The sequence below is a fragment of the Bradyrhizobium neotropicale genome, from assembly GCF_001641695.1.
In the GTDB taxonomy this organism is placed as follows: domain Bacteria; phylum Pseudomonadota; class Alphaproteobacteria; order Rhizobiales; family Xanthobacteraceae; genus Bradyrhizobium; species Bradyrhizobium neotropicale.
The window spans coordinates 33,342-140,497 of record NZ_LSEF01000052.1 but is presented as its reverse complement, the minus strand read 5'-3'; the positions used below and the strand labels follow the sequence as shown (position 1 = coordinate 140,497).

Sequence of the window (107,156 nt, the reverse complement as noted above, 5' to 3'; positions counted from 1 at the left end):
GGCTCGAGCTCGCGCGCGGAGACGCCGCGCTCGGCGGCGAAACGCGCGGCGAGCCCTTCCAGCGTGCCGCGCAGCTCGATGGAGTCGGAGATGTCGCGCTCGGAGAACGCCTTCACCATGAAGCCGCCGGAGGGGATCGCCTCCAGCAGGCCCTCCTCCTCGAGCCGCACCAGCGCCATGCGCACCGGCGTGCGCGAGGCACCGGTCGTCTCCACCGCCTGAAGCTCGGAAATGCGCTCGCCCGGACGCAAGGAGCCCGACAGGATCTGATCGCGCAGCGCGAGCTGCGCCTTCACGGTCTGCGAGACGGAGCGGTCGACCTCGCGCTCGGCCATGGCCCTACTCCGCGGCCTGCAGGTGCTGCGGCCCGTTTTCCTTCGCCACCATCTTGTCGATCAGCTTGCGCGACCACATCGCGCCGGCGTCGATGTTGAGGTTGTAGAAGACGCGATCCGGGTTCTCGTCCATCGCGCGCTGCTGCGCTTCGAGGATCAGCTCGTCCTCGTGGAAGATACCGGACACGCCTTCGCGGATCTCGGTGGTGATGCGCTGCTCGCCGATGCGATAATTGCGCACGAAGGCCCAGAAATAATGGCAGGTCTTCTCGGTCTCGGGGGTGATGGTGTTGAGCACGAAGCCGTTGACGCCCTGCGAGCGGTCGCCTTCCGGCGCGCCGGTGCCGGTCGGCGCCACGCCGACGTCGATCGCGATGGTGCACGGCGCCTCGAAGCGGATGATCTGCCAGCGGTCGACGAGGCCGGACTGACCGAGCTGCTTGGCCCAGAACGGCGGCGCCTCGATGCCGCGCATCCAGCGCGTCACGGTCACGGTCTTCTCGCCATGGGTGACGTCGAACGGCGCTTCGGCGACGGCCTCGTTGCCGATGGATGAGCCGTGCACGAAGGTCTCGTGGGTGAGGTCCATGAGATTGTCGAGCACGAGGCGATAGTCGCAATTGACGTGAATGGTCTTGCCGTCGCCGGCCCAGGCCGGATCGTGGTTCCAGTGCATGTCGGGAACGAGTGCCGGATCGGCGAGCGCGGGATCGCCCATCCAGAGCCAGATGTAGCGGTGTCGCTCGACCACGGGATAGGCGCGGACGCAGGCCGACGGGTTGATGGTTTCCTGCGAGGGCATGAAGGTGCAGCGCCCCTGCGCGTTGTACTTCAGGCCGTGATAGCCGCAGACGACGGTGTCGCCTTCGAGCCGTCCCTTGGACAGCGGCACCAGACGATGCCAGCAGGCATCCTCCAGTGCGGCCACCGAGCCATCGGCCTTCCGGTACATCACGACATGCTTGCCGCAGATCGTCCTCGCCAGCAGCGCCGGCTTCACCTCGGCATCCCAGGCGGCCGCGTACCAGGCGTTCATCGGGAAGGGTTTTGTCACTGGTCTCTCTCCCACCGGCTTATGAATACGTTATGTATACAATAACGGAGAAAAAGAATCGTTCAAGGCCAAACAATGCTTATTATAATACCTCTTTATCTTTGAGTGTATACAGAATTTGAAGCAGATCCTCGGATAAGAGCGCTTACACCCCGAACACCTTCGCGAGCCCGGCCTGGGCTTCCTGCTGAATCCGCTTCAGGTGCTCCGTGCTGCGAAAGCTCTCGGCGTAGATCTTGTAGACATCCTCCGTTCCGGAGGGACGCGCGGCGAACCAGCCGAAATCGGTCTCGACCTTGATGCCGCCGAAGGACTGGCCGTTGCCCGGCGCCTTGCTGAGTGTGGCGCGGACGGGATCGCCGGCAAGGTCTTTCAGGCCGAGCTGCTCCGGCGTCACCGACTTCAGCACGTTCTTCTGCGCCGCGTTCGCCGCGACATCGATGCGCTCGTAATGCGGCACGCCGAGTTCGGCTGTGAGATCATTGAAGAGCTGGCTCGGATCGCGGCCGGTCTTGGCCATGATCTCCGCGGCGAGCAGGCCGAGGATGACGCCGTCCTTGTCGGTGGTCCAGACCGCGCCGTCGCGGCTGAGGAACGAGGCCCCTGCACTCTCCTCGCCGCCGAAGCCGAAGGCGCCCTTGAGGAGACCATCGACGAACCATTTGAAGCCGACGGGAGTCTCGACCAGCTTGCGGCCGAGCTTCTTCGCGACACGATCGATGATCGAGCTCGACACCACCGTCTTGCCGATCGCGGCGTCCTTGCCCCAGTTCGGGCGGTGCGCGAACAGATAGGCGATCGCGGTCGCAAGATAGTGGTTCGGATTCATCAGGCCGCCGGTCGGCGTCACGATGCCGTGCCGATCGGCATCGGTGTCGTTGGCGAACGCGATGTCGAAGCGGTCGCGCATCCGGATCAGGCTCGCCATCGCGTAGGGCGAGGAGCAGTCCATGCGGACCTTGCCGTCCCAGTCGACCGTCATGAAGCGGAAGGTCGGATCGATCGCCTCGTTCACCACAGTGGCCTTCAGGCCGTAGCGTTCGATGATCGGATGCCAGTAATGCACGGCGGCGCCGCCGAGCGGATCGATGCCGATGTTGATGCCGGCCGATTTGACGAGATCGAGATCGACGACGCTGCCGAGATCGGCAACGTAGGGCGTGATGAAGTCGTAGGCGTGGACGGTCGCGGATCTGCGCGCCTTGGCATAGTCCATGCGCGCGACGCCCTTGAGCCCGTCGGCCAGATACACGTTGGCGCGCTTCTCGACCACGCCGGTGACATCGGTGTCGGCGGGACCGCCATGCGGCGGATTGTATTTGTAGCCGCCATCCTCCGGCGGATTGTGCGAGGGCGTGATGACGACGCCGTCGGCAAGACCCGAAGTGCGGCCCTTGTTGTAGGTGAGGATTGCGTGCGAGATCACCGGTGTCGGCGTATAGCCGCCGTCCTTGTCGATCATGATGTCGACGCCGTTGGCGGCGAACACTTCGATGGCGCTCGCGAGCGCCGGCTCGGCCAGCGCATGGGTATCGATGCCGATGAACAGCGGACCGTTGAGCCCCTTCTCGCGGCGATAGTCGCAAATCGCCTGTGTGGTCGCGAGGATGTGCCCCTCGTTGAAGGTGTTTTTCAGCGAGGTGCCGCGATGTCCGGAGGTGCCGAAGGCCACCCGCTGCGCGGGGTCGGCGGCATCCGGCTTGTTGGCGAAATAGGCGGTGACGAGCCGCGGTATGTTGGCGAGTGCGTCTGGCGAGACCTGCTTGCCCGCCGCGGGGTGAACATCAGCCACTGGAAATATCCTCGTCCTGTCGTGTAGAGATTGCGGGACACCATAGCATCGGCCGGGCGCCCGCCAAGGGCACAACACGCGCGATGGGGTGGCCGTTCCTTGGGCCAACAGGCGCACCACAAACTCCGCTGTCGTCCTGGCGAAAGCCAGGACCCATTACCCCAGGGAGAAGTTTGGCGAAGACTTCCCACCCGGTACTCGCACTTCCTCACATCGATAGACCTCGCGGTATGGTCCCGGCTTTCGCCAGGACGACGATGGGGAGGCATGGTGCGCAAATCCATCAAAGTCGCGCGCCGGTGCATTTCGCGGGATCGTGCTATGGTCCGCCCCATCGGGGCTTTCGAGTCGCTCATGACTCTATCTCACAGACTTTCGCTTCTGCTGATCGCCTGCCTTGCCTTCGCAGGCACACCGACGCGCACCGTGGCCGCGGAATTCTACACCGAGGACCTGCGCATCCCGATGGCGGAGGCCGGGCCGCGGGGGCTGGAAGCCTTCCTCGTCCGTCCGGCGACACCGAAGCGCTATCCGCTTGCCCTGCTCAGCCACGGCTCGCCGCGCAGCTTCGACGACCGGGCAACGATGTCCGCCCACAAATATTACGGCATCGCGCTCGAATACGCCCGGCGCGGCTTTGCCGCCCTGATCGTGATGCGGCGCGGCTACGGCACCTCGCCGGGCGGACGCCTCGACAGCATCGGCAATTGCGCGAACGCAGCCTATCTTCCGGCGGCGACGATCGCGGTCGCGGACCTGCGCGCCGCGATCGACGCGATGGCGCGGCGGAGCGACGTCACGACAACGGGCATGATCGCGGCCGGCCATTCCGCGGGCGGGCTCGCCACCATCGCGCTGACCGCGCAGGCGCCGCCCGGCCTCGTCGCCGCGATCAATTTCGCCGGCGGCCGCGGCTCCCGCGACGACAACGACGTCTGCAATCCCGATGGGCTGGTCCAGGCCTTCGCCACGTTCGGCAAGACCTCGCGCGTGCCGATGCTCTGGGTCTACGCGACCAACGATCTGTTCTTTGGACCCGATCTCGCGCGCCGTTTCTACGACGGCTTTCGTTCCGCCGGCGGCAACGCGAAATTCGTCGCGGCGCCGCCTTACGTTGATGACGGCCACTATCTCTATTCGGTGGTGGGGCGCCCGCAATGGACGCCGATCCTCGACGGCTTCCTGCACGAACGCGGGCTCGGCGGTCGCGACATCCTGAGCCCGCCGGATCCGCTGCCGCCCCCGAGCCAACTCGGCGAGGCCGCGAGAAGCGAGTTCGCGCGCTATCTCGCCAGCACGATGCCGCACAAGGCCTTCGCCGTATCACCTAACGGCGGCTACGGCTGGCGCTCGGGGCGCGCGACGACCGACGACGCCCAGCGCGATTCGCTTGCCGCCTGCATGAAATGGTCGCCCACATGCACGCTCTATACAGTCGATGACAGGCTGGCCGGTCCACAAAGGACGTCCACGGATCAGAGCGCCCGCGCGCGATAGTTGCGAGGCGAACGTGGCGCGCGATCGCGCGATGAATGGCGCTAGAGACGTTCGCTGAGTGCGAGCTTGTAGCCGACGCCGGTGACGGTCGCGATGACCGGCGTGCCGCTGCCGACGAGCTTGCGGCGCAGTCGCGCCACCAGCGCGTCGACGGTGCGGATGTCGACGTCGGCCTGGCGGTTGCTGACCACCTCGATCAGATAGTCGCGGCTGAGCGGGCGGCCGTCGGCGCCGACGAGGGCCGCAAGCAGGTCGAATTCGGCGCGTGTCAATGCCACCGGCTTGCCGTCGCTGCCGAGCAGTTCGCGCCGCGTCAGGTCGATGATCCAGTCGCCGAAGGCGATTGAATTGTGGTTGCGCGCGGCCTTGCGGTCGATCGAGCGCCGCCGCAGCACGCTGCGCGCACGCGCGAGCAGGTCGCGCAAATTGATCGGCTTGGTGACGTAGTGGTCGCCTGCGATCTCGAGGCCGAGGATGCGATCGACGTCGGTGTCGCGGCGGGTCACGAAGATGATGCCGGCATTGCTGATGGCCTGGATTTCCTTGGCGAGCTCGAAACCGTCGCCGTCCGGCAATTGCACATCGAGGAAGACGAGATCGGTGCGGACCCGCAGGGCCTGACGGCATTCCGCGCACGAGCCGGCGCCGACGACATCGAAATTGTGGTCGCTGAAATAGCCGACCAGCATCGTCCGCGTCACCGGATCGTCCTCCACGACGACCAGCCTCTCGCGGCCAGCGGTGCGCACGTCCTGAACTGCGGAATCAGCCACGATAGGTGTCCCGTGTGCAGGCAATCCCGACTGGAGATTCAGCTCGCCGCGTGGCGCGCCGCCATGTGAACGCACATTCACAATATATTCGAGCCCCCGAAATAGCCTGCCGCGATACTAGGCGTATTGCGACGCGCAAACAATATTGACCACGATATCGACGCACCAAGTGTGAACGACCCCACATTTCTCATTGAGCGCATCATCGTCCGTCACCTTCAGCACAGGCCGCGATGCTACGTTCCGACCTGGATACGGAACGACAGCAGCTCTTCCGCGCCCGGCGCGATGTGCATCAAGCCCGGCTTGTCGCTGAATTCGCCGTCGAAGCCCGAAGGACTGGCATAGCCGTGCCAGGGCTCGATGCAGAGGAACGGCGCGCCCGACGGCTTTGACCAGACGCCGAGCTCGCGAAAGCCGGACCAGGACATCGCGAGCCATGGTCCGCGAGATGCGCCCGGCCCGGCCGCATAACGGACCGACGTGCTGTTGATCCGGTCAAAGATGATTGCGTCATCGGCGAACAGCGCTTCGGACAGATCGAGCACTCTTCCCTTGATCGGATTGTGCTCGGTTGCCGCACGCAACAGCCCGCCGTCGAGACGCCGGATCGGAAACGGCTCCGCCTCTGCGAAAGTCAGCGCGTAGCTCTCTTTGGGCACTCCGGGGCGGAGCGGCCAGTTGAAAGCCGGATGACCGCCGAGCGAAGCCGGCAATGTTTCGTCGCCGGTGTTGATGATCCTGAGCGCGATTTCGACACCCGCGGCGTCGAGGACATAGGTCGCGATCAGGCGGAACGCGAACGGATAGAACGCACGCGTCGCCTCGCTGTCATCGAGCACCAGCGCGCAGCGGCTCTCGCCGCGCTCGGCCCACGCAAAGCGCTGGTCGCGCGCAAAGCCGTGCTGGGTCATACGGTAGGTCTTGCCCCCGTGCCGCAACTCGTCATTGGCGAGGCGTCCGACGATCGGAAACAACAGCGGCGCATGGCGCGGCCAGGCCGGCCCCGCCTGCCAGATGAACTCGACGCCGTCTTCATCCCTGAGCGAGCACAGCTCGGCGCCATGCGCCTTGATGGTCGCGGTGAGGCCTCCACTTTGGATCACGTGAGTGTCGTCGGTCATGGGTCGCAGTTTCCGAAACAGCGTCGGTGAACTATTGGGTGGCGATTGGATGGCTCGACATGTAGGCCTCATAGGCTCGCTTCAAACCGTCCTCGAGCGAGATCGTCGCGCGCCATCCAAGCCTTTCGAGACGGTTGACGTTGTATTCGGGGCTCTCGAAGCTGACGGCGACGTGGCTCTGGGCGGCGAGATTGTAGATCTCGGTCGGCCGGATCTGCTGCACCAGGCGGATCAGATTGGTCGAGTCGGCCATGTCGCCGTAATGCATCAGGAACGGCACGTTGCCGACATGCGGGTCCTGATACAGATGATCGACGCGCGCAGTGTTGAACGACGACGAGCGCCGCTTGATGTCATGCACGACATCGCCGAGCGACAACAGGTGCTCGGCGAAATAGGCACCGTCCTGGCCGGTCACGCCGGTGATCAGAGCGATCCGCTCACGCATGGCCTGAAGCCTCACAATTCCTTCAAAAAGTCCGGCGAATATAGGGCCCGGACCGACCGTCCCGGCAAGGCGGATTCCGCACGCAGGCGGCCTTTCTTGGAACATATCGTCCGTTCCGGTCAACCCTGGACAGGATGACGCAAGCGGCAGAACGTCCGCCGGACGAGACGGTCCGGCTCGTCATCCGTTGCGAGCCACAGCTCCGGCGAACTCGCCGGTCCAACATCGTCCGAGCTGACGCCGGTCGCAAATGCGCCGAGCGATCGCACGCAAGGAGCAGCATGCGAATTGAAAACGCTCGCGCGTTGGTTCGACGCGTCTCGATGTCGCCACGTTATATCGCAAAGGAACGGAACCATGACGCACGGGATGCGTCGGATGTCTTGACGCTTCCATTCGACAAACAAACATGCAACAAGGCCGCGACAATCGCCAAGCAGTCGCTTGTGCATTCCAGGATTTGCGGCATCCGCCTGGAGCCAAAACCCCGCGACTTCGATATCCAGTGAGAATCGAGCCGGGCTTCGGAGCAGCGAGTAGATGAGACTGACCTGCGCAAACAGATCAACGCCTCAATCCGCAAAGTCACGACAGCTTTCGGCGATGACTAGTTTCGGGAAGCTTCGAAACGCAAGGCCAGGTGCAGCGGCGAGATAAGATGGACTCCGGTCCGCCACATCGGACCGCCACTTTCTTCGCCTTAGCCGCTTCGGATGAGCGGAGCGGCCCGCTGACTTCCTGCCACACCTCTTCCTTCTCTATGTCTACTCCTCGCGGCGAAAAAGTGACCCTCAGAGGCCCATTCCGTGCGATCGCTTCAATTTTTTTCAGAGCGTTCGATTGACTCATCGTCGTTCACACACGCATCTACTTTGATCATGGCGGAAACGCAGTTACCATTGACGATATTGCATGCTGCCGAGACCATTCGTGGCGGTATCGCGACCTACTTCAATGAGCTCCACGCGCTCCAGCGCACGACTTTCAGGCAAGTTCACTACGTCGTTCCGGCCCTCCACCGCAGCGAGCTCGTCGAGATCGACGACAGGCACATCTCGCCGTTCGAACGCACCGGCAGAAACTTCACGAGCTTCTTCCGGCTGGCGCGCCAGACCGTCGCAGAGGTGCGTCGGCTGAGGCCGGACATCGTACCAAAGGAGCGCCGCAATTTTCGATCGTCATATTTTTGTGTCCAAAAAATGCTTTGCGGATAAATCTTCTGGCCCGAACCGCGTCTCATAGTTGAAAAGCGTCAATGCTTCCTACGATGTGATGCGGTTGCGCCGATTACTTCCGGCGCGTGCTGCGTCCGCCCAGTGGGCCGGCTGATCTGATCACATCGCTGCGTATCGTTCCGGGATGGCGGACAGGAATGGAACCGAACGGATCCCGTGCCCTCCGCCCACGGCCTCGCGCAAAAAATGCACTCTAATGTGGCTGCAGTCCGCAGGATGAAGTTAGTAGACGGTTGAGGATGTATTGGGAAACAACTCCGCTGTCCGCCGAACGAAGCCAGCCAGCTTACCGATCGGCTAGCCGGCTCAGCCAGAAAGTGATATCTTTCTAGCAGTTGTGTGGTGGAAATGCGGTGACGTCCGTGGTCCGAGAAGTCGCCAACGCAAGGAGTAACGGATCTTGATCTTGCTGATGATAGCAAGCGGCGCGGCAGGTCTTTTTTTGGGACGTTTTATTCGTGCATACGCGCTTATTCCAGCGACAGCTCTGATTGTGGTTCCAGCATGGTATCTGGGCCTTGGGTATGGCTTCGCCACTGGCGTGATGGCCTTCGTCATCAGCGCGGTCGTCATGCAGCTCCTTTATTTCGGCAGCCTGCTGACATATCTGCTCATCGAAAACCTCTCGGTGATCGACAGTGTGCAGTCGGAAGCATCTCCACCGCTGCCTGAAACACGAGCCGCGTTTTAGCCGAATCGTTGGCCGCGATAGCCGAGGATTTCGTCGCGTGGCAGTAGCCTGCATTGCGACTTGCCTCAATTCGCGCCAGCTCTGAGCCTGCTGACGAGCGTGCGCGATGCGGATGATCCATGGTTCCCGCGCACTTTTAACCGTTTCGTAAACAGCGGCCCAGATCAGGGAACCGGCCGGGATTTTTGGGCCAGACAATCGGCCTGTCTGTTTGAGCCGCGTTTCCGAGGGTCACGTTGGTCAGATCACCTGTCAGATCACACTTGTCAGATCACTTGGCAGATGACTTGGCCTCATTGTCGATCTTGCCGTCATTCGCGACGCACTTGCTGTAAAAAGCGCGCTGATCACTTCCCGATCCCTTGGCGCTTCCCGCGGCCGGATTTCCGGGCTCGCGTGGAGGGAATTGCTTTGCAGTCAAAGCACTGCATTTTCTGGCGAGTTCCGCGGTAATTGCCGTCGCTCGATCCGGCAACACGCCAAACAGCGTGCAAATAAGCACGACCAGCACGCACGTAAACTTCCAGTTGGCGAACATGACACCCTTCCGTGCTGATACCGCTCGATTGAGCGCGCCATCTTTCCCCGTCAATGCTTCGATGATCTTAGCGGATATTGATCCGAACGAAAGATCATGTTCCGGGCCGCAAGTCGATCCCATCGCGATTTGTGCAGTCAGCGGCGCAGCAAAAGAGCGGATTGTTGAACCATCGACACGGTTTACTCCGACTGCAGGAAACCTTGCCCCTCGAAGCTGGGGAAACCAATTGAGATGAACAGACTTGTCATTTGACTGCCTCGGGTTCGGCAGATGGAGATCTCCGATGCTAACGCTCAGACTCCTGCTGATTGCTCCGCTCGCTGTGGCAACGCCAGCACTTGCGCAAGGCACGCAGCAACATCAGGGTGTTCAGAACCGCTCACAGAATGTCACGACGGGTTCGCGTAGTCCCGTAGCAACCCGGCCGAGCAACCATCCCTTCCAAAATCCCATCGGCCAGGGTGTGCCTCCGGCTGTATCGGTCAACCCCAACCTGAACAGCAACCGGACCAATCGGTGAAAGAGACGCCGCCGCTTTTCGTCCGTGCATTCGCGGCGACGTGCAGCTTCCTACCGGGGTCGGTGGCGGTAGGTGCGCTTCCGAGCGCTATTGGTGAAGCATGAAGTTGTAAAACTCCGCAAGGTGAGCATCCACCGGTGTCGCAAAGTGGAGTAGCTGGGGATGGTCAGTCGGTGGCAATGTTGTTTGGAGGCTGTCGTGCAGCGGTACTGCCGGACCCACCTGGTGATTGTAGGTCTCAAGGCCTGGATGGGTTGCGCCTGCCGATGAATTGGCGTGATCGAAGGCAAAGCCGTCGCCGGCCAGCCGCACGGACATCGGAGCCAGTGCAGGCGGCATCGGCTGCGGTGTAGCTGAGTTGAAATCAAACCCATCCTTGGGAGGATCGATGACCAACGTGCCGCCGCTTCCGTCGCTGGAAAGATTGAACGTCGAGTGAGTGTAGTCGCCGACCAGCGACAGATGCGCCGCGTTGTTTTGAGCATCGACCACGGTCAGCACGCCTCCGGATGTGTTACCCGAATAGGAGGCCGACGTTCCGGATCCGAAGGCAATATCCTTCAGGTCGATCTGGTTCGAGTTGGACGTTGTTCCGTCGCCGCTCAGATGGATCAGCTTTCCCGCGAACTGGGATGAATGATCGAGCACCAGCGTTCCAGTTGCAGCATTGAAGGTGATCGACCCGGAAACGGCGCCGGTCAATTCGAGCTTGGCCCCGGCCTCGATCGTGACTGACTGGCTCATATTGCCCAAGGCCAGGACGACCTGTCCCGAAATATCGAGGACGGTGGATGGTGTGTTGATCACGCCGTCGCCGTTGAGGTCCTGGTGGAAGACGGTCTCAATCGACTTGAGTGACGCGTCGGCTCCGGAGACACTGTTCAGAATCTTGGAGGTGAAGTTCCCGTTGCTGTCGGCGCTCCAGACGGAGTACTGGCCGGAGACCGAATCCTTCCAAGCTACGTCATAGCCTCCTGACGTCGCTTCCGCGCCGATTGGCGACCAGGAGCCGAACTGTCCAGCAACGACGGCGGCACCAGCGTACTTCAACGACGGTCCCCGACTGCCACCAATCGAGTCGAGCAAGTAGGTGTTGCCGAGTTTATCCAGACTGGTCGAGCCGGACGCTTCGATCGATGTCGCCGTTGATGTCGTGTTTGATGTGGTCGAGGTGACCGGTGGCACACCGATCACACCATCGCGATTCAGGTCCTGGTGGAAAACAGTTTCGATCGATTCAAATGACGAACTGGTGGCCGACACGTTGTTCAGGATTTTGGACGCAAAGTTGCCGTTGCTGTCAGTGGCCCAAACCGAGTAATTTCCGGTAACGGAATCCTTCCAGGCCACGTCATAGCCGCTTGAGGTCGCCTCCGCGGCCACGGGCGACCATGTTCCAAACTGCCCCGCCGTGACCGCCACGCCGCTATACTTCAGCAGGACCGCAGCGTCGGCATTCGACATGTAAAAGCTGGTTCCAACCTTGGTGAAGGACGTCGTGCCGATCGCCTCAACCGTGGCGCCGACCACCGCCGCGAGGACATTGGAGGATGCGCTTTGATTGCCAACCGCGTCCGTCGCGGTCGCGGAGAGCTTATGCGGACCTGTGGCAAGCGCGCCGGTATTGACGCTCCACGTACCGTTGGATGCCGCTACCACGGTGCCCAGCAGCACCGCGCCGTCGTACAATTTGACGGTGCTTCCGGCTTCTGCTGCGCCGGAAGCGGTGATGATGCTCCCGGATGCAAGCGTGGCCGAGATGAAATTTGGCGCCGTGGGCGGCTGCGTGTCGACTGTCACGCTCAACGCCGCCGATACGGCGCTGAGATCGCCGACGGCATCAGCGGCCTTGGCGGTGAACACGTGGCCGCCGTCGGCCAGCGTTGCCGTCGCAAACGACCAGGCGCCAGTTGCATCGGCGATCGCGGTTCCAATCAAGGTTGCCTGGTCGAAAATTTCCACGGTGACGCCGGCTTGGGCGCTTCCGGCCAGGGTCAGGTGATTTGCCGCAGTGAGGCCCGATGCGGCCCCACTGCTACCGGCGGCGAATGAAACCGTCGGCGGCGCCAGCCCCGTCATGGTCATCGGCGTATTCCAGTCCGTGACGAACGCGAAGTCCGATGAGGTCATTTGGGTGACGCCGACGAGATTGAGCGTATCCGAGCCTCTCGCGTAGTGGACGGTCCACACGTCGCCAACGCTTGTTAGGTAGGCAGAGGCGTCATAGCCCTTCAGCAGCAGCTCGTCGTGCTCGGAACTGTTGGTGGTCAGAACGTGGAAGTCGGCGATCGTGACGTTGCCGCTGACAGGGGTATAGACGAACGTGTCGTTACCCGCGCCTCCTGATATCCAGTCGTTGCCGCCGCCACCGTTGAGGACGTCGTCGCCGCTCGAGCCCACAATGCGGTTCGCGAGCTGGTTGCCGGTGCCGGTGAGCCCGCCCATCATCAGGGTCAGGTTTTCGACGTTGTCCGGCAGTGTATAGGAGGTCCATGCTTCGGCACTGTCGATGCCGCCGCCGGGATTCTCAATGATTTTCTGGTTCGCGTTGTTGACGACGTAAGTGTCGTCACCGGTCCATCCGACCATCGTATCGTCGGTGTTATACGCAGTAATCTTGTCGTTGGCCGAGGTGCCGTAGACCATGTGGCTGCTGGCGCTTCCGTTGATCCATGATGTGATCAGGCCGCCGACCGGCAGTGAAACAGGAAGCTGGAAATCGTTGCTGGTAAAGGACGCGATCGTCGTGTTGCGGAAAACAAGGGTGTCCTGGTTCGTCAGCGCCAGATAGACGTCGTTCCCGACCTGAGTCATCGCCCCCTGGATGTCACTGAACGAGGTGAAGGCGAAGCCGTTGAGCTGAACGACGTCGTGCCCCGCCGCCGAACCTGGCGTGAAGTCGGTGATGATGTCCGAACCGTCGCCGGCATTGATGACGAAGGTATCCGCGCCGCCGCCGCCGGTCATGACGTCGTTGCCGAGCCCGCCGGTGATGATGTTGGCGGCATTGTTGCCGATGATGATGTTGGACTGGGAATTGCCCGTTGCGTTGATCGCAGGCGAGCCCGTGAGCGTCAGGTTCTCGACATAGTCGGGAAGCTTGTAGGTGACCGATGACTTTATCGTGTCGATGCCGCCGCCATAGCCCTCTACGACCTTGGCGTTTGGATCGGAGACGATATAGGTGTCGTCGCCAGCGCCGCCGCTCAGGGTGTCGGCGCCCCCTGCTCCGTCGATCAGATCATTGCCGGACGTGCCGGTCAGGGTGTCGGCGCTCGCGGTCCCGGTGATCGTGTTGATCGGCGTTCCGCTGGCGAGCAGCGTATAGTTCGCAAGCGAGTATTCCGGCAGTTGATACGCAGCAATCGAATTGATCGACACTGTCGCGGTCGCATCGGGGGCGGCATTGCCGGCCCAGCTCCCGCCCATGGCAAGGTTGGCGATCATGTACATCGCGGTATTCATGTCCGAGGGTGTGGCCACCTGCCCCACCTCCGCGCCATCCACGAAATAGGTCAGTGTGTACGGTGTCCATTCCACCGCGAAAGTGTGCTCGCCTGCCGTCAGGTTGGCGGTATTCGCCCAATTCCCCTGATCAGGTGTGGTCGAGGATCGGAGACCCCAATGAGACTGGTCAGGATGTGTGCCGAGGGCTTCGAGCACGTCGAGCTCCGTTGCGAGACCGTGCGTGTTGGTGGGCAGCATCCAGAAAGCAGGCCACGCGCCGGGCGTGCCGGACAACGTGGCGGTCATCTGAAAATAGCCGTAGGTCTGGGCGAAGCTGTTCTGCGACGAGATCATGCCCGACGAAAACTGGTGGTTGCCGACATAAGCCGCGTCGCTCGCGGGCAGCGGCTGCGCCGTGATGACGAGATGGCCGTTCTGGATCGAGAACGGATCAAGGCCAAGCGGCGCCGAGGCGGCCTGGCTTCCCGGCAGTCCCGAAAAGCTCGGGTCGACGTAGACCTGCTGCTCGCCCGCGAGCGAGTAACTCGTCGCGCCGCTCCAGGCATAGCTTGTGCGCCACGTCAGATGCGGATCCTGGCCCGCGGAGAGCGTGTTGAAATCGTCGTTGAAGGTCTGCACCATGTCGGCGCGCGGCGTGACGATATTGACGTTGGCCGTGGTAAAATCCCCGACCTTGGTATTGTTGAGCCTAATATTTTCCCCGCTGCTGAGCGTAAGGACGGTGTCGGTGCCGACCTGCTTCATGGCGGCGGTGACGTCGGCAAGGGTGTGGAAACCGGTGCCGTTGAGCTGCAAGATGTCTCCGCCGGCGCCGGTCTTGAAATCGGTGATGACGTCGTTGCCGTTGCCGACGGCGATGACAAAGGTGTCGATGCCGGCGCCGCCGTTGAGCACATCATTGCCCTTGCCGCCATCGATGATGTTGTTGCCGGAGTTGCCGATGATGATGTTATCGAGATCGTTGCCGGTCGCCGGCGATGCATAGTTGCCGCCCAGAATCAGGTTTTCGACATTCGACGCATTGACGAGGCTGTAGCCGTCGATCATCCCATCGTTGATAGTATCGATACCCTGGCCAGCCTGTTCCACGACCTTCGTGTTGTGGTCGTACATGAAGTAGGTGTCGTCGCCCGCGCCCCCGATCAGGGTAACCCCGGTTCCGAGCGCCTGCAGGGAGTCGTTCATCGCGCTGCCGATCAACGTACCGCCAGCCTGTACGGTGAGCGCCGCCGTATTCGGCGGAGCGCTACCCTGAAGCGGATTGTCGAGGACGACGTTGGAGGCGACGAGAGAGGAGAGCGTGAGGTTCTGCAACGTCAGGATTTCGGTGCTCGACAGGGTGACGACCGTATCGGCCCCCACCTGCCTGGCAGCCGCAACGAAGGTTGCGAAGGTTGCGAAGCCGTAGTTCTGGACACGCAGGACGTCACCACCAGCGCCGGCCTGAAAGTCGCTGATGGTGTCGGAGCCGTAGCCCTTCGAAATCGCGAAGATGTCGCTGCCGGCTCCGCCGGTAAGAAGGTCGTTTCCAGTGGCTCCGAAGAGAATGTCAGACCCAGAAGTTCCAACGATAATGCTCGCGTAGGTTTGGTTTGTTGTCATGACGGGAGTTCTCCTTCGCACCACAACCAGCACGAAGGCGTTCACACCGGTTTATGAAATTCGGGAAAACTTGAAGCACGCGAAAGAAAGCGCGACGCCTCACTCAGGAACGTCGTCAGTGCCGCATCTACGTGCAGTCCATTGCGCGCAAGTTCCTCGAAGGGAACAGCAGCAATGCTTAGATCTACTCAGAGCGTTACTTTCGTCATGCACACCGGCTTCGCAATCGCGTTTCCTACTCTTCGTTTCATCCTAGGACTAACGGGTGAGAACATGATCGCGCGATGCCGACGCGCGCAATTGCGGACCTTCGACATCTCGATCCGCGCTGGATTACCGCGCGGCGGCAAGTTCAATGTCGAGTTCCGACGGCGCCCACCCGCAGGTTCCGGGAAAAAAGGCTGCTGGAGTCCGCCAGCAACTTCGTTGGGGGCCCCTCCGCGCTAACCCGGCCGGCCTCAAGGCACACCACGTGGTCTGCGTCGAGCACAGACTCCAGCCGATGGGTAATGAGCAACAAGCTCCGGCCTTTGAGCTGCTGCTGGATTGCGTGCTTGACGCTATCCTCCAGTGAGCGATCGAGCGCGCTCATGGCCTCGTCAAGGATCAGGAACTCCGGATTGCGGACAATCGCCCGGGCCAGTCCAATGCGCTGACGCTGTCCGCCCGAAAAGCGCATGCCATGCTGCCCGATCCAGGTGTTGTACTTGTCGGGCAACGCTTCGACGATCTCCGAAATGCCGGCCACACGCAACGCGTGCAAGATCTCGCCGTCCGAGGCGTCATTCTTGGACATGCGCACATTGTCGATCACGGTGCCTTCGACCAGGTCGACGTCCTGGCCGGCAATCGCGAGCAGGCCAAGCCAATCGGTGCGGCGGAGGTCTTCGAGGGGACGGCCGTCAACCCTGATGCTTCCTCCGGTCGCCGAATAAAGTCCAAGCAGGAGGTTCACGATCGTGGTCTTACCCGCCCCGCTCGCGCCGACGAGCGCGGTGATCTTGCCCGCCGGAATGTCAAAGGACACGTCGCGAACCGCGGGCTCGGATCCGGCGTCGTAGCGGAAGGTCACGTTGCGAAACGAAATGCTGTCGCTCAGCCTGCTGATCGCCAGGCGCCCCGGCTTCGGGTATTCCTTGTCGTCCGTCGCCAGCATGAGACGGATGGAGCGCAGCTGTGGCTCGATTTGCGCCATATACAACAGACTGGCCTCCAGCTCCCGCACATGCGGCTGCAATCGATAGAGCAAGGCGACCGCCGTAAGACTGGTCGCAAACCCGATTCCCCACATGTCGGCGGACGCGATGACGAGGCAAAGCACCACCAGGTATCCGATTTCCGTAAGCGGAGAAACCAGCCCGGAAAGGCGCGCAAGTCCCAGCGCGACACGGCGCGCCTCCGCTGACCCGCACTCAAAGCGTTCCTGGTGCGCCCTCTCCTGACCATACGCCCGGATCGTGCGCATGCCCTGAAGTGTCATCAGCATATGCTCTCCCAGCCTCTGATGGGCCAACTTCACCCCGCCGCCGAGCTCCTGAATGGGTCTGGACAGGTAGCGCAGCCCGGCAGACGCGACCAACGACGCAGCGATGGCCATAATCGTAATCTTCACCGAGAGCGCAAAGAGAAACGACACAAAAAGAAAGATCGAACACGAGCTGACGATGATGCGGGTAAGGCTGCTATAAGCCGCCGAGATCAACCATGTCTCCGTTCCGAGAACCTCCATGAGATAGGCCTCGTCGTGGCGCTGAAAGAACTGATATGAGGTCGACAGATACTGCAGATGGACGCGATTGCGCGCGACTTCATTGATCTGCTCGCCAACGCGCGCGCTGATCAGCGTATTGGCGAAAGCTAGGGCGCCGCGCAAAATGATGAGAAGCAGCACCACCAGAGCGGTTTCAGCCGAGCTGTGAAACCAGCCGGTCGCATGTCGGAGCGCATCGCCCAAGATGCCGCTGGTCGACGTGGTAAGCTCGACCTGCCCCATTGCGAGATAGAAGAAGAGCAGCACGAGCGTGATCCCGACCGTTTCCGCCAGCGACGAGGCCAGGCCGAGAACGATCAGCACGGGCGTCGCCCAACGCGGTAGCGGAGCCACCTTGAGAAGTCGCCACAGTTCGGCCAATGCCGCGCGCCGCGCTGCTCTCGGCCTTGTCACGTCGCCTGCGTTTTCTACCATTGAGATTGACTGGGGTCGCCGATCAGGAACGACGGCGATGGCCGTCGGAACTCTCTGTGTCGCAAACCGCGCGACATCCACCACCCTGCGGAGATCATATCCCGCGGCAGGCCAAGCGTGGCGACCTTGGCCGCCAACAGGGGATTCCGCCGGGCGAGCAACCAAAGGACCGATGCGAAGTACCGCAATCGGCCGCCGATCAACGCCCGTCGAAGCAACCACCGGGCGTAGTTGCTGATTCCGCGGTCCAGCAAGGCAATGCGATCGGGATGGCGTGCGGCCATCTCGTCGGCAACCAGCATCCATGAGCGAAACATCCGCGTCATATCGCTGGACATATTGTTCGGCAGGTAGCGGTAGCCGATCTCGTATTCAGGCACCACCGCGAAGTGATAGGTTTCGGCGACGCGGCAATAAAGCAGAAGATCTTCGCAGCCCTGTGCGCCCGATGCCCGGAGGCCGCTTTCGAACCCGTTCGCAGCGACCAGGGCTTCCCTGCGGACCATCGCTGAACTTCCGTTGCCGATGAAGTTGCCTTCAAACAGATAGTCCAGCACCTCGCCTGCATGAAAGACGGGATCGGATTTGACGCTCACACGGCTTTTCGCGTCGATCCAGGCGTACCAGCTATAGACGAGGCCCGTCCTCTCTCCTCCGTCCATCATGGCCTGGAGCTGCCGCTCGATCTTGCCGGGCGCCCACAGATCATCGGCATCGATGAACGCGATGAAATCCGCACGAGCAGCCCGCCATCCGGTATTGCGGGCGGCTGCAACGCCTGCGTTATCCTGCCTCACGATATTGATACGGGGATCGCACTCCGCATGCCTCTCCGCGACGGCAAGCGTGCCGTCGGCGGAGCCATCATCCACCACGATGATCTCGAGCCGTTCGTACGACTGCGATCTGACGCTGCGAAGCGTCTCGTCGATCGTTGCCTCGGCGTTGAAAGCCGGAATGACCACACTGACCAAATACTTACTGGTACTCATTGATACTGCTCCAAGCAGTGCACAAACGCCTTCAAATTACGATCGCCTCTCACTTCGATGCGCGGCAAGTCGAGCAAATTATCAGTCAGCCCGGCAGCCCGGTCGACCGTGTTGAATATGGCTTTATAGCCGCACTCCGCCGCGAGAATTCTGAACCGCTGATCGGTGCAGCCAAATGGAGCGGCAAGCGATGTCGTCGGCCGCCCCAGCCACGTCTCCAGTTGCACGCGGGACCGCAGCAGTTCTTCGGCAAGTTCCGAGCTTGAAAGCCGGTCACTACGGGGATGGCGCGCGAGGTGACTGCCAAACATCGCCCCCTCGCCGGCAAGCGCGACAATCTTGTCGACATCCATCAGTGGCGCAGGCGTTCCGAATGGCCTATCCCATTCGGCCTGCCCGCCAACCAGATCCGTGACAATGAACACCTCCGCGGACAGATCATTGGCTTTCAAGATCGGCCACGCCTGTTCGGCAAAATCCTCATATCCGTCGTCGAAGGTGATCAGCAGCGGCCTGCCCTCAAACGGGTAGTCGTTGGCCACGAACCACGCCAACTGCTCCGAATTGATGGTGTGGTAGCCGTTTCTCCGCAACCACAGCATCTGCTCCGCAAAGGTATCCGGATCGACCCGATAGCGTCCAAGCCCTTCCGGCCCATCGGTCGCAATTCGATGGTACATCAAGACCGGAACGTGCGGTCGTCTTTCCGATTGCAGAACTTCCGATCGCCGCCTGACGGCGCCATTTCGCACGATAAATCGCGCGACCTCTCGTTCGATCGGTGCGCGTATCTGCGTCGTCGTCACCAGCGGATCCGGCGCGGCTTCGCCAGGCTTCGGTCGCCTGTAACGATCGACACGATAGAGCTCGGTTTGTATCGATGCCTCAAGCGCAAGATCGGAACGCTGCATCATTACCCGAGCAATCGTTTCAGCCCCGTAGGAATTCTCCCAATCGAACCCGGTCCGCGACTTTTCGTCCTTCAGGACGAAACTGTGCGCCGTGATCAGATGACCACCGGGACGCAAGGCTTCCGCGATCTTTTGCACGACGAGCGCCAATTCGGCTTCGTCATCCAGGTAGTAAAGCACCTCGGAGCAGCAGATCAGATCCATCGCTTCGGGGAGACGGTCGGCAGACAGATCAAGCTTGAGAAAATCCACATTGCGAATCCCGTTGCATCGCCGACGCGCGCGCTTGAGCGCGGTTGGCGAAATATCGGATGCAAGGAGGTGGCCGACCTGGGGAGCCAACTGCCGGCTAAAATGCCCTTCGGCACATGCTAGTTCGATAGCGCGCTCCGCCGGTTCAACCGGCAGCAAGTCCAGTTGGCGCCGGTACTTCTCCTGCTCATAGGGCGAGCAGTAATTCCAGGGGTCCTCCTTTTGAAAGAACCGTTCCCAGAACAACTCACGTCCAATGTCGCACTGGCTTTCTCCAACGGCATGGCTCTCGCCGCGGCGAGACACCGGCAAGCTTGAAGCTGGCCGCGGCTTGGCTTTACTCCCGACGCTGTCCCGCAACACCCGCAACCGGTGCCGATGACTATCCGCATTGCTGCGCCCCAGTCGCCGAACGCGTCTCATCAACCTGGCCGGCCGGCCCAGATTCCGGGATCGCCAATCCTGCGGGACCCGGATATGCAAATGGGCGAGATGCTCGTGAACAAGCTTCGTCCAGAAACCCAGATCCACCGCGCCGAGCAATCCGACGTCGACCAGGGCCAGGACCTCCGGTCCATCGCTAACGTAGATATAAAGTCGGTCTACATGATTGGGCGGGCTGAATTCCGGAAGCTGCCGAAGGTCGACGCGGAGGCCGAGTGTCAGCGCGAGCTCGCGCGGAGCCGAAAGGTCATCGTAGTCGAGCAGCATGCGCTCAAATCGATACTGGACCTTTCGGGCTTCCGCCGGATCGTTCCAGGCCTGCCCGATCGCGGTGATCAGTTCGGTCACATGCGCGCCAAACTGTGCCCAGCGACTTGCCAGCTTCGCCGGCGTTGCTCGAGCGCCTACCGCAATTGCATCCAGCAGGCAAAAGGCGATCTGATCCGCCGAAGTCGCCGATTGCGGAATGTCGGCGAGGACATTCCTTGAAGGATGGCTCGCGTTCTCGCGACCGCACTCTATGCCCCAGCACCAAAGCGCAAAATAAGCATGTGCTGCCGCCTGCGGTCTGCCGTGAGCGGCACATGCTCCGTTCTTATGCGCCGGCACAGGATTTTTCACCCGTTCGTCGGTCGAAAATCCGCGAGCGATAACAACATTCCCGTCGACCAGCATTTGCCGGACGTCCTTGGATAGGGAATGCTCATTTGCCCGATAATAGCTCAGCAACTCATCGACATGAATCCAGCCGCCGCCCGTTCGCGCGATCCGCTGCCAAAGGTCCCATTCCTCGCACGTACGAAGGCTAGTCTCAAAGCCACCAACGCCCAGCACTGCGCTTTTTTTGACGAGGACACTGTGGACGGCGACCGGACAGCTGCGCGCAAACGCCTCAAACGGATTGATCGCAACCGAGGCATTACTATAGCGAGGCGTTTGGTCGCCATCAGGCATCACGCGACAATGATCGCAGCAAGCGGCGATCGCCGAAGGATTTTCATCCAGCGCCGCGTTCATTTTCGCCAGAAACTGCTCGTCGATCCAGTCGTCGCTATCGAGGAAAAGAAGCCGCTCTCCGCTTGCGCTGGACAGGCCGACATTGCGGGCCGCCGATACACCCCGCCCATCGGATTGAAGTGCGATGAAACGGGCGTCACGCGCCGTATAGCCGGCAACGATGGCCGGCGTCGCATCGAGAGAGCCATCGTCAACAATCAGCGCTTCCCATTCTGGGTCGGTCTGAGCGAGCAGGCTTTCAAGGGTCCGAGGGATGGTTTTCTCGGCATCCCGAGCGGGGATCACGATCGAGGTAAGAGAAGTGGCCGTCATTTGCGCTTCCCCTCACCGTGATAGAAGCGGAAGCCCGACACACAGCCGGCGATCTCCTCCTTGAGAAAACGATCAGCAACGCGCTTGGGGCCAAACGCTCTGCGGAGCAGCCGATACGAATACCATTTCGGAAGATACAGATACGCGCGAGCCGGATTTTCTGCGAGCCCGGTCCGCTCATATTGCACCAGTAGCGCGGCGACGTGGCCTCGCATGTAATAGTAGATTTGGCTCGCGAGCCCCTCAATCGTCCGTCGGTGGGAATGGAATGCCACTGAGGAAGGTGCGTAGCGGCAGGTGTATCCGCTCGCGAGCAACCGGTACCAGTATTCCGAATCGCCCGAGCAGCCTGCCTGGCCGACGTCGAGACGTTCGTCGAAAAGACCGACCTTTTCAAACACCTCGCGGCGGAACGCCATGCTGGCCCCGGCGCCGATCTCCCACGCGGGGAAAGCGTTCCTTCGATGCGACTTGAAGCATGAACTGTCGAAGTCCTGCTCCCGATAGCCTTTGCCAAATCCCCAGTAGGTCTCGAAATGCCGTTGCGCCTCGGTTGCAAGTTCTGCAGGAAGCACAAGGCCTGTTACAGCAGCCACCTGTGGCTGATCGAATGCGGCCAACAGCCGCTCCAGCCAATGCGGGTGAAGCACCACGTCGTCGTCGGTAAAAGCCACAATGTCGCCGGTGGCACGAAGCACGCCGGTATTGCGGGCGACATCGAGCCCGAGCCTGTCTTCGCGCATGTAGATGACCCCCGCAGCCAACGCAACATCCCGCGTGCGCTGATCCCGCGAGGCGTTGTCAACTACGACGACCTCACGTGGTCGTCGGCTTTGCCTGGGCAACGAAGCAAGGCATGCGGCCAGCTCATCCGGTCGGTCCCGCGTGCAGATCACCACGCTTGCCGAGACAGCAGGCTCGACCTGCCTTCGTAACTCGTCCTCGATTGCCAGCAGATAGTCAGCGTCGATGTGATCAACGCGCGAGCCGATCTGCTGTCCCTCGTGCACCAACACATGGCCGATTGGTCGATCGCCGTGCCAAAACACGGTCATGCCCTCGCGCAATCCTACTGCGGCAATGTCCGCGGGCAGCATCCCCGCGACGTGCGTGACACCCTCGCCTAACGGCAGGTCCGCGATGGAAGCGAGCGTGGCCATCCCGTTACCGCGTCAAACGGGCGGATGACGGTCGCGCCACTCGAGCGCGGTCTTGATGATAAAGTCGATACCGGAATGCTGCGGCCGCCAGCCGAGTTCTCGCTCGGCCTTCGCAAACGAGGCGACGAGCTTGGCGGGATCGCCCGCACGGCGCGGGCCACGGCGCACGACCGGCTTGCACCTGGCGACACGCTCCACGGCCTCGATCAATTCGAGCACGCTGATGCCGACGCCGGTCCCCAGATTGAACACATGCGTGCCACCCCGCTCGATCAGCATTTCGCCTGCAAGCAGATGGGCCCGCGCCAGATCATTGACGTGGATATAGTCTCTGATCGCGCTTCCATCGGGCGTCGGAAAATCCGTGCCCAGAATTGTGAATGGCTGATCTGTTCGGCGCGCGGCCTCGATCGCGAGGGGAATGGCGTGGGTCTCAGGCTCGTGTCGCTCGCCAATTTCGCCCTCCGGATCGGCACCGGCGGCGTTGAAATAGCGCAAGGATACCGAACCGATGCCATAAGCCCTGCCGTAGTCCTCCAGCATCCGCTCGATAATCATCTTCGACCAGCCGTAGGGATTGATCGGCGCCTGCGAATGGCTTTCATTGATGGGGATGTGCCGGGGGACGCCATAACTGGCGCACGTGCTCGAAAACAGGATATGGCGACACCCTGTCGCACGCATGCCATTCAGCAGCGCGAGCGTGCCGGCGGTGTTGTTCTCGTAGTAGATCGCAGGATTTTCAACCGACTCGCCGACATAGGCCAAAGCCGCGAAATGCGCGACGAGATCCGGCTTGTACTTTTCCAGTGTCCCGCCTGCCGCGACCGGATCGCGAATATCGCATTCCACCAGCGGCCCCCAACGCACCGCCTCGCGCCATCCGCGCGAGAGATTGTCGAGCGTCACCACATTCCAGCCAGCCCTGGCGAACGTCTTGCAGCAGTGGGAGCCCACATATCCCGCACCGCCCGTAACCAATACCGTCCTGGTCATGCTGTCTCTCCGGCCCGGTTGCGGTTTGGCACGCCTGCAAATTGTTCACGCAACTGCGCGCCCGGCGAACAAGAGAGGCTTTCGTGCGCGCACGTCATGGCGGGCTGACCTGCGAAAACCGGAAGCGCACTGCACTTTTTAATTTGCCCCGAGATTCGATCGCCCGGCTCCTGTTCACGCACAAAACTTCTTCAGAGTCGCAGTCCGCGATCGCGGACGGGAGACCTGCCTATCGATTCAAAATGCGGCTTCTTCGCGATTGAGCAACAAGCGCGCGCACCACAACACGAACTGATGACTTCGGTTCCAATCTCAGCACGTGACCAGCGAAGAGCTATCCACTCGCGACGCTGCTCGGCTTTGCAGCCACCGAACGAGCAACCTGCATATCGCTTCGGCGCACACCCCTGAGGTTCCGTTGCACAGTCCGGGAACGCCACTGCTCGCTCGCGGACGAGTCGCACGTTTGCGATTCGAGGTTCGCCTGGATCAGCTCGCCTGGAACCTGGGCTCGTTCCCTGGTAAAGGCGCAACATCGCTATGCCTACGTTTGAGGCAGATCCGATCGCGGGTTCCGCCAAGATGCAATGATGTACGGACCCGGACGACTCGTCCACGAACAGTCAATCGAGACGATGATGCTCGCATTGCAGAGCGTCGTTATTGAAAGCGGAGCTTATCGACCGGATGGGTCGGTTTACGGCCTGTCCTGCGCAAGCGCGTCGGTCGGATAAAAGCGCGCCTTGTGCGCCTCGGACAACACCTCTCCAGCCGCCGATTTAACCTGCGCAGTCCATTGGTACACGCCAGGACTGCACGGAGCGAACGTTCGGAATGTTCCCGCCGGCAAAACGCCATCCTCCGGGATCGGCAGTTCCTGCCCGCCCATTTCCCTGACGCCTTGAGTTAGCGTTAGCAACAACATTTTAGCCCCGGCGGGAATGTTGTGAAGATGAAACTCCGGATTTGGAAACAGTGTCACGCACCCCTGGGCCCCACGCCAGGAAAAATCCAGCGTCATCGGATCTGCAAAGGCGCAATGACATCCTGCCAGCCATCCGGCCAACGCAACAGCAATGAACCTAGATGACATAGGGACCCCAAAATCGGATCTGCTCCAAGGGCACGCTGTCTTGCCCGCGCGATCAGACCATTGCAGCACAGGTAACGGACACGCCTGGACGCGCGGTACCAGCGATCCTTCGCGTAGGCACTGCTTACGTGGCTGTTTTGAGGCAAGGACGCATGCCTCGACGACTTGTGAGCACATCGTGTGGTGTCGCTCGCCACTTCCGCCAATTGGCACCGAATTTGAATTCACACCGACACAAGATTTTCTTACTCGTCGAATAGAAGCCGCCATCATGTCTCACTCCGCTGCTGTCCAATATTCGAGCAGAACGTCTTTAAAACACGTGGCCCGCGGGAACATCAAACCGCGTGGCGATCAACAAGGTTCGAAATTGAGGATAATGCAAACCGACGACAGACAACTCCGATCCATCGACGCATGGCTGGCGACCTCGCGTCGCGCGCATTGCCACCACAGTCATCGTGCGGTTGTCGGGTAGCGCTGTCATGAAGATTTTCGTCCACGACTACGCTGGTCATCCGTTCCAGGTCGATCTCAGCCGCGAACTGGCGATCCGGGGACATGAAGTCAGCCACGCCTATTTTCACGGCGACCTTGGCCCGAAGGGCAAGCTCGAGAGATCGCCTGCCGATCCCGATCGCCTGTCGTTTACCGGCGTCAAGCTAACGCGCCCCTACGACAAGGCTTCCTTCGTGCGCCGCAGATTCGACGACGTCGCCTACGGAAAGGCGGTTGCGAAACTGGTGCATTCGGACAAGCCGGACATCGTCATCTCCGGCAATACGCCGACAGAGGCGCAATCGGCCATCGTCAACGCGTGCAAGCAGAGCGGCTCGAAGTTCGTGTTCTGGGTCCAGGATTTCTATAGCGTTGCCGTATCGCAGCTGTTGCGCAAGAAGCTGGGGCCCCCCGGTGCCATGGTCGGAGCCTATTACAGGTTTCTGGAGCGACGACAGTTTCAGAGCTCTGACGCGATCGTCGTCATCACGAATGCCTTCTCGCCGCTTGCAAGCAAGTGGACCGGCACGAAAGACAACGTCTTCGTGATCGAGAATTGGGGTGCACTGAACGATATCGCGCCTCATCCGAAAGACAACGAGTGGGCGCGCCGTCGCGGGCTGCACGACTCGTTCAACTTTCTCTATTCGGGCACGCTTGGACTGAAGCACAATCCCGACCTGCTGGTACAGCTCGCCAAGGCGGTGAAGGGACGCGCCAATGTCGTGACCGTCAGCCAGGGCGTCGGCGTCGCGCATCTCGAGCAGGCCAAGGCCGAGCTCGGGCTGGACAATCTCGTCCTGCTGCCGTTGCAGCCGTTTGCAGATCTTCCCATGGTGCTAGCCACCTCCGATGTCGCCGTTGCGACGATCGAACCGGAAGCAGGAATATTCTCGGTGCCCTCCAAGGTGCAATCCTATTTCTGCGCCGGGCGTCCGGTGCTGCTTGCCGCGCCCAAGGAAAATCTCTCTTCCGATCTGATTCGCCGCAATGGCGCCGGATTGGTCGTTGATCCCGTCGATCAGGCGGCCTTCCTGAAGGCTGCCCTGCGGCTTCTCGACGACGAAGCCTTGAGAGCAAGTGCAGCCGCCAAAGCGAGATCATTTGCGCTCGAAAACTACGACATCAAATTGGTAACCGACCGATTTGAATCGGTATTTGACTATGCAATCGGTTCGAAAGCTACGGAAAGGAACATCTAATGGCGACGAAGAACAAGCCCACAGCTCTTGTCTGCGGTGCGGGTGGTTTCATTGGCGGCCACCTGGTCAAGCGACTGAAGCGTGAAGGCTTCTGGGTGCGTGGCGTCGACCTGAAATTTCCGCCATTCACGGACACCGAGGCCGATGATTTTGTGGTTGGCGATCTTCGTGACCAAAATTTCTGCAAACAGATCACCGACCGGAAGTTCGACGAGGTGTATCAGCTTGCCGCCGACATGGGCGGCGCCGGCTACATCTTTACTGGCGAGCATGATGCCGACGTGATGCACAATTCGGCCACCATCAATCTCAACATGCTCGACGCCTGCCAGAAGCGCAACGTGCGTGGCATGTTCTATTCGTCGTCGGCCTGCATGTATCCGGAACATAACCAGAAGGATCCCGACAATCCGAACTGTGCGGAAGATTCGGCCTATCCGGCGGCGCCCGACAGCGAATACGGCTGGGAGAAGCTGTTTTCGGAGCGACTATATCTCGCCTACAACCGCAACTATGGAATGCGAAACCGCGTCGCGCGCTACCATAACATCTTCGGCCCCGAGGGCACCTGGGAAGGCGGCAAGGAGAAGGCGCCCGCGGCGGTGTGCCGCAAGGTTGCGCAGGCCTCCAATCATGGAGAAGTCGAAATTTGGGGTGATGGCACCCAGACGCGCTCGTTCCTTTATATAGATGAGTGCCTGGAAGGCACCATCCGCCTGACGCGTTCGGACTTTGAAGGTCCGGTCAACGTCGGATCGGAGGAGATGGTCACGATCAACCAGCTTGTCGATATCGTAGCCGATATCGCCGGCAAGAAGATGAACAAGAAGCACATTCCCGGGCCGCTCGGCGTGCGAGGCCGCAACTCGGACAACCGGCTGATCGGCCAGAAGCTCGGCTGGAAGCCGTCCGCAACACTCCGCTCCGGTCTCGAGAAGACCTATGAGTGGATTGAACGGCAGGTTCGCAGCAATACCAGGGCGGCCGCCTGACGGGCGGCCCAGCCCGCCGGAAGGTTCCGCACCGGAGTACGTTCGCGCGGCAGACCAGACGATGGCCGCTACGATCATTTGGAAGGCTCGACAGTGTAATTCGTAGGAGCTTCGCAATGATTGCAGACTTGATCTACGACGTAGGCCTGCACAAGGGTGAGGATGCGGCCTTTTATCTCAAGAAAGGGTTCAAGGTTCTTGGGATCGAAGCCAACCCGGAGCTCGTGCGACACTGCCAGGGGCGATTTCACACCGAAGTCGCGAGCGGGCAGTTGCGGATCATCGAGGGAGCCATTGCATCGGAGTCCGAAGGACCCACGATCACCTTCTACAAGAATTCGGACTCCGTCCTGAGCACCATCGACCAGAACAGGGCTGCGCGAACCGAGAAACTGGGCCACAGGAGTGAACGCATCGTGCTGCCGCGCATCGACGTCGTCGATATCTACCGCTCCTGTGGCGTGCCCTATTTTCTCAAGATCGACGTCGAGGGAGCCGATCAGCTGGTGTTGGAGGGATTGAAGCAGCAACACAACCGCCCTCAATACATCTCTGTCGAGTCCGACAAGGTCGACTTTGGTGAGGTTAAAGCCCAGCTCGGCCTGCTGCGCGAGCTTGGCTACCGGAAATTCAAGGCCGTGCAGCAGCAGCGAATTCCGGGATCGCGGGTTGAGACCAAGGCGCTTGACGGCTCAACGGTCGCGCATGTCTTCGACGCCGGCGCCTCCGGTCCGTTTGGCGAGGATCTCGGCGGGCCGTGGCTGGACTTTGACGGCATCATCCATCGATATCGATCGATATTTCGGGACTATCGGTATTTCGGCGACGACTCCCTGCTGGCCAGGCTTCCTGTTTTGGCTTTGCCGTTCAAGGCGGTCTATAAGCTCTGTACAGGTCAACGCGGCTCGCTGCCCGGATGGTACGATACCCATGCCAGCCTGTAGACCGCACTCCCGGCCACCATTGCAGCCACGTGGGGAACACGGGCTATCATTCTCTCAGCCTCGTACATGCGCAGGACCTGATGGTGGATGCTGATCCGACCAGAGAGATCGAGATATCGATCGTCATCTGCACGCGCAATCGTGCGAGCCGCCTGTCGGGAACACTCGGCGCGCTACGGGCATTGCGCCCCGATCACCGCTATGAGGTGATCTGGGTGGACAACGCATCGACCGACGATACGGCGGCCGTGCTGCAGCGTGAATTAGCCAACGATACGGTCTCGAGATATGTCGTCGGCGAGCGAATAGGACTGGGCGCGGCCCGAAACATTGGCTGGGAAAGCGCGCGCGGCAGGATTGTCGCCTTCACCGATGACGACTGCTATCCGGCGCCAGACTATGTTGACGCCATACTCGCGGCGTTTGCCGATCATCCCGGCGCGGGCGTGATCGGAGGCCGCATTTTGCTGCACAATCCGAACCACGCCAGGATCACGATCGAGGAAAGCGAAGCACCGTGTATCTATCCGAAACGGACCTTTGTCCGGGCCGGAACGCTGCAGGGCGCAAACCTCGCCTTTAGGCGCGAGGCGCTGCGGGCCATTGGCGGCATCGATTCCGAACTCGGCGCGGGCACGCGCTTTCCCTGCGAGGACATTGATGCGGTGACAGCGGTGCTGTGGGCGGGGTTCGACGCCTGCTTCGACCCCCGACCGACCGTGCAGCACGACCATGGCCGCGTCGAAGCGGACGTGCCCGCATTGCTCAATTCCTATGATCGCGGCCGCGGCAGTTTTTATGCCAAATACATCCTGCGGCCCGATACCCGCGCGACCTTCATCCTGCGCTGGCTCAGCTCGACCTGGCGGAGGCGCGACTGGCAAGGACTTCGCACACTCCGGACCGAGCTGCGCACGGCGGGCCAATACGCGATCGCCAAGCGCAGATTTGGCGCGCTTGCCCTCGCCGTCCCTGTGGGCCTTGTCGCGCTGGCACTCCAGTCTGTCGTGTCCTTCGGCTTCTCGTCCGGGCGTCGCCTCTGGGCAACAAAGAGCCGGTGAATTGGCGATGATGCGCGCGACGCGAAGGACATTGCTCAAGGGCTCGGTCGGAATCGCATTGACGACCATCGGCCCGCTGACGGTCTTGGACACGCCGGCTGCGGCGGACGGCGCGTTCTCATTCGGCGACTCCACCATCGCCGTCGTGGATACGACAGTCGGACCAGCAGAGCTCTGGGCAGAAGTGCCCGTCAAGCTCAACGCGCCGACCACCTGCACGATTGTGCTGGAATATGAAACGCTTAACGGGACCGGAACGATTGGGGTTTTGCCGGGCGAGGCGACGAAGGACGCCGATTTCTTCGTTGTCCGCGGCTTCCTCATCTTTCAGCCTGGCGAGCAGGTCAAAGTGGTGAAGATCCGCCTTGTGCGGCCGCTTGAGGCGGGCAAGTCAATCATCTTCCAGATATCGGATTTCGGACATCCGCTTTTCGGCTTTGCGCGCGCCAGCGCAGAGGTAAGACCAGGCGACCTGCCTTCGGTCGCGGCCCCCCATGTCAGTGACGATGTCCCGCTGCCGCCGCTTCCTTCGCACGGCTCGGTGGTCTTCTCCGACCGCCTGCTCGATCGCGATTTTGCGAACGACGAGGGGTATGTCGCTGGCGGCACGCCATGCTGGCAAAGCCGTCTTGCGAGCGGGCGCCGTCTGGATGGCAACAAGGAATTGGGCTACTACGCCGACCCATCGCTAAACCCGGAAACAACAGTGTGGGGAATAGATCCGCTAACGGGCTGCCGCTTCATTCAGGCCGAATACCACCAAGATGGGCTGTCGGATGGGCAAGGAGGCAAACTGGTGCCGGGGTGGCGGATGGAAACGCCGTTCAGGTTTTCCTCTGCGATCGTAACATCGCGTACCCTGTTCAACCGCATTACGCTCAACACCTACGTCGAGTTCAATGTCAGGCTGATGAAAGTTACAGGCAGCTGGCCGGGGCTGTGGCTGTTGCCCGTCAAGCCCGGCTGGCCGCCAGAGATCGATCTCCTCGAGACCTACATCACCGGGGCGCCGCAGTATCGGGAAGACGTCATATTCTCCAGCATTCACTGGAAAGGCGAAAAGGGACCCGACGCCCGCGGCGCGGCGATGCCGCTTGGCCTGATTGAAGAAGGCGTCGATCTTTTTTCCCGGTTCAACCGCTTCGGCTGCTTCATCGGCGAGCAGCAGCTTATCTATTACCTCAACGGCCGGCCCTATTGCGCCATGCCGAACCGGGTCGGCGCCGGGCCATGGTACATGCTGATGGACGTTGCCGTCGGCGGTCCGGCGGGCGAGCCGAACGGTCCTGGCGGCTTCCCCGCCAGAATGTATATCGCTGGCGTAAAGGTCATCCAGTTCTGAACGCTCTTAGAACGAGACGCGGCGCGTCTCGTTCAACGATGAAAATCCCGGCGGATGCGGTCGGCGGCGTCCTCGAGCTTCGACACGGCCTTTGCGAGGGCAACATCTGAGCTGAGCACGGGCTCCATTTCGCTCAGCCGCTGCAATCCGCGCGCGGCGATATGAGGCAGCACGTTGTTGGCCGCTCCGACGGCCAGTTGAACCAGCCCGTTCTTGCTGGACATCCAGTTGCCATCCCTGCCCGTCTTCGAGACCCAGAGGTCGTGCAACGTCGCGGGAAAGGTGGCGTAGGGTTTCAGATCGATCATAAGAGCGCCGGCCCAATCCGACCATTTGAATCGATGCGACCGGTGGAACGGAAGAACCGGCACCCACGGCACCCGTAGCGCATCCGCCACGATGGCTCCGTGCATCGCTTCGGTAATGACAGTGTTCGAAGCCCGGATCATTTCAAGGACGCGATCGACCGGCCAACGCGGATCGATCAGTTCGACATTGGCCAGTTCGCATGCCTTGGGCCAGTTGCCGTTCAATAAGCTCTGCCAATGCGGAATGTAGCTGAACTTGAAACGTTTCGGGACTTCATCCCTCAGGTGGCGATTGACCAGCACTGCCGCATCCGCCGCGACAAGGCGTTCGTCGAGTCCCAACGCTTGCGCAGTCAGCGGTCCTCGCACGCAATAGAGCTTCCAACGGTCGTCGAGTCGAGGAGCCGCAGTGTATTGACCAAATCCCGACCCAAAGACCACTTTCAGGGCCTGTTGCGGATGATGGTCGAACAGGACCGACCCGATCGCCAGAAACAGGGTCAGATCGTCTTCATCAAAGAAGCGCGGAAAGACCTTCGGCATGAGCACATTGTTCAGGTCGTCACCGAAGTTCGGTGCTGTGCTCCGATAGTAGTAGAGTTTCATGATCGCGCCTGACGCAGCATGGTCGAGTAATATTGCATGGCTCCTCCGAACAGAGGCCCAACGGCGGCACCCTTCCTGATCTGTCTGCGGATGTCCCGCGCGATCTCCACGATCGTCGCCGAGGCGTGCGCCGTCAGAAGGTGCTTGGCGTAGACGGCGCCGGCACCGATGTCATAGTAATGTCCGCGCACGAATGCCTCGTCGACAAAACGACCATGATCGTGAGCCACGCTTGGCTGCGGGAAATATCCGCCCGTCCAGCCAGCATATGACGACCTGACAGCAACTTCCCATTCCTCTCCGGCGAACGGCGTACCGGCCCCGAAGTGGGCATCGAACATGCCGGCATCGATCAAACACTGGCGCCTGAACGCCATGTTGGATCCTTGGACAAACCCTCGCTGGATAAAGGTGGACGACGTAAGAATCTTTATCGTGGTACTGGTGTTGCAACCGAGCGGTGACTGCCGTGCATCGTACGGCAGGATTCTCCCAGAACCAAAGCCCAGCCCGGGATCTTGCGCGAATACCGCCTTCCACGCGGACGCAAAATCCCTGTCCGGATAACAATCGTCGTCGATGAACAGGATCACTCCGCCGGAGGACGCCATGATCCCGGTATTTCGGCCCGCTGAATTGCCCGGCTTGGTCTCCTGGATAGCACGCCACAGATTTGGGTTAGCCCGGCAGAACTCCTGCATTGCCGCGAAGGTGCCATCCGTCGAGCCGTTGTCGACCAGCACAACCTCAATGGCGGAAGCGCCGTCCATCGAGCGAATATGATCCAGGCATTTGCCGACGGTCCTCATTCCATTTCGAGAGCACAGGACCAACGTTAGTGCAACTTCATGCATTTCTACTTGCTCTGGCCTTAGTCAGGTTCGAGAACAGAGGAACATAAGACGAGATAGTCGTCGGGTAGCATTATTGAGCCACGAGGTGCAACCAACGTGCTCAACCAGGCGTCGACGCAACCCCACGCCGGCCCTGTGATCCGGACGAGATCGAGCCAAAAAGCAACCGCACGACATCGAGCGTCTGATCCCTGGCGATGACCAGCATCGCCCCGAGATATGACACTGCTCCAACCGCAACGCTGATGCTCAGCGTAAGCGTTGGCGGAAGCTCGGGAAGAAGATGTCTGGTGGCTGCAATGCACGCCACCATGACCATGCAGGAGGCCGTCGGGCCGACGAAGACCCGCAAGTACTCCGACACTGGTTCCGACAACAGTCGGGAGGTCTTCATCACCGCGAACGGCCATCGGGCGATGGTTGCGATCAGGACGGCAGCCAGAAGCACGGTCACGCCGAATCTCGACATCAGCAGCAGGATCCCAAGCGTGACTATTCCGGCGGCAAGCTGATAATAGAACCACCAATGCGCATGACCACGGCTGTTGATCAGGCTTCCCTGAATCACACCGATGCAGGCCATCAAGCCCAAGCCACAATTCAGCCTGATCGGGGCAACCGTATCAACCCAGCGCGATCCGAATATGACGGGAACCGCAAGGTCCGCCACCATCGTAAACCCGATGAAGACTGGAAACGACAACGCAGAGGAGAGAAAAGTCGCAAGCAGGAAGCCTTTCCTGACCCGATCCACATTCTCCTGAATGGCTGAGAACATCGGATGAGCCACTGCGCCGATCGGCGCAGCTAGCACATTGAGGATCATTTGGAACAGGTTCCGGGAAAAGGCATAGACGCCCGTCTGATGCGGCCCCAGGTACAGTCCCACGATCGCGGGATCCGCCTGCGTCGTCAGGGCCTGCATGGCGCGAGTGCCCGATGAAAACCCGCCGTAACGCGCGAGCGATTTGAGCGCATCCAGGCTGATCCGGAATTTCGGCCGCCACCCCGCTCCCCACATCGCGGCCACCGCCGCGGCGACGGATGAGGACAGTTGCGCGATGAGGAGAGCCCAAACGCCATAACCGGCGACGAGAAGGAGCACGGTCAGCGCCGCCGATACCACTGTGGCAAGCAACGTCCGGCCGGCAATCAACTCAAAGGACATTCTTCGCGTGATGATGGCCTGCGGAACGATACCGGCGGCATCCGCGAACAGCCTGAGTCCGGCGACGGGCAGCAACACCGCAATCCATTCCGAGCCGAGCATTCGGCTGAACGGTCCACTGCAGATCGCAAGCACGGCATACGCGACGAGCGCGCAGATCGTTGCCGCCCAGAAGATCGAGTCGAGATGAATGTCGTCAACGGACGACCGCTGAACGATCGCCTCGGCGAAACCCGACGGCAATAGCACTGCAAGCAACGCGACCAGACTGCCGGCAAGGGCCACGACACCGAACTCGCCCGGACCGAGATAGCGCGAAGTCACCAGGAAAACGAGAAAACCGGCGAGCGACGGTATGACCGAGTTGACGCTCGACCAGAACACGCCCCGGATCGCCCGAACGGCGTGTGTGCGGTTGCCGGGTTCAGTACCTACCATTTGCAGATTTCTTCCCAGCTCGTGAGCTCCCGGCGCGATGACGGGCGGTCACCTTGAATGTATGGAACCGTGCAAAGACTCGCTTGCGCGAAGTTGACGGCCCAGCGGACAGCTTCCGATCGCGCGCAACTCGATTGCCATCAGACGCTTCCCCGGAGCGGAATCGGCGGAGCGCGCGCTCGACCGCGACCACGCGCCCCATCCGTTGCCAGCCAACCGAGGATGCCTGGCAAGTTGTCACAGCTGTAGATGCAAGAGGCAGGCCTGCCCTTCGACGTTTGTGCGGAACAAGTATCAGCCTTCAACCAGCTCCGAAATGCGACCAAATTGTAGCCGGAGACGTCAGACTCGACTGGCAGATATTGGCTGTGCCCGGTTTCCTCGCCATCAAATGCAAGCAATGGGTCGGAAGCGTGTCACATACCTGGATTCCGTTGCTGGATCATGACCGCGAGCTGATCCGAGACCGCAGTGTCCATGACCTTGCGGCAAAACAGCAGTTCACCCGCGCCGTAAATGCCATCTATCTTCAGGCGCGGATTGGCGCGAAACATCGCGATGTGACGCTCGCCAATTTCCGACGGATTTGCGCCGCCCCCGCTCCAATCCGAATAGGTGAGACTGCGCCGCATGTTCGGACGAAACAGTGAGTTCGCCAGGATGGTCTGGAACACCATTTCATCCGGGACATGGGTACTCTCATAGAATTTCATGATCCTCGGATTGTCGGCCACGAATTTCTGGACGTAGATGCAAGCATCGCGCGTCAGCGCCCACCATTGGTTACCGGCGTAAGGGGTTAGTTCGCCGAGGTACTTCCTGTAGTCGCGCCCCTTCTGCATCAGGCCGAGTCCGCTAATCAGCCGACGCCCTTTGCCGCTGCACCAACCCAGCGGCCCGGGGCGGCCCTTGTAGGCCGTCAGGCGAGAAAGCGGTTTCGCGGCGGCCTCGGACGGCATCGCCACCGAATCGATGAATTGAATGCCGTTATTCTCTATGAAGAAACTCTCGATCTCGGTCGTCGTACGCAGCGGATAGTCCGCGCCGCTGATTAGAACCAAATAGTCATAGCGACGAGGCGCCGCCAATGCTGCCTCCATGAGCACAAGGGCCGCGCTGATCAGCGAATAGTCGCCCCAATAGATCGGAATTCGCTTTGCTATGAATTGTACATCGGAACCGACCACCCGCAGGAACGGGTCGATGTCCGCCTGGGCGTCGATATGCACAAACATTTCTGTAGTCGGAGACCGCAGCTGACGGACCAGTCGAGAAAGCTGCTCCGGATGCCTGTGGGCAAGGATGAGATACGCAATCTTCATGTTCCTGTCGTCCCGCATGACCAAGTAATCGCACCAACGAACGCAAGATTTGCGGCGAAGCCGATAACGTTGGGCCCTGAGGTGATTATGAGAGTCGTCGGTTCCTGTACCAACGATCTCGCAATGGACTGGTGTTCAAAAAGCTGATTGCTTAACGCAGTGAGGCCCAATGGGGTCCCGAAAAACCCGGGACATCAAGGTCATTGGATTGCGGGGTGCGCACCTGCATCATGCGCATGCCTGCCCCGCTTCAGTCGACTGAAGGCAAGGCGCCGACCCCGTGAATGTCTGCCCAGGGAGGAGGCACAAGAGTCCGCTTATTAGTCAGCCGCCGGCTGGGCCACGGTGACAGACGAGCTGACTTCCAGCAATCGCTGGCCTGCACCTCCGCGCTTGACCGCGAAGACCGTCAGGAATTGCGAACGCAGCCAGCGCGTCATCGCACGCTCCACTTTGAAGTAGACTAGAAATCCGACCAGCAGCGAAGCCGTTGCGGCGAGAGCCGCGAACAAAGCAAATTGCGGCACACCTTCCAACGGTAGCCGAAGAAACAGGCGGCGAAATACGAAGAGGGTCAGCGCGTGCGTCAGATAGATCGAATAGCTCGCATCCCCCAGAAATCGCAGCCAGCGAATCTCGGGAATCTTGAATGATCGCTCGGCGGCGACCGCGCCGACCATAATCAACGCTGCGCACAGTCCGTTTTGCAGAAACAAGTACGGAAGCCGCAAGATATGCGCCGCGAACAACGCCAGGAAGCCAGCCGGCAGGAGCAGCCAGACGTTAGGAACTTTCCCGCTCAGGAACAACCATCCCAAGACGATGCCGGCCGCAAATTCCAGCATCAGGGGATGCGTGTACATCAGCAGCGGGTGCGTATACGTGCGGAAGATCGATTCGTCGGTGGCGGCAAACTGTCCCAGCGTAACAAGCAGGGCAATCAGACATAGCGAGATCAGCAGCGGTTTACGAAAAAAAAGGCCAACCGCAAAGATCAGGTAGAAGAACATTTCAAAATACAGGGTCCAACCCGGGTTCAACACCGGCCAGATCGTGCCGGTAAAGATCGAGCTGTGATGTGGAATGAACAGCGCAGAAAGGATCACGTCGTTCACGAGCGCGATACCGGGCTTCGCCCCGCCAGACAATAGAAGCAAGCTAGCCGCGGCGAGTGTCAGGATCCAGTACAGCGGCGCGACCCGGATGAGCCGCAATCCGGCGAAGATCGCAGGTGTCTCAACCCGCGACGAGACGTACATCACCACGCCGCTGATGATGAAGAAGATGTCGACCCCGGCCTCGCCCATGTCGAACTTCTCGAGCGGATTGTAGAGATTCGGCCACGGATTTCTGATGTGGTGCAGGACCACCATCACGGATGCGACACCGCGCAAGTACTGGATGGTCAAGAGCTGCGTAGGTGATTTTTGATCCGGCGGCATTCCAGGAGTCATCTGTCGTTCACATCAAGAAGGGAGAAAGCGTGCTGAACCGATCGGTAGAGAGCAGGGTAGTTCCAAGAGAGGGATCGTCACGGCTGCACTACGACCTATCGCAAGGGAACGTCGAGCCCCGTTTCATAGCTTTGCCACAAACCTCTCGCTGACAGTTCATGCAACCACGATGACCAATCCGGGCGGCAGCAGTCACTTGGTGCTATGCATCTGCCGGGCCAACAGGACATGCTATCTTGCCGGAGCCATCGCGCGATGCGCAGCATCAAAGCCCACGACGTCCATGCGAGACAACTCATGTTGACCTTCATCATACCGGTTCGCCATCCGGCAAATTCCAAGAACTGGGACGCCCTCAAGGCGCGGCTTGCGCAGACCATAACATCAATCTCGGGTCAGAATGGTGACCGCTGGCAAGCCATCATTGTGGCGAATGCCGGCGCAGACCTGCCTGCCCTACCGAAGGGCTTTTCGGTCGAACGTGTCGATTTTGCGCCGAACCTGAAACACGAACGCGGTGCCACAGACGACGTCGAGGTTTTCCGTGATTTCTTCCGCATCGACAAAGGACGTCGCGTACGCGCGGGAATGCTGGCAGCTCGGGACACCACCTTCTTCATGATCGTCGACGATGACGATTTTGTCAGTTCCAGGCTAGCCGACCACGTCGCCAGGCATCCCGACGACAATGGATGGTACATCGACCGTGGCTACATGTGGACCGAAGGCACCCGGCTGCTCGGTGCCATCTCAAAGTTCTTCATGCTTTGCGGCACGTCGCACATCATCAACGCCCGGCTCTACGATCTCGAGAAGCTCAAGGGAAACGACGCGGACGACTACATGAAGCGCATGCTTGGCAGCCACATCGCCGTCGCCCAGGAACTGGCCACAGCGGGAACCCCGCTATCGCCCCTCCCCTTCTTTGGCGCGATCTATCGGGTCGGACATCCGGGGGCCCACAGTAATTCGTCCGGGCTGATCGCAACCTTCTTCAACAAGGCGACGCTTGCCCATCCGCTGCGTTTCATCAAGACCGCGCTCTCGCTGAGGCTGATGACGCCGAAGCTGCGACGCGAGTTCTTCGGAGCGGAGCGGGCATAGCGAACCTGCCATGCCGCCGAAGCTGACTTGCACGGATGAAGGCGCCGCCGACGCCGGCGCGCACCTTCATCAATGCGACTGCGCCTGCACTTCCATGTACAACAGCTTGCACACAGTCGCCTTGGCCGGCTGGACGACATCCGTGCCGCACGTCGCCGGACTGGACAGCGTCTCCTTTCCACTGCCGTTGGTCGCCTCTGCAGCCAACCTGCCAAATAGGATGTAGTTTCCGGGGCTCTGAATGGCAGGCAGTGAGGCCGCGACAATAACGGAGCCGTCGGCTCGCTTCTTGTCGGGCTCGACCCGAAGTTTCGCATTGGCCGACGACACGATGGATCCCGTTGCCTTGTCGTAAATGGTGAGCTGAAGCGTCCGGTTGGATGGATAGTCGTCCGGGACCTTGAGCGGAATTTCGACATCGAGCTTGTCGCTTGTGGTTAGCGCCAGGACGCCCGCGTTGGGCTTCTTGCCCACCACCACCTTGCTGACGCCCAGGAACGCCGGCTTCGCCATGTCGTTGAGCGGCGCGGAATAACCAAATTGCTTTGGATCCGGCGTCAATTCGCTCGGACCACATTGCCGGCCTCCGCGCTCGGAGGTTGTGTACTGACAAACGCGGAGATAATCGATCTTGAAGGTCTGCGGAAACGCCGCCTCATCAACGCCATGCCGGCCCGCCCATTTGCTGCCGCCGACAGCGAAGTTGAGATCGACATGCGCGGGCGGTCCGAGCTTTCCGTCGCTGCGCAGCCACTGGTAATTGCGCGTGTAGATCAGCTTGCCATCCCAGAACAGCGATATCTTGTCGGGCGCCCACACGAAGCCAGCAGTATGCCAACCCTGATTGAGGTCCTCGCTTCCATACATATTCTGGAACTTGAGCTCGAAAGAGCGATCGACATAGGTGTATTGCTGCGGATTAAAGGGCGCCACCACATTCGAGTGCAGCGAGTTCGCCTTGTCCTCGACGCCATTTATGACAAATTCGAAGATGTCGATCTCCGGCGGATGCCAAGTCTTGCCATCGATGTCGTAGTCGGCCTCGAGCCAGAACGCCGGCCAGACGCCCTTGGCGTTGGGCAGGAACACACGCGCTTCATAATATCCGTAGTAGAACGTTCGATGACTGCGGATCATGGCGGATTCGTACAGGCTGACCGATCCGGGCATCTTCTTTGCAATCAGGTTGAGCACGCCGTCAGCCACGACGTGGCCGTCGCGATAACGTTGGTTCTCGTCGTTGAAATGGTCCATCGTCTCGTTGTTGTAGAGATAACGCGTGGCCCACTTGGTGCGGTCGAGCTTGTCGCCGTTGAACTCGTCAGAAAACACCAGTTCCCATCCCGCAGACCGCGCCGGCGTCGGAATGGCAGTGAGGATCATCAATATCGGGAGGACGCGTTTGCCAATCTCGGCGAGGATCATTCAGCTAGCCTTTTGCGCGTGTGAAATTTCGATGACGGCGACTCCTGTCTTCATCAACAGAGCTCGCTCAAGTTGACAGCCTTGCGTCGGTAGGACAGGTTAGCCTCGCACTCTAGGAGTTTCCCGACGTTCAGCCATTCACATTGACGAAATGGATGAAGACGGGAGTTTGGCTTCGCATAAGACACGTCAAGCTTGGCCATGATGTGGTCGGACTGCCGAATTTTTGTCTGGAGAATGACGAAATTTGCGGCAACACCACTTGCTCTGAGCAAGCGACAAATCAAACGTGAGAGAAGTTGTGGCAACCGACGCTACCATACCGGCCTTCGTCATCAATCTTGATCGGGACGTTGCGCGATGGCAGGACATTTCGAGTACGCTGACGCGGCTCGGGATCCCCTTTGAAAGACTCCCCGCGATTGACGCCAGGAAGCGCGCGACGCTCATCCGCCGGGTGATCCGCCGCGAATTTCACTTTACCCCTGCCAATCGCTCGATGAAGGCAGGCGAAATCGGTTGCTACCTTTCGCACATCGCCGCGCTGAAACGCATCGTTCGCAGGAACTTGCCGATGGCCATCATCCTCGAGGACGACGCCGCGTTCGACGAACGCTTTGCGCAATTCTATCGGCACGATCTGTCGCGCTTTCTGAAGAGGTGCGACATCGTGAAATTCGAGGGCATTCACTATGCGCATACGTCGAAATCTGGCGTTTCGCTCGTCAAGGGCGAAACGGCCCAGCTCGTCGTTCCTCTAAAGCCTGCGTTGGGATCCGCCGCCTATGCCATCACCGGAAAGGGCGCAGTTGAGCTGATCAGGGCACTTTCGGTCGCCGACCGACCACTCGACCACAAGCTCGTCTATTACGATCGGCACGGGATTGATTTCGCCGAGACCCAACCGTTTCTCGTCAGCCAGGCGGCCTACGAAAGCAGCATCGAGCCGCGCAATCTCGATGCTCCCCCCTTGCAGTCCACGGAGCGGCTTCGCCAGAGGCTTGCCTCCATCGCTCGCGGCACAAAGCGGATCACCTACGTTGCAAGGCTCCTTGTCAAGCGACGCCTGCTCGCCGCGAAATCTCCATCCGTCGCGTGATCCAAAGTCGCCGTTGCTCGGCCTCGGCATTCCGTTCTGAGCGTTGTTTCGAGATAGAGCGATGAAGAAGGTTCTCTGGATCGCCGGCCGCGTCCCCTCACCGCTCTTTAGCGGCGATGCGCTCTATACAGCGGGAATGCTTACAGCGCTCTCAAGGACCGAGCGGGCTGCCGTCACGGTCGTCGGCACGCGACGCGAGAACGGGCCGATCGAAGACCGCTTGCTCCGCTTGCCGCGCACGGCCTTCCCGGAGCCGCCGTGGCCAAGGCGATTCGGAATTCTGAGCCTGCTCACATCGTTGCCAAGGGACGCCTACAGTCTCGCACCGCCCTTGATCGGGACTGCTCTGACAGAACTCTTGAATCAACACTGGGACTGGATCGTGTTCGATCACGCCCGCTCCGCCGCGTTCTTGCCGACGGTTTTACAGCAGCGAAAGCAAGCCTCAATCTGCTATGTGGCGCATAACGCCGAAGAAAAGATCCGGCGCGAGATCGCGAAGGACTTCGCCAACCCGGTGCGGCGGACGATCATGCGCTGGGATGCTGAAAAGTACCGGCGGCTGGAGCACCGCATCGTCAAGGTCGCCAACCGCATTGTCTGCATCACCGACGTCGACGCAGCTTATTTCGCGCCGTCAGGCAAGACCACGTTCGTGGTGCCGCCGATCTATCTCGGAACGATCGCGCCGAGCGATTGCATCGAGCCAACCCGGCCGCGATCCATCCTGCTACTCGGCTCATTCGAATGGGTAGCAAAGCAGCGCAATCTCGAGCACATCGTTGGCACGTTGCTTCCCGTGCTGAAATCCAAGAACGTCACTCTCGACGTAGTCGGAAACGTTCCGGAGGCCATCCAGGCCCGCTATGCCCATGAGCGACCGAATCTGGTGTTCCATGGCCCGGTTGCCGATCTCTCGGGCGTGGTTGCGAGGTCGCGCGGCGGACTGGTCGCGGAGACGCTCGGTGGGGGTTTCAAGCTGAAACTGTTGGATTACGCATTCGCGAGGCTTCCCATATTCGGACTTCGAACGGCAGTCGATGGCACCACTACCGATGAGCAATCGGCCATGTATCTCGCGGACACCATGGAAGGCTTGGCAAATGTCATCATCGGCAGTATCGACGACCTCGCCGTCCTTAACCGGAACCAGGCCAAGCTGTTCGAACTGATGTCGAGCCGCTTCGGGCTCGAGCAGGGAACCGAGCGCCTTCGTGACATCCTGCTCCGGAGGGACTGACGTGACGTCAAAACTGTATTCCGATATCGGCCGTTGCACATGACCGGAGTGTGTTAGCGTGATCTCGATCCACCCAGGCGAAAGCCGCGATGACCTTTGAGATTCAAGTTCCTCTGGCGGCACCGGCTGGGGTGACGCGGCCGCAGTTAACGTCATCTGACACCGAACTCAGCAAGTCGGGGAGACGTGCCATATGGGCATCGATCATCTCCGTTCTGTTCCTGTCGCAGATTGCCTACAATATCAGCGCCTTTCCGGCGTCGACCGATCTCATCTGCTATGCCCTCGTAACGGCGTATCTGTTGATGAGTGGCTTCGCCTCGATCGGGTTCCTGTCTCTGGCGCTGTTCTTGGTCGCCTTGATCTTCGCCTGCTTCGGAACCTATACCGCGACAACGTCGACGTCATGGACGTCGTTGATGCTTCTTTTCGTTCTCTATGCTCCGTTCGCCATTCGGCTGAAGGGGGCACCGGAGGGTGTCCACGAATATATTCTGTCCGCCTATGTCTCGGCAGCAACGGTCATCGCCGGCATCGCGATCGTGCAGATCGTGCTGGTCAACGCCACCAAATCGTCGCTTCTGACCAACATCTATTTCAGCCTCCCCGAAGCCATTCGTGGTGCCGGGCACTACACCTTCGTCCGCGAAGGCGGCGGAATCATCAAGCCAAACGGCTTTTTCCTCCGCGAGTCGGCTGATCTTTCCCTCGTGGTGGCGCTGGCCCTCATCATCGAGTTCGGGTCGCGGGCGAGGCTGCGCACTATGGGCATTCTCGCGGCTGGACTGCTTTGTTCGCTTTCCGGCTCCGGCCTGCTCGCAATCACCGCTGGATTGTTGCTGCCGAGATCACTCGCTCGCATTCCGCTCTTCGTCGTCTATCTCGTTGGCCTGATCCTGGCGCTGTACCTGCTCTACAGTTTGAACATTCCGGGCCTAGACCTGTGGTTCGACCGTCTCTCCGAGTTTCAGACACCGAATACAAGCGCTTATGCGCGCTTCGTCGCACCGATGGAAATGATCGGACACAGCTTCGACAACGGCCCCCTTACCACATGGTTTGGCAACGGGGCAGGCAGCTATCTGAGGGACGTCCAGCTGTATCGCATGAACTATGAGGTCAACGATCCGACCTGGGCAAAGTTGATCTATGAATACGGCTTGCTCGGGTTTGGCCTTATCGCAGCTATTCTTCTGCAACGGCTGTATTCGAGCCGGCTGCGCGTGGAGATTTGCAACTTTCTCGTGTTCAGCTGGATCAGTATCGGGGTCGTGCTGAAGCCAAGCTTCGCGCTGATCGTCTGGCTGCTGACACTGGTGGGACCCCCAGCGCGTCAGTCGCTTCAACGCCTACCCTCGCAATCGGGCTGAACCTCCGCTGGTTTTGCGTGCCGTTCAGGTCCGGCGAGCCAGATTGCCCACTCCGTCTCCGAGCGCGTTCCTCGTTCTACTGATGCGCTGCGCCGGTCCATGACGGACCTCGCGGCGCAAAAAAAACGCATAACATCCACACGAACAACGAACTCTCCTGGGAAGATGAGAAGCCCCACGGGAAGCCGACGCCAGTGATGCTGGCCGCCGCGCTTCGCGCCGAACTCACCCGAAATGCGATGGACGTAAGGCCGCGCATGCAAGGACGCGGCACGGACTTCTGTGGGCGTCATTCGGACAGTGGTCGTCACTACTGGAGACAGCCTTTGGCAAAGCTTCTCTCCATCCAATATTTGCGAGCGTTTGCGGCCTTCGGGGTTGTGGCGTTTCATGCGCAAGGCTTCACGTACGGACGGACGCTCGTCATCGGCAGCGCCGGCGTGGACGTCTTTTTTGTCGTCAGCGGGTTCGTCATGTGGACCGTGACCGCCTACCGCACGCAGGCGCCGACAGATTTCTTCCTGAACCGCATGGTCAGAATTGTTCCGATGTACTGGTTCGTGACGCTTTCTTTCGTGTTCGCGGCGATGGTCTTTCCGATCCTGTTTCCACGGCTTGTTGTCAGCACCACGCACACTCTCGCCTCACTTTTCTTCGTTCCGATGCGATCTCCGAGCGACGGCGAGATCTGGCCAGTGGTGGTGCCGGGATGGACCCTGAACTACGAGATGTTCTTTTATGCCGTCTTTGCCATGGCACTCGTTCTGGAGAATACCACGCGACTGGTTTTCCTGGCCGCGGTATTCCTTGTCCTGACCTTGATCGGCCGTCTTTACACCGGCGGCAGCCCGCTGATCGTTTTTTACACCGCCCCGATCGTGCTCGAATTTCCGGCCGGGGTATTGCTGGGCAGAGCATTTGAACAAGATCGCCTGCCGCAGCTTCGCTGGGGTTACATCTCGCTGACTGCTGGTCTGCTGTTGCTTTTCGTTTCGGTCAGATTCGAGATCGACTCGCCACGTGCGATGGTCTGGGGAATACCGGCATTCCTACTCGTCGCCGGAGCCGTCATCATTGAGAAGAACAGGGGCGTCCCTCTTGTTCCTGCCCTTGCCGTGCTCGGCGACGCCTCATATTCGGTCTACCTGACGCATACGCTGACCATCTCCGCGATCGGGAAGTTCAAGGCACACTTCAACCCTTTGTCGTTTTTCGCCGCCAGTCTGGTCCTTTCCGCCTTGATAGGCGTAGCGGCATGGCGACTGTTCGAGCGCCCGCTTGCGGAATTTCTCAAGCCGCGTCGCAGGGTCCAGCAACCGCATTTCGCCGAGTGAAGGCCTCCATGTTCGCGCTAGGCCAGCTCTCGCCCCGCACTTGTTCCTGGCGCTTTCTTCACCACCCGAAGCAGGCTAAGCGTTCTTCTCATCCATTGCGGCCGCGCCGTCGGCACATAGCGCCAGCTCACCACGGACCGGCGAAGGCCGCGCGGCCCAAACAATGCAAAAATCATCCACAAAAATAACGACGTCCGTTGCGCCTGTGAAAAGCCCTGCGGAAACGCCCGTGCCTTGAAGGTGGCGGAGGCAATCTGCATCGCGCTGTCGTCCGCAATCGGATGGATGTCCGGTCGCAGGGAGTACGACGCGGCGCGCAGGCACAGGAACAGCAAATTCCTGTTGAGCGCGCCGGCATCCACCGACATCCCGGCACTGCTTGCCACTTCAGTGAAGAACTTGTGACGCCGACGGGTCAGGTCGACTTCCCGCGCGAAGCGGCTGTCGTCCAGATGCAGGTGCGCGCCATGATTCAACCCATGAACCCGATAATCCACCAGCGGCTTCGGAATCGTGATGACGTCGCCAAATACAGGGGCTGCTGCAATCAAGTAACTGTCGGGCGCGCGATCGACAAAATCAGATTCAAATCCAAAGATTTGGTCGACCACCGCCCGCGGATAGGCACTGCCCGATCCCGGCGGCGTCGGATAGACACCAGTCGTCGCCACCCATGTGCGGATGTCTTCGGGGGTGGGGTGTGCAAAATATTGCGGGAGGATGCTGCCCGTCGGATTTCCCTTGGCGTCGACGACCCGCATCTGAAACTGGAATTTGCTGGCCGCATCGGACCAGACTGCCGCAATTTCAGTCATGATGTCCGGATGAAGTGCATCATCGGAATCGAGAAATATAACGACGTCGCCGGTGCAGCGGCGGAAACCGTTGACACAAGACGGCATCTGGCCGGCATTGGCCTGATTGATGATCGTAATCCTGTCGGCGTAGGCCTCGATGACCTCGAGCGAATTGTCCGTCGATCCATCATCAACGACGATCACCTCGACATTCGGCCAGCGAATGTCGAGCGCGCTCTGGACCGCAGTGCCTACATAATCGGCGTAATTGTGATTTGGAATTACGACCGACAAAACGAGTTCATTCGTCACTTCGGGTTCCTCACGCGCAATCGAAACCAGGTTCTTATTTCGTATTTGCGCGACGTGACAACGGATTATCGCAGCGCGCTCTCGCTCTGCCTGCTTGACCACGACAAACTTGTGTCATCGCACTTCGAAGATGTAGCGGCGTTTTCAATCGCCATGAAACTGTCGAATTATGGATAAAGATTGTGGCTAACAACAATGAGGGGGAACGCAAGCAAGGTGGGCAATCACCGTGTTGCCAAAAAAAGGAACGGCCGTGTCCGCAGAGCTGTATCGAGAACTCGCCTGGCTTCCAAAACCTCCTTCCGATTTCTCGATCCGCTGCAAAGAACTGGCAAACGGTTCCGGCGGCGCCGTCGGAAAGAAGATCAGAGCTCTCGCGACCCACGCGCTCGATGAGCAGCAACTCTCCCGGCTGGGTCGGACAATTCGATCACTGCAACTCAGCGGCATATCGCTTGCACCGCTCACGCCCTTTCGCCTCGGCCTGATCGGAAACGGAACGCTCGATTTAATCGTTCCCGTCTTGGTTGCCACGGCCGCCCGTCATGGTATTGCGCTCGAATGTATCACGGGCGCTTATGATCAATTCCTGCAAGAGTCGCTGGAACCGGATTCCCCGCTCAACAAGGCGCGGCCCGACGCGGTCCTGCTTGCGCTCGATCACCGCGGGCTGTCCCTGCAGCCCTGCCCGGGAAATGAGCAACTGGCCACCGAGGCCGTTGACGCGGCAATTAGACTTCTCGATTCGATCCGTGCGAGCATATCGCGCAACAGCGGTGCGCTGTGTGTCCTGCAGACGCTCGCCGCGCCGCCCGAGGGGCTGTTCGGATCCTTCGACCGCGCGCTGGCCGGCACGGCGCGCAATCTGGTCGATCGCGTCAACCAGAAGATTTCCCAGGCGGTGCTGCAATCGACCGACATGGTGCTCGACGTGGCGGGCATCGCCGAGACCGTTGGCCTTGCCGACTGGCACTCGCCCGCCCAGTGGAACCTGGCGAAGCTGCCGTTCGCGGATGCCCTGGTTCCGCTTTACGCCGAGCATGTCGCGCGCATCATCGGCGCCATGCGCGGCAAGAGCCGCCGTGTTCTCGTGCTTGACCTCGACAATACCGTCTGGGGCGGTGTGATCGGCGACGACGGCATGGAGGGCATTCAAATCGCCCAGGGCGATGCAACCGGCGAGGCGCATCTTGCCGTGCAGCAACTCGCGTTGACTTTGCGTGCGCGCGGCATTGTGCTCGCGGTGAGCTCCAAGAACACTGACAGCATCGCGCGCAAGCCGTTCAAGGAACACCCGGACATGCTGTTGAAGGAAGAGCATATCGCGGTGTTCCAAGCCAACTGGAACGACAAGGCGACCAACATCCGCGCCATTGCAAAAGAGCTCGCGCTGGGCCTGGATTCCTTCGTCTTCCTGGATGACAATCCGGTCGAACGGGGCTTGATCCGGCAGGAAATCCCTGAGGTAGCGGTGCCGGAGCTCGAAACCGATCCGGCGAGCTACGCTCGCACGCTTGCCGCGGCCGGCTATTTCGAGGCGATCAATTTCTCCGAGGAAGACCGTGCCCGCGCCGAAATGTATCAGGCCAATGCGCGCCGGCTGAGCCTGCAGGGTCAAGCAACCGATCTGAAGTCCTATCTGCGGTCGCTGGAAATGCGCATCGTCTTCGGTCCGTTCGACCGGACGACGCGCGCCCGCGTCACCCAGCTCATCAACAAGAGCAACCAGTTCAACCTGACGACGCGCCGCTACACCGAATCCCAGATCGAGAAGCTGGAAGCCGACGACAGCGTCATGACGCTGCACGCGCGGCTGATCGACAAGTTCGGCGACAACGGCATCATCTGCGTGATCATCTGCAGCGCGACCCGGCACGACACCTGGACGATCGACAGCTGGCTCATGAGCTGCCGAGTGCTCGGACGATGCGTCGAGCAGGCCGTGCTCGCCGAGATCGTATTGCGGGCGCGCACGGCCGGCATCACGACCCTGGAGGGCATCTATCTTCCGACCGACAGGAACGAGATGGTCCGCGAACACTACGGCAAGCTGGGGTTCTCGCGTCTCGACGATGGGACCGACGGAAGCAGCCGCTGGCAACTCCGGACCGACATTGAGCTGGAGGATTTGCCGATGATGGTCCAGCGCGAGGAAAAGCAGTTTGAGCCGGCCTGATCTGGTCAGATCGCCGACAAACTTGAACGAGAACTTCGGACAGCCTCGAGCTCACGGACATGAGTCTGACATCCCCCCTGTTTTTTGCGTTTCTTGCCGCGGCAGTCATTGCCTTCCACATCAGTGAATCGGTCGTCTATCGACGGTTCGTGCTGGGGGCCGCGAATGCCGTCTTCATCGCAAGCTACCTTAGCGACGTCACGCAGGTGTTGCCGCTGGCCGCCTTTTTGGCGCTCGGCTATGTCTGCATATCCGCGCTCCACCTCCGCCAGTCGACCCTCGTGCTGGCGGTGGGTGTCGTGGCGATACTTTGCTGCTATGTGTTCCTCAAGCGCTTCTCGTTCTTCGAAGTGTTCGGCCAGCTTTCGTTCCCCTATCTGACCGTCGGGCTTTCGTACATCCTGTTCCGGATCCTGCACATCATGGTCGACGTGCGGTCGGGAGATCTGGCCGAGCGAATCGGTCCGCTGGCGTTTTTTCGCTTCACCTGCAACTTCCTGTGCTTCGTCTCCGGTCCGATCCAGCGCTATCAGGATTTCAGCACGATGGATGGAAAGGCGGCGGTTCAGCTCGACCAGTCCGTGGTCTACGCGGCGTTTTCCAGGATCGCCACCGGCTATGTGAAGTTTGTCATCATTGCCGCGACCGCCGACTACGCCTTCACGTTTCTCAGTCCGCACCTGCTACAGCCGACCGGCCTGCCGTTACTCAAGCTATGCGCCGTCTATGCGACGGTCGCATCGCTCTACACGGTCTATCTGTATTTCAATTTTTCCGGATACATGGACATCGTGATCGGCATCGGAACCCTGCTCGGGCAGCAGTTGCCGGAGAATTTCGACAAGCCGTTCTCGGCGCGCAGCTTCCTCGAGTTCTGGCAGCGCTGGCACATGACGCTATCGCAGTGGTTCAAGCTCTATCTCTTTAACCCGCTCGTGATGCTCCTGATGACCTGGCTCCCCTCGCCTGCGCTCACGTCGTATCTCGGCGTGCTGGCGTTCTTCATCACGTTCGGCGTGATGGGCGTCTGGCACGGCACGACGGCGGTCTTCGTGATTTACGGCCTCCTGATGGGTGCCGGCGCAAGCATCAACAAGCTCTGGCAGGTGGCCTGCACCGAGCGCCTGGGCAAGAAGCGCTATCGCGCACTCACCCAGTCCACCGCCTACATCTATGTAGCGCGTGGCCTCACGATTGCCTATTTCGTGCTCGCACTGACCTGCCTATGGGTCCCCGAACTGCCGCAATTCACCTATCTGTTGGCGCGGCTCGGCGTCGCCGGCGTCGTGGGCACCTTCGTCGTGGTAGCCGCGGCGTTCAGCATGGCGGCGTTAAGCCTGGATCTCATCCAGGCTCGCCTCCGCATCCCGATCACTCTGTCGGCAATCCAGGGCAGCGAGATCACAAAGAATCTGCACCTGGCAGGCAAGATGATGGCGATCGTCGCCGTTGCTACCCTGCTGCACAAGGCTCCGGACTTCGTCTACAAGGCGTTTTGAAATTGAAATACATCCTTCGGCAGTCGGCGATGGCCTTGTTGTCCTTCGCTTTCCTTTACGTGCTGCTCGCCGGTGCGTCGTTCGTCGTCTTTCCGGATCCATCGCGCGCCGGTCCGCGGGATTTCCAGGCCGCGGAACAAACGCTTTACATGACGGTTCCCAAATACGTCTTCCTCGGCCGCAGCGTGCTGGCCAACCCGGACAGCAAGGTCATTTTGGTGGGAGCATCGAACACCGGAGTCGGGTTCCGGCAGAAGCTCGTGCAGGCGAACCTTGGCTGCGCCAAGGTCAGCAACCTCGCAATGGGAGGCGCCAACATTTCCGAGGTCAGGCAGGTGATCAATCTGGTCCACGAGGTGCAGAGCGATGAGGAGCGCCGACTGAACACCTTCGTCATCGGCGTCTGGTTCGGCATGTTCGTCGATTCGGACGTGAAATATGCGGAGGGCGACCGTCATCGCGGCGAGACGGATATCGATATCGAACGGTACCGGTATGGCTTCTACCGTCGTACGCAGAACGGCCCCGTCGCGGTGTTGCCCGCGCATTGGCTGGACGCGGGCGTCATGGCGATCCGACCGTTCCTGCTGCTCGAGAAGGTCGCGCGCCAGGCCAGAGCCGGCGTTAATCTCGCGCTGACCGGCCGCACCAGCGCCCAACGCACCGACGACGAGCGCGAAAGCGTCGTGATGTCGGCCGAGGACAAGCAGAAGGCGCTGGAATACTGGAAGGAGACCATGGGGCGCACGACCGAGATTTCCGCTGCCCAGGTCGAAGTCTTGAAACAGACCATCCAGGCGTTGCTGGACTCGGGGGAGAAAATTGTGCTCGTCGACCTGCCGATCCCAGCATGGCATCGCGATGCAAGCCCGTATCAACCGAGCTACCGGCAGGCGCTGAAGGACCTGCTGCAGGAATTCGGCGACCGGCGGAACTTCAGTTCGCTGAGCATGGACGACCTCGACAACGACCTCGACTATTCGGACGAGGTGCATGCCAAGCGGCATCTGGCCGATATCTGGTCGACCAGGCTGGCGGGAAAGCTGGATTCGTTCGTCTGCCAGGAGACACCTGACAAATCAGCACCAAAGGTCACCACCCTGCGCTCTTCGGAGCTGGTGACCGCCGCACCGGGCAACTAACCGGCAAGTTATCCACGCGCCGGCACCGCCAACACAATCGACAAAGGATGACGCAATGGAAAAGGCCGAGGTCTACAGCAAACTCACCGCTGTTTTTCAGGACGTGTTCGACGAGGATGACCTGGCTATTACGCCGCACACCACGGCCGACGACGTCGATGGCTGGGACAGCCTGTCCCATATCCGCCTTGTGCTGGCTGTCTCGAAAGCCTTCGGCGTGAAATTCTCCGCGACCGAGATCGGAGGTCTCAAGAATGTCGGCGAGTTCGCCGATCTGATCGAGAAGAAAGCGTAAGACCACGTGGACCGCTCGGCGAAAGACATCGCACCAGCATTGGCTGCACTGGCTTTCCATCACTTCGGGCTTGCGGTCGCATCCCCGGAGGAGGCCTTTCGTTACCTGGCGTCACTGGGCTATGGCGCGGGAAACTCTGCCTTCGACCCGATACAGCGCGTCAACCTCGCCATGTGGCATCACCCCGCGATGCCCGACGTGGAGGTGATCTGGCCGGGCGACGGTCCCTCTCCGATCGACAAGCTGATCAAGCGAACCGGCACCATGATCTATCACCTGTGCTACGCATGCCCCAAAGCCGAGCAGGCGCTAGATGCCCTGGCGGCATCAGGCGTCGAGATCGTGCCGGTCAGCTCGCCCGAGCCCGCGATACTGTTCGGCGGCCAGAAAGTCTCGTTTCATCATGTTTCCGGTTTCGGTCTCATCGAGATTCTCGAGACCGGCACTGAACGCTGAGCGACTAGAGCATGAACAAAGATCATCCGTCAGGCCGCTTCGGCCACGTCAGCAGCATTTCATGCAGCCTTGTCCTCGCTGCGCTGCTCTGCGCATCAGCTGCGCAAGCCCAGATTGTCGGCTTTGGAAGATCATCGGCGCCGATGTATGGAGGAACCGGAGTGTCGCCGATGCCCGCGAACCCATTCCCCCCGATGAAGGGCACATATGCCCCCGCCCATAAGGCGCCGGACGGAACGGCCTGCATATCGGTCCATCCATCCACGCACCCGCAGGTCATCAATCCGAAGATCATTGATCAGATCGTGACCGTGAACAACTCGTGCGGGCAGTCCATCAACGTTCAGGTCTGCTATGCGGGCAGCACGGACTGTATCACCGTGGCGCTGAATGGCTATCAGAAGCTGCAACGGATCCTCGGCATCTCTGCGGGTTCGACCTCATTCCGCTATGAATACCGCGAGTTGTATTGATGGCGCGCGCAACACCCACCGCAGTCCTTGTCGGACCACGCGTCCCAGTCGATCCAATGGGTGCGGTCAATCATGAGATCCAGGTGGAAAGCTATCGCACCGAATTCAGCACCTTCACTCGAATTGGGGCCTGAGCGCATGTCGAGCCCCACTCAGGCCATCGTCTTCGGAGGCGCCGGCTTCATCGGAACTCATCTGATGAACAGGCTCATCGCCTCCAGACAATACGATCGGATCGTCGCCGTCGATATCGGCAAACCGAGAAAGCAGATTGCCGGCGTCGAATACGTCAACCACGATGTCCGCGAGCCGCTCGACCCGAAGCTCGCGCGCGGAGCGTCCGTCGATATTTTCAATCTGGCGGCGATCCACACGACGCCTGGCCACCCGGAAGGCGAGTATTACTACACCAACGTCCTCGGCGCGGTGAACGTGTGCCGGTTTGCGAAGGAGACCGGCAGCAGGAGCATTATATTCACAAGCTCAATATCCATCTACGGCCCGAGCGAGGCCCCACTCGACGAGGATTCGCAGCCCGCGCCTGTCAGCGCCTACGGACGCTCCAAACTCTCGGCCGAAGCCATCCATCGGCTGTGGCAATCGGAGGACGCGGCAAGGCGGCTCACGATCGTTCGCCCCGCCGTCATTTACGGCCTTTACGAGCAGGGCAATTTCACGCGGCTGTCGAGGCTGCTGGAAAGACGAGCTTTCATCTATCCTGGCCGAACCGACACCATCAAGTCGTGCGGCTATGTCAAGGATCTCGTCTCGTCGATGCTTTTCATGGCGACGCGCAACGACGGGGTGTCGGTCTACAATTTCTGCTACGAGCGCCGCTACACGATCAGCGAGATCTGCACGGCTTTCTCGCAAGCCGCGGGCTACAAGAAGCCGACACTGACCATTCCGGTGTGGTTCATGAACCTCGCCGTCCTTCCGTTCGAGATGCTGCACAAGGTCGGCATCAAGACCGGGATCAATCGCGAGCGAATCCGGAAACTATGGTTCTCCACCAACATCCTGCCGAAACGGCTGGTCGCCAGCGGGTTCAAGTTCGAATACGACGTGGCAAGTTCGCTCGTCGAATGGAAACACGATTCCGGCATCAAAGACTTTGATTGATGACCGTGGTCGGTTCCGAGCAGGTTGCCGAAGGACCATCTCTGGTTCGGCACCTTTTTCACTGAACATCAAGGACAAGCGCAACTTGGGGGTTCCCGTTTCTGCCTGTGGAATCCGGGAACAGGCCACGCGAGGTTGCCACCGAAATGAGCTCTCCCGTCACAGTTCTGGTCATCATGGGTCGGGGCGCCCGTTCTGGTCGCATTGGCCGCGACAGTTTGCACACCCCTTTCCGCTCGATTGTCGATTTTTTTGTTGCATATATCCTGGCTTATCGCTCGCGATATCGCTGCTGAACGGCATGGGAATTGCCGTGTTGGTAATTAGCCGGGGCCGTACCTAGCGCGCGAGATCGTCCTGAACCGGTACACGTCGATGTTCGGCGGTTCCGGAAATGTATGATGCACCGCACTCTTGCTGACACATTTATTTGGCACGTTCAATCCGGTGATGCGTTCAGTGCGGGCTGACAGGTTTCAGCTTGCTTCGACACGGCACAATCCAAGAACCCAGGTCAGGTAGACGAGCCGGATGCTCCAAACTCGAATCCCCTCCCCTCGCGAGATCGAATCTCCCACCCAAGAATCGGCTTCGCTGGAGCAGACGCTTTCTGTCGTGGTCTCGCTGATTGGCCGCCAGTATCCCGTGATGATTTTCGTGATGTGCCTCTGCATGGGCCTTGCCGGTGTCTATTTGCTGACGGCATCAAAGCGATATACGGGCACTGCCGTGCTCTTGATCGACAGCCGCAAGATGCAGGGGCTGCAGACCCAGGCACCAGCGGGCGGCGACAGTCCGATCGACTCGGCCATGGTCGACAGCCAAGTCGAAGTCCTTAAGTCGGAGACCATCGCGACATCCGTCATCAAGCAACTGAACCTGCTCGATTCGCGGGAGTTCACCGGCAACGAAGGTGGACTGCTCACTAGCATCTCCGACCTGTTTTCCGGGCTGTTTCCGGAACAGCGTCCGTCCCAAGACGCGTTGATGCGAATCGCAATCGGCAAATTGGCCAGCAATCTCTCGATCAAGCGCGTCGGCCTGAGCTATGTCATCGAGATCTCCTATCAGGCGCTTTCTCCCGATCAGGCCGCCCGGGTCGCCAATGCGGTGGCCGACGGCTACATCAACGATTCATTGGAATCGAAATATCAGGCGTCGCGGCGGGCGGCGGTTTGGCTGCAGGATCGATTGAAGGAACTCCGGGCGCAAGCTTCCTCCGCCGAACGCGCGGTCGTCGACTTCAAGGCCAAGAACAACATCGTCGATGCCGGCGGGCGCCTCCTCACCGAGCAGCAGCTCGCGGAGATCAACAGCTCGCTCACCCAGGCCCGCGCTCAGCGTGCCGAGGCGCAGGCCAAGCTTGAGCGGATCACGTCCATTCTGAATGCGGACGACAACGACTCCAAGGTCATCCTAAACGATCTGGCGACCGTGACCGACACCATGAACAATCCGGTGATTACCAAGCTGCGCCAGACCTATCTTGATTATGCCGCGCGCCAGGCCGACTGGTCGAATCGATACGGGCCGACTCACCTTGCGGTCGTCAATCTGCGCAACCAGATGCGCGAAATCAGGCATTCGATCACCGAGGAACTGCGGCGTACGGCCGAGGTTTACAAGAGCGACCTTGCAATCGCGAAAGCGCGCGAGGAATCCGGTCAGAAGAGCCTGAACGACACAATCGCACTGTCCAACGGAACCAACCAGGCGCAGATCGCACTCCGCGATCTGGAAAGCAATGCGCAGAGCGCCCGGGCACTCTCCGACAACTTCCTCCAGCTGTACATGGTCTCGGTTCAGCAGCAATCGTTTCCGATTACTGAAGCGCGTGTGATCACACAGGCGTCCAATGCTCCCAACAAGACATCGCCCAAGACAACCCTCATTCTGCTGGCGGCGCTGATCGGCGGCGCAATCCTCGCTGGGGGCGTCGCCATCCTGCTCGACATGCTGGACCGCGTGTTCCGAACCGTCTCCCAGGTCGAGCAGCATCTCCACACCAGCTGTCTCGCTTCAATCCCAACGATCGGCAGCGAGCAGAGCGTGGGTCTATCCGGGCATCCTCTGCTGTCCAAAGCAGGGCGGCTATTCAACAGACGGGCGAAAAGAGCCCAACCGCCGGCGGCAAGGCCGGCCCCCGCCCAGGCCTCGGGTCTGCCGCAACGATCCGAACTCGGCTCCAGTTTCCCGCAGCCACATCGCGATCGTCTGCTTACCGCCAACGACAGCGTCGGCAGATACGTGATCAATTCGCCCTTCTCGCGTTTTGCCGAGGGCTTTCGTTCGATCAAGCTTGCTTGCGATCTCAGCAGCTACGGATCGTCCAATAAGGTCGTCGGCATCACCTCGGGGCTCCCCAATGAAGGTAAATCTACGATCAGCGAGGCACTCGCTCAAACCGTGGCACAAGGCGGCTCCCGCACGCTTCTGATCGACGGCGATATCCGCAATCCAAGCCTTACCGCGCGGCTTGCCCCCACGGCGAAGGCCGGCTTGATCGATGTCGTCCTGGGCAGGGTTAATTGGACGGAAGCAGTTTGGATTGATCCACAAACCAATCTGCATTTCCTTCCGTGCGTCGTGAGCTCGCGCTTTTCCAACTCCAGCGACGTGCTGGCCTCTCCCCAAATGGAACGTCTGTTCCAGCATCTGCGGGAGCACTATGACCGCATCGTTCTCGACCTCAGCCCGCTCGCGCCAGTGATCGACGTCCGGGCCACCGGAGCGCTGGCCGACTCTTACGTACTCGTCATCGAATGGGCCAAGGCCAAGGTCGATATCCTGGAGCGCGTGCTCAGCGAGACTCCGATCGTCCGCGAGCGCTTGCTTGGCGCAGTGCTCAACAAGGTGAACATGGCGGTGATGACCCGCTACGATATCTACAGCGCGGGCTATTATCGCAACCGGTATTACGAGAGATACGGATACGTCGACTGACGCGTGATCTGGGGACGTACAAGCGCCTCAACCACACCAAGCGCCGAAGGCGTTTGCGTGGGGTGGGGGCGTGAAGGCGTAACGTGCCTCGTCGGCGCGGTGCGCGGCCGTCCGCCGACTAACGGACCAATCCGGCTCCGTACGTACTGGACCGTCGTCAATGAGAGCGGCGCGATTAGCGAGACTTCGAAAACTGTTCGAAACCCAAAAAACGGCGGCCGTACTCAGCTTGATCGGGCATGCCATACCGAGACCCTGCGTCGACTCCCGTGAATTCAGGCCAGGGCGGCTGGGCCGGCGGTGCCGGCCAAGCGTCCTGGACCAAGGAAAGTCACTGGCGCGTGCTGATCTTCAGGATCTGCGCGTTGTTCGCGGTGACGATCGTGTCGTTGGCGGTGCCAATCACCAACCGAGCGAATTGCAGGAACTTGGCCGTGTCGACGGTAGCGGCGTTCGCAGCAAACAGCACGTCCTTGTCCCGCATCTCAAACTTGCTTGCGAGGAAGAAGGCGGCCGGATCCCGGAAGTCGGCGTTATAGACCACCGGCACTAGCGGCCCGGGATATTTCGAACAGTCGATGCCCAGTCGTTCCGCCAGCTCGCGCGGCTCGCGCCGATAGACATAGACGCCTGCGGGCTCGGCCTGCGCATCAATCAGACCGCCAGCCTTGGCCATCGCCTGCGCCATGCTGATCTTCCACATATCGAACGGGAACTGAGCCTGTCCTCCAAAACTTCCTCCTATCGTGAACGCCCCAAAAGCGAGGAAGACTTGCGGTTCGCGGTAGACATAAATGGTGTCGCCGGGATGTACCCAAATGTTGTTGGCCGGCTGATACATCAAGGCTCCAAACGGAACTGTGGCACGCTTGCCGGCGCGCTCGAGCGTCACCCAACTCTCCCAGCCCGGCCCCGACAGGCCACCGGCGCGCGCAATCAAGTCAAGGACCCGCTCGCCGGCCGCATTCGCCGTCAGACGGGCTGGCGTTTTCACTTCGCCCAGCACGCTGACGAGCGAGGTGTTTTGCGTGATCAGGGACACCACCACCTGCGGCTCGATAGCGCGATTTCCGATCGCCTTCACGATGTCCTTTTGGATCTCGGCCGGGGTGCGGCCGTTGGCCTTCACCGCGCCCGCATAGGGAACGGTAATGAACCCGTTCAAGTCAACGTTTTGGTTCGGCAAAGCCACGAAGTTACCTGGCCGCACACCGGCCTCTGCCGGGATAAACAAGCCTCCCGCGGCGGCTTCGAAGATCGACACCGCCACCGTGTCCCCAATGCCAAACCTGATGCCTGGCGGCGGCCGGTGATCAGGAAATGACCCCGCGATTGCGCCGGGGCCATATTCCTTCAGGATATCGACGACAGTCGCTGTGAGCTTGACCAGTGCGTAGTCAGGCCCTGATCGCGTTATCTCACTTTTGACAACGTGATCTTCCGGACCAGACATGGGCATGATCGCGCACCCCGCCGAGGACAGCAGAATGCCGAGCAAGACTCCCCAAACTAAAACGCTGCGTCTCAAGACTGATCCCCATCACTTGCCAGTTTAGATCTGGCCAGTTTAGATCTGGCCAATTTAGATCTGGCCAATTTAGATCTGGCCAAATCCCGAAGTGGCGCAAACGAAGCCGCAGGAGATGGTCAGAATAAGGAGAGAATGTCGCAGCCGAGAATATGAGGATGTAGTTGCAGCGCAGTTACAGATCGCCGGCCCCTCGATCATGAATTAGGCAAGGGCGCGCCTCATTTGCATCGCGTCGACGATTAAGTTCCAGGCAGGTCCGCATTTGTCGATGAACACGAGTGCGTAAGCGACTCTTTGGTTCTTGTTCCACGCGCGCGGTTTCGTTGCGAGCCCTCATCTGCGCCCGTGATGGGCGAGACACGTAGTATGATAAGAAAGTGCCATGGTGATCGGTCGGCGACGATTGCGTTCTGAGGAAACCAGCTACCTGGCGCATTCAACAAAGTTGCGCGGTGCGATGGATCATCTTTCTGATGCAGTTGTTGGGCAAGACGTGAAAAATCTTGTTCCATGAGAGTTCCGTCAGCGTTGTTATGATGCGTGTAGCCCTCCTCTGCGCCGCCCTATTGATTGTTGCCAGTGGTTCCGGCCGTGCCGAACCGCCGCGGTCGGGCATGCTTAATTGCGCGTTCGGCGTCAGCCCCGAGCAGCGTCAGCGGTGCGACGAGGAGGCATTCAGGCAGGTCGAGACCGGCAGCCAATCGACACAGCTTGAAGGCGGATGGCGGCTGGTGAAGAGCAGAGACCCTGACGGCGGCGCCGACGCCGTTTCAGCGATGCATGTTGTCGACAGCGCAAGATCGGATGCGCGGCTCGCAGGTTTGAGCCTGCAATGCGGGAAGAACGGCATTGAAGTCGTGCTTATCGTTCTGGAACCGCTGTCACGATTGACGCGGCCGCACGTGGTCCTGCTAGCAGGAGAAAAGCGTGCGCAATTCGAAGCATCCGTGATCCAGGGCGGTGCGGCTCTATTACTGCCTGCGGACGCGTCGAGGCTTGCGGCCAGCGACTGGCAGGGTGCGACCGACCTTTCGGTCGAAATTGCGACCAAGCCGACCGCGATCCATGGAGCGGTGCCGATCGGCGGATTGCCTACGGCTCTCCATTACTTGTCGCAAAACTGCCATGCTCGATAACCCAGCCGGCGACGGCCTCGTCACGGTTCCCTTGGCTGAACAAGGAGCGGAGCATCCCGCTCGTACAACTTCGCAACTCGATGCTGCATTCCACCGATGGTGCCAAGGACCGGTGATGATGCTGTCTACCCGTCGGGTCACATGCTCGAGAAGCAGCGCGATCGGCGAACCGCGTTGGCGTCGTGTGTCCGCGTATGCGATAGTTGGCGCTCGCCGCCCCTTGTCGCGGTGAACTCCATCCCGCCCCGATCCCAATCCTGCTTTGAAGTCTCACATTTTGTTGATTGCTTCCTACCTTCTGATCGTACTGCTGGCCGCAACTCCGATCTTGGCAATAGCCAATCTTGCTTTCGCACAGCATGCGGGAGCGCTTGTCGCCGCAATCATGCTGGCCATTGCGGCGAGGGGACCGGAGGCTGAAATCGCGTCGACCGCGCCGTTGTTGAAGCGATTTGCGCCCGCGATTCTGATTCCGGTTGTCTGGATGGTACTGCAAACCTTTCCACTGCCTTCATCGCTGGCACATCCGATCTGGTCGGCGACTTCCATCGCACTGAACGACCCATTGCTGCCGGGCCGCATCAGCCTTGATCCCGGCGCGACGCTGCGAAGCCTCTTTCTTTATCTGGCCGACGTGTCGTTGGTGGTGTCGACCGTCATCCTCGCCAAGGATCGCCACAGGGCCGAAACAATCTTGTTCGTGCTGTGCGCGGTAACGACCTTCATGTCGGTCGAGGTCTTGCTCGGCCGGCTCGATCTGCTCGCCGGCATGCTTCCCGACGCAAGCGCGCCCACGAGCTCATTTCCGGCAGCAGCCGCGCTCGCCACGGTGGCCAATGCCGCGCTCGTCGCCCGGGCAATCGAACGGCACTTACACCAGCAGGATATCCGGAATCTGGCCTCCGTTCCGCTGTGGCTTGGGCTTCTTTGCGGCCTGTTCGGAATTGCCGCGGCGGTCGCCGCAATGGCGAGCCTCGCACGAGGCACACTATTGGCGGCAGTTGGCCTGGGATTGACCGTGATCGTTTTCATTGCCGCCACCCGCCGCCTGGGATTTCGCTCCTGGCCATCGGCGATTTTGTTTGTGGTTCTCGTGGCGATCGCCGGCGCCCTCGCCGTGCAGCGCCTTCAGTCCGGTGATTCGGGCCTACTTGGACTCGTCAGCTTCGCCCCGGAAGCGGCGGCACTGGCCGGACGCCTGCTCTCCGATGCACCGCGTCTGGGAATTGGCGTCGGAACATTCGCTCTGGCATCGAGAGCCTATCAGGACTTCGGCGCCGCGGCAGTGGCAGTCCCTCCTTCCTCAGCGGTCTTGATCGCGATCGAGTCGGGGCGACTGGCGCTCGTGATCCTGGCAGGCTTCGCCGCCCAGCTGTTCTTCTTTACCTTTCGCGGCGCCGTCAGACGGGGACGCGATTTCTTCTTCGCGTCGGCCGCAGCCGCCGGCGTCCTGCTTGTATTCTGCGAAAGCTTCCTCGATGCGAGCCTCTTGAGCCCCGCGGTCCGGATTATCGTGGCGGTGACGATCGGACTGGGACTTGCACAATCTGCGGGCCGGACCAGTGGCCTTAAACGCTAGCGAAGCTTCAATGACTTCCGTGAGCAGAATTCGCATCGTTCTGATGGCATTGGCGCTGGCCGTCGGATCTTATGTCATGGTCTCGGCCCTGGCGGAGATGACGGCGCTGGAGCGCGCAGCATTTCCATCGGATGCAACCAAGATAAGCTCGCCCTGGGCTGGAGACGTGCCGTCCCTTCTTGCAGCGCTCTCTCCTTTCGGGTCGGAACTAAGAAACAATCATACCTTGATCGCTGCGTTGCAGGCGATCGAGTCTGGCCGAAAAAAGCCGGCGACCGTTCGATCACCCCAGCACACCGACGCGCTTGGCAGGGTCAAGCAGACTCTGTCGACCTCGCCGTACAGCCCTGAGTTATGGTTGGCTCTGGCGCTCCTGCAGGCTCAACGCGACCCGCACGATCCCGTCGTGTTCGAGGCGTTGAAGATGGGCTATTTGACCGCGCCAACCGATGCGCGATTGATGCCGGTGCGGCTCGACATAGCAGGCCGTTTCGATGCGCTCGCCGACCCGGACATCAAGGACCTCGTACGAAGCGACGTCCGGCTGATCATGACCCGCCGGCCGGAGTTAAAACCAGCGATCGTATCCGCCTATCGGAGGGCATCGGATCGCGGCAAAGCGTTTCTGCAAGACGTGGTTCAATCTATCGATCCGACGTTCGCTCCAACACTGCGTGGCTGAAATCGGGCGCAAAAAAGCCACGAACGCGGAGGTGACCAGCAGCGCATGCGCGCGAGACTTACTGATCCATCTCCGCCACACTTCATCCAATCTTTCCACTCCAAAATATCCGCCTGGTTGTTCATACTGAAGCGAACGTCTAAGGTTGATGGCAATCACGGGAACCTAAGCGATGTCACGATCCTATGTAGACCTTGTTGCGCTCGCCTCGACGCTGATCATTTTCGCCACGCCGGCGTGCGCTGCCGACTATGCGGTCCATCCGCGGCAGGCCCGCTCCGCAGCAACCGTCGTGCAGATCGATCGCGGGCCGAATCCCTACTGCGGTCCGAGATGCGGTTGCCCGGAAGCGGTTTATGTTCGGCATCGCTCGCTCGAGCAGGCCTATTCCTACACTCTCGATCCGCGCACAAAGAGCGAAGAACCCCATTACTACTATGGTCCGAACCGGACTTACGTCCGGTATGTGAACCCGCGCAATCCTGATCTGGTGTTTCAATACTGAGCTAACCCCCGTTTCGACTGCTGGACGGAGGCCAAAAGCGAGGTTGTTCGAACAACCTCTTCGAGCCCCGAGGCTATCAAGGTCGACGACAGGGCAGCTATTTCCGGTTGAGCCGCACCGGCGGGAGGCGGATCGCGACGCGACCGGAAATCACCTCGCTTCACCCCCTGAAATTTTGTGCGACGCAGCGCCGCGCCGTCTTGGTGTCATCTTGCCCGTGCTTCGGCGTGCCTATGCGGGCTCATGGACTTCGATTCGTGAGACGTACCTCGCGGGAGCGCCGTTTCAGAGCTAAGATGTTGCAATACTTTATCGAGACCTCCCACCATCAGATGTCGCCTCCGCTCCGATCGCGTTCGTCCAAGAACAAGCCAAAACTGCCGGATGGTGTACGAATCTATGCGATGACCGACATACATGGTTGCGCACATCTGCTGAGGCAAATGCTGCGGGTCATTGACGCCGACGTCGCGCGCAGCCGCCCGCGCTATGCGATCGAGGTATACCTGGGTGATTACGTCGACCGCGGCCCGGATTCACGATCGACCCTCGATATCCTGATCAACCGCAGCCATCGAGGCAACACGGTCTTCCTGAAGGGAAACCACGAAGTGTTCCTCGGCAACGTCCTGCGCAACCCATCGCTCCTGACCGAGTGGCTCCGCGTCGGTGGGCTGTACACGCTGATGTCCTATGGGCTAGCCCCATCCCCCAGCCCTGACGAAAAGGAGCGGCACGCCTTGGTACGGGAATTGGCGCGCGCGATGCCACGCCAACACCTGGAGTTTCTGAGCAAGCTGCGGCTGACCTTCACCTGTGGAGACTTCTTTTTCGTCCACGCTGGTGTGCGCCCCGGCGTACCGCTCGCCGAACAGCAGGAAGCGGACCTGCTCTGGATCCGCGAGGAATTTCTGCGAAGCCAGCAGAACTTCGGTAAGTACATCGTTCACGGCCACACGCCGGTGCGCACTCCAGAACTGCTGGAAAACCGTGCCAATATCGATACCGGCGCCTATGCGACCGGCAACCTGACATTGATGACGATCCAGGGCAGCAGCATGCTCGCGGTCTGAAGCCAAGGCGCGGCCTCAATAGGCTTCCTGATACATCAGCGCGGCCGCGGTCCGGAGGATGATCCGGATGTCGAGCCAGATGCTCCAGTTGCTCACGTACCAAACGTCGTACTCGACGCGCTTCTCCATCAAGTCGATGGTCGGCGTCTCGCCGCGGAAACCATTGACCTGGGCCCAGCCGGTCAGGCCGGGCTTCATGTGATGGCGGTACACGTACTTGCTGATCACCCGGTCGTAGTAATTGTCATGCGCCAACGCGTGCGGGCGCGGGCCGACCAGCGACATCTCGCCGCGGAGCACGTTCCAGAGTTGCGGCAGCTCGTCGATGCTGGTCTTGCGCAGCACACGCCCGACCCGGGTCACCCGCGAGTCCTGCTTCCTGGCCTGTGTGATCGTGCTGCCGTTCTCGGTCACGGTCATGCTGCGAAACTTCCAGATCTGGAACGGCTTGCCGTTAAAGCCGCGACGCGACTGCCGGAAGATGATGGGCCCCGGCGTATCAAGCTTGACCAGGATCGCGGCCACTGTGATCAGCGGCGCCAGCATCAGCAGCGCAAAGGATGCAAGCCCGATGTCGAGGCAGCGCTTCTGGATCCGCTCGAGCACCGTCAGCGGCGGCCGCTGTATCTCGATGGCGACGGTTCCACTGACGGGCAGGAAGGGCCTCGAGACCAGATCGGCGATCGGGAAATCGGGCAACAGGCGGATCGGTTGCGGAACCATCCGCAGGTGCTGACACAGCTTCTGGAGCATCGGCAGTTCGTTCCAGTCGATCGCCACGAGATATTCATCGACGTCGGCGGCGCGCGATTGCCGGATCACATCAGCGATCTGCAGGTTCCAGGCATTGTCATCCAGATCCGGCGCAGCGTCGAGCACGAAGTGGCACACGACGTCAAAGCCATGCTTGCGGAGATCCTTGAACCGGTTGGAGGTGAAATCCAGCGACCGCAGACTGAGCAGGATGACCTTGCGGTCGATCAGCCGTTCCTTGGCGAAGGCCGACGACAAGCAGTAGCGCCAGATGACGCGGTGCGCGATGAGTCCAGTCGCTCCCAGGACGGTGAACAGAATGATGGTCCCGCGGGACAGATTGGCCGTGGACTTCAGCAGGAAGGCGGCGACCGCGAGTGTGGTGAGCGCAAACAGCCAGATAACCACGACCTTGCGCATCTGCCAAAGTGTATTCAGCAATCTGTGGTTGTCATAAACGCCCTGAAAGTAAGCGGCCATGATAAACACGATGCCTACGATCAATCCGGCACCCAGTGAATTATCGGGATCGGTCGGCAGACTCATGTACTCGCGATAGAGCAGGCCCGCAGCCATGTAGCTCAACACGACGAGCACGAAGTCGCCGGCGATGACGAAAAGCTGAAACGGTCTCTGCAATGAGGTCCCGCGGTTTGACGTCAGTACGCGGAGACCGTCGGAGCCATACGTAGTTGCGGACATCACGAACCTCTTCATTTCAACGGCCGTAGGCCGCACGACGAAAACGAACACATGCATCAAATGAGAACGGAAAAGAGTCGGCCACTGCGAAAAGGTCTTGCATCAAGGCTTGCCAACAAGGTTGGAATTCGCGCGAATTGCTGGGGAAGTTGTTTATCAAACGCAGCGATATTGTGGCACCGCACCAACAAACTCATTCGTTCTCCGCATTGCAAAGTTGTGACGCGCGTCGATCGATCACAGCATGATGCACGATCAATCAATTCGTGATGCGCGATTGCTCACAGGGGCATAGAACTTGCGCGCAGCGCGAGTCGCACAACGAAGATTGATCAACTGCACGGATTGACATCACGCCTTTGACACCTCGGCAAGCAGCAGACATGCGCGCGGCAGCCTTGCAAAAAGATGTGTCGATACTGCTTCTGCGCATGTGGATTGGACCAGCACGCAACCTCCACGTCAGCACAATTTGACTCAAGCCCTTAAACCAATCTTAGACGCCGGCGATTAAGAAGTATGGCGTAAAGGAGAAACAGGGTGTGACCACGCCGGCAGTTTGTAGTGCATTGATTGGACTGGCTTTGGGAATCCGGTTTCGCTTCTTTGTTGTGCTGCCGCTCCTGTTCCTCGGTTCCATCGCACTGACCACGTTGTCGATCGTTCAGAAGTGGCCTCAGGCGCAGGCGCTGTGGTCGACCGTCCTATTCGCCGCTGCTCTTCAGGCGGGATACGTCCTTAGCGCCTTGTTGAAACATACGATCGGCCCCGCGACTGTCGAAGGCGGCACGGCTCCCATAGGGAACCCGAAGCTTCGCTGAGGCCGAAAGCACTTGCGCGCGCCGGTTGTCGGACCATGGCAGAGTCTCGCTCGGCCCTCCTGCTTGAAACCCGCGAATTGATTAGGCACATCGCATATACACCGGCATCCTGCTCAACAGAGCACTACGGCGCGATCTTCTTGCGCTGCGATCGCAAACATGGCCACGGCTTCGTGGCCGTCGTGAGCGGCGAAGTCGTCGATGACCCGAACGAAGAACATTCCTTGAGCACCATCAGCCCCCGGTCGGTCGATACGATACCTGCGTAGCGCAGGCTGTCGTCTTCCAGGCCCCGTTGCGAATTTTTGCCCGCAAGGATTCGTCTGCCCGCAGAACAGCCAAAGCCCACCGAGTCTGGTGGCACCTGATAAGGCAAGCGTCGGGCAAGGTCTCCCCGTCATGCCTCGACGTGCGGGTCCTGCTATCCGGAGGTTATCGTGAAGTCCCTTCCGCGTCGGCATTTCAATTGCGTCATCGGCACCGCGATTGAGCTGCCAGATACGTGGCGGAGTCGCGGCGGCTGGGTGTCGAGAGACGACATTACTATTTCGCAATCGCCGCTTAGACGCGGTTGAAAGAAAATAGCAGCAAGGACACCAAGCAATGAGTCAGAACACTGCCGGCGCAACGCCATTTCCCCTCGGCGTCTTTGTGGGAAACCCGAACTATTTTGATTCGAACGAGGAGGCGAGTTTCGAAGCAAACTTCAGCGCCTTCTCAACGTTGATGAAATCCAAGCCGCAGTTCATCGACCAGTATGGCGATCAGCGCCTGCCCGTCTCGGGTTGGGTTGGCCAATCGAGCTGGAATGCCGCCTCGATGGCGCAGTCGCCAGTGCTTAAAGGTGTTACACCGGTGATCGGCTTGCCGATGACCTCGACGGCGTCAGGCTCGGGAACCCCTGATCAGTTCTACAAGGACTTCGCGGCCGGGAAATACGATTCCGTTCTGCAGGGCATGGTCAAGGCCTGGGCCGACAATGGCTTCACGACACAGATCTGGCGACCCGGTTGGGAGATGAACATCGACACCATGCCGTCCTATGCCGGCAATGACGCCGCGACACGCGCCGATTGGGTCAAGGCCTTCCAGCACATCTCCACGGTCTTGCACGCCGCGGGCCAGGCCAATGGCGTGGATGTCAAGGTGGCGTGGAATCCGAGTGTCGTGAATTACAGCAACGCCAGCAACGTTATCAAGACGGCTTACCCCGGGAACCAGTATGTCGATATCATCGCCGCCGACGTCTACGGCGATGTCTTCCCCTACGGTACGCCGACACACCTGTATGACTGGGACAAGAGCGGGCAAGTCCTCAACTCATCTCACCCTGTCTACGATTCAAGCGTCCAGCAATGGGCGACGGATCCGGTCAACCTCCAGCACTACTACACCTACCCGGCCTCCAACCAATGGTCACTCGATGGCAGCGCGGGCCATGCGACCACGCTGCAGCAGCTGATCGATCTCGCCAAATCGGCAGGCAAGCCATTCGCAATTGCCGAGACCGGCGCCGGCAATACGCACGACGGTGCGGGTCTCACCGACAATCCGACCTTCGTAAAGTGGCTCGCCGACACGCTGCATCAATCGGGCGTCAACGTCAGCTTCGTGAATGCCTGGGATTCGAACTCCGGCGGACAATATCGCTTCACCAGTTCCGCCGACCACAAGCCGCTCGAGGCTGCGGCATGGGCCAAGTATTTCGGCGACCCACCTACAGCCACATCGGCATCTGCATCCGCGTCTACACCTGTAACGACCACGTCATCGCACACGCCGGTCCTGACCATCGCGGATCCCACACTGTCGGTGCACGGGAAGGGCGGCACGGTCGATCTGGGAGTCAAGGTGGCAACGACCGATCCCAACGATGTCGTGACCGCGAGCATTACGGGCTTGCCGCAGTACGAGACGATCACGGACAAGCTCGATGGCAAGACGTTCAACGGAAACAACGTCACCTTGACCGCCGAGCAGGTCGACAGCGGGTTGACGCTGACATCGAACTACACGCGCGGGGGTGATCCGGCCTCGACACTCACGCTAACCGCCATCGCAAAAGACCCGGTCTCCGGCGCGGTGATAAAAGGTGCGCCACACACCATCACGGTGACGGATCCCCCACCAGCGACCGCGCCGGCTCCGACGTCACCGCCGAAAGCCACGGTGGCGAATTCTTCGGCCACCACAGGCCAAGATCCCGGGTGGCTAAGTCAGCATCAGGACTCGATCGCGAATGGTGGGACGACCACGACCGGCAGGAGCACCGGGACCGGGGGGCTTGCAAGCCAGCGGTCTGCTTCTGCTCTGCTTAGCGAGATCAGAGACCTGGTCGCCAACAGCGGCGTTGCGAACTCTGGGTCGGGGGCGATGACCGTGGCGGATGATCCGCGTGAGGGCGGCTCGCCAGCGTCGTGCCTGGCAAGCCACAGCTTTGCGCTCCTGAGCCAGTCTCTGGCCGGTCAAACCGGTCGGGTCGATCCCGGTCAGGTCGTGACAGCCGGGTCGAATAGCCCCACTTGGGTACAGGACTCGTTCCTGACCAGACCGCAGAAACCTTGATCCGCTTCCGCACCCGCGCGATCCACGCGGTCGCCCGGGTGCGGCACCATCCGTGAAAACTTTCGTCGAAAGTGATCGAGAGGTCTGGCGCCCCGTCGGAGTCGGCGGTGACGTGTCGAGGCGACGTCGCAATCTCACGTTTGCTGCCGACTTGAATGAAACGAAACACGGCAAGATAAAGCAGCAAGGGGTAGCAAGCCCTGGCTCAGAGCACGCCAGCGGAGCGCCGGATCGTAATAATCGTTGAGATTGTCGATTACTATCACTGGCTTACCCTCGCCCAGCAGACGTCGCGCGAGGTGAAAGCCGACAAAGCCCGCGCAACCCGTAACTAGCAAACTGACCACAATCCGCTTCCCATCAACTGCCGACGGTCTCGGGGTGAAATCTCAAAGCCCCGAAAACTTCCGTGAACCGAACGCCATTCCTACCGAAATTGCGGCGGCGATCAGGCACGACGGCAGCAGCCAGTCGGCGGAAAATTGGATCATATTGGGGTCGAACGCGCCGTCGCGCCGTGACCAGCGGCGATCACAACCTTGTGGTCCGGAAAGCGGCCCAGCGCCGCCGCCTTCATGAACTTGAAGTGGGCGATTTCGGCCGCCAGCTCCTTGAGACGGCGCTGTCCGTTGGAGATCTCGGCGTTGAGCAGGTCCTGACGGTGGTTGTCGAGTGCGCGGCCCTATTCCGGAATTCGCTCCCTGTCGCGGATCAGGTAGTCAAGCAGATCGAATACCTGCGGCGCGACGGAGACGACGTCCGCCCCGCGATGCAGCTCGCGCTGGCCGGTGTCGAAAGCGTACTCTCTCGAAGAGATAGCGCAAGATGCGAATCTCCTTGGACGAGAGCCCCGACAATCAGGCTTTGGCCTCGCTGGAAATCGCAAGGATAAGCTGCCGGTGAGCACAATGTAAGCGGCCGATCAACCGTGCCCACCGATCTCGCGGCACCCTCGCGCCGGTGGAAAGAGGAGCAACTACCGCTTGACGTGAAAATCAAACCACTCGCCGAGACGGTTTTTGCCCGCACCTTCATCGATATCCTTCAAAAATGCCCAAAGCCGTCTGACTTCGCCAACCGAGCGCCACCGGCCAGGCGTGTCCTCGGCAAACGGACCGGACGAGCCCAAAGGAAATTTTCGGCCCTGGAAAGACCGCACACCCAAAGTTCGCTTAATCGCTGCCCTTAACGCCTTCTTGGGAAAACCCGAGAGCAAGCCATCAATTCTCATCAGCGATGGAGTCGGCTGAGCGCGCGTCACCTGGCTAATTACCTTGAAGTACCGATATCCCAACGAGTCGAGCAGGTCGAGATCCAAACCACCATCCTTGTGTGACATTTCGATCGACAAGTAAGGAGGCACGGTATCCCCGGTCAAACCTCTCACGCAGCACCGATCATTACCCTCAATATCCACCTTGCAATAAAACGGAACTCCAAACTCTTCAACTATCGCCGAGAATTTTCTGGTTGGTATTTGCACGGCGCGATGAGGCGTCCCGTCGCGCGACGCGACACTCTTGCTGAAAGATGACCACTCAGTGACGTCTGACATCCAAAATTCAGCTGTGCCATCGTCATCCGCCACTCCAACCTCCAATAGAGTGTAGCGACCTTCTCGTATTTCCGGCTCGAACTTTTCCCTTAGCCTTTCAGCCAAGACCGGGCTCGCCTCTATGCCGAGCACCCTGAATCCCCGCCAGAGATAATAGGCGGAGTCGGCTCCGTCATTTACGCCTACATCGTATATCAGATCGTTAGTAGCCACTTTTCGCTCCTGCCTGCAGGTGTGTTTTTGGCGATGAGCGCATCGCTGAGGTCAGCGAAATATCGCTCGGCTCTGCTCTTGTCATCGCGACCTCTCACAACCGTTGATCGTACTCAAGGCAATATTGGCGCAGTGGCCTTTTTGGGGCGGGAGCTGTCGATGCCGCAGAGAGCGAGTTTGGTTAGGTCCACCCGGCCGCCGCGTTGACGGCAGATCATTGACTGAATTTTTTGGTTGCCCGCAACGCCGCCGAACGGCCCAAACCGTGCTTCGGACAGGAGCTTATCCAAGGGCTTTGACTGAAGCCGATATCGACGATGTGGCGAATGGCGGCCCGTTTGCTGGGATAGCTGCGTGAGGCGCATGACAATCGGCTGTGTTCGGTTCTCCTCAACGCCTTGCTTCCACAAACAATGTTGCTCGCGGAGCGTGGATACGATGCGGACTGGGAACTTGCCCGCCGGCAAGGCACGTGGCCAAACATTTAACCGAAACGCAATCGCAAAGACCCGATCTGCTTCAGCCCTTATCTTTTCGCTCGCGCGTCACTGCCGATTGCAAATCGGCCTGCGTCGAAGCTTTCGGAACTGATGGGCGGACCACAGCGGCCGCCGCGGGATGGCCTCGAAGCGAGCGCGAACTCGGCCGGAATACGAAAGACCGTTCGCTGGCATCTCGCGAAAAAGGCTTGGTGGCAATCCACCCTGCAATCCGGCTACGTAGTCAAACGCCCGCGGGCCTGCGATTCCAACGTCGCAGACTGTCCAAGGCCTCGTAGGCCCCGCCGCCATTTCGGTCCCACGTGGTGCGCATCGAGGCACAGCCACCCAAAATCCGAAGCAAGCTTCGCTGTTCGAATTTGCACGCATGGCCTCATGCGCGTGCACAAAAACAGCCATCATGCAGACGCACTTGAAGTTCCGGTTGCAATCGCTGCGGCGAGAGAACGAACAAACCTTAACTTTGACATGTTCATCGCATCACTGGGAGACAGACGCGCTCGTTGCAGAGATGGTCTTTGACAGGAAGATGATGCCTTACAATTTGGCACAGCGAATTTTGGTGACTGGCGGCTCTGGATTTCTTGGCTCACACCTCTGCGAGCGCCTGCTGGCAAACGGTGCGGAGGTCCTTTGCGTGGACAATTTTTTCACCGGCACGCGGGGTAATGTCGAACATCTTCTCGACCATCATCGCTTCGAACTCCTGCGCCATGATGTAACATTCCCGCTCTACGTTGAGGTCGATCAGATATACAATCTCGCCTGTCCGGCCTCGCCTGTGCATTATCAGCACGACCCGGTTCAGACGACCAAGACCAGCGTGATCGGCGCGATCAACATGCTCGGGCTGGCCAAGCGACTCAAAGTAAGCATCCTGCAGGCCTCAACCTCTGAAGTTTATGGTGATCCCACGGTCCATCCTCAAACTGAGGATTATTGGGGCAATGTAAACCCGATCGGGCTCCGCTCTTGCTACGATGAAGGCAAACGCTGCGCTGAAACTCTGTTCTTCGATTATCGACGGCAACACCGGCTAGCCGTTAAGGTCGCGCGCATTTTCAACACTTATGGCCCGCGCATGCATCCCAACGACGGGCGCGTGATCTCGAATTTCATCGTTCAGGCGCTACGTGGGCACGACATTACGATTTACGGCGATGGCTTGCAGAGCCGGGCGTTCTGCTACGTAGACGATCTGATCGATGGCTTGATACGCTTGATGCAGTCATCTGACGACGTGACTGGCCCCTTGAATTTAGGCAATCCCCATGAAGTCACGATGCGTGAGCTCGCGGAACTGACTATCGAATTGACCGGTTCTCACTCGAAAATCGTTCACCGCCCGCTTCCGCACGACGACCCGCGACAACGCCAGCCTGAAATTTCACACGCCAATGCGATGCTTGGGTGGGCGCCGCAGGTTTCGCTTCGGCAAGGTCTCGCACGCACGATCGCGTATTTTGAGGGTGTGTTCACGAGTTCTGCGCGCGAACCGTCTCTCAGTTACGCTGCCAATTCGGACGCACGAAGGCTGGAGCGTGCGGTTTCAGGATCGCAACAAGTTTAGCTGATCGACCGGGCGCACTGAGGGCCGATGTGTCCCACTTCCATATGGAAGAGCTCGGACTAGGCACCAGCGCGCTGAGGCCTTCGCCGGAATCGCGCCGCCTTGCGCGAGCGCGCCGCTGCGCCAGCGACGGCTGCATGGTTATGACTGCACCGAAAGATCAAATCTATTTTCTACAACGCAGCGTCGCAGTGCATAGCTTCTCACAGCGACGTCATACGCTTGACATCCAACCGAGCGCGCGCCGATTTTCGCGTCATTTTTGTAAATCATCACACGCGTATTTGAATGATTGTTCAACTCTATCGCTTCAACCGTTGTTAGTTCGCCGCCGTTAACACTCAGGGCCAGTTCGGGGAGTTGGTGGCGTGAGTACCGTCGTTGTTTTCAGTCTGTTGATCGGATCGCTGCTGGGGGGCCGATTCCGAATCTTCATCCTGCCTCCGGCAATCGTCCTCGGTGCTGCGATCCTCGGTGTGATCTCCGCCTGGCAGGGAAACAGTTCAGCTCACAGCGTTGTTATTATCGTTGTCTTTGCGGCGATGCTTCAGCTTGGCTATCTCTGCGGCGCGCTTCTGGTCCGCGTTCGCGCGTCGGCTTATCGCGGCAAGGCCGCACCGTCATTCGACAGCCGAGGCTTCGGCTAGCGCGACGGTCGGCGATTCGCCGCAGCGGACGGCTGATCCGTCTGGCGCACAAGTGAGCCTCGCCCTGCATGCGTGGGGAAAAAAGCGGCTCGTTGTGACCCGATTTCGCCGATAACATATTGACATCTCGGGCGAAGCACTCTGAAAGAGTCAGACTTCATGCTCACCTCTGCGACCCAAAGCTCGCCCCGGCCGAGATTGCCAAACGGCGTCCGCATATATGCGCTCAGCGATATCCACGGCTGTGCGCATCTGCTCGAGCAGATGTTCGCGGTGATCGACGCGGATATGTCGAACAGCCGGCCGTATCGTGCGATCGAGGTCTTTCTCGGCGACTATATCGATCGCGGACCGGATTCCCGCCGCACCCTCGATCTCCTGATCCGGCGCAGCCGCCGTCGCAACACGGTTTTTCTCAAGGGCAATCACGAAGCCTATTTCACCTCGGTGCTGGACGATCCCTCGCGCGTCAGCGACTGGTTCGGATTCGGCGGACTTCAGACCATGATGTCATACGGGCTCTCGGCCTCACCCGATCTCAGCAAGGACCAGCAGTCCGATCTCGTGCGCGAGCTCGCCTCGGCAATGCCACCGCAGCACATAGCGTTTCTGCGCCAGTTGCGGCCGACGTTCACCTGCGGCGACTTCTTCTTCGTTCATGCGGGGGTTCGTCCGGGGGTCCCCCTGTCCGAGCAGCGTGAATCGGACCTGCTATGGATCAGGGACGAATTTCTCCAGAGCAAGAAGCGCTTCGGCAAATATGTCGTGCATGGCCACACGCCGGTGCGCCAGGCCGAGCTGCTCGAAAATCGGGCCAACATCGATACCGGGGCCTATGCAACCGGCAATCTGACCCTGCTGTCGATCCAGGGTAACAGCATGCTCGCGATCTAGGCGCCGCATTTCCTCGCAGCGAGTCGCCGAGGCGCTGCGCCCGCCGTCAATTGGTGCTGCCGCTCGGAGGCCGATACTCCGGAAAGCGACTGAGCATCGCCGCCTTCAGGAATTTGAAATGGGCGATCGAGGCCGTGAGTTCCTTGAGCCTGCGCTGCCCGTTCAGGATCTCCTTGTCGAACAGATCGTGGTGGTGGCTGTCCAGCGGCTCGCGCTCGAGATATTCATCGTCGCCATTGCCGAAGGTCACGGCCGCCCGCGCCAGCACGTCTTCAACCCTTCGGTTCAGGCCCGACTGCTCCAGCTCAGCCGCATGCAGAGCGCTCTCGATCGCCAGCATGATGGCTTCGATGCGCGTCCGATCGGTCTCGGCATCGCGCTCGGGAGATCGGGCGCGGAACGCCTGTTCTCCCCGGAAGCGGTCTCTGAGGAAGCTCTGGGTGCGTGCCCGCAAGAACAGCTGGAACATGGCTTGCACTTTCCGGTTGAAGCGCCAGACCGGAAAATGGGTCCGCGATGGTTAATAAAGGTTAAAGCCTCGCGGCCGTTCGGCGCGACTTTGTGCCATCCAGGCCTTCCAGGCCCCCTCATGCTTCTCATACAGTTCCAGCCAGCGCCGCTCGCCGGCCGCCTGCCACGGAGCGTCGCCGTCGCGCGCGACCGGCCTGCCCGCCTGCCCCGGGAGCTGTTCGCTGTCGAGCCGCTCGAACTCGAAGGTTTCCTCGGGCGTCAGACCTATCAGGACGCGGCGCCCGCCGGCGTCGATGAAATATCGCCGCGGAGCATTATTCCCCAAACTCGTCATGGCGCCACCCTGCCGCAGGTCGGTTGTAATTCGTCAGAATGCACGCCGCATCCGCGCCAGTGACGGATTCGGGCGGGACACCGCGGGACCAAAGGGCCGATAGACCAGGTGACGCTCCCTGCGCCGGCGAGATCGCCACGCGCGCGTCGCATAGCCTGCGACGAAGCCGGCGAAGATCGAGACGATGGTCGGCAATAGCGTCATTCGGAATTCTTTCCAGTTACGGAACGCCCTTATCCTTCTGATGCGGCATTCTCGGCTTCGAGTTGTGTCGACATCATGATGTGCTCCGCTGATTTTCTTGTCAGGCTCGAGAAATCTTGGGCAGCATCGTGCTCGCAAAGTGATCGTTCGCTCGCGCGTCAACCGAGGAACCAGAGGAACAATCGCACCAGCAGCAGCGTGACGAAGTACACCCAGCCCGCCATTGCAATCAGCGCAACGCCGAAAAACGCACCTTCGAAAGCCCGCCCCCTGAATTTCGTGAGAGGGAGTGCCGCTCGCGCTCTTTGAAGCATTTTGGTTTTCTGATTGGCTGGTGTCGTCTACGCGATCATAGCCGAGCGAATTCGACGATCTCGTGACGGCTTCCTTGAGAGCAGCGCGGATCCGCTCGACGAGATCACCACTGAACGCATGTGTCGCGATTGGATCAATACTCGATCGAAGTTGTTGCGTGATCGCAACGCGATGATTCGATCGGCGTCGACTGCTGTTGCCACGCGCGACGACGACGCAAGTCTCCCCACCGTCAAATCCACGCGGAGCATTCGCTACGCATGGCCGAAGGTTGGCGCAAGGCGCGAGTCTTCAATCGCCGCTTCTGAATTTCCTCAAGCGAAGCCATCTGGGCCGAAACCGGCGCTGCGGCAGCGATCGCAAAGACTGGCCGCTGGCTCCGCGGCACCCCGGATGGGCGGAGCATTCTCATTCGTGGAAATCGGCACGCGGATCGGTCTCGGCCGGTCAAAAACTCCGTGCTTATACGGTGCGCTGCGCGACGATTTCATCGCGGTAAGGTTGAGCGGTTAGCTTAATCCGCGGTGTTTGTTGCGAAGTCTCGTCAATTGCCTATCCATTCTCGCACCGGGCTTCCCCAAGGCCTGGTCCCACCCAAGCAAAGCCGTCGAGCGCAGGGTTCGCTTGGCGGCTTTGTCGTTGTGTCGATGCGAGAGGATCATTTCCGTTATGGCGCGCAAGCCCTGGTCGTTCAAGGAAGACCGCCGGCTCATGGAGCTGGCCAAGTCTTCGACGTCGCTGGAAGAGGCGGCGAAGCTGCTCGGGCGATCGCCCGACGCGATCAAGCGCATGGCCTTGCGTCTCGGCCTGACGCTGAAGTCAAAGAGCCCCAAGAAGGGTTAACGGGACGCGCGCTGATCTTCTGCGGTGTGAAAGAGGGTCAGGGTTACCTCGTCGCCGCCCCTGCCCTTCGAAATTCAGCGAAATGATCGCCTCGCGCCGCGCGACGAGGACGGCCGCAACTCCAGACGACGATGCTACGCTGGTGGCTTGACTGGTCTTGTCAGAATCCATCGCCTTCGCCCGCAGGCGATGTGAAAGACCTTAACGATGTTCTCGTGTTTCGAAGCGGCGTCCGCCTCGGCCGGCTATGATGCCGCGATGCGTCGAAACCATCTCATCGCAGCCGTGGCCATCTGCCTTGCGCTCATCATCTACGCCACGCTTGCCAGGCTCGCGGGCAGGCCTGCCCTTGCGGGCCACGCCGAAGCGTATTGGATCGTCGTCATCGAGCGCTTCGGCGCCTACTGCGTGCTGGGATTTCTGTTGTCCTTCCTGCTGCCCGGACGCTTCATGCTGGCCAGCACACTCGTCGTGGCCGTTGCCGCCGGGCTCGAGGTGATGCAAGCACTCATACCCGACCGTGATCCGCGGATCATCGACGTATTTCAAAAAGCGGCGGGCGGCACAGTTGGCATCATACTGGCTCAGACCATCCTGGCCTTCCTGCCTAGACCATCGTCCTAGAGCGGCCGAGACGAGCTGCGTCCGTGACGACGACAGCGGGCCGGCTGGGAGATCCGCGGTCCGCGCATCGCAAAGAAGGCGACGATGACCCGGTCGAGGACGCCCGTTGCGAGACGACGTTCGCAGGACAACGATCTAGACGGTGCCGCGCCGTTCATATGCCGCTTCGAGCGCCAACGGCTCGGCCATCCGCCGATGCGTCTCGCGCAAGGCAGCGATCGCTCCGTCGAGATCGGGTTCGGCCTCGCGGACGGTCGCGAAGAATTGCATCATCAGTGTATGGTTCAGCTTGACGCGCGTCGCGCCATCGCGGCTCCTGCGGCGATCAAGCGACAGATGCTTCGCGTACTCTCGCGCCTCCATTGCGTCGCATCCACACAACGTTCCAAGCTCGTCATATGTCATCCAGATCTGAGGCATGTTCTCGACCACCCATTTTTTTGTGCCTCAGACTTAGACCTCCATCTCTAAAGGCTTTGTTGGTGCGCCGCAGATCAGCTCACCTTCGCGCCAACAGCGTCAACACGAGGCTAAGATGGGCACAGCTAGGATGCCGGTGTCCTGGGAGGCATGGAGGGTTGGCGCGGACGCGACCGGCTGTCGCCCCCCCTCGGCAGCTTGTCTGCGTTGAGCTTCACGACGGCGCCTCTCGCCTCGGCCACCGGTGCATCTTCCTGGCTGTAGATCAACGTCGCCTCGAACTGCACGTCGGGCGCTTCCCTGGCCGTTCCGAAGCAGGTCGCCATCGCGCCCTTACACTCGCCTGAGAGATTAACCTCGACCTCATCCGGCCCGAACACCGTCGGGGGACCTTCGGTATGTCGCCGCGTGGTCAGGACGGCTGTGAAGCGGTTCTCATCGACGAGATACGAACCGCCATAAGTGAAGAAGCTGTCACTGCCCGAGATCCGCCCGTCGGTCAGATGCACGATGCCGGTGCCCTGGCCGCGCGCCGTCCTGAACCAGGCAGCATATTTGCCGTCTCTCAGCATGAAAAACTTCCGCCGTGAAATCGGCTGGTATTTGCGACCAACTCTGGGGCGCGACAATGACCGATCCGGCGGCTATTCCGCGACGGTTAACGCCCCGCAAAGCCAAAACTTCAAATTGACCCCTACGTTGCGGGCAGCAAAATCAAAACAATTCTATGCCGTCATCTGCAGAGGCGAGTGCCTCGAGCCGTGCGGCCGCCGCGGTCGACGCCAGCCCAAGCCCTTGCAGGAATTCGCGATGTACGTCCCGCTCGCGCTCCATCGTGTAGCGGGCGAAGAGATCGTCGAGCATCGCCTCGTCATGCCCCTGCGGCCTCGGCCGCTGCGCGCCCGCGCTCTCGGTCTCGAGGCGCGAAGCAACCGCAGGCAATGCCGCGGAGCCCTCCCCGAGCGTGCTCATCAACTCCTTCGCTGAATTCATCAGGCCTTCGAACTCGGCACCTTCATCGACCAGCCGGCTCATCAGCTTGCCCAGCCGCTCATTGCCGGCCTCGACTTCGCGCAGCGCCTGCAGGATCTGCGGCTCGAGCTTGGCGAGCTGCGCGGGATCGCCCTGCACGCGAAGGTCCTTTAGATCATTGGCCGAGCGCTCGATGCCGTCGAGCACCGGCCTCAAGCGCGATGCGCCGGCCGAGACCTGGTCGGCGGTCGCCTTGAGTTCGTTGGCGATGACGACAAAGGCACTGCCTCTGCTGCCGAGATGGCTGGCCTTGAGGCCGGCGTTCATGCCGATCAGCGTGATGTCGACCGTGGCCTCGGCCAGCCCGGCGATCGCCTGGCGGAATTTTGCCAGCGTGTCCTCAACGATCGCCAGCGCCTCGTCGACCGAGCGGCCGGCGTTCTCGCAGGTGGCGATCAAGGTCGAGGCCTGCGCGAGCGTATGTTTGATGCGCACCAGGAACGATGAGGAGCCGTCGTCCTCCGCACCGAACAGCGCGCGGCCATGGCCGACAACGCCGCCCGCATCACTCAGGATCGCCGACAGCGCGCGAACGATCTGGCCGATGTCGCCGCCGAACTCGCGTTGTGTGTCCCTGAGCTGGGCCGCCTGCAGCTGGCAGACGGCGCGCGCGCCATCGCCACACTCTTCCGCATCGGGCACGAGGCCCGGCGCCCGCTCCAGTCCTGAAACCAGACGCAAACCATGGGTGACGTGCTCCAGACGCTGACGCGTGCTGTCGCCGGCCTGAAGCGAAATGATCGAGCTGCCGACCGCCTCGGCGATCTTCCTCGTGCTGGTGCCCGCAAGCTCGGCGAGATGACTGCTCTTGCTGCGCTGGTCGCGCAATCCGGAATAGGCCGAGGCGAGCTCGGCACTTCCGGACGCCAGCTGCTCACGGTAGCGGCCCTCGAATTCCTTCTGCCGGGTAGATGCGGTCGCAACTGCGTCCGACAGGCGCTGCTGATCCCGCGCGCAGCCTTCGATCGCGTGCTGCACGGCCTTGCCGAGATCGTAGGCCTCCTGAGTGAAGGCGAGGAAGCCTTCGCGATCGCCGTCGAGCGACGCCGCTTCGATCCGCGCGCTGCGCGCGATGATCGTGATCATCTGGATGTGCTTGAACAACGGCTTGAGCTGCGAAGACGCCTCCGTCGTGCGCTCGCCGATCGTCGCCAGCAAGGCGCTCTCCGCCGGCAGCGCCTGCGCCAGCTCGTTCAGCCGTGCGGCGATCTCCTGCAGCGCGGTCGCCGCGCCCTCGATCTCGGATCCGGACAGTTCCCCGGACAGCGTCGCGAGGCCCTGGTTAAGCTCCTTGAAGATGATATGGCCGCGTCCAAGTTGGTGACCGACACGGGCGAAGACGTCCTCGATGCGCGACGAGACATCCTCGATCGCGACGATCGTATCGTGAAGCGTGTTGGCCGGGACGGTGGACATCGCGTTCAGCCCGCCACCGCGGCATGGCCGGCCTGGTACCAGAGCATGATTTCGCGCGGGATCTGGTGCAACGACACGACCTTCTCGACGCCGCCGTGGGTGATGGCCTCCTTGGGCATGCCGAACACCACGCAACTCTCTTCATCCTGCGCGCGCGTCGAAGCGCCGAGCTTGCGCATCTCCAGCATCCCCCGCGCGCCGTCGTCGCCCATGCCGGTCATGATGACGCCGAGCGCATTGGCGCCGGCATGCTGGGCCGCCGAGCGGAACAGCACGTCGACCGACGGACGATGCCGTGACACCGGCGGGCCGTCCTTGATCGCGATCTGGTAACGCAGGCCGATCCGCTGAAGCAGCATGTGACGGGCGCCGGGCGCGATATAGGCGCAGCCCGGCAGGACCGGCTCGCCGTCCTCCGCCTCCTTGACCCGAATCTGGCAGACGCTATCGAGCCGTCTGGCAAAGGCCGCGGTGAAGCCCGGCGGCATGTGCTGGACGATGAGAATGCCGGGGCACGTCGGCGGCAGCAACTCCAGCACGTCGTTCAAGGCTTCCGTTCCGCCGGTCGAGGCACCCATGCAGACGATGCGCTCGGTCGTCGGCCGCGTCCGGCCCTGCACCGGCCGCGGGATGATGGCGTCGGCCGTCAACTTCTTCTCGATCATCCGCCGCTCTGAACGCCGCCGCACGCGCGCGCGGGCCGCCGATTTGACGGCCTCGCGCAGCCGCGTGGAGCATTCGAGCAGCGCCTGCCGCGTATCGATCTTCGGCTTCGGCACGATGTCGACGGCGCCGGCCTCGAACGCCTCGAACATCACGTTGGATCCCTCTTCGGTCAGCGAGGAGCAGATGATCACGGGAATGGGGCGCTGCGCCATGATCTTGCGCAGGAAGGTCATGCCGTCCATGCGCGGCATTTCGATATCGAGGATGATGACGTCGGGAATCTCGTTCTGGAGGCGGCGCGCCGCCGCGAACGGATCGGAGGCGGTCCCCATCACCTCGATGTCGGAATCGTCGTTCAGGATGGTCTGGAGGATTTGGCGCACCGACGCCGAATCGTCCACGATCAGTACGCGAACTTTCTCCCTCGGCATTTTGGATTGCGCTCCAGTTAGACCTTGAAAATGGTCGGCTGAACCTGCTTCAGGCCAGGCACGGCACTGTGAATCATCGACTCCGAATGCCCGACCAGCAGATAGCCGCCGGGCCGCAAATGGCTGCACAACTGCTCGATCACCTTGCGCTGGGTCTCGCGCTCGAAATAGATCAGTACGTTGCGGCAGAAGATGATGTCGACGTCCTTGTCGACGGGATAGGACGCGTCCATCAGGTTCATCCGCATGAAATGGGTCATGCGTCGCAATTCCGGCACCACCCGCACCTCGCCGCGTGACCTGTCCCGCGACGACAGGAAATAGCGCTTCACGAACCGCTCCGGCACCGGCGCGAGCACGTCGCGGGTATAGATCGCGGTCCTGGCGAGACGCAGCACGGCGGTCGAGATATCGGTCCCGAGGATGCGGTACTGAAACCGGGATCCGTTCCGCGTCATGTCATCCAGCACCATCGCTGCGGTATAGGCCTCCATGCCGGTGGAGCTCGCCGAGCTCCAGATCTTCAGGTTCGCGTTCCTGCGGCCATGCAATTTGAGCAGGGCCGGGATCGCGACTTCCCGCATGAAGGTGAAGTGCTGCGGCTCGCGGAAGAAGTCGGTCTTGTTGGTGGTCACCACATCGATGAGATGGGTGAGCTCGGTGTCGAAATGATCCGCCTCGAAGAGATTGTCGACGTACTCGTTCAGGTCGGAATAGTTCAGCGCGCGCACGCGCTTGTGCAGCCGCCCTTCCAGCATCAGCCGCTTGCCCGGCGGCAGCTTGATGCCGACCTGGCCTTCGATCAGCTCGGCAATGGTCCGGAAGTGGCGGTCCGACAGATGCACGGCCGTATCCTGCACGACGGCCGGCATCATGGCCGCCTGCCCTGGCCCACGATGGCCACCTGCGCTGAATGTCGGGCCATGTTGGCCATCTCGAAACCTTACGCGTCTGCGCGATCACTGAACACGGACCGGTCCACCCGCGAAGGATGGACCGATCCTTGAAGAACTAACGCTGGAAGTCGGCGTCGCGATCGTCCTCGCCGTCATTCATGTCGAAGGCGAAGCCGCCACCGCCATTGGCGGCCTTCAGGGCACGCGCCGACCTGGCATGGGGCCTCTTGGCCGGCCGATCGACGGCCGCCATGGTGGCCGCCTTCGCGCGCAACTGATCGACCGCCCGATCGATCGGCGCGGCGGCCTGGCCCTTCGCGCCGTGCTCGATGCGGAAATAGGCGATCGTCGACTGGAGCTGCTCGGCTTGCGAAGCAAGTTCTTCCGAAGTCGAGGACACCTGCTCGGACGCGCTGGCGTTCTGCTGACCGACCTTGTCGAGTTGCTGGATCGCCTGGTTGATCTGGGCCGAACCGACGTCCTGCTCACGGCAGGCCGCGGTGATCTCCTCGACGAGCTCGGCGGTCTTCTTGATGTCCGGAACAAGCTTGGCGAGCATGGAGCCCGCCTCCTGCGCCACCTTGACGGTGTCGGCCGAAAGCGTGCCGATCTCGGCCGCAGCCGCCTGGCTGCGCTCGGCCAGCTTGCGGACCTCGGAGGCGACCACCGCAAAGCCCTTGCCGTGCTCGCCGGCGCGCGCGGCCTCGACCGCCGCGTTGAGCGCGAGCAGATCGGTCTGCCGTGCGATTTCCTGCACGATGGTGATCTTCTCGGCGATGGTCTGCATCGCATTGACGGCGCGCCCCACGGCGGCGCCGCTGGCCTCGGCGTCCTTGGCCGATTGCGCTGCGATCTTCTCGGTCTGGTTGGCGTTGTCGGCGTTCTGCTTCACGTTCGACGCCATCTCTTCCATCGAGGATGAGGCTTCCTCGGCGGACGACGCCTGCTCGGTCGCGCCCTGCGAGAGCTGCTCTGCGCTCGCGGACAGCTCCTGGCTGCCGGCCGAGACGTTCTGGGCCGCGGTCAGGGCCTCCGACACGATCTGCCGGAGCTTTTCCACCATGCGCTCGAGCGCGAGGCCCAGCGTATCCTTGTCCGACTGCGGCTTGGCTTCGACCGTGAGATTGCCCTGCGCGATCTCGTTGGCGACCGCCGCGGTGGCATTCAGGTTCACCGTCATCGCATTCAGCGACTTGATGAGATCGCCGATCTCGTCGTTGCTGGACGATTCGATCTTGCGGCTGAGATCGCCGATCGCAACGGCATCGGCCAGACCAACGGCCTGCGCCAGCGCTCGGCTGATGTTCATCGCGATCCAGGTCGCTGCGATCGCGGCGATCAGCAGCGAGGCGATCACCAGGCTCAGCAACAGCATCTCGGCACGGGAGCCGTCCTGCTTGGACTGCTCGGCCTGCTCGGCCATGTTCTTCTTGACGTTCTTGATGTAAGTGTCGGCCGCCTCCACCGCGTCCGCGACGACCTTGCGGCCGTCATGCATGGAGCGATCCAGCGCCTTTGGCTTGTCGGTCTTGGCAAGTCTGACCGTCTCGTCCTGATAGGCATTCAGCTTGGCGAACGCCACGGAGAAATTCTCCATCAGCTTCTTGCCGGACTCGCTCGCCGCGGCGTAGATCTCATCCTTGGACTTGGTGAGCGCTTCGCGGTTCTTGGCGAGGTCGGCTACGAACTGATCGTATTCCGCGTCGCTCGCCGCAAGGATCGAGTTCTTCTCGGCGCGCACCAGGAACAGGATGCCTTCCTTGAGCTCCGCGGCCTTCTCCATGCGGCCCGCACGATTGACCAGGACCTCGGTGGTCCCGACCATGTCCGACAGTTTCAAATAGCCGACCGCGCCGGCGATCATGGAAAGCAGGATGACGACGCCGAAGGCGCTCGCAAGCTTGGCTTTGACGGTGAATCTCATGGCATTCTCATTCAGTTCGAATTGGGGTTGGGTGCGTACGCTCAACCACGCATACTTTTGCAAACTCAGGCGGCGCGGGATGCATCCGCCGCCGCATCGCGTCCTTCCGGGATCTCGTCATTCGCCATCAGCCTGGCGAGGTCGAAGATGATGACGAACTTCTCGCCCTTGCGACCGATGCCGGCCGCATAGTCGGACTGCCATTTGCCGCCCACCTCGGGCACGGGCTCGATGGCCTGCTCGTCGATATCGGTGACCTCGAAGACGCAGTCGGCGACGAAGCCGACGCCGACCAGGCGATCCTTCATCGGTACGTCGAGAATGATTATGCGGGTGGCTTCGGTCGCCGCCGCGTTCGGCAAACCCAGCTTGGTCCTGAGATCCACGATCGGATAACCGCTGCCGCGCACGTCGATCATGCCGAGCAGGAAGTTCGGCGCGTGCGGCAGGCGCGAGATCGGCCGCATGTCGAGGATCTCGCGGACGTTGCGGATGCTGATGCCGAACGTCTCGCCGGCGAGCCCGAGCGTCAGATATTGCGAGGTTGCGGCCATGATTCAGTCCAAAGGTCCCAGGGTTTGCGAATGAGCGCGGTCCGGCACGAGGCCGGACCGGTTGGTCAGCGTTGAAACTCGGCGTCGCGATCGTCCTCGCGATCGTCCATGTCGAAGGCGAAGCCGCCGCCACCGGCGACCTTCAGGGCCCGTGCCGGCTGGCGCGCGGGCGCAGGCTTCTTCTTGCCGCGATCGGCCGCCGCCATGTGCGCTGCCTTGGCGCGGAGCTGGCCGACGGCACGGTCGATCGGCGCGGCTGGGGCAACGTCCTTGCGCGTAGCGTGATCGATCCGGAAGAACGAAATGGTCGACTGGAGCTGCTCGGCCTGCGAGGCCAGTTCCTCGGAGGTCGACGACACCTGCTCGGACGCGCTGGCGTTCTGCTGGCCGACCTTGTCGAGCTGCTGGATCGCCTGATTGATCTGGGCCGAGCCGACGTCCTGCTCGCGGCAGGCCGCCGTGATCTCCTGCACCAGTTCGGCGGTCTTCTTGATGTCGGGCACGAGCTGGGACAGCATGCCGCCGGCTTCGCGGGCGACCTTCACGGTTTCCGTCGAAAGCGTGCCGATCTCGGCGGCGGCAGCCTGGCTGCGGTCGGCGAGCTTGCGCACCTCGGAAGCGACCACCGCAAAGCCCTTGCCGTGCTCGCCGGCGCGCGCGGCCTCGACCGCCGCGTTGAGCGCGAGCAGGTCGGTCTGGCGCGCGATCTCCTGCACGATCGTGATCTTTTCGGCGATGGTCTGCATCGCCTCGACGGCGCGCCCTACGGCGGCGCCGCTGGCTTCGGCATCCCTGGCCGATTGCGCCGCGATCTTCTCGGTCTGGTTGGCGTTGTCGGCGTTCTGCTTCACGTTCGAGGCCATCTCTTCCATGGAAGAAGAGGCCTCTTCCGCAGACGAAGCCTGCTCGGTCGCGCCTTGCGAGAGCTGCTCGGCGCTCGCCGAGAGTTCCTGGCTGCCGGCGGAGACGTTCTGTGCAGCCGTGAGGGCCTCCGCAACGATCTGCCGGAGTTTTTCGACCATCACGTTCAGCGACCTGACGAGGTCGCCGATCTCATCGTTGCTGGCGGAAGGAATGGTCTGGCTGAGATCCCCGTTCGCCACCGCGCCGGCAAGACCGACCGCGCGGCCGAGTGAACGGCTGATCGAGATCGAAATCCACAGCGCCGCACCGATCGCGACCATCAGCGACACGCCCAGCAGCGTCACCAGCATCAACTGCGCCTGGTGCCCCTCTTCCTTCGACTGGACGGCCTGATCGGCCATCTGCTTCTTGGTGTTTTCAACATATGCGCCCATCGACTCCAAGGCGTCCGCGACGACCTTGCGGCCCTCGTTCATCGAGCGCTCGGTCGCTTTCGCCTTGTCGGTCTTCGCCAGGCGGATCGTTTCCTCCTGGTACGCATTCATCTTGGCGTAGGCGCCGGCGAAGGTGTCGAGCAGCTTCTTGCCGGCTTCGCTCGCCAGAGCGTAGACCTCATCCCGGGTCTTCATCGCCTGCTCGCGACGCTTGGCAGCGTCGGCGGCAAACTGTTCGGCATCGGCTTCGGTCCCGAGAATGGCATTCTTCTCTGCCCGGAGCTGAAGCAGGATATCCTTCTCGATCTGGGTGGCCTTTTCCATGCGCTTGGCGCGCAGGACCATGCTGTCTGCGGTCGCCATCATGTCGCCGAGCTTCATGTAGGCGACGCCACCGGCGACCATGGACAGGATGATGACCAGGCCGAATGCGCTGGCCAGCTTTGCCTTGACCGTAAACCTCATTTCCAGCCTCCCAAAAACCTCAAGTCCCGCCCGTGGGACTTAATCTCAATTCAGAATGCGTTCCATGTTGGGAACGATGACGAACTCTTCACGCCATTTGGTGATGAAGCGGATGAACTCCGGCTTCCAGTGCATCCCGACACGCGGCGTCTGCTGCACGTCGGTCTGCGAGATTTCCGTGACCTCGTAGACCTTGTCGGCGGTCACGCCGACCAGAACCGGCTTGTTGTCGATCTGGATCTCGATGACGACGATGCGCGTATCGGCGGAGGTGTCGGTCTGCGGCATGCCGAAGCGGATGCGCAGGTCCGCCAGCGGAATGACGTTGCCACGCACGTTGATCACGCTCGGAACGAACGACCGTGCACCGGCGACCTTGGTGACCGGCACCGGATCGATGATCTCGCGCACGAGGCCCGCGTCGAGCGCGAACTTCTCCTCGCCGAGACCGATCATCACGACCTGCATCGCGTCGGCCTGATGCTCGCCGGCCTGCCCCAGGTTCATCATGCCGCCTCGCTGATGTGCTGCTTTTCGACCTTCGACTGCGCCAGCGCAACGAGCTGCGCGACATCGAGGATCAGCGCCGCCGTGCCATCGCCCAGGATGGTCGCGCCGGAGAAGATCGTGACGTCCGAATGCAGCTTGGAGAGCGACTTGATCACGGTCTGGTGGTTGCCGATGATCTGGTCGGCGACCAGCCCGACGCGGGTCTCGCCGGTCGAGATGATGATCGTCTTCTGGTGCTGGTCCGGCGTGCCGGATGCGGTCATGAGCTCACGCAGGCGCAGGAACGGCACGAGGTTGCCGCGCACGTTGAGGAAGTTGCGGCCGCGCGACCGTTCGTCCTCGGCCTTCAGCTCGACGCATTCCTCCACCGCCGACAGCGGAATGATGTAGCGGCCTTCGCCGACGCGGATCAGGAGGCCCTCGATGATCGCGAGCGTCAGCGGCAGGCGCAGCGTTACGGTGGTGCCCTGGCCCGGCCTGGTCGACAGATCGATCGAGCCGCGCATGTTCTCGATGGTGCGCTTGACCACGTCCATGCCGACGCCGCGGCCGGACAGCGCCGAGATGGTCTGTGCGGTGGAGAAGCCGGGATGGAACAGGAACTGGTGGATCTCGTGGTCGGTGAGCGCAGCCCCGGCCGCGATCAGGCCCTGCTCTTCCGCCTTGGCGCGGATGCGGGCGGTGTTGAGGCCGCCGCCATTGTCCTTGACGGTGACCAGCACCTGCGCGCCGGAATGGACGGCGGCGAGCTCGATCCGGCCCTGCTCGGTCTTGCCGGCGGCGGCACGGGTCGCGGTGTCCTCGATGCCGTGATCGATGGCGTTGCGGATCAGGTGCACCAACGGATCGGCAAGGCACTCGATCATGGTCTTGTCGAGCTCGGTGTCCTCGCCCGACGTGACGAACTCGACCGGCTTCGACAGATCCCGCGACAGGTCGTGCACGAGGCGGCGGAAGCGGCCGAACAGCGAGCCGATCGGCACCATGCGCGCGCCCATCGTGGTGTCGCGCAGGCTGGAGGCGAGGCGCTCGATCTCCTCGGCAATCAACTTGATCGAGAGATCAGAGCCGGCCGAGGCCAGCTGCGTCAGCCGCGCCTGCGCGATCACGAGCTCGCCGACGCGGTCCATCAGCTCGTCGAGGCGCTCGGCCTGGACACGTACGGTGGCGATGCCGCGCTCTTCGCGCTTGGCTTCCTCGCGGCGCACCGGCGCCTCACGCTTGATCTCGGATTTCGGCTCGGGTTCGTCGACGACCGGTGCCGCAGCAACCTCGGCCGCTGGGGCGGTCTTCTCCATCACCGGAGGCGGCATCGGCTCCTCGTCGAGGAGCTGGAACAGGGGCACTGGAGCGGGCGCTTCGACATGCTCCAGCGGCGAGAGCGTCAGCTTCATCTCGTCCTGCACGAACATGAAGACGTCGTCGATCGCGTCCTTGTCGCAGGCCGCGTGTAGCTTGACGTCCCACTTCAGATAGCAGTCTTCCGGGTCCATCTCGTCGAGAAACGGCACGCCGTCGGTGATCGGCACGACGAAGCAGGGGCCGAGCTTGCAGAGATCTTCCAGCAGATCGAGCGGATTCGATCCGTTGCGCAGGATGTGGGATTCGAATTCCAGATAGAGATGCCAGCCGGCCTGCTTGCTTTCGGCCGGGGCCAGCGCTTCCGCGACCTCTGCAGCCGGAGCCTCCAGCCGGTCGGACGACACGAAACGCTTGAGGTCGTCGAGGATCGCTTCACCGATGATATCATCGGTCGACTGCGGATCCTCGATCAGCGCGCGGATGTAGTCCTTGGCGGCGAGCGCGACCGAGATCAGCTCCTGCGTCGGCCTGATCTCCCCCTTGCGGACGCGATCGAACGCGGTCTCGAACTCGTGGGTGAAGGAGGCGACCTTGTCGAAGCCGAACATGGCGCCGGAGCCCTTGATCGTGTGCAGGGCGCGAAAGGCGGAATCGACCAGCTCGCGGTCGTCGGGACGCTGACCAAGATCGAGCAGAGCACCTTCCAGGACCTCGAAGAGCTCGCTGGCTTCCTGGCGAAAGACCTCGGTCGGGTCCATCGCGCTCATGCGCGCACCAGCTTGGCCACGACGGCGAGCAACTGCTCGGGCTTGAAGGGTTTGGTGATCCAGCCGGTGGCGCCGGCGCTCTTCGCTTCCTGCTTCACCGCATCGTTGGATTCGGTGGTCAGGAACACGATGGGCATGCCGACGGCGCCCGGCAGCTTGCGGAGCGCCCGGATCAGCTCCAGCCCGTTCATGACAGGCATATTAAGGTCGGTGATCACGAGGTCGAGCTTGCCGGCCTGCGCCTTGGCGAGGCCTTGCGCACCGTCGCCGGCCTCGATCACGCTGTGACCGGCCGGCTCGAGCACGACCTTGATCATCTGCCGAATGCTGGGGGAATCATCGACGGTCAGAATCGTGGCCATCAGGTGCCATCTTTCTTTTGCGGGAAATGCTGATCGATCATCGCCTCGCTGGCGAATCCGGCGCGGCGGAGGGTGTTGCGCAGAGACTGGGAAAACGAGGTCAGGACGACGGGACGCCCCTGGGCCGCCCCCGTCTTGGCGGTCGACAGCAGGAGCTGGATCGACGTCACGTCGGCCTTGTCGACGCTGGAGCAGTCGATTTCGAGCCGATCTTGCCGGCCGAACGCCTCGCGAATGAGGTCATAGACGCTGCGAATGGCCGCGATGCTGCAGTCGGCGGGCAACCGCAACGACCACTTCGGCTCCGTGGGATTGAGCGACATCGCTGCACCCGCCTTTGCTTGAAATTCCGATACACGTTTGACGCGAATCGAATGAGGAAACTCCTAACGGGGTGGTCCGTACAACTACGGGTCACATTCCCGCGGACTTCGCGCAACCGCACGCAAAGGTGCATAGCCTGCCGAAATCTCATGCGAAGCGTGCATATCCCCGGCAGCCTTGCCCGGCCGGCGCATTTGCTTGGCGTTAAATTCCACCGGGCTATGCCTCGGGCTCGTGCCGACGCCAGCGAAGAGAGCCCGGGCCGCCGATGCTGACTCAAGCGCTTCTGGTTGATGACAGCCGCTCCGTCCTCAACTTCCTGCAACGTCATATCGAGGCTGAGGGGCTGGTCGAGGCCACCACCTTCCTCGATCCCGTCGATGCGCTCGCCTGCGCGCGCGAGCGCGCTTTCGATCTCGTGCTGGTCGACTACGAGATGCCCCATATGGACGGCATCAGCTTCATCCGCGCCTTCCGTACCCTGCCCGGCTGCGCCGACATCCCGATCGCGATGATCACCTCGCGGCAGACCGACGACGTCAAGATGGAGGCGCTCGAAGCCGGCGCCACCGATTTCCTGCCCAAGCAGCCACAGAGCGTCGAGATGACGGTGCGCCTGCGCAACCTGATCCGGCTCGGCGTCGCCGTCCGCAAGCAGAACGATCGTGCCGCGGATCTGGCCAATGCAGTCGCGGCTGCGACCCAGAAGCTCGGGGAGCGCGAGGAGGAAATCATCCTCCGGCTCGCGCTCGCGGTCGAATACCGCGACAACGATACCGGGGAGCACACGCTGCGGGTCGCCAGATACAGCCGTATCATCGCCGAGCAGCTCGGCCTGCCGGCGCGGCTCTGCCGCGACATCTATCTGGCCGCGCCCCTGCACGATGTCGGCAAGGTCGCCATTCCCGACAATATCCTGCTCAAGCCCGGCCGACTGACCGACGAAGAGATGGCGGTGATCCGCACCCATGCGACGATCGGCGAGCGTATCCTGGCTGATTCCACCTGCGAGCTGATCCAGCTCGGCGCGCAAATTGCCGCAGGCCATCACGAGCGCTGGGACGGCACGGGCTATCCGAGCGGCCTGAAGGAAGACGAGATTCCGATCGCCGCGCGCGTGGTCGCGGTCGCCGACGTCTTCGACGCCCTGACGACGCGGCGGCCATATAAAGAGCCGATGCCGCTCGAGGTGGCGCGCAACTACCTGGGCGAGAACCAGGGGCGACAATTCGACCCGGCCTGCGTTGAGGCCTTTCTGTCGCGCTGGGACGAGGTCGTGGCGATCGCCGCCGGGCAGAGCACGGCTCCGTTCCAGAAATCCGAGGCCACTCTCTCACCTGTCATGGAAGAAGCGGCCGAGAGCCGCCCGGACGGAAACCGACCGCCCGAGGTCTCTCCGGCCTGATCCGGCCTTTCCGCCGACCGGTTCGCCACGACCCGGGCCTTCCCCTCGGTGTTTGAACCAGTTCCATATAATGTGCACCAATACCAAGAGTGATTCCGGTCACACTTGGCTGCGCCAGCCGCTGCTAAGGATCGGACCGACGGGGATCAATCGCGTACAGTCGAATTGGATGAGAAAGCCCATGAGAAGCCTGATCGGCGCCATTGTCGGCGTATTTTGCCTCGCGGTGCCCGCGGTCGCGCAGACGCCGGCCGCAATCGTCGAGGACGTGCAGGGCAAGGTCGATGGCATCGCATTCATGGACTATGTGGCCCCGGGCAAGATCATCAAGCTCGGGCCGAAGGCGAGCGTCACGCTCAGCTATCTCAAATCCTGCCTGCGCGAAACGATCAGCGAAGGCGTCGTCCTGGTCGGCTCCGACCAGAGCACGGTGCAGCTCGGGGACGTGCAGCGGGTCAAGGTGCCCTGCGACACCAACGCCGCGCAGCTCTCCGAACGCCAGGCGAACCAGAGTGCGGCGACCACATTCCGCACCATGCGATCCGACACCAAGGGCGCTCCCGCCAAGCTGCCGACGATCTACGGCGTCTCGCCCATGGTCCAGGCCAAGAGCGGCAGCACGCTGGTCATCGAGCGCACCGACGGCAAGGAGCCAACGATCAGCGTGCCGCTCAAGAGCGAGATCATGGAAGGCGGCAAGTTCTATGATTTTGCCAAGGCCGGGAAGTCGCTGACGCCGGGCGGCACCTATCTCGCCATCCTTGGCGCCAAGCGCTACACGTTCCAGGTCGATGCCAGCGCGACTTCATCGTCGACGCCGATCGTCGGGCGCCTGCTGCGGCTCGAATAAGCGATCCGCGACGGCGCGATGCGGCGGATCGGCAGGCGGGACATCGTTGCAGCAATCCTGATCGCACTCCTTTCGGGTGCGGTCTTCACCTCCCCTCCGCTTCACGCCCTGCGAGGTCTGTCGCTCGACATCCTCACGGCGCTGCGCGGCAAGCTCGTCGGTGACCGCCGCGATCCCGCCGCCTCGCCGGTCGTCGTCGTGGCGATCGACGGCGAGACCTACGACACGCCGCCCTTCAAGGGATCGCCGACACTGACCTGGACGCGCGAGATCGGCCGGGTGCTCGCCAGCATCATCGACGGCGGCGCAAAGGTGGTCGGCTTCGACGTGATCTTTCCCAGCTCGATCGAGCAGTCGGAGATCCCGTTTGGCGAGGCGCCACTCGGCGCGCGCATGAAGGGCTTTGACCGGGATTACCTGATCGCGCTGCGGCAGGCCTCCGATTCCGGCAAGCTGGTGCTCGGCGAGATCCTGAGCAACCACCACCCTGACGTGCCCTACCGCGCGCAGCAAGTGGCGGTGCGAAACAACATTCGCGCCCTCAACGTCCACACCGACACCGACGACGTCATCCGGCGGATGCCGCTGAGTTTTGCCGTTGAAGGCAGACCGGTCCCGGCGATGGCTGTCGAGCTCGCGTCACACGCACTGGACGCGAAGCCTGAGTTTGCACCTGATGGTGCGATGACGCTTGGCGGCTACGCGATTCCGAGCGCGGAGCCGAACACGCTGACCCTCAATTTCCGGGGGCTGGGCCGCGAGGTCCCGACGTTCTCCTTCGCCGACCTGCGCGCCTGCGTCGAGAAAGGTGACCAGGATTTCTTTCGCCGCGCCTTCGACGGCAAGGTGGTTCTGCTCGGCACGATCCTCAATTTCGAAGACCGCAAGCTGACCTCGATGCGCCTCTCCGGCGGACATGACGGGACGCCGGCCGCGCGATGCGCCCTGCCCACTCCGGCACGCATCGCAAGCGCGCCGCGCAGCGACATCGCCGGCGTCTTCGTGCACGCCACCGCAGTCCGCAATCTGATGGAACGCGATGCGGTGACGGAGCTCGGCTTTCCGCTGCGGACCGCGCTCACGATCCTGTTCGCAGCGATCATCGCCTGCGCGGCCTGCATGCTCGCGCCAGCCAGCGCGCTAGCGACGTACGTCGCGCTCACAGCCGTTTATGCTGCGCTGGCCGTGGGTCTGTTCGTTCGAGCCTTGGCGTTGCCTCTGACGGAGCCCGCGCTGGCCGGCCTTGCCGCGGTCGCGATGATGATCGGCTACCGCTTCGTCATCGCCGACCGCGAGGAGCGGTTCCTGCGCAAGAGCTTTGCGTTCTACCTCGCGCCTGAGGTGATCGACACCATGGTCGCCTCGGGCAAGATGCCGGCGCTCGGCGGCGAGATGCGCAATGTCACCATGTTCTTCTCCGACCTCAGCGGCTTCTCCTCCATCGCCGAGAAGATGACGCCGGGCGAGCTAGTGGCGCTGATGAACGAATACCTGTCCGCCATGACCGACATCATCGAGGGCCACGGCGGCTATGTCGACAAATATATCGGCGATTCCATCGTCGCCATGTTCGGCGCTCCGGTCGACGATCCCGATCACGCGCGCAATGCAGTCCGCGCCGCCCTGAAGTGCCACGAGAAGCTGACCGAGCTCAACACCGGTAACGCAGCCTTCGCAGGCCGCGGCCTGTCGCACCGCATCGGGCTGAACAGCGGAGAAGCCGTAGTCGGCAATATCGGCTCCCGGCGCCGCTTCAATTACACCGTCATGAGCGACACCGTGAACGTCGCCTCGCGGCTGGAAGGCGCCAACAAATATTACGGCACCGCGATCATGGCCTCGGAGACGACGATGGCGCAGACGGGCGAGACCTTCGCCTGGCGCGAGCTCGATGCGATCAGGGTGCTGGGCCGTGGCGAAGCGATCAAGGTGTTCGAGCCGCTGGCGGAGACGGGGGCCGAGAGCACCGAGCATAAGAAAGTGACCGTGGCCTACGCGGAAGGGTTGACGTGCTGGCGCGCACGGAACTTTGCCAAGGCAGTCGAAGCATTCGAGCGGGCAGCAGAGATCGATCCGCCATCAGCTCTGTTCGCAAAACGCGCCCAAGCGCTCGCCGCGAATCCGCCGGCGCCGGACTGGATGCCGGTCAATACGCTGGAAGGAAAATAGCGGGCCCTCACGCCGATCGGCAGTCGCGCGCTGCCGGTCACAACCTGGAGAGCCCTCTTTTTCGGGCCCATGACATGGCGTAGTGTATAGCGAGCTGCCCTTCGAGACGGGACGGGCCGACGTCGCCGGTTGCCGGAATGGGCAGCGAGCAGGCCGTCGGCAGGCATCGCAGTCTGAAAAGCGGCGCCAACCTTTGTGGCGCTCCCTCAATTTTTCAACATGAAGCAGATTGGCCCGCCGCGCGCGGCAGGCAATGCGCACGTGCACCTCAGGGAGGATCGACATGGCGACCTTCATACTGACGATCGACTGGACCGACCAGGGAATTCGGAATGTCAGGGATGCTCCCAAGCGCAGCCAGGCGGCGAAGGAGCTCGCCAAGAAAGTCGGGGTCGAGATCAAGGACATTTATCTCACCTCCGGCGCACATGACATTCTCGTCCTCGCTGAAGCACCGCTCGGCGACCACATCACAAAATTCGCGCTTGCGCTCGGCTCCCTCGGCAATGTGCGCACCAGCACCTCACGCGCCTGGACCGAGGCCGAGTGGACCAAGCTGATATCCGAGCTCCCGTAAGCGGCTTCGGAGTCTCGACGGGACTGGGCACAGTCCGGCGGAGTGGCGCAGCCGTGATTTCGGTACCCGCCGGTCGGCGCCTCGATGAGGTGCGATCGGGGGGCACTTCTGACATTGATACTGAAGCTGAGGCGAGACTTTGTGCCGACATCATGAGGAGGTCAGGCCATGGAGATCGAAGGCACGACGTTCGGCACGATCACGATTGACGGAAAGACCTATGAACACGACGTGATCATTCGCCTGTCTGGCGAAGTGGCAAAGCGAAAGAAAAATCTATCGAAGAAGTACTACGGCACCTCGCACGTCCTCTCGAAGGACGAGGCGAAATTCGTCTTTGAGGACGGATGCGAGCAGCTCATTCTAGGGTCGGGCCAGATGGGCAATGTGCATCTATCGCCGGAAGCGGAGGCGTATTTTGCGAAGAAGGGGTGCGCAGTCCTGCTCGAACCGACCCCCAAGGCAATTCATACGTTCAACCACTCGCACGCCAGGAAGATTGGTCTCTTTCACGTAACGTGCTGAGCCATCCACCCCCAAGAAGGGCCTGGCAGTACGCTGGAAGGGAAGTAGCGGCCTCGTTCACCCTCCCCTGGAGGGGGAGGGTGAGAGAGCACCGTTCCTGCCAGCTCGCCCCCGCCTAAAACGGCAACCCCACATAATTCTCCGCGAGCAGGCGCTGCGCGGTGTCGGACGAGAACAGATATTCCAGCTCCGTCTGCTGCAGCCTGTCTTCATACTCGGAACGGTCTGGGAAGCGATGCAGCATCATCGTCATCCACCAGGAGAAGCGCTGCGCCTTCCATATCCGCGCCAGCGCCTTCGCCGAGTAGCCCTCGAGGCCAGAATCATCGCCGTTCTGATAGTGCGCGAGCAGGCCGTGATAGAGATAGTAGATGTCGGAGGCGGCGCTGTTGAGCCCACGCGCGCCCGTCGGCGGCACGATATGGGCGGCATCGCCGGCGAGAAACAGACGACCATAGCTCATCGGCTCGGCGACATAGCTGCGCAAGGGCGCGATGCTCTTCTCGATCGACGGTCCTGTGATCAGTCGGCCAGCGACCTCGTCCGGCAGACGCCGCTTCAGCTCTGCCCAGAACGCGTCGTCGGACCAGCCCTCCACCTTGTCGGTGAGCGGTACCTGGACGTAGTAGCGGCTCAGGACCTGCGAGCGCATCGAGCACAGCGCGAAGCCGCGTTCGTGCTTCACGTAGATCAGCTCCGGCGAGACCGGCTTCGTGCGTGACAGCACTCCCAGCCAGCCGAACGGATAGACCTTCTCATATTCGCGCAGCAGGTCCTTCGGGATCGATCTGCGACTGACGCCGTGAAAGCCGTCGGCGCCGACGATGTAGTCGCAATCGACCCGGATAGTTTCCCCGTTCAAACGATACGTCACGAACGGCTTGTCCGAGGTGAGGTCATGCGGCGTCACGTCCTCGGCATTGTGCACGACCTTGCCGCGGTGCCGGTCGCGCGCCTCGTAGAGGTCGCGCGTCAGCTCGGTCTGGCCGTAGACCAGGACGGAATTGCCGCCGGAATGCTTGTGCAGATCGATGCGGGAGAGCACGCCGTCATGGGCGATCTCGAAACCTTCGTGGATCTCGCCCTCGCGGTCCATCCGTTCGCCGCATTGCGCCTCGCGCATCAGCTTGGCAAAGCCGTGCTCGAGCACACCGGCGCGGATGCGGGCGAGCACGTGCTCGCGGCTGTATTTCTCCAGCACGACCGTGTCGATGCCCTTCAGGTGCAGAAGCTGCGACAACAGCAACCCGGACGGGCCACCGCCGATGATGCAGACCTGAACTTTCATTTTTCCGTCCTCCCGTCTGCACATATTTTGCAGATTCCAGGCTGTAAACGGATGGAGGGATTGGCCTTTGTCTTGTACTATTCGAACATGAGAACCGCAGCCCCTGCCCCGGCCATCCGGGTCTACAACCTCTTCGGCGAGTCCGGCGATCTGCCCGACGTCGTGCATTGCGAGACGATCGCGTCGCGCTCGGTGCTGCACGACTGGACACTGGCCGTGCACCGGCATGCCCGGCTGCACCAGGTGCTGCTGATCGAACGCGGCGGCGGCGAGGCGACGCTCGACGGGCGCGTGGTGGCGCTGAGGCCGATGCAGATCGTCAACGTGCCGATCGGCCACGTCCACGGCTTCCGCTTCCTGCCGGGCACGCAAGGCTGGGTGCTGACCATTGCCGCGGAAATCCTGGACGAGGCGCTGCTCGCCTCGGAAGGCCTGCGCGGCGCGCTGTCGCGATCGGCCGTGGTCCGCGGCACGCCGCAGATTCGCGCTACCATGAAGCAGATCTTTGCCGAACACGCCGCGCGCAATTTCGGCCGGGCCCATGTGCTCCGCGCGCTGTCGGCGGCCATGATCGGGCTCGTGGCGCGCGCGCTGACGAGCGAGAGCGGTGGCAATGGAACGGCCGAATCCGGCCTGTTCCGCCGCTTCGAGGCGCTGCTCGAGCAGCACCATCTGGAGCGCTGGAGCGTCGCGGACTATGCGCGGGAACTGGCGATCACGCCGACGCATCTCAACCGCGTGACGCGGGCTGCAACCGGCGATACCGCCTCTCACCTGATCCTCAACCGGCTGATCCGCGAGGCGCGGCGCAACCTCGTCTACACCAATCTGCCGGTCTCGACGATCGCGTATACGCTGGGCTTCGAGGATCCCGCCTATTTCAGCCGCGTCTATGCCGCCGCCACCGGGCTATCCCCGCGTGCCTTTCGCGCGCAGTTGCATGGCAATGAGGGCTGACGCCTCCGGCGAAAGACCAGGCGCACCGTTCACTGCTGCTGCGCTCTCCCTTCCCGGGATTCCATTTCGTCGGGATGCGACTTTTCATAGTGGAGAAAGAGGTCGAGCAACGCCAGCAGCACGATGACGACACCAAAGCCGATGCTGAGGTGCATCGCGCGTGTGTGCGCAAATCCAAGGAGCCAGGGCGACACGATGAGCCAAACGCCCATCAACACGTTGATCCACTCCTCCCAGTCGCGATAGGCGATGATGGCAGCCAGCGAGAGGATACCGATGATTGCGCTCGTCACCCAGATATCAATCCTGCCCTGGCTGATCGTCAGCTTGAACAGCCACGGCGATATGAAGAGTACGGCGGCGAGAAATAGGTTGTAGACGTCAGGGACGGTTTCGCGCTCTTGCAACCTGCTCATGACATACCTCTCCGATGGACATGCCGAGGGAATCATTCGGAGCGGGTTTGGTTCCGGACCAGCGGGCTTCGCACGGATAGACTTTGGTTGGGGGCCTGCTGCGAACCACAACGGCCTTTGTTGCCGGCGCGGCCACTTACCTTCGTATATAGCGTCCTATCCTTTGGATAGAGACCCTTAACCTCCGTACAATTGAGCAGGGAATGCGCACGCCTTAGCGTGGCTGCATTCGGCGCCCTGGCGCTGGTGGCATCTACCTCCCTAACCTTGGCGCAAGACGACCACCCCCTGTCCGGTCGTCTGCGCCGCTTTTTCAGCAAGCCATCGGCGTCCTGTGTTGTCGCGGCCGACACACCGAGCCCTGGTGGCCGAACCCGCCGGCTTTTATGCGGAACTGGGGATTTGTGCAGAATGTCTTCGATTGAGAAGATCGCACTCTTTATCGATGGCTCCAATCTCTATGCCACCTCCAAGGCGCTCGGCTTCGATATCGATTACAGGCGTCTGCTCGGCGAATTTCAGGGCCGAGGCAGGCTGCTGCGGGCCTTCTACTACACCACCGTGATCGAGGATCAGGAATACTCGTCCATCCGCCCGCTGATCGATTGGCTCGACTATAACGGGTACACCGTCGTCAAAAAGCTCACCAAGGAGTTCGTCGACGCCACCACCGGCCGCCGCAAGGTGAAGGGCAGCATGGATGTGGACCTCGCCGTGAATGCGATGGAGCTCGCCGGACAGGTCGATCAGATCGTGCTGTTCTCGGGCGATGGGGATTTTCGCTCCCTGGTGGAAGCCCTGCAACGCCACGGCGTCCGCGTGACGGTCGTGTCCAGCCTCTCCACACAGCCGCCCATGGTCGCCGACGAACTGCGCCGGCAGGCGGACGTCTTCATCGATTTGGCAGAATTGAAACCCAAAGTGGGGCGCGATCCGGCCGAGCGGCCGGGATCGCGCGAGCTGCGTCAGCCGCCGCAATTCCTCGCGCGCGGAATCATCAATCGCGGCGACCGGGTGGAATGATCCCGCGGGACGGCCGTCGGATCGTCAGACGTCGAAGAACACCGTCTCCTCCGGTCCCTGCAGATTGATCGTGAAGGAATACACGACTTTGCCGCCGCGCTCGCTGCGTTTTGCGATCAGCGTCGACCGACGGACCGGCGGCTCGACCAGGTTGAGCACAGGATCGGCGGCGTTGGCCGCTTCCTCATCCGAAAAATAGAGCCGCGTGTTCAGCCCGATATTGATGCCGCGAGCGACGATCCAGACATTGACGTGCGGCGCGCATTTGCGCCCCATCTTGTCGGTGATGGCGCCGGGCTTGATGGTCTCGAAGGTGACGAGACCGCTGTCGAAATCCGATCCCGCGCGGCCCCAGCCGCGAAAATCCTCCTCCAGGGCGCCGGCGGAGCGATCGGCCGGATGGTTGTAGCGACCGGCCGCGTTGGCCTGCCAGATCTCCAGCAGCACGTCGCGCAGCGGTGAGCCGGTGCCGTCGAGCACGCGGCCTTCGAGCGTGACGCGCTCGCCTTGCGTGCTCGGCGTCACCAGGACGTTCGAAAAGTTCTTCTCGAAGATGTCGAAGCCGGCCATCGCCGGGATGAGGCCAATATGGACGTAAGGCCCGGCGGTCTGGGAGGCGGTTTCCTTGAGGTAGTTGAGCGGCTGCGGCATTTGGCTCAGTTTCCTGCGGTGCGGTTTTCGAAATAGGTGGAACGCGCCCCGCGCAAGACGATATCGAAGCGGTAGGCGAGCGAATCGAACGGCGTAGAGGCGTTGAGATCGAGCGGAGCGACCAGGCGGTCGAGCGCGTCCTTGTCCGGAATTGTCGTCAGGATCGGGCAGACCGGGATCAGCGGATCGCCCTCGAAATACATCTGCGTGATCAGCCGCTGTGCAAAGCCCGAGCCGAACACCGAGAAGTGGATGTGGGCGGGCCGCCAGCTATTGACGTAGTTGCGCCAGGGATAGGGCCCGGGCTTCACCGTGCGGAAGTAATAGTAGCCGGTGTCGTCGGTCAGCGCACGGCCGCAACCGCCGAAATTCGGATCGATCGGCGCGAGATAGGTGTCCTTCTTGTGCCGGTAGCGGCCACCGGCATTGGCCTGCCAGAACTCGACCAGCGTGTTCGGCACGCCGCGGCCGGTCTCGTCCAGCACGCGGCCGTGGACGATGATGCGCTCGCCGACGGGATCGCCTTCCTTGGCGTAGTTGCGGATCAAATCGTTGTCGAGCGGGCCGAGACCATTGTGCCCGAACACCGGCCCGGTGATTTCCGAGATCGAGTTCTCTAGCGACAAGAGCGCCTGGCGCGGCGAGCGCAGCACCGAGGATTTGTAGCCGGGCGCATGCGCCGGCGGATGGATGGAGCGATCGCGCTGAAAGAAGCCCCCATCGCGAAGCGGCGGCGCGAATGGCTCGGCGCGGTTGAGGCGGGGATCCTGCAAGGCAGCAATTGGCGCCTGGGCGTTCATCGGCGTTGTCTCTCCCTCTGGCGCCCGGGTCCGGGCGCGGCTTATCGGGAGATCATGGCCCCGCCTATTCTCAAGATAAATAGATCGATTATAATCAATTCCATGAAAGAAATCGATCATTTGGCGATCGACGGCCACGCGCTCGAACTGTTCCTCGCCGTACTGGAGGAAGGCTCGGTGACGGCAGCCGCGACGCGGCTCGGCCTGACCCAATCGGCAGTCAGCCACGGGCTCAACAAGCTGCGGCGGATCGCCGGCGATCCGCTGTTCGCCAAATCCGGGCGCGGCATCGTCGCGACCGCCCACGCCCAGGCGCTGGCCGCAAAGGCGCGCGCGCTGATCGACGAGATGCGAAGCTTTGCCGGCGGCATCACCTTCGAGCCGGCGCGCGCGCAGCTCTCGCTGACGATCGCCGCCAACGATTTCCAGCGCGATCTGCTGCTGCCGCGATTCTTCGGACATGTCGCGGCACAGGTGAAGAGCCTGAACCTGCGCGTGATTCCCTCGCAGTCGCCCTCGCCTGCAACGCTGCGCGAGAACCGCTGCGACCTCCTGATCACGCCGCTGCCGCCGTCCGGCGCCGACATCGTGCAGAAGCGCCTGCTCAGCGATCACTACGTCTGCTACCACGATCCCAAGGCGCGCGCCGCGCCGGGGAGCCGCGCCGCCTATCTCGCGGCCCGCCACATCACCGTGGTCTACACCGACAATGAGCGGCTCGATTTCGACCGCCGGCTGGCGGCGAACGGTCTTCACCGCGATATCGCGATTTCCGTGCCGAGCTTTTCCGGCGTGCCGTCCTTCCTGCACGGCTCGCAGATGCTCGCGAGCATGCCGAGGCTGCTCGCCTCCGGCGTAATGCGCGGCTTCGCCCAAACACCGATTCCGCTGGCGGCGCGCACGCGCTCGCTGGCCGAGCTGCCGATGTTCATGGTCTGGCACCAGCGCTATCAGAAGGACCCGGCCCACCGCTGGATCCGAAGCCAGCTCGAGACCGTCGCAGCGACGGCGGCCGGAGACTGAGCTTCGCCCCACCCCACGGAAGCCTACCCCTTCGCGGAACCCACTGGTTGCGCCGCGACAGGCACGCTAGAATTCCCCCATGACCGTGACCGATATTGCGAGCAGGACCTACAATCATAGTTGGCGGCTGGATCCCATCATCCGCAGCCTGCTCGATACCGACTTCTACAAGTTATTGATGTTGCAGATGATTCGGGAATCCTATCCGAGTCAGAAGGTGACTTTCTCGGTCATCAACCGCTCGCGCCATGTGCGGCTCGCCGAGATCATCGACGAGGGCGAGCTGCGCGCGCAGCTCGACCATGCCCGCACCATCCGCTTCACCAAGAAAGAGCTGATCTGGCTTGCCGGTAACACCTTCTACGGCAAGACCCACATGTTCTCGGCCGATTTCATCCGCTGGCTCGCCGAATTCCGCCTGCCCGAATACGAGCTGCGCAAGGTCCAGGGCCAGTACGAGCTGCATTTCCACGGGCCATGGACCCACACCACGATGTGGGAGATTCCGGCGCTCGCCATCCTCAACGAGCTGCGCTCGCGCGCGGCGATGAAGGGCCGCGGCCGGTTCGAGCTCGACGTGCTCTACGCCCGCGCCAAGGCCAAGCTCTGGACCAAGGTCGAGCGGCTGCGCAAGCTCGAGAATCTGCGGCTGTCCGACTTCGGCACGCGCCGCCGCCACGGCTTCCTCTGGCAACGCTGGTGCGTCGAGGCGGTGAAGGAAGGGCTCGGACAATCCTTCATCGGCACGTCCAACGTCCTGCTCGCCATGGACAACGACCTCGAAGCGATCGGTACCAACGCGCACGAGCTGCCGATGGTCGCGGCCGCGCTCGCCAAGGACGACGAAGAACTGCGCTGGGCGCCCTATCGCATCCTCGACCAGTGGCGCCAGACCTATGGCGGCAATCTCCTGATCGCGCTCCCCGACGCCTTCGGCACCAAGGCTTTCCTGCGCGACGCGCCGGAATGGGTCGCCGACTGGACCGGCTTCCGCCCCGACAGCGCGCCGCCGATCCAGGCCGGCGAAGAGATCATCAAATGGTGGGAGACGAAGGGCCGCAATCCCAGGGACAAGCTGCTCGTCTTCTCCGACGCCATGGACGTCGGCTCGATCGAGGACACCTATCACCATTTCGCCGGCCGTGTGCGGCTATCGTTCGGCTGGGGCACCAACCTCACCAACGATTTCGTCGGCTGCGGGCCGGACGGCTCTTTCAACCTCGATCCGATCTCGCTGGTCTGCAAGGTGTCGTCGGTCGATGGGCGACCGGCGGTGAAGCTCTCCGACAATCCGGAGAAGGCGACCGGCATGCCATCGGAGATCGAGCGTTACCTGCGCGTGTTCGGCGATGCCGGCCGCGTGCGCACGCCCGTGTTGGTCTAGCCGCCGCAGGCCGAATTTCCTTCATTCAACTAAACGGTTTACGCAGAATTCGAGGCACCGGCGCGCGAATGCCGCGCCAGTTCCGGATTTGCGGCATTTGCGACGAGGCTGGCCCCGGTCACTTCAGCAGTAGATAGCGAACCGGGTTATCGTCGCACTGACCCGCTCCACACTCCAGCACGGTGGATGCGAGATTTGCGGCAATCAACAACGCGAAGATCGCGAATACCGCGTTCGATGCCAGTCCGTTCATGGGCGCATCCCCGGCGTCGTCCCGCTTGCCAGCCACGTCCTTCACGACGAAGAGAAGCGCGACATAGCCCACGACCCCGACCGCCGCGATGAGCGCCCACGTGTAGAAGTGCAGCCCAAACAGCGTCGAGCCGTATCCACGATCGCCCGGCGCGAGATGCAGCGACACTTGCCGGATCGAAATGAAGCCGGTGACGAGGCTGCCCACGAGAATCATCGCGTAGTGCGACGCACGCTCGCCGATGCGCACGTTGAACAGGAACCCAACGCCGATCGCGATGAACCCGGCCCGTTGCAGCAGGCAAAGCGGACAGGGCAACTCGCCGAGCGCAAGTTGATAGTAGAATGCGACCGTCAGAACGAACGAGATCCCAAGCACCCCGAGCATATTCAATATCGCGCCGGGGGGTCGTTGCTTGCTCATTTTCGTAGTGCCCATCTCTACGCCGTCAGAAGGAAAAGTTCAGCGAATCCGTCGCGTGGTGGAAGAACCATGCGACCGTGACGACGCCCGTTGCGCTCCAGAGCAAATAGGCCAATCCCGCGCGCGAACGCCAGAGGCAGGCGCAGCTTGCCAGCGCCAGCAGAAAAGGCAGAAACATGTACATGAGCACGGGCTCCTCGATCGATCGCTCTCTGCGCGAGCAGGCCCAAAGACATATACGATATCACTGCGATTCGGCTCCCCATATGGAGCACATCGTAGGCCGGCCAGGCCGCCGCCAGGCCCCGGGCCGTCACTCAGGAGCCGGCTTCGCCACGCCGCTCCTGCGCGTAGCGCACCAGCGCCACGAAGCGGTAGATGCCGTGCACGAACTTGCCGTAGGGCATGGTGATGAACAGCGCGAACACCGCGCCGAGATGCAGCGCGAGCAGCGGCCCCATCGCGGCCGTCTCCCGCAGGATCAAAAGTGCCATGCCGGTAGCGCCGGTCAGGAACAGCATGGCGATGAAGCCGACATCCATGCCGTAGCGCTGCTCGTCGAGCAGCTCGGGAGCGCGCTGCTTCTTGGCGACGAACAGCCCGACTGGTCCGGCGATCATTCCGATGCCGCCAAGCGTGCCGAGCAGGACCGGCAGGTCCCACAGCGGATACGGCGCCTCGCGTCCCAGCAGGTAATGGTAGAGCGTGGCGACCGAGGTCGCGGCAAAGCAGAGAAGGAAGCCGTAGAAGGTGAGGTGATGATAGAGCTTGCGCCGATCGGTCGGCCGGTCGTCCTCATTGTAGCAGCCGACGCCGCCACCATGGAGATAGCGCAGCTCTCCGGCATCGCGGATCGCCTGGAAGATCGAACCACCATCGGCACGGCCGCCAATGGGTTCGCCGATGTCGCGCCAGAACGCGCGCACGCTCATCACCAGCGCAAGGATGGCATAGAGGAATGCGGCGCCGAACAGCGCGGCCATCGCGTTGTGCGGCATCAGCCTGTAGAACGCGCCCGGCCCGGTATGCACGCCAAACAGCACGCCGCGGTCGTTCAGCGCGGCGAAGCCGAGGATGAAGGCCGCCATGCTGAGCGCGGCGATGACGCTGATCACGAGACCGTTGCGCGCAAAGGTGCCGGAGAGCGCCCGCGGCCAGGCATAGGCCGCATAGGACTCGGCGCGCGCGACCGCCAGCGTCTTCGGGACGTTGACGTTGAATTCGTGCGGCGGCGAGAACTGGCAGTCGACGTAGCAAGCGCCGCAGGCATGGCAGAGGTTGGCGAGATAGTTGAGATCGCCATCGGAGAAGGCGCGGCGCATCTCCATGGCGGGAAATACCGCGCACAGCCCCTCGCAGTAGCGGCAGGAATTGCAGACCGTCATCAGACGGTCGGCTTCGTCGAGAATCCTAGTTCCGTGCATGTTTCGCCGCTTCCCGTCCTGCGATCCGCCCGAACACGCTGCCGATGGTCATGCCGATGCCGGCGGCATAGCCCTTGCCGAGCACGTTGCCGGCCATGATCTCGCCGGCCGCGAACATGTTGGCCGATGGCTTGCCGCCCTTCATCAGCATGCGCGCCTCCTTGTTCACGCGCGTGCCGAGATAGGTGAAGGTGATTCCGGGCCGCACCGGATAGGCGAGATAGGGCGGCGTCTCGATCCGCCGCGCCCAGTGCGTCTTGGGCGGCGTGATACCCTCGGTGCGGCAGTCGTCCAGGATGGTGTGGTCGAACTTACCGGGCCGCACCGCGGCGTTGAATTCGGCGATGGTCTTCTCCAGCGCTGCCGGATCGAGCGTCAGCTTGCCGGCGAGCTCGGTGACCGTCCGTCCCGCGATCGGCGGGAACAGCGTCGGCATGAACGAGGTGACGACGGTCGAGTCGAAGATGATGTAGGCGATCTGATCGGGCTGCGCCGCCACCAACCGACCCCAGATCGCGTAGCGCTTCGGCCAGATGTCCTCGCCCTCGTCGTAGAAGCGCTGCGCGTGCTTGTTGACGACGATGCCGAACACGACGGAGTCGTGGCGCGTGATGATGCCGCCGTCGAATTTCGGCGCGCGGGCGTCGATCGCGACCGCATGGCACTGCGTGGGATCGCCGACCTCCTGCACGCCCCTTTCGAGCAGCATCTTCAGGATCGAGCCGCGATTATAGGGCGTGCCGCGGATCAGGAAATTGTCGGCGGCATCGCCCCAATGCTCCTTCAGCCACTCGATATTGGCCTCGAACCCGCCGGCGGCCGCAACCAGCGAGGTCGCGCGGATCTCGGTCTCGCCATTGATCGGCCGCTTGACGCGGGCGGCCAGGAACATGCCATCCTCGATCACGAGGTCGATCACCTCGGCATCGTATGCGACCTCGACGCCGAGCCGTTCGGCGGTGAGATACAGCGCATTCAACATCGCGCGGCCGCCGCCGAGAAAGAAGGAGTTGGTGCGGCCGAGGCTCAGCGTGCCGCCGAGCGAGGGCTGCCAGCGAACACCCTGCTCCACGATCCAGTTCAGGATGTCCTTGGACTCGCGGATCATGTGGCGGGCGNCCCGCCGGTAACGAGCAGCAGATCCTTCCAGAACTCTTCCTCGGTGTACGGGCCGGTCAGGATCGCGGTCGCGGCATCGTGGGCGCAGCGCATGTTGCGGGTGTGGCGCGTGTTGCCGCCGCGATAGAACTTTGGCGCGCCTTCGAGCACGAGGACGGAGGCGCCGCCGCGCCGCGCGGCGATCGCAGCGCACAGCGCCGCATTGCCACCGCCGATCACCAGCACGTCGTATTTGCTGCCCATTCCGTCCGTCCGATACGACGATGTTGGAGACATTCTGCCCGACGACGACTTCGGTCAAGCCGGACGCTATTGCGTACTTTTGTATACAAAGATATACATATGCGGCGCAAGCGGCATCTGTGCATGGGCAGGATGCGCTCGGCAACCCGCGAGGATGCATGGCCAGACGCCCGGCAAAGGCAGGCGGATCGATCGCGCGCGGCGCCGGCCTCGCGCTGGGCGAAGCCGTGTTCCGCTCGCTGTGCGAGGCGCTTCAGGCCGGCAGCTACCGCGCCGGCGACCGCCTGCGCGAGGAAGAGGTTGCGCAGCGGCTGAAGGTCAGCCGCACACCGGTGCGGGAAGCGCTTGGCCGGCTTGCGGCGCGCGGCTTCGTCGAGCCCGCCGGCGGCCGCGGGCTGATCGTGCGCAACCTCGACATTTCCGAGGTGCTCGAGCTCTATGCCATGCGCGAGATCATGGAAGGCGCTGCCGCACGCCTTGCCGCCGAGCACGCCTCGGCACCAGAGGTCGACGCGCTCAGGGATATCGAGCAGGCGTTCACCGAAGCCTCAGAGACCGACCCGGCCGAGATGCCAAGGCTCAACCGCGCCTTCCACGAGGCCATCTGCCGTGCTGCGCGCAACCGCTATCTCGACAACGCGTCCCGCGAGTTGCAGGACTGGATCGCCCTGCTGGGACCGACAACCTTCACCGTGACGGGACGACCGACGACCAGTCACAGCGAACATCGGGCCATCATCGACGCCATCGCGGCACGCGACGGCGACAAGGCCGAAAACCTCGCACGCGCGCACATCCGCGAAGCGTTGCGCTGCCGGCTGAAGCTCCTGCAGAAGCAGTGAGCAGCCTATTGCCTCGCTCGACGCACGGGACGCGCGCCCGCATTACGACGGCGGCGACACCGGGCCAAGCCATGCAGTCTCCTATTGGGGGAATCCGGAAGGGTCGATTAGCTTTGCAATCACCGGAAAGTACGCATCGCTCAAGCCCCTGTCGATCGTCTCCTGGAAGATCGTGCGCATCAATGCCGCGCCGCGAAGGTTCAGGCCAGCCGCGTCACCGAGCGCCAGGGCATAGCTCAGGTCCTTCATCGCATATGCGGTCGAGAAGGCCCGCAACGGAAACTCCTTGGCGATGATCGCCTTCATACCGTGGTTGCGCAGCGCAAAACTGTCGGCCGAGCCCTTCGACAGCGTCTCCAACAGGAGTCTTGGCTCGACCCCACTGTGCTTGGCGACCGCCACGGCTTCCGCGAGCGCGTTGACCGTCTCGAACAGCACCATGTTGTTGAGGATTTTAATCACCTGCCCCGCCCCGGTGTCGCCGCAGAGGGTGACATCGGTGGCGAAATGCCGGATCAGCGGCTCGACCTTGGCAAATTGCTCCGGCGTCGCGCCGACCATGACGCTGAGCGTGCCGTCCTGCGCCGCCTGACGCGTCCGGGCAATCGGCGCATCGACCCAGAGCGCGCCCTTCTCCGCCAGTTGCCGGGCGAACTCGCGCGTCATGCCCACCTCGGAGGTGCCGAGGTCGATCACGGTCTGCCCGCTCTTGATCGAGGGCAGGATGCCGTCTTCGAAAGCCGACAGCACATGCCTGGCGCTTGGCAGGCACAGGAAGATGATCTCGCTGCCGCTGACGACATCACCAACGCATTTGGCCGCAGTTGCGCCGTCAGCGACGATCCGCGCCAGCGTATCCGCGGCAAGATCGAACGCCAGCACCGTACTGCCGCTCTTGCGCAACAGGTTGCGGCAGATCGGCTCGCCCATCACACCGAGACCGATGAATCCGATCAATCCAGACATTTCATGCTCTCCCCAACGCTCGCGGCGGCCGGGTGGATCGCTCTGACGCTCGGTTTCCACTGACTCCGTCGCTCGATCGTTGTTCTATTCAACAGGACAATATTCTATTTCCATTCTCGTTCTATACCGGCCTCGCGCGCGAGCTCAATCCATGGGACACGCATCCCTGTCGTGCGACCGCCGGGCACCAATGCGCCAGAATGCAGGATGATGAAATTCGCCGGAAAATGCCGCTACGACGTCAGGCCTAGAACGCGCGCGTGAAGAGCCAGTAGCCGCCGAGCAGCGTGATCACCGCGGATACGGCATAGACCAGCCCGGTCGCCCTCACCGGCTTGGCGCGATCGGGCGCGAACAGCCGATCGAACAGGCCGAGCACCGGGAGCACGATCGCGACGATCGCGACCTGCCCGATCTCGACGCCGATGTTGAAGGCCGCAAGCGCCGGCACGATCGCATTCGTCGGCAGGCCGACCTCCCTCAGTGCGCCGGCAAAGCCGAAGCCATGGATCAGCCCGAACAGAAAGGCCACGCGCCAACGGCTGTCGATGTCGCGCGAAAAGAAATTCTCGACGGCCACGAACACGATCGAGGCCGCGATCGCCGGCTCCACGATGCGGCTTGGGATGACGACGAGATCGAGCGCCGCTAGCGACAGCGTGATGGAATGGGCGATGGTGAAGGCGGTGACGATCTTGATGACCGGAATGAGCCGGCGCGCCCACAGCACGACCGCGATCAAGAAGGCGATATGATCGTAGCCGAGAAAGATGTGCACGATGCCGGTGAGGAGATAGCGCTGCATAGTCGACCATAGCGGCGGCGCCGGCGCCGAGAGCGTGACGGTGGTATTGCCGGCGTCGAGCAGCGCCTGGGCCTCTGACTTGCCCTGCACGACCAGCACCACCTGGCGCGCGGTCGGATCCTTCTCGGTCAGCACGGTGGAACGATAGACGATGTCGCCGGCGACGCCCGCGCAGGCAAAGCTGTTGCGATAGATGACGCCGTCTCCATCAGCCAGGATCGCGGCAGTCCCGGCCGCGCAGGCCGTGCCGTCGACCGCGGTCACGGCGAGATGCGCCTTCAGATAGGCAAGAATTGAGGCCGCGGCCGCGTCGACCGCGGCCGGATCGACCGCATCTGCCTTTGCGTCATAGACATTCGTGCCGACGAGCCGGTCGACATCGCTGCCCTTGAGCGCCACCTCGACGGTCACGGCGCGGTCGGCGGTCAGCGCCACGCGCGCCGTCGAGAGGTTGACCTGGTGCGCGCGTACCGGCAGGGCGAAGCTGAGCAGAACCACGCCGAGCAGCGGGAGGCGAAGCAAGTTCATGATCCCGCTCCGACGGCACGGAGCAGCTCCGTCAAGCGGTGCATCTCGAACTCGGCCACGGTGACCACCGCACCATCGGGCGCGAGCCGCGCATAGCGGTCGAGACTGTCGGCGGATGCGCCGAACTCGAGCCTGGCCAGCGGCGCCGCCGCATCGCGCGCGAAGACCAGCACGATGAGGCTC

Annotated in this window: 93 protein-coding genes and 5 pseudogenes; 45 read left to right on the top strand and 53 right to left on the bottom strand. The window is 61.5% G+C overall.

Features of this window, described 5'->3' with window-relative positions:
* The 3 genes from AXW67_RS44130 to pgm all read right to left on the bottom strand — a co-directional run.
* The coding region (locus AXW67_RS44130; RefSeq protein ID WP_245315594.1) for a GntR family transcriptional regulator at window positions 1-335 on the bottom strand (335 nt) is incomplete at its 3' end.
* Window positions 336-339: 4 nt separating this feature from the next.
* The gene (locus tag AXW67_RS17725) at window positions 340-1,389 is read right to left on the bottom strand and encodes an aromatic ring-hydroxylating dioxygenase subunit alpha (RefSeq protein ID WP_027552908.1); all 1,050 of its coding nucleotides are present in this window, start codon (window positions 1,387-1,389) and stop codon (window positions 340-342) included.
* Between the two features lie 145 nt (window positions 1,390-1,534).
* A complete protein-coding gene (pgm, locus tag AXW67_RS17720) occupies window positions 1,535-3,181 on the bottom strand; it encodes a phosphoglucomutase (alpha-D-glucose-1,6-bisphosphate-dependent) (RefSeq protein WP_063678893.1) in 1,647 nt (548 codons plus the stop codon).
* Window positions 3,182-3,535: 354 nt separating this feature from the next.
* Between pgm and AXW67_RS17715 the strand changes: the two genes are divergently transcribed.
* Window positions 3,536-4,678, top strand: coding sequence for an alpha/beta hydrolase family protein (locus AXW67_RS17715; RefSeq protein WP_063678911.1), 1,143 nt, complete (start codon window positions 3,536-3,538; stop codon window positions 4,676-4,678).
* A 41-nt stretch (window positions 4,679-4,719) separates the two neighbouring features.
* On the opposite strand, the gene AXW67_RS17710 is transcribed toward AXW67_RS17715, so the two are convergent.
* The 3 genes and pseudogenes from AXW67_RS17710 to AXW67_RS17700 form a co-directional block, all read right to left on the bottom strand.
* Window positions 4,720-5,532, bottom strand: coding sequence for a response regulator transcription factor (locus AXW67_RS17710; protein ID WP_063678892.1), 813 nt, complete (start codon window positions 5,530-5,532; stop codon window positions 4,720-4,722).
* Window positions 5,533-5,687: 155 nt separating this feature from the next.
* A complete protein-coding gene (locus AXW67_RS17705; RefSeq protein WP_063678891.1) occupies window positions 5,688-6,575 on the bottom strand; it encodes an aldose 1-epimerase family protein in 888 nt (295 codons plus the stop codon).
* A gap of 133 nt (window positions 6,576-6,708) precedes the next feature.
* Window positions 6,709-7,023, bottom strand: a pseudogene (locus AXW67_RS17700) (GDP-mannose 4,6-dehydratase); the annotation flags it as partial.
* An 878-nt stretch (window positions 7,024-7,901) separates the two neighbouring features.
* Here AXW67_RS17700 and AXW67_RS17690 point away from each other — a divergent pair.
* Together AXW67_RS17690 and AXW67_RS41975 are read left to right on the top strand one after the other, a co-directional pair.
* Complete coding sequence (locus AXW67_RS17690; RefSeq protein ID WP_145927684.1) at window positions 7,902-8,237, top strand: DUF1073 domain-containing protein; 336 nt, start codon at window positions 7,902-7,904, stop codon at window positions 8,235-8,237.
* Window positions 8,238-8,658: 421 nt separating this feature from the next.
* A complete protein-coding gene (locus tag AXW67_RS41975; RefSeq protein WP_145927683.1) occupies window positions 8,659-8,949 on the top strand; it encodes a hypothetical protein in 291 nt (96 codons plus the stop codon).
* Between the two features lie 271 nt (window positions 8,950-9,220).
* On the opposite strand, the gene AXW67_RS17685 is transcribed toward AXW67_RS41975, so the two are convergent.
* The 8 genes from AXW67_RS17685 to AXW67_RS17650 form a co-directional block, all read right to left on the bottom strand.
* Window positions 9,221-9,487 carry a hypothetical protein gene (locus AXW67_RS17685; protein WP_245315593.1) on the bottom strand — a complete coding sequence of 89 codons (267 nt, stop codon included), beginning with the start codon at window positions 9,485-9,487 and terminating at the stop codon, window positions 9,221-9,223.
* A 610-nt stretch (window positions 9,488-10,097) separates the two neighbouring features.
* The gene (locus AXW67_RS17680) at window positions 10,098-15,125 is read right to left on the bottom strand and encodes a family 16 glycosylhydrolase (protein ID WP_145927682.1); all 5,028 of its coding nucleotides are present in this window, start codon (window positions 15,123-15,125) and stop codon (window positions 10,098-10,100) included.
* 307 nt (window positions 15,126-15,432) lie between these two features.
* Window positions 15,433-17,154, bottom strand: a complete 1,722-nt coding sequence (locus AXW67_RS17675) for an ABC transporter ATP-binding protein (RefSeq protein WP_245315592.1) — start codon at window positions 17,152-17,154, stop codon at window positions 15,433-15,435.
* 104 nt (window positions 17,155-17,258) lie between these two features.
* The gene (locus AXW67_RS17670) at window positions 17,259-18,257 is read right to left on the bottom strand and encodes a glycosyltransferase family 2 protein (RefSeq protein WP_063678885.1); all 999 of its coding nucleotides are present in this window, start codon (window positions 18,255-18,257) and stop codon (window positions 17,259-17,261) included.
* Window positions 18,254-21,193 (bottom strand): trifunctional glycosyltransferase/class I SAM-dependent methyltransferase/polysaccharide deacetylase, encoded by a 2,940-nt coding sequence (locus tag AXW67_RS17665; RefSeq protein ID WP_063678884.1) that lies wholly within the window; start codon window positions 21,191-21,193, stop codon window positions 18,254-18,256. Before AXW67_RS17665 ends, AXW67_RS17670 begins: the two co-directional genes overlap by 4 nt.
* Window positions 21,190-22,353, bottom strand: a complete 1,164-nt coding sequence (locus tag AXW67_RS17660; protein ID WP_198024732.1) for a glycosyltransferase family 2 protein — start codon at window positions 22,351-22,353, stop codon at window positions 21,190-21,192. Before AXW67_RS17660 ends, AXW67_RS17665 begins: the two co-directional genes overlap by 4 nt.
* Window positions 22,354-22,365: 12 nt before the next feature.
* Window positions 22,366-23,349 (bottom strand): UDP-glucose 4-epimerase GalE, encoded by a 984-nt coding sequence (gene galE, locus AXW67_RS17655; protein ID WP_027552897.1) that lies wholly within the window; start codon window positions 23,347-23,349, stop codon window positions 22,366-22,368.
* 697 nt (window positions 23,350-24,046) lie between these two features.
* Window positions 24,047-24,370 (bottom strand): hypothetical protein, encoded by a 324-nt coding sequence (locus AXW67_RS17650; protein WP_027552896.1) that lies wholly within the window; start codon window positions 24,368-24,370, stop codon window positions 24,047-24,049.
* A 557-nt stretch (window positions 24,371-24,927) separates the two neighbouring features.
* On the opposite strand from AXW67_RS17650, the gene AXW67_RS17645 reads away from it, so the two are divergent.
* The 5 genes from AXW67_RS17645 to AXW67_RS17625 all read left to right on the top strand — a co-directional run bounded on the left by AXW67_RS17645 (window position 24,928) and on the right by AXW67_RS17625 (window position 30,481).
* Window positions 24,928-26,142, top strand: coding sequence for a glycosyltransferase family 4 protein (locus AXW67_RS17645; RefSeq protein WP_027552895.1), 1,215 nt, complete (start codon window positions 24,928-24,930; stop codon window positions 26,140-26,142).
* Entirely contained in the window at window positions 26,142-27,134 is a 993-nt protein-coding gene (locus AXW67_RS17640) for an NAD-dependent epimerase/dehydratase family protein (RefSeq protein ID WP_063678883.1), read from the top strand. The genes AXW67_RS17645 and AXW67_RS17640 overlap by 1 nt, the downstream gene beginning before the upstream one ends.
* Before the next feature lie 116 nt (window positions 27,135-27,250).
* On the top strand, window positions 27,251-28,078 hold the full coding sequence (locus AXW67_RS17635) for an FkbM family methyltransferase (RefSeq protein ID WP_051310651.1): 828 nt from the start codon (window positions 27,251-27,253) through the stop codon (window positions 28,076-28,078).
* Between the two features lie 80 nt (window positions 28,079-28,158).
* Window positions 28,159-29,139: a glycosyltransferase family 2 protein gene (locus AXW67_RS17630; RefSeq protein ID WP_051310649.1), complete on the top strand. Its 981-nt coding sequence runs from the start codon at window positions 28,159-28,161 to the stop codon at window positions 29,137-29,139.
* Window position 29,140: 1 nt separating this feature from the next.
* Window positions 29,141-30,481 carry a hypothetical protein gene (locus tag AXW67_RS17625; protein ID WP_063678881.1) on the top strand — a complete coding sequence of 447 codons (1,341 nt, stop codon included), beginning with the start codon at window positions 29,141-29,143 and terminating at the stop codon, window positions 30,479-30,481.
* 32 nt (window positions 30,482-30,513) lie between these two features.
* Here AXW67_RS17625 and AXW67_RS17620 read toward each other — a convergent pair whose 3' ends face one another.
* The 5 genes from AXW67_RS17620 to AXW67_RS17600 all read right to left on the bottom strand — a co-directional run bounded on the left by AXW67_RS17620 (window position 30,514) and on the right by AXW67_RS17600 (window position 36,619).
* Window positions 30,514-31,395, bottom strand: coding sequence for a polysaccharide pyruvyl transferase family protein (locus AXW67_RS17620; RefSeq protein ID WP_027552892.1), 882 nt, complete (start codon window positions 31,393-31,395; stop codon window positions 30,514-30,516).
* Window positions 31,392-32,249 (bottom strand): glycosyltransferase family 2 protein, encoded by an 858-nt coding sequence (locus AXW67_RS17615; RefSeq protein ID WP_082907935.1) that lies wholly within the window; start codon window positions 32,247-32,249, stop codon window positions 31,392-31,394. Before AXW67_RS17615 ends, AXW67_RS17620 begins: the two co-directional genes overlap by 4 nt.
* 100 nt (window positions 32,250-32,349) lie before the next feature.
* Window positions 32,350-33,801, bottom strand: coding sequence for a lipopolysaccharide biosynthesis protein (locus AXW67_RS17610; RefSeq protein WP_063678879.1), 1,452 nt, complete (start codon window positions 33,799-33,801; stop codon window positions 32,350-32,352).
* Window positions 33,802-34,271: 470 nt separating this feature from the next.
* Entirely contained in the window at window positions 34,272-35,177 is a 906-nt protein-coding gene (locus AXW67_RS17605) for a beta-1,6-N-acetylglucosaminyltransferase (protein WP_161491268.1), read from the bottom strand.
* 320 nt (window positions 35,178-35,497) lie between these two features.
* Window positions 35,498-36,619, bottom strand: a complete 1,122-nt coding sequence (locus tag AXW67_RS17600) for an acyltransferase family protein (RefSeq protein WP_161491267.1) — start codon at window positions 36,617-36,619, stop codon at window positions 35,498-35,500.
* A gap of 309 nt (window positions 36,620-36,928) precedes the next feature.
* Between AXW67_RS17600 and AXW67_RS17595 the strand changes: the two genes are divergently transcribed.
* Window positions 36,929-37,735, top strand: coding sequence for a hypothetical protein (locus AXW67_RS17595; RefSeq protein WP_063678909.1), 807 nt, complete (start codon window positions 36,929-36,931; stop codon window positions 37,733-37,735).
* Between the two features lie 69 nt (window positions 37,736-37,804).
* Here the strand turns inward: AXW67_RS17595 and AXW67_RS17590 are convergent, their stop codons facing one another.
* Window positions 37,805-39,160 carry a glycoside hydrolase family 16 protein gene (locus tag AXW67_RS17590; protein ID WP_063678877.1) on the bottom strand — a complete coding sequence of 452 codons (1,356 nt, stop codon included), beginning with the start codon at window positions 39,158-39,160 and terminating at the stop codon, window positions 37,805-37,807.
* A 289-nt stretch (window positions 39,161-39,449) separates the two neighbouring features.
* Here AXW67_RS17590 and AXW67_RS17585 point away from each other — a divergent pair, with 289 nt between their 5' ends.
* The 4 genes from AXW67_RS17585 (at window position 39,450) to AXW67_RS17570 (ending at window position 44,203) form a co-directional block, all read left to right on the top strand.
* The gene (locus AXW67_RS17585) at window positions 39,450-40,259 is read left to right on the top strand and encodes a glycosyltransferase family 25 protein (protein ID WP_082907932.1); all 810 of its coding nucleotides are present in this window, start codon (window positions 39,450-39,452) and stop codon (window positions 40,257-40,259) included.
* 358 nt (window positions 40,260-40,617) lie between these two features.
* Entirely contained in the window at window positions 40,618-41,499 is an 882-nt protein-coding gene (locus tag AXW67_RS17580; protein ID WP_161491266.1) for a glycosyltransferase, read from the top strand.
* 89 nt (window positions 41,500-41,588) lie between these two features.
* Window positions 41,589-42,869, top strand: a complete 1,281-nt coding sequence (locus AXW67_RS17575) for a hypothetical protein (RefSeq protein WP_063678875.1) — start codon at window positions 41,589-41,591, stop codon at window positions 42,867-42,869.
* 197 nt (window positions 42,870-43,066) lie between these two features.
* On the top strand, window positions 43,067-44,203 hold the full coding sequence (locus AXW67_RS17570) for an acyltransferase family protein (RefSeq protein ID WP_082907931.1): 1,137 nt from the start codon (window positions 43,067-43,069) through the stop codon (window positions 44,201-44,203).
* A 17-nt stretch (window positions 44,204-44,220) separates the two neighbouring features.
* Here the strand turns inward: AXW67_RS17570 and AXW67_RS17565 are convergent, their stop codons facing one another.
* Window positions 44,221-45,312, bottom strand: a complete 1,092-nt coding sequence (locus tag AXW67_RS17565) for a glycosyltransferase family 2 protein (RefSeq protein ID WP_051310644.1) — start codon at window positions 45,310-45,312, stop codon at window positions 44,221-44,223.
* Between the two features lie 253 nt (window positions 45,313-45,565).
* Here AXW67_RS17565 and AXW67_RS17560 point away from each other — a divergent pair, with 253 nt between their 5' ends.
* From AXW67_RS17560 to AXW67_RS17525, 8 genes are all read left to right on the top strand, one after another.
* Window positions 45,566-47,488 carry an HAD-IIIC family phosphatase gene (locus AXW67_RS17560; RefSeq protein ID WP_035685070.1) on the top strand — a complete coding sequence of 641 codons (1,923 nt, stop codon included), beginning with the start codon at window positions 45,566-45,568 and terminating at the stop codon, window positions 47,486-47,488.
* Window positions 47,489-47,547: 59 nt separating this feature from the next.
* The gene (locus AXW67_RS17555) at window positions 47,548-48,987 is read left to right on the top strand and encodes an MBOAT family O-acyltransferase (protein WP_063678872.1); all 1,440 of its coding nucleotides are present in this window, start codon (window positions 47,548-47,550) and stop codon (window positions 48,985-48,987) included.
* 29 nt (window positions 48,988-49,016) lie between these two features.
* Window positions 49,017-50,129 (top strand): hypothetical protein, encoded by a 1,113-nt coding sequence (locus AXW67_RS17550; RefSeq protein WP_027552881.1) that lies wholly within the window; start codon window positions 49,017-49,019, stop codon window positions 50,127-50,129.
* Between the two features lie 55 nt (window positions 50,130-50,184).
* Window positions 50,185-50,424 carry an acyl carrier protein gene (locus AXW67_RS17545; protein ID WP_027552880.1) on the top strand — a complete coding sequence of 80 codons (240 nt, stop codon included), beginning with the start codon at window positions 50,185-50,187 and terminating at the stop codon, window positions 50,422-50,424.
* 6 nt (window positions 50,425-50,430) lie between these two features.
* On the top strand, window positions 50,431-50,880 hold the full coding sequence (locus tag AXW67_RS17540; protein ID WP_027552879.1) for a VOC family protein: 450 nt from the start codon (window positions 50,431-50,433) through the stop codon (window positions 50,878-50,880).
* Window positions 50,881-50,891: 11 nt separating this feature from the next.
* On the top strand, window positions 50,892-51,353 hold the full coding sequence (locus tag AXW67_RS41970; protein ID WP_145927680.1) for a hypothetical protein: 462 nt from the start codon (window positions 50,892-50,894) through the stop codon (window positions 51,351-51,353).
* Between the two features lie 138 nt (window positions 51,354-51,491).
* Window positions 51,492-52,475 (top strand): NAD-dependent epimerase/dehydratase family protein, encoded by a 984-nt coding sequence (locus tag AXW67_RS17530; RefSeq protein ID WP_027552877.1) that lies wholly within the window; start codon window positions 51,492-51,494, stop codon window positions 52,473-52,475.
* 531 nt (window positions 52,476-53,006) lie between these two features.
* Window positions 53,007-55,418 (top strand): polysaccharide biosynthesis tyrosine autokinase, encoded by a 2,412-nt coding sequence (locus AXW67_RS17525; protein WP_063678871.1) that lies wholly within the window; start codon window positions 53,007-53,009, stop codon window positions 55,416-55,418.
* A gap of 331 nt (window positions 55,419-55,749) precedes the next feature.
* Here the strand turns inward: AXW67_RS17525 and AXW67_RS17520 are convergent, their stop codons facing one another.
* Window positions 55,750-56,916, bottom strand: a complete 1,167-nt coding sequence (locus AXW67_RS17520) for a polysaccharide biosynthesis/export family protein (protein ID WP_035685059.1) — start codon at window positions 56,914-56,916, stop codon at window positions 55,750-55,752.
* 536 nt (window positions 56,917-57,452) lie between these two features.
* Here AXW67_RS17520 and AXW67_RS17515 point away from each other — a divergent pair.
* The 5 genes from AXW67_RS17515 to AXW67_RS17495 all read left to right on the top strand — a co-directional run bounded on the left by AXW67_RS17515 (window position 57,453) and on the right by AXW67_RS17495 (window position 61,924).
* A complete protein-coding gene (locus AXW67_RS17515) occupies window positions 57,453-58,085 on the top strand; it encodes a hypothetical protein (RefSeq protein ID WP_145927679.1) in 633 nt (210 codons plus the stop codon).
* Window positions 58,086-58,347: 262 nt separating this feature from the next.
* On the top strand, window positions 58,348-59,664 hold the full coding sequence (locus AXW67_RS17510; RefSeq protein WP_145927678.1) for a hypothetical protein: 1,317 nt from the start codon (window positions 58,348-58,350) through the stop codon (window positions 59,662-59,664).
* 10 nt (window positions 59,665-59,674) lie between these two features.
* Window positions 59,675-60,346 carry a hypothetical protein gene (locus tag AXW67_RS17505; RefSeq protein ID WP_027552872.1) on the top strand — a complete coding sequence of 224 codons (672 nt, stop codon included), beginning with the start codon at window positions 59,675-59,677 and terminating at the stop codon, window positions 60,344-60,346.
* Window positions 60,347-60,518: 172 nt separating this feature from the next.
* Window positions 60,519-60,851 carry a hypothetical protein gene (locus AXW67_RS17500; protein ID WP_027552871.1) on the top strand — a complete coding sequence of 111 codons (333 nt, stop codon included), beginning with the start codon at window positions 60,519-60,521 and terminating at the stop codon, window positions 60,849-60,851.
* Between the two features lie 404 nt (window positions 60,852-61,255).
* Entirely contained in the window at window positions 61,256-61,924 is a 669-nt protein-coding gene (locus AXW67_RS17495) for a metallophosphoesterase (RefSeq protein ID WP_245315591.1), read from the top strand.
* A 15-nt stretch (window positions 61,925-61,939) separates the two neighbouring features.
* On the opposite strand, the gene AXW67_RS17490 is transcribed toward AXW67_RS17495, so the two are convergent.
* Window positions 61,940-63,379 (bottom strand): undecaprenyl-phosphate glucose phosphotransferase, encoded by a 1,440-nt coding sequence (locus AXW67_RS17490; RefSeq protein WP_063678908.1) that lies wholly within the window; start codon window positions 63,377-63,379, stop codon window positions 61,940-61,942.
* Between the two features lie 542 nt (window positions 63,380-63,921).
* Here AXW67_RS17490 and AXW67_RS17485 point away from each other — a divergent pair.
* Together AXW67_RS17485 and AXW67_RS17480 are read left to right on the top strand one after the other, a co-directional pair.
* Window positions 63,922-64,200, top strand: coding sequence for a hypothetical protein (locus AXW67_RS17485; RefSeq protein WP_145927677.1), 279 nt, complete (start codon window positions 63,922-63,924; stop codon window positions 64,198-64,200).
* A 603-nt stretch (window positions 64,201-64,803) separates the two neighbouring features.
* Window positions 64,804-66,765 carry a glycoside hydrolase family 26 protein gene (locus AXW67_RS17480; protein ID WP_063678868.1) on the top strand — a complete coding sequence of 654 codons (1,962 nt, stop codon included), beginning with the start codon at window positions 64,804-64,806 and terminating at the stop codon, window positions 66,763-66,765.
* A gap of 158 nt (window positions 66,766-66,923) precedes the next feature.
* Here the strand turns inward: AXW67_RS17480 and AXW67_RS44125 are convergent.
* The 3 genes and pseudogenes from AXW67_RS44125 to AXW67_RS17470 all read right to left on the bottom strand — a co-directional run.
* Window positions 66,924-67,115, bottom strand: a pseudogene (locus AXW67_RS44125) (NAD-dependent epimerase/dehydratase family protein); the annotation flags it as partial.
* A 137-nt stretch (window positions 67,116-67,252) separates the two neighbouring features.
* Window positions 67,253-67,441 (bottom strand): annotated as a pseudogene (locus tag AXW67_RS44120) (hypothetical protein); the annotation flags it as partial.
* 300 nt (window positions 67,442-67,741) lie between these two features.
* Window positions 67,742-68,533, bottom strand: a complete 792-nt coding sequence (locus AXW67_RS17470) for an FkbM family methyltransferase (RefSeq protein WP_063678866.1) — start codon at window positions 68,531-68,533, stop codon at window positions 67,742-67,744.
* 356 nt (window positions 68,534-68,889) lie between these two features.
* Here AXW67_RS17470 and AXW67_RS44115 point away from each other — a divergent pair.
* The 4 genes and pseudogenes from AXW67_RS44115 to AXW67_RS17455 all read left to right on the top strand — a co-directional run.
* Window positions 68,890-69,018 (top strand): annotated as a pseudogene (locus AXW67_RS44115) (IS5/IS1182 family transposase); the annotation flags it as partial.
* A 547-nt stretch (window positions 69,019-69,565) separates the two neighbouring features.
* Window positions 69,566-70,603: a UDP-glucuronic acid decarboxylase family protein gene (locus tag AXW67_RS17465; RefSeq protein ID WP_082907941.1), complete on the top strand. Its 1,038-nt coding sequence runs from the start codon at window positions 69,566-69,568 to the stop codon at window positions 70,601-70,603.
* Window positions 70,604-70,971: 368 nt separating this feature from the next.
* Window positions 70,972-71,250, top strand: coding sequence for a hypothetical protein (locus AXW67_RS17460; RefSeq protein ID WP_063678865.1), 279 nt, complete (start codon window positions 70,972-70,974; stop codon window positions 71,248-71,250).
* 159 nt (window positions 71,251-71,409) lie between these two features.
* Window positions 71,410-72,144: a metallophosphoesterase family protein gene (locus AXW67_RS17455; RefSeq protein ID WP_063678864.1), complete on the top strand. Its 735-nt coding sequence runs from the start codon at window positions 71,410-71,412 to the stop codon at window positions 72,142-72,144.
* Between the two features lie 46 nt (window positions 72,145-72,190).
* Here the strand turns inward: AXW67_RS17455 and AXW67_RS17450 are convergent, their stop codons facing one another.
* From AXW67_RS17450 to AXW67_RS42755, 3 genes are read right to left on the bottom strand one after another with little or no spacing between them, the layout of a single operon-like run.
* A complete protein-coding gene (locus tag AXW67_RS17450; protein ID WP_027552862.1) occupies window positions 72,191-72,613 on the bottom strand; it encodes a hypothetical protein in 423 nt (140 codons plus the stop codon).
* A gap of 51 nt (window positions 72,614-72,664) precedes the next feature.
* Window positions 72,665-72,949 (bottom strand): hypothetical protein, encoded by a 285-nt coding sequence (locus tag AXW67_RS17445; protein ID WP_063678863.1) that lies wholly within the window; start codon window positions 72,947-72,949, stop codon window positions 72,665-72,667.
* A gap of 33 nt (window positions 72,950-72,982) precedes the next feature.
* A complete protein-coding gene (locus AXW67_RS42755) occupies window positions 72,983-73,153 on the bottom strand; it encodes a hypothetical protein (protein WP_156918039.1) in 171 nt (56 codons plus the stop codon).
* Between the two features lie 327 nt (window positions 73,154-73,480).
* Here AXW67_RS42755 and AXW67_RS41960 point away from each other — a divergent pair, with 327 nt between their 5' ends.
* The 3 genes from AXW67_RS41960 (at window position 73,481) to AXW67_RS17440 (ending at window position 74,935) form a co-directional block, all read left to right on the top strand.
* Window positions 73,481-73,981, top strand: a complete 501-nt coding sequence (locus AXW67_RS41960; RefSeq protein WP_145927676.1) for a hypothetical protein — start codon at window positions 73,481-73,483, stop codon at window positions 73,979-73,981.
* Between the two features lie 156 nt (window positions 73,982-74,137).
* A complete protein-coding gene (locus AXW67_RS43195; protein ID WP_198024728.1) occupies window positions 74,138-74,311 on the top strand; it encodes a hypothetical protein in 174 nt (57 codons plus the stop codon).
* A 258-nt stretch (window positions 74,312-74,569) separates the two neighbouring features.
* The gene (locus AXW67_RS17440; protein WP_063678907.1) at window positions 74,570-74,935 is read left to right on the top strand and encodes a VanZ family protein; all 366 of its coding nucleotides are present in this window, start codon (window positions 74,570-74,572) and stop codon (window positions 74,933-74,935) included.
* A 135-nt stretch (window positions 74,936-75,070) separates the two neighbouring features.
* Here the strand turns inward: AXW67_RS17440 and AXW67_RS17435 are convergent, their stop codons facing one another.
* The 12 genes from AXW67_RS17435 to AXW67_RS17380 form a co-directional block, all read right to left on the bottom strand.
* Window positions 75,071-75,298 carry a hypothetical protein gene (locus tag AXW67_RS17435; RefSeq protein ID WP_245315590.1) on the bottom strand — a complete coding sequence of 76 codons (228 nt, stop codon included), beginning with the start codon at window positions 75,296-75,298 and terminating at the stop codon, window positions 75,071-75,073.
* A 182-nt stretch (window positions 75,299-75,480) separates the two neighbouring features.
* Complete coding sequence (locus tag AXW67_RS17430; RefSeq protein WP_027552858.1) at window positions 75,481-75,927, bottom strand: hypothetical protein; 447 nt, start codon at window positions 75,925-75,927, stop codon at window positions 75,481-75,483.
* Between the two features lie 142 nt (window positions 75,928-76,069).
* Entirely contained in the window at window positions 76,070-77,803 is a 1,734-nt protein-coding gene (locus AXW67_RS17425; protein ID WP_063678862.1) for a hypothetical protein, read from the bottom strand.
* Between the two features lie 5 nt (window positions 77,804-77,808).
* On the bottom strand, window positions 77,809-78,900 hold the full coding sequence (locus AXW67_RS17420) for a protein-glutamate methylesterase/protein-glutamine glutaminase (RefSeq protein ID WP_063678861.1): 1,092 nt from the start codon (window positions 78,898-78,900) through the stop codon (window positions 77,809-77,811).
* 17 nt (window positions 78,901-78,917) lie between these two features.
* Window positions 78,918-79,775: a CheR family methyltransferase gene (locus AXW67_RS17415; protein ID WP_063678860.1), complete on the bottom strand. Its 858-nt coding sequence runs from the start codon at window positions 79,773-79,775 to the stop codon at window positions 78,918-78,920.
* A 136-nt stretch (window positions 79,776-79,911) separates the two neighbouring features.
* Window positions 79,912-81,720: a methyl-accepting chemotaxis protein gene (locus tag AXW67_RS17410; RefSeq protein WP_063678859.1), complete on the bottom strand. Its 1,809-nt coding sequence runs from the start codon at window positions 81,718-81,720 to the stop codon at window positions 79,912-79,914.
* 65 nt (window positions 81,721-81,785) lie between these two features.
* Window positions 81,786-82,274, bottom strand: a complete 489-nt coding sequence (locus tag AXW67_RS17405; RefSeq protein WP_063678858.1) for a chemotaxis protein CheW — start codon at window positions 82,272-82,274, stop codon at window positions 81,786-81,788.
* 65 nt (window positions 82,275-82,339) lie between these two features.
* Window positions 82,340-84,037, bottom strand: coding sequence for a methyl-accepting chemotaxis protein (locus AXW67_RS17400; protein WP_063678857.1), 1,698 nt, complete (start codon window positions 84,035-84,037; stop codon window positions 82,340-82,342).
* Window positions 84,038-84,082: 45 nt separating this feature from the next.
* Window positions 84,083-84,547, bottom strand: a complete 465-nt coding sequence (locus AXW67_RS17395; RefSeq protein WP_145927675.1) for a chemotaxis protein CheW — start codon at window positions 84,545-84,547, stop codon at window positions 84,083-84,085.
* Window positions 84,544-86,616 (bottom strand): chemotaxis protein CheA, encoded by a 2,073-nt coding sequence (locus AXW67_RS17390; protein ID WP_063678855.1) that lies wholly within the window; start codon window positions 86,614-86,616, stop codon window positions 84,544-84,546. Before AXW67_RS17390 ends, AXW67_RS17395 begins: the two co-directional genes overlap by 4 nt.
* Window positions 86,613-86,978 (bottom strand): response regulator, encoded by a 366-nt coding sequence (locus tag AXW67_RS17385; RefSeq protein WP_063678854.1) that lies wholly within the window; start codon window positions 86,976-86,978, stop codon window positions 86,613-86,615. Before AXW67_RS17385 ends, AXW67_RS17390 begins: the two co-directional genes overlap by 4 nt.
* A complete protein-coding gene (locus tag AXW67_RS17380; protein ID WP_027552848.1) occupies window positions 86,978-87,301 on the bottom strand; it encodes an STAS domain-containing protein in 324 nt (107 codons plus the stop codon). Before AXW67_RS17380 ends, AXW67_RS17385 begins: the two co-directional genes overlap by 1 nt.
* A 269-nt stretch (window positions 87,302-87,570) precedes the next feature.
* On the opposite strand from AXW67_RS17380, the gene AXW67_RS17375 reads away from it, so the two are divergent.
* From AXW67_RS17375 to AXW67_RS17355, 5 genes are all read left to right on the top strand, one after another.
* Window positions 87,571-88,707, top strand: coding sequence for a response regulator (locus AXW67_RS17375; RefSeq protein WP_063678853.1), 1,137 nt, complete (start codon window positions 87,571-87,573; stop codon window positions 88,705-88,707).
* A gap of 181 nt (window positions 88,708-88,888) precedes the next feature.
* Window positions 88,889-89,557: a hypothetical protein gene (locus tag AXW67_RS17370; protein WP_063678852.1), complete on the top strand. Its 669-nt coding sequence runs from the start codon at window positions 88,889-88,891 to the stop codon at window positions 89,555-89,557.
* Between the two features lie 18 nt (window positions 89,558-89,575).
* The gene (locus AXW67_RS17365) at window positions 89,576-91,726 is read left to right on the top strand and encodes a CHASE2 domain-containing protein (RefSeq protein WP_063678851.1); all 2,151 of its coding nucleotides are present in this window, start codon (window positions 89,576-89,578) and stop codon (window positions 91,724-91,726) included.
* A 283-nt stretch (window positions 91,727-92,009) separates the two neighbouring features.
* Entirely contained in the window at window positions 92,010-92,303 is a 294-nt protein-coding gene (locus AXW67_RS17360) for a GYD domain-containing protein (RefSeq protein WP_063678850.1), read from the top strand.
* 168 nt (window positions 92,304-92,471) lie between these two features.
* Window positions 92,472-92,828: an Mth938-like domain-containing protein gene (locus AXW67_RS17355; protein WP_027552843.1), complete on the top strand. Its 357-nt coding sequence runs from the start codon at window positions 92,472-92,474 to the stop codon at window positions 92,826-92,828.
* A 115-nt stretch (window positions 92,829-92,943) separates the two neighbouring features.
* Here the strand turns inward: AXW67_RS17355 and pobA are convergent, their stop codons facing one another.
* Window positions 92,944-94,116: a 4-hydroxybenzoate 3-monooxygenase gene (gene pobA / locus AXW67_RS17350; RefSeq protein ID WP_063678849.1), complete on the bottom strand. Its 1,173-nt coding sequence runs from the start codon at window positions 94,114-94,116 to the stop codon at window positions 92,944-92,946.
* A 51-nt stretch (window positions 94,117-94,167) separates the two neighbouring features.
* Between pobA and AXW67_RS17345 the strand changes: the two genes are divergently transcribed.
* Complete coding sequence (locus tag AXW67_RS17345; RefSeq protein WP_063678848.1) at window positions 94,168-95,073, top strand: helix-turn-helix domain-containing protein; 906 nt, start codon at window positions 94,168-94,170, stop codon at window positions 95,071-95,073.
* Between the two features lie 29 nt (window positions 95,074-95,102).
* Here the strand turns inward: AXW67_RS17345 and AXW67_RS17340 are convergent, their stop codons facing one another.
* Window positions 95,103-95,489: an SPW repeat protein gene (locus tag AXW67_RS17340; protein WP_063678847.1), complete on the bottom strand. Its 387-nt coding sequence runs from the start codon at window positions 95,487-95,489 to the stop codon at window positions 95,103-95,105.
* 411 nt (window positions 95,490-95,900) lie between these two features.
* Between AXW67_RS17340 and AXW67_RS17335 the strand changes: the two genes are divergently transcribed.
* The gene (locus AXW67_RS17335; protein ID WP_063678846.1) at window positions 95,901-96,512 is read left to right on the top strand and encodes a LabA-like NYN domain-containing protein; all 612 of its coding nucleotides are present in this window, start codon (window positions 95,901-95,903) and stop codon (window positions 96,510-96,512) included.
* 24 nt (window positions 96,513-96,536) lie between these two features.
* On the opposite strand, the gene pcaG is transcribed toward AXW67_RS17335, so the two are convergent.
* Together pcaG and pcaH are read right to left on the bottom strand one after the other, a co-directional pair.
* Window positions 96,537-97,163 carry a protocatechuate 3,4-dioxygenase subunit alpha gene (gene pcaG, locus AXW67_RS17330; protein ID WP_063678845.1) on the bottom strand — a complete coding sequence of 209 codons (627 nt, stop codon included), beginning with the start codon at window positions 97,161-97,163 and terminating at the stop codon, window positions 96,537-96,539.
* A gap of 5 nt (window positions 97,164-97,168) precedes the next feature.
* Window positions 97,169-97,963, bottom strand: a complete 795-nt coding sequence (pcaH, locus tag AXW67_RS17325) for a protocatechuate 3,4-dioxygenase subunit beta (RefSeq protein ID WP_063678844.1) — start codon at window positions 97,961-97,963, stop codon at window positions 97,169-97,171.
* Window positions 97,964-98,065: 102 nt separating this feature from the next.
* On the opposite strand from pcaH, the gene AXW67_RS17320 reads away from it, so the two are divergent.
* Window positions 98,066-98,986 carry a LysR family transcriptional regulator gene (locus AXW67_RS17320; RefSeq protein ID WP_063678843.1) on the top strand — a complete coding sequence of 307 codons (921 nt, stop codon included), beginning with the start codon at window positions 98,066-98,068 and terminating at the stop codon, window positions 98,984-98,986.
* 79 nt (window positions 98,987-99,065) lie between these two features.
* Window positions 99,066-100,370 carry a nicotinate phosphoribosyltransferase gene (pncB, locus tag AXW67_RS17315; RefSeq protein ID WP_027552835.1) on the top strand — a complete coding sequence of 435 codons (1,305 nt, stop codon included), beginning with the start codon at window positions 99,066-99,068 and terminating at the stop codon, window positions 100,368-100,370.
* Between the two features lie 118 nt (window positions 100,371-100,488).
* Here pncB and AXW67_RS17310 read toward each other — a convergent pair whose 3' ends face one another.
* The 5 genes and pseudogenes from AXW67_RS17310 to AXW67_RS44110 form a co-directional block, all read right to left on the bottom strand.
* On the bottom strand, window positions 100,489-101,046 hold the full coding sequence (locus AXW67_RS17310; RefSeq protein ID WP_245283945.1) for a disulfide bond formation protein B: 558 nt from the start codon (window positions 101,044-101,046) through the stop codon (window positions 100,489-100,491).
* 25 nt (window positions 101,047-101,071) lie between these two features.
* Window positions 101,072-101,230, bottom strand: coding sequence for a DUF5993 family protein (locus AXW67_RS43190; protein WP_027552833.1), 159 nt, complete (start codon window positions 101,228-101,230; stop codon window positions 101,072-101,074).
* Between the two features lie 133 nt (window positions 101,231-101,363).
* The gene (gene tcuB / locus AXW67_RS17305; protein WP_063678842.1) at window positions 101,364-102,470 is read right to left on the bottom strand and encodes a tricarballylate utilization 4Fe-4S protein TcuB; all 1,107 of its coding nucleotides are present in this window, start codon (window positions 102,468-102,470) and stop codon (window positions 101,364-101,366) included.
* Window positions 102,457-103,588, bottom strand: a pseudogene (gene tcuA, locus AXW67_RS17300) (FAD-dependent tricarballylate dehydrogenase TcuA); the annotation flags it as partial. The gene tcuB and the pseudogene tcuA, both read right to left, overlap by 14 nt.
* A 1-nt stretch (window position 103,589) precedes the next feature.
* Window positions 103,590-103,832: FAD-dependent oxidoreductase (locus tag AXW67_RS44110; RefSeq protein WP_245315589.1), on the bottom strand; the 243-nt coding region annotated here is incomplete at its 3' end.
* 158 nt (window positions 103,833-103,990) lie between these two features.
* Here AXW67_RS44110 and AXW67_RS17295 point away from each other — a divergent pair.
* Window positions 103,991-104,674: a GntR family transcriptional regulator gene (locus AXW67_RS17295; protein ID WP_063678841.1), complete on the top strand. Its 684-nt coding sequence runs from the start codon at window positions 103,991-103,993 to the stop codon at window positions 104,672-104,674.
* A gap of 81 nt (window positions 104,675-104,755) precedes the next feature.
* Here AXW67_RS17295 and AXW67_RS17290 read toward each other — a convergent pair whose 3' ends face one another.
* From AXW67_RS17290 to AXW67_RS43185, 3 genes are all read right to left on the bottom strand, one after another.
* The gene (locus tag AXW67_RS17290; RefSeq protein WP_063678840.1) at window positions 104,756-105,640 is read right to left on the bottom strand and encodes an NAD(P)-dependent oxidoreductase; all 885 of its coding nucleotides are present in this window, start codon (window positions 105,638-105,640) and stop codon (window positions 104,756-104,758) included.
* Between the two features lie 247 nt (window positions 105,641-105,887).
* On the bottom strand, window positions 105,888-106,973 hold the full coding sequence (locus AXW67_RS17285) for a HupE/UreJ family protein (protein WP_063678839.1): 1,086 nt from the start codon (window positions 106,971-106,973) through the stop codon (window positions 105,888-105,890).
* On the bottom strand, window positions 106,970-107,156 hold a 187-nt coding region (locus tag AXW67_RS43185), incomplete at its 5' end, for a hypothetical protein (RefSeq protein WP_201723681.1). The genes AXW67_RS17285 and AXW67_RS43185, both read right to left, overlap by 4 nt.

Coding starts and splice junctions, on each gene's coding strand:
- pobA (WP_063678849.1), bottom strand. CDS start 94,116: ATGAAAGTTCAGGTCTGCATCATCGGCGGTGGCCCGTCCGGGTTGCTG.
- AXW67_RS17630 (WP_051310649.1), top strand. CDS start 28,159: ATGGTGGATGCTGATCCGACCAGAGAGATCGAGATATCGATCGTCATC.
- AXW67_RS17590 (WP_063678877.1), bottom strand. CDS start 39,160: ATGATCCTCGCCGAGATTGGCAAACGCGTCCTCCCGATATTGATGATC.
- AXW67_RS17430 (WP_027552858.1), bottom strand. CDS start 75,927: ATGCTGAGAGACGGCAAATATGCTGCCTGGTTCAGGACGGCGCGCGGC.
- pncB (WP_027552835.1), top strand. CDS start 99,066: ATGACCGTGACCGATATTGCGAGCAGGACCTACAATCATAGTTGGCGG.
- AXW67_RS17395 (WP_145927675.1), bottom strand. CDS start 84,547: ATGATGAACCTGGGGCAGGCCGGCGAGCATCAGGCCGACGCGATGCAG.
- AXW67_RS17360 (WP_063678850.1), top strand. CDS start 92,010: ATGGCGACCTTCATACTGACGATCGACTGGACCGACCAGGGAATTCGG.
- AXW67_RS17455 (WP_063678864.1), top strand. CDS start 71,410: ATGCTCACCTCTGCGACCCAAAGCTCGCCCCGGCCGAGATTGCCAAAC.
- AXW67_RS17490 (WP_063678908.1), bottom strand. CDS start 63,379: ATGTCCGCAACTACGTATGGCTCCGACGGTCTCCGCGTACTGACGTCA.
- AXW67_RS17375 (WP_063678853.1), top strand. CDS start 87,571: ATGCTGACTCAAGCGCTTCTGGTTGATGACAGCCGCTCCGTCCTCAAC.
- pcaG (WP_063678845.1), bottom strand. CDS start 97,163: ATGCCGCAGCCGCTCAACTACCTCAAGGAAACCGCCTCCCAGACCGCC.
- AXW67_RS17670 (WP_063678885.1), bottom strand. CDS start 18,257: ATGAGTACCAGTAAGTATTTGGTCAGTGTGGTCATTCCGGCTTTCAAC.
- AXW67_RS17500 (WP_027552871.1), top strand. CDS start 60,519: ATGTCACGATCCTATGTAGACCTTGTTGCGCTCGCCTCGACGCTGATC.
- AXW67_RS17465 (WP_082907941.1), top strand. CDS start 69,566: ATGCCTTACAATTTGGCACAGCGAATTTTGGTGACTGGCGGCTCTGGA.
- AXW67_RS17650 (WP_027552896.1), bottom strand. CDS start 24,370: ATGACGCTGGATTTTTCCTGGCGTGGGGCCCAGGGGTGCGTGACACTG.
- AXW67_RS17555 (WP_063678872.1), top strand. CDS start 47,548: ATGAGTCTGACATCCCCCCTGTTTTTTGCGTTTCTTGCCGCGGCAGTC.
- AXW67_RS17495 (WP_245315591.1), top strand. CDS start 61,256: ATGACCGACATACATGGTTGCGCACATCTGCTGAGGCAAATGCTGCGG.
- AXW67_RS17365 (WP_063678851.1), top strand. CDS start 89,576: ATGCGGCGGATCGGCAGGCGGGACATCGTTGCAGCAATCCTGATCGCA.
- AXW67_RS17410 (WP_063678859.1), bottom strand. CDS start 81,720: ATGAGATTCACCGTCAAAGCCAAGCTTGCGAGCGCCTTCGGCGTCGTC.
- AXW67_RS17530 (WP_027552877.1), top strand. CDS start 51,492: ATGTCGAGCCCCACTCAGGCCATCGTCTTCGGAGGCGCCGGCTTCATC.
- tcuB (WP_063678842.1), bottom strand. CDS start 102,470: ATGCACGGAACTAGGATTCTCGACGAAGCCGACCGTCTGATGACGGTC.
- AXW67_RS43195 (WP_198024728.1), top strand. CDS start 74,138: ATGGCGCGCAAGCCCTGGTCGTTCAAGGAAGACCGCCGGCTCATGGAG.
- AXW67_RS17715 (WP_063678911.1), top strand. CDS start 3,536: ATGACTCTATCTCACAGACTTTCGCTTCTGCTGATCGCCTGCCTTGCC.
- AXW67_RS17415 (WP_063678860.1), bottom strand. CDS start 79,775: ATGATGCCGGCCGTCGTGCAGGATACGGCCGTGCATCTGTCGGACCGC.
- AXW67_RS17570 (WP_082907931.1), top strand. CDS start 43,067: ATGCTGGCCGCCGCGCTTCGCGCCGAACTCACCCGAAATGCGATGGAC.
- AXW67_RS17640 (WP_063678883.1), top strand. CDS start 26,142: ATGGCGACGAAGAACAAGCCCACAGCTCTTGTCTGCGGTGCGGGTGGT.
- AXW67_RS17550 (WP_027552881.1), top strand. CDS start 49,017: ATGGCCTTGTTGTCCTTCGCTTTCCTTTACGTGCTGCTCGCCGGTGCG.
- AXW67_RS41970 (WP_145927680.1), top strand. CDS start 50,892: ATGAACAAAGATCATCCGTCAGGCCGCTTCGGCCACGTCAGCAGCATT.
- AXW67_RS17595 (WP_063678909.1), top strand. CDS start 36,929: ATGTTGACCTTCATCATACCGGTTCGCCATCCGGCAAATTCCAAGAAC.
- AXW67_RS17310 (WP_245283945.1), bottom strand. CDS start 101,046: ATGAGCAAGCAACGACCCCCCGGCGCGATATTGAATATGCTCGGGGTG.
- pcaH (WP_063678844.1), bottom strand. CDS start 97,963: ATGAACGCCCAGGCGCCAATTGCTGCCTTGCAGGATCCCCGCCTCAAC.
- AXW67_RS17450 (WP_027552862.1), bottom strand. CDS start 72,613: ATGTTCCAGCTGTTCTTGCGGGCACGCACCCAGAGCTTCCTCAGAGAC.
- AXW67_RS17635 (WP_051310651.1), top strand. CDS start 27,251: ATGATTGCAGACTTGATCTACGACGTAGGCCTGCACAAGGGTGAGGAT.
- AXW67_RS43190 (WP_027552833.1), bottom strand. CDS start 101,230: ATGTACATGTTTCTGCCTTTTCTGCTGGCGCTGGCAAGCTGCGCCTGC.
- AXW67_RS17400 (WP_063678857.1), bottom strand. CDS start 84,037: ATGAGGTTTACGGTCAAGGCAAAGCTGGCCAGCGCATTCGGCCTGGTC.
- AXW67_RS17290 (WP_063678840.1), bottom strand. CDS start 105,640: ATGTCTGGATTGATCGGATTCATCGGTCTCGGTGTGATGGGCGAGCCG.
- AXW67_RS17665 (WP_063678884.1), bottom strand. CDS start 21,193: ATGACGGCCACTTCTCTTACCTCGATCGTGATCCCCGCTCGGGATGCC.
- AXW67_RS17380 (WP_027552848.1), bottom strand. CDS start 87,301: ATGTCGCTCAATCCCACGGAGCCGAAGTGGTCGTTGCGGTTGCCCGCC.
- AXW67_RS17355 (WP_027552843.1), top strand. CDS start 92,472: ATGGAGATCGAAGGCACGACGTTCGGCACGATCACGATTGACGGAAAG.
- AXW67_RS17575 (WP_063678875.1), top strand. CDS start 41,589: ATGACCTTTGAGATTCAAGTTCCTCTGGCGGCACCGGCTGGGGTGACG.
- AXW67_RS17370 (WP_063678852.1), top strand. CDS start 88,889: ATGAGAAGCCTGATCGGCGCCATTGTCGGCGTATTTTGCCTCGCGGTG.
- AXW67_RS17440 (WP_063678907.1), top strand. CDS start 74,570: ATGCGTCGAAACCATCTCATCGCAGCCGTGGCCATCTGCCTTGCGCTC.
- AXW67_RS17320 (WP_063678843.1), top strand. CDS start 98,066: ATGAAAGAAATCGATCATTTGGCGATCGACGGCCACGCGCTCGAACTG.
- AXW67_RS17285 (WP_063678839.1), bottom strand. CDS start 106,973: ATGAACTTGCTTCGCCTCCCGCTGCTCGGCGTGGTTCTGCTCAGCTTC.
- AXW67_RS17420 (WP_063678861.1), bottom strand. CDS start 78,900: ATGCCGAGGGAGAAAGTTCGCGTACTGATCGTGGACGATTCGGCGTCG.
- AXW67_RS17600 (WP_161491267.1), bottom strand. CDS start 36,619: ATGCCGCCGGATCAAAAATCACCTACGCAGCTCTTGACCATCCAGTAC.
- AXW67_RS17345 (WP_063678848.1), top strand. CDS start 94,168: ATGGAGGGATTGGCCTTTGTCTTGTACTATTCGAACATGAGAACCGCA.
- AXW67_RS17445 (WP_063678863.1), bottom strand. CDS start 72,949: ATGACGAGTTTGGGGAATAATGCTCCGCGGCGATATTTCATCGACGCC.
- galE (WP_027552897.1), bottom strand. CDS start 23,349: ATGACCAGGACGGTATTGGTTACGGGCGGTGCGGGATATGTGGGCTCC.
- AXW67_RS42755 (WP_156918039.1), bottom strand. CDS start 73,153: ATGACGCTATTGCCGACCATCGTCTCGATCTTCGCCGGCTTCGTCGCA.
- AXW67_RS17690 (WP_145927684.1), top strand. CDS start 7,902: ATGGCGGAAACGCAGTTACCATTGACGATATTGCATGCTGCCGAGACC.
- AXW67_RS17390 (WP_063678855.1), bottom strand. CDS start 86,616: ATGAGCGCGATGGACCCGACCGAGGTCTTTCGCCAGGAAGCCAGCGAG.
- AXW67_RS17335 (WP_063678846.1), top strand. CDS start 95,901: ATGTCTTCGATTGAGAAGATCGCACTCTTTATCGATGGCTCCAATCTC.
- AXW67_RS17645 (WP_027552895.1), top strand. CDS start 24,928: ATGAAGATTTTCGTCCACGACTACGCTGGTCATCCGTTCCAGGTCGAT.
- AXW67_RS17435 (WP_245315590.1), bottom strand. CDS start 75,298: ATGGAGGCGCGAGAGTACGCGAAGCATCTGTCGCTTGATCGCCGCAGG.
- AXW67_RS17405 (WP_063678858.1), bottom strand. CDS start 82,274: ATGGCCGCAACCTCGCAATATCTGACGCTCGGGCTCGCCGGCGAGACG.
- AXW67_RS17685 (WP_245315593.1), bottom strand. CDS start 9,487: ATGTTCGCCAACTGGAAGTTTACGTGCGTGCTGGTCGTGCTTATTTGC.
- AXW67_RS17480 (WP_063678868.1), top strand. CDS start 64,804: ATGAGTCAGAACACTGCCGGCGCAACGCCATTTCCCCTCGGCGTCTTT.
- AXW67_RS17385 (WP_063678854.1), bottom strand. CDS start 86,978: ATGGCCACGATTCTGACCGTCGATGATTCCCCCAGCATTCGGCAGATG.
- AXW67_RS17660 (WP_198024732.1), bottom strand. CDS start 22,353: ATGGCCACGCTCGCTTCCATCGCGGACCTGCCGTTAGGCGAGGGTGTC.
- AXW67_RS17620 (WP_027552892.1), bottom strand. CDS start 31,395: ATGAAACTCTACTACTATCGGAGCACAGCACCGAACTTCGGTGACGAC.
- AXW67_RS17295 (WP_063678841.1), top strand. CDS start 103,991: ATGGCCAGACGCCCGGCAAAGGCAGGCGGATCGATCGCGCGCGGCGCC.
- AXW67_RS17705 (WP_063678891.1), bottom strand. CDS start 6,575: ATGACCGACGACACTCACGTGATCCAAAGTGGAGGCCTCACCGCGACC.
- AXW67_RS17425 (WP_063678862.1), bottom strand. CDS start 77,803: ATGTCCACCGTCCCGGCCAACACGCTTCACGATACGATCGTCGCGATC.
- AXW67_RS17615 (WP_082907935.1), bottom strand. CDS start 32,249: ATGCATGAAGTTGCACTAACGTTGGTCCTGTGCTCTCGAAATGGAATG.
- AXW67_RS17605 (WP_161491268.1), bottom strand. CDS start 35,177: ATGAAGATTGCGTATCTCATCCTTGCCCACAGGCATCCGGAGCAGCTT.
- AXW67_RS17525 (WP_063678871.1), top strand. CDS start 53,007: ATGCTCCAAACTCGAATCCCCTCCCCTCGCGAGATCGAATCTCCCACC.
- AXW67_RS17545 (WP_027552880.1), top strand. CDS start 50,185: ATGGAAAAGGCCGAGGTCTACAGCAAACTCACCGCTGTTTTTCAGGAC.
- AXW67_RS17340 (WP_063678847.1), bottom strand. CDS start 95,489: ATGAGCAGGTTGCAAGAGCGCGAAACCGTCCCTGACGTCTACAACCTA.
- AXW67_RS17505 (WP_027552872.1), top strand. CDS start 59,675: ATGACTTCCGTGAGCAGAATTCGCATCGTTCTGATGGCATTGGCGCTG.